At 57.3% G+C, this 115,343-nt stretch carries 100 protein-coding genes and 1 pseudogene (1 of these 101 running past the window's edge); 45 read left to right on the top strand and 56 right to left on the bottom strand.

What is annotated here, in order from left to right; genetic code table 11:
* The 3 genes from KO536_RS21900 to KO536_RS21890 all read right to left on the bottom strand — a co-directional run.
* Positions 1 to 679, bottom strand: the 5' portion of a protein-coding gene (locus KO536_RS21900; protein ID WP_257623032.1) for an alpha/beta fold hydrolase. The gene continues 179 nt to the left of window position 1, outside the view; 679 of the gene's 858 nt are visible here — the first part of the coding sequence; its start codon is at positions 677 to 679; its stop codon lies off the left edge, out of view.
* Between the two features lie 84 nt (positions 680 to 763).
* On the bottom strand, positions 764 to 1,474 hold the full coding sequence (locus KO536_RS21895) for a pseudouridine synthase (RefSeq protein ID WP_133077694.1): 711 nt from the start codon (positions 1,472 to 1,474) through the stop codon (positions 764 to 766).
* Between the two features lie 45 nt (positions 1,475 to 1,519).
* Positions 1,520 to 1,729: a cysteine-rich CWC family protein gene (locus KO536_RS21890; RefSeq protein WP_219262928.1), complete on the bottom strand. Its 210-nt coding sequence runs from the start codon at positions 1,727 to 1,729 to the stop codon at positions 1,520 to 1,522.
* A 273-nt stretch (positions 1,730 to 2,002) separates the two neighbouring features.
* Between KO536_RS21890 and KO536_RS21885 the strand changes: the two genes are divergently transcribed.
* The 3 genes from KO536_RS21885 (at position 2,003) to ung (ending at position 3,704) form a co-directional block, all read left to right on the top strand.
* Positions 2,003 to 2,440 carry a DUF3757 domain-containing protein gene (locus KO536_RS21885; protein WP_219262927.1) on the top strand — a complete coding sequence of 146 codons (438 nt, stop codon included), beginning with the start codon at positions 2,003 to 2,005 and terminating at the stop codon, positions 2,438 to 2,440.
* 200 nt (positions 2,441 to 2,640) lie between these two features.
* Positions 2,641 to 2,949, top strand: coding sequence for a hypothetical protein (locus tag KO536_RS21880; protein ID WP_219262926.1), 309 nt, complete (start codon positions 2,641 to 2,643; stop codon positions 2,947 to 2,949).
* Positions 2,950 to 3,011: 62 nt separating this feature from the next.
* Positions 3,012 to 3,704 carry a uracil-DNA glycosylase gene (ung, locus tag KO536_RS21875; RefSeq protein ID WP_133077690.1) on the top strand — a complete coding sequence of 231 codons (693 nt, stop codon included), beginning with the start codon at positions 3,012 to 3,014 and terminating at the stop codon, positions 3,702 to 3,704.
* 44 nt (positions 3,705 to 3,748) lie between these two features.
* Here ung and KO536_RS21870 read toward each other — a convergent pair whose 3' ends face one another.
* Genes KO536_RS21870 through KO536_RS21855 form a run of 4 tightly spaced genes read right to left on the bottom strand, consistent with a single transcriptional unit; the run spans position 3,749 to position 7,798 of the window.
* Positions 3,749 to 4,795, bottom strand: coding sequence for an AbrB family transcriptional regulator (locus tag KO536_RS21870; RefSeq protein ID WP_219262925.1), 1,047 nt, complete (start codon positions 4,793 to 4,795; stop codon positions 3,749 to 3,751).
* Positions 4,788 to 6,302, bottom strand: a complete 1,515-nt coding sequence (locus tag KO536_RS21865; RefSeq protein WP_133077688.1) for a tripartite tricarboxylate transporter permease — start codon at positions 6,300 to 6,302, stop codon at positions 4,788 to 4,790. The genes KO536_RS21870 and KO536_RS21865 overlap by 8 nt, the downstream gene beginning before the upstream one ends.
* A 1-nt stretch (position 6,303) precedes the next feature.
* On the bottom strand, positions 6,304 to 6,762 hold the full coding sequence (locus KO536_RS21860; RefSeq protein WP_219262924.1) for a tripartite tricarboxylate transporter TctB family protein: 459 nt from the start codon (positions 6,760 to 6,762) through the stop codon (positions 6,304 to 6,306).
* Between the two features lie 58 nt (positions 6,763 to 6,820).
* Entirely contained in the window at positions 6,821 to 7,798 is a 978-nt protein-coding gene (locus KO536_RS21855; RefSeq protein WP_133077686.1) for a tripartite tricarboxylate transporter substrate binding protein, read from the bottom strand.
* A 423-nt stretch (positions 7,799 to 8,221) separates the two neighbouring features.
* On the opposite strand from KO536_RS21855, the gene KO536_RS21850 reads away from it, so the two are divergent.
* Together KO536_RS21850 and KO536_RS21845 are read left to right on the top strand one after the other, a co-directional pair.
* Entirely contained in the window at positions 8,222 to 8,893 is a 672-nt protein-coding gene (locus KO536_RS21850; protein WP_133077685.1) for a response regulator, read from the top strand.
* The gene (locus tag KO536_RS21845) at positions 8,886 to 10,289 is read left to right on the top strand and encodes a sensor histidine kinase (protein ID WP_133077684.1); all 1,404 of its coding nucleotides are present in this window, start codon (positions 8,886 to 8,888) and stop codon (positions 10,287 to 10,289) included. Before KO536_RS21850 ends, KO536_RS21845 begins: the two co-directional genes overlap by 8 nt.
* A 115-nt stretch (positions 10,290 to 10,404) precedes the next feature.
* Here the strand turns inward: KO536_RS21845 and KO536_RS21840 are convergent, their stop codons facing one another.
* Together KO536_RS21840 and KO536_RS21835 are read right to left on the bottom strand one after the other, a co-directional pair.
* Positions 10,405 to 11,208, bottom strand: a complete 804-nt coding sequence (locus KO536_RS21840) for an HDOD domain-containing protein (protein WP_219262923.1) — start codon at positions 11,206 to 11,208, stop codon at positions 10,405 to 10,407.
* 30 nt (positions 11,209 to 11,238) lie between these two features.
* The gene (locus KO536_RS21835; RefSeq protein ID WP_133077682.1) at positions 11,239 to 12,183 is read right to left on the bottom strand and encodes a folate-binding protein YgfZ; all 945 of its coding nucleotides are present in this window, start codon (positions 12,181 to 12,183) and stop codon (positions 11,239 to 11,241) included.
* A gap of 138 nt (positions 12,184 to 12,321) precedes the next feature.
* Between KO536_RS21835 and KO536_RS21830 the strand changes: the two genes are divergently transcribed.
* Positions 12,322 to 12,576 (top strand): succinate dehydrogenase assembly factor 2, encoded by a 255-nt coding sequence (locus KO536_RS21830; RefSeq protein ID WP_003440597.1) that lies wholly within the window; start codon positions 12,322 to 12,324, stop codon positions 12,574 to 12,576.
* Positions 12,560 to 13,012, top strand: coding sequence for a protein YgfX (locus KO536_RS21825; RefSeq protein ID WP_219262922.1), 453 nt, complete (start codon positions 12,560 to 12,562; stop codon positions 13,010 to 13,012). The genes KO536_RS21830 and KO536_RS21825 overlap by 17 nt, the downstream gene beginning before the upstream one ends.
* 10 nt (positions 13,013 to 13,022) lie before the next feature.
* Here the strand turns inward: KO536_RS21825 and KO536_RS21820 are convergent, their stop codons facing one another.
* From KO536_RS21820 to nadB, 6 genes are all read right to left on the bottom strand, one after another.
* The gene (locus KO536_RS21820) at positions 13,023 to 15,209 is read right to left on the bottom strand and encodes a lipase family protein (protein WP_219262921.1); all 2,187 of its coding nucleotides are present in this window, start codon (positions 15,207 to 15,209) and stop codon (positions 13,023 to 13,025) included.
* Positions 15,210 to 15,221: 12 nt separating this feature from the next.
* A complete protein-coding gene (locus tag KO536_RS21815; RefSeq protein WP_219262920.1) occupies positions 15,222 to 15,998 on the bottom strand; it encodes a hypothetical protein in 777 nt (258 codons plus the stop codon).
* A gap of 12 nt (positions 15,999 to 16,010) precedes the next feature.
* Positions 16,011 to 16,784, bottom strand: a complete 774-nt coding sequence (locus tag KO536_RS21810) for a hypothetical protein (protein WP_219262919.1) — start codon at positions 16,782 to 16,784, stop codon at positions 16,011 to 16,013.
* Positions 16,781 to 17,638 (bottom strand): DUF4123 domain-containing protein, encoded by an 858-nt coding sequence (locus KO536_RS21805; protein WP_219262918.1) that lies wholly within the window; start codon positions 17,636 to 17,638, stop codon positions 16,781 to 16,783. Before KO536_RS21805 ends, KO536_RS21810 begins: the two co-directional genes overlap by 4 nt.
* On the bottom strand, positions 17,635 to 17,856 hold the full coding sequence (locus KO536_RS21800; protein ID WP_133077677.1) for a hypothetical protein: 222 nt from the start codon (positions 17,854 to 17,856) through the stop codon (positions 17,635 to 17,637). The genes KO536_RS21805 and KO536_RS21800 overlap by 4 nt, the downstream gene beginning before the upstream one ends.
* Before the next feature lie 304 nt (positions 17,857 to 18,160).
* On the bottom strand, positions 18,161 to 19,768 hold the full coding sequence (gene nadB, locus KO536_RS21795) for an L-aspartate oxidase (protein ID WP_133077676.1): 1,608 nt from the start codon (positions 19,766 to 19,768) through the stop codon (positions 18,161 to 18,163).
* A gap of 508 nt (positions 19,769 to 20,276) precedes the next feature.
* Between nadB and rpoE the strand changes: the two genes are divergently transcribed.
* From rpoE to KO536_RS21775, 4 genes are all read left to right on the top strand, one after another.
* Positions 20,277 to 20,858, top strand: coding sequence for an RNA polymerase sigma factor RpoE (gene rpoE / locus KO536_RS21790; protein ID WP_048359852.1), 582 nt, complete (start codon positions 20,277 to 20,279; stop codon positions 20,856 to 20,858).
* Between the two features lie 31 nt (positions 20,859 to 20,889).
* Entirely contained in the window at positions 20,890 to 21,480 is a 591-nt protein-coding gene (locus tag KO536_RS21785) for a sigma-E factor negative regulatory protein (RefSeq protein WP_133077675.1), read from the top strand.
* Between the two features lie 8 nt (positions 21,481 to 21,488).
* Entirely contained in the window at positions 21,489 to 22,451 is a 963-nt protein-coding gene (locus KO536_RS21780) for a MucB/RseB C-terminal domain-containing protein (RefSeq protein WP_219262917.1), read from the top strand.
* 179 nt (positions 22,452 to 22,630) lie between these two features.
* Positions 22,631 to 24,052 (top strand): DegQ family serine endoprotease, encoded by a 1,422-nt coding sequence (locus KO536_RS21775; RefSeq protein WP_219262916.1) that lies wholly within the window; start codon positions 22,631 to 22,633, stop codon positions 24,050 to 24,052.
* A gap of 148 nt (positions 24,053 to 24,200) precedes the next feature.
* On the opposite strand, the gene KO536_RS21770 is transcribed toward KO536_RS21775, so the two are convergent.
* The 12 genes from KO536_RS21770 to arcD (KO536_RS21715) form a co-directional block, all read right to left on the bottom strand.
* On the bottom strand, positions 24,201 to 24,689 hold the full coding sequence (locus KO536_RS21770; RefSeq protein ID WP_219262915.1) for an RDD family protein: 489 nt from the start codon (positions 24,687 to 24,689) through the stop codon (positions 24,201 to 24,203).
* A 92-nt stretch (positions 24,690 to 24,781) separates the two neighbouring features.
* Positions 24,782 to 24,994 carry a cold-shock protein gene (locus KO536_RS21765; protein WP_019822293.1) on the bottom strand — a complete coding sequence of 71 codons (213 nt, stop codon included), beginning with the start codon at positions 24,992 to 24,994 and terminating at the stop codon, positions 24,782 to 24,784.
* 377 nt (positions 24,995 to 25,371) lie between these two features.
* The gene (gene gcvT / locus KO536_RS21760; protein WP_219262914.1) at positions 25,372 to 26,496 is read right to left on the bottom strand and encodes a glycine cleavage system aminomethyltransferase GcvT; all 1,125 of its coding nucleotides are present in this window, start codon (positions 26,494 to 26,496) and stop codon (positions 25,372 to 25,374) included.
* Positions 26,497 to 26,513: 17 nt separating this feature from the next.
* Positions 26,514 to 27,890 carry an L-serine ammonia-lyase gene (locus KO536_RS21755; protein WP_133077670.1) on the bottom strand — a complete coding sequence of 459 codons (1,377 nt, stop codon included), beginning with the start codon at positions 27,888 to 27,890 and terminating at the stop codon, positions 26,514 to 26,516.
* Between the two features lie 144 nt (positions 27,891 to 28,034).
* Positions 28,035 to 30,893 carry an aminomethyl-transferring glycine dehydrogenase gene (gene gcvP / locus KO536_RS21750; protein ID WP_133077669.1) on the bottom strand — a complete coding sequence of 953 codons (2,859 nt, stop codon included), beginning with the start codon at positions 30,891 to 30,893 and terminating at the stop codon, positions 28,035 to 28,037.
* A gap of 10 nt (positions 30,894 to 30,903) precedes the next feature.
* Positions 30,904 to 31,287, bottom strand: a complete 384-nt coding sequence (gene gcvH / locus KO536_RS21745) for a glycine cleavage system protein GcvH (protein WP_133077668.1) — start codon at positions 31,285 to 31,287, stop codon at positions 30,904 to 30,906.
* A 389-nt stretch (positions 31,288 to 31,676) separates the two neighbouring features.
* Positions 31,677 to 33,185, bottom strand: a complete 1,509-nt coding sequence (locus KO536_RS21740; protein ID WP_219262913.1) for a sigma-54-dependent transcriptional regulator — start codon at positions 33,183 to 33,185, stop codon at positions 31,677 to 31,679.
* Positions 33,186 to 33,336: 151 nt separating this feature from the next.
* Positions 33,337 to 33,696: a DUF5064 family protein gene (locus KO536_RS21735; protein ID WP_133077254.1), complete on the bottom strand. Its 360-nt coding sequence runs from the start codon at positions 33,694 to 33,696 to the stop codon at positions 33,337 to 33,339.
* 55 nt (positions 33,697 to 33,751) lie between these two features.
* Positions 33,752 to 34,681, bottom strand: a complete 930-nt coding sequence (gene arcC, locus KO536_RS21730) for a carbamate kinase (RefSeq protein ID WP_133077255.1) — start codon at positions 34,679 to 34,681, stop codon at positions 33,752 to 33,754.
* 111 nt (positions 34,682 to 34,792) lie between these two features.
* Positions 34,793 to 35,803 carry an ornithine carbamoyltransferase gene (locus tag KO536_RS21725; protein ID WP_133077256.1) on the bottom strand — a complete coding sequence of 337 codons (1,011 nt, stop codon included), beginning with the start codon at positions 35,801 to 35,803 and terminating at the stop codon, positions 34,793 to 34,795.
* Positions 35,804 to 35,880: 77 nt separating this feature from the next.
* Positions 35,881 to 37,137: an arginine deiminase gene (arcA, locus tag KO536_RS21720; protein WP_133077257.1), complete on the bottom strand. Its 1,257-nt coding sequence runs from the start codon at positions 37,135 to 37,137 to the stop codon at positions 35,881 to 35,883.
* Positions 37,138 to 37,170: 33 nt separating this feature from the next.
* Entirely contained in the window at positions 37,171 to 38,598 is a 1,428-nt protein-coding gene (arcD, locus tag KO536_RS21715; RefSeq protein WP_133077258.1) for an arginine-ornithine antiporter, read from the bottom strand.
* 453 nt (positions 38,599 to 39,051) lie between these two features.
* Here arcD (KO536_RS21715) and arcD (KO536_RS21710) point away from each other — a divergent pair, with 453 nt between their 5' ends.
* Positions 39,052 to 40,479: an arginine-ornithine antiporter gene (gene arcD, locus KO536_RS21710; protein ID WP_133077259.1), complete on the top strand. Its 1,428-nt coding sequence runs from the start codon at positions 39,052 to 39,054 to the stop codon at positions 40,477 to 40,479.
* A gap of 95 nt (positions 40,480 to 40,574) precedes the next feature.
* Here the strand turns inward: arcD (KO536_RS21710) and KO536_RS21705 are convergent, their stop codons facing one another.
* The 7 genes from KO536_RS21705 to gap form a co-directional block, all read right to left on the bottom strand.
* Positions 40,575 to 40,994: a YbaN family protein gene (locus KO536_RS21705; RefSeq protein WP_133077260.1), complete on the bottom strand. Its 420-nt coding sequence runs from the start codon at positions 40,992 to 40,994 to the stop codon at positions 40,575 to 40,577.
* A gap of 55 nt (positions 40,995 to 41,049) precedes the next feature.
* Positions 41,050 to 41,658 carry a biliverdin-producing heme oxygenase gene (locus KO536_RS21700; protein WP_133077261.1) on the bottom strand — a complete coding sequence of 203 codons (609 nt, stop codon included), beginning with the start codon at positions 41,656 to 41,658 and terminating at the stop codon, positions 41,050 to 41,052.
* Between the two features lie 111 nt (positions 41,659 to 41,769).
* Complete coding sequence (locus KO536_RS21695) at positions 41,770 to 44,367, bottom strand: TonB-dependent receptor (protein ID WP_219262912.1); 2,598 nt, start codon at positions 44,365 to 44,367, stop codon at positions 41,770 to 41,772.
* Positions 44,368 to 44,485: 118 nt separating this feature from the next.
* Entirely contained in the window at positions 44,486 to 45,391 is a 906-nt protein-coding gene (locus KO536_RS21690) for a FecR domain-containing protein (RefSeq protein WP_257623035.1), read from the bottom strand.
* A 99-nt stretch (positions 45,392 to 45,490) separates the two neighbouring features.
* Positions 45,491 to 46,009 carry an RNA polymerase sigma factor gene (locus tag KO536_RS21685; RefSeq protein WP_133077264.1) on the bottom strand — a complete coding sequence of 173 codons (519 nt, stop codon included), beginning with the start codon at positions 46,007 to 46,009 and terminating at the stop codon, positions 45,491 to 45,493.
* 280 nt (positions 46,010 to 46,289) lie between these two features.
* Complete coding sequence (locus KO536_RS21680; RefSeq protein ID WP_219262910.1) at positions 46,290 to 46,754, bottom strand: methylglyoxal synthase; 465 nt, start codon at positions 46,752 to 46,754, stop codon at positions 46,290 to 46,292.
* Between the two features lie 4 nt (positions 46,755 to 46,758).
* Positions 46,759 to 47,760, bottom strand: a complete 1,002-nt coding sequence (gene gap, locus KO536_RS21675) for a type I glyceraldehyde-3-phosphate dehydrogenase (RefSeq protein ID WP_133077266.1) — start codon at positions 47,758 to 47,760, stop codon at positions 46,759 to 46,761.
* Between the two features lie 209 nt (positions 47,761 to 47,969).
* On the opposite strand from gap, the gene edd reads away from it, so the two are divergent.
* The 4 genes from edd (at position 47,970) to KO536_RS21655 (ending at position 53,047) form a co-directional block, all read left to right on the top strand.
* Positions 47,970 to 49,796 carry a phosphogluconate dehydratase gene (edd, locus tag KO536_RS21670; protein WP_133077267.1) on the top strand — a complete coding sequence of 609 codons (1,827 nt, stop codon included), beginning with the start codon at positions 47,970 to 47,972 and terminating at the stop codon, positions 49,794 to 49,796.
* A complete protein-coding gene (locus KO536_RS21665; RefSeq protein WP_133077268.1) occupies positions 49,793 to 50,749 on the top strand; it encodes a glucokinase in 957 nt (318 codons plus the stop codon). The genes edd and KO536_RS21665 overlap by 4 nt, the downstream gene beginning before the upstream one ends.
* Positions 50,750 to 50,865: 116 nt before the next feature.
* Positions 50,866 to 51,597, top strand: coding sequence for a response regulator (locus tag KO536_RS21660; RefSeq protein ID WP_219262909.1), 732 nt, complete (start codon positions 50,866 to 50,868; stop codon positions 51,595 to 51,597).
* The gene (locus KO536_RS21655) at positions 51,587 to 53,047 is read left to right on the top strand and encodes an ATP-binding protein (RefSeq protein WP_133077270.1); all 1,461 of its coding nucleotides are present in this window, start codon (positions 51,587 to 51,589) and stop codon (positions 53,045 to 53,047) included. The genes KO536_RS21660 and KO536_RS21655 overlap by 11 nt, the downstream gene beginning before the upstream one ends.
* Here the strand turns inward: KO536_RS21655 and KO536_RS21650 are convergent.
* The gene (locus tag KO536_RS21650; RefSeq protein WP_133077271.1) at positions 53,016 to 53,663 is read right to left on the bottom strand and encodes an AP2 domain-containing protein; all 648 of its coding nucleotides are present in this window, start codon (positions 53,661 to 53,663) and stop codon (positions 53,016 to 53,018) included. The two genes, KO536_RS21655 and KO536_RS21650, sit on opposite strands and share 32 nt — an antisense overlap.
* A 354-nt stretch (positions 53,664 to 54,017) precedes the next feature.
* On the opposite strand from KO536_RS21650, the gene KO536_RS21645 reads away from it, so the two are divergent.
* The 6 genes from KO536_RS21645 (at position 54,018) to KO536_RS21620 (ending at position 60,712) form a co-directional block, all read left to right on the top strand.
* Positions 54,018 to 55,307 carry an ABC transporter substrate-binding protein gene (locus KO536_RS21645; protein WP_219262908.1) on the top strand — a complete coding sequence of 430 codons (1,290 nt, stop codon included), beginning with the start codon at positions 54,018 to 54,020 and terminating at the stop codon, positions 55,305 to 55,307.
* 103 nt (positions 55,308 to 55,410) lie between these two features.
* Entirely contained in the window at positions 55,411 to 56,319 is a 909-nt protein-coding gene (locus KO536_RS21640; RefSeq protein WP_019822330.1) for a carbohydrate ABC transporter permease, read from the top strand.
* 1 nt (position 56,320) lies between these two features.
* Positions 56,321 to 57,166 (top strand): carbohydrate ABC transporter permease, encoded by an 846-nt coding sequence (locus tag KO536_RS21635; RefSeq protein ID WP_133077403.1) that lies wholly within the window; start codon positions 56,321 to 56,323, stop codon positions 57,164 to 57,166.
* A 3-nt stretch (positions 57,167 to 57,169) separates the two neighbouring features.
* Positions 57,170 to 58,330, top strand: a complete 1,161-nt coding sequence (locus KO536_RS21630; protein ID WP_133077273.1) for an ABC transporter ATP-binding protein — start codon at positions 57,170 to 57,172, stop codon at positions 58,328 to 58,330.
* An 83-nt stretch (positions 58,331 to 58,413) separates the two neighbouring features.
* Positions 58,414 to 59,751 carry a carbohydrate porin gene (locus tag KO536_RS21625; protein WP_133077274.1) on the top strand — a complete coding sequence of 446 codons (1,338 nt, stop codon included), beginning with the start codon at positions 58,414 to 58,416 and terminating at the stop codon, positions 59,749 to 59,751.
* A gap of 97 nt (positions 59,752 to 59,848) precedes the next feature.
* Positions 59,849 to 60,712: a D-hexose-6-phosphate mutarotase gene (locus KO536_RS21620; RefSeq protein WP_133077275.1), complete on the top strand. Its 864-nt coding sequence runs from the start codon at positions 59,849 to 59,851 to the stop codon at positions 60,710 to 60,712.
* Between the two features lie 79 nt (positions 60,713 to 60,791).
* On the opposite strand, the gene KO536_RS21615 is transcribed toward KO536_RS21620, so the two are convergent.
* The 3 genes from KO536_RS21615 to KO536_RS21605 form a co-directional block, all read right to left on the bottom strand.
* Entirely contained in the window at positions 60,792 to 63,557 is a 2,766-nt protein-coding gene (locus KO536_RS21615; RefSeq protein WP_219262907.1) for an RHS repeat-associated core domain-containing protein, read from the bottom strand.
* A gap of 175 nt (positions 63,558 to 63,732) precedes the next feature.
* Positions 63,733 to 68,646, bottom strand: coding sequence for a SpvB/TcaC N-terminal domain-containing protein (locus KO536_RS21610; protein WP_257623031.1), 4,914 nt, complete (start codon positions 68,644 to 68,646; stop codon positions 63,733 to 63,735).
* Between the two features lie 481 nt (positions 68,647 to 69,127).
* Positions 69,128 to 69,988 carry a MurR/RpiR family transcriptional regulator gene (locus KO536_RS21605; RefSeq protein WP_173667433.1) on the bottom strand — a complete coding sequence of 287 codons (861 nt, stop codon included), beginning with the start codon at positions 69,986 to 69,988 and terminating at the stop codon, positions 69,128 to 69,130.
* Positions 69,989 to 70,193: 205 nt separating this feature from the next.
* Between KO536_RS21605 and zwf the strand changes: the two genes are divergently transcribed.
* The 3 genes from zwf to KO536_RS21590 are packed head-to-tail and all read left to right on the top strand — an operon-like array spanning position 70,194 to position 73,046.
* On the top strand, positions 70,194 to 71,663 hold the full coding sequence (gene zwf / locus KO536_RS21600) for a glucose-6-phosphate dehydrogenase (RefSeq protein WP_219262906.1): 1,470 nt from the start codon (positions 70,194 to 70,196) through the stop codon (positions 71,661 to 71,663).
* Positions 71,650 to 72,363 (top strand): 6-phosphogluconolactonase, encoded by a 714-nt coding sequence (gene pgl / locus KO536_RS21595; protein ID WP_219262905.1) that lies wholly within the window; start codon positions 71,650 to 71,652, stop codon positions 72,361 to 72,363. Before zwf ends, pgl begins: the two co-directional genes overlap by 14 nt.
* Positions 72,364 to 72,380: 17 nt before the next feature.
* The gene (locus KO536_RS21590) at positions 72,381 to 73,046 is read left to right on the top strand and encodes a bifunctional 4-hydroxy-2-oxoglutarate aldolase/2-dehydro-3-deoxy-phosphogluconate aldolase (protein ID WP_133077279.1); all 666 of its coding nucleotides are present in this window, start codon (positions 72,381 to 72,383) and stop codon (positions 73,044 to 73,046) included.
* 101 nt (positions 73,047 to 73,147) lie between these two features.
* Here KO536_RS21590 and KO536_RS21585 read toward each other — a convergent pair whose 3' ends face one another.
* Together KO536_RS21585 and KO536_RS21580 are read right to left on the bottom strand one after the other, a co-directional pair.
* Positions 73,148 to 74,338: an aminotransferase class V-fold PLP-dependent enzyme gene (locus tag KO536_RS21585; protein WP_219262903.1), complete on the bottom strand. Its 1,191-nt coding sequence runs from the start codon at positions 74,336 to 74,338 to the stop codon at positions 73,148 to 73,150.
* An 11-nt stretch (positions 74,339 to 74,349) separates the two neighbouring features.
* On the bottom strand, positions 74,350 to 74,586 hold the full coding sequence (locus tag KO536_RS21580; protein ID WP_019829144.1) for a DUF3820 family protein: 237 nt from the start codon (positions 74,584 to 74,586) through the stop codon (positions 74,350 to 74,352).
* 207 nt (positions 74,587 to 74,793) lie between these two features.
* On the opposite strand from KO536_RS21580, the gene KO536_RS21575 reads away from it, so the two are divergent.
* Entirely contained in the window at positions 74,794 to 75,261 is a 468-nt protein-coding gene (locus tag KO536_RS21575; RefSeq protein WP_133077281.1) for a PA2169 family four-helix-bundle protein, read from the top strand.
* Positions 75,262 to 75,394: 133 nt separating this feature from the next.
* Here KO536_RS21575 and KO536_RS21570 read toward each other — a convergent pair whose 3' ends face one another.
* A complete protein-coding gene (locus KO536_RS21570; protein WP_019829146.1) occupies positions 75,395 to 75,865 on the bottom strand; it encodes a MaoC family dehydratase in 471 nt (156 codons plus the stop codon).
* Positions 75,866 to 75,941: 76 nt separating this feature from the next.
* A complete protein-coding gene (locus KO536_RS21565; protein WP_133077282.1) occupies positions 75,942 to 76,886 on the bottom strand; it encodes an alpha/beta hydrolase in 945 nt (314 codons plus the stop codon).
* Positions 76,887 to 77,095: 209 nt separating this feature from the next.
* On the opposite strand from KO536_RS21565, the gene fadD2 reads away from it, so the two are divergent.
* Both fadD2 and fadD1 read left to right on the top strand, forming a co-directional pair.
* The gene (gene fadD2, locus KO536_RS21560) at positions 77,096 to 78,784 is read left to right on the top strand and encodes a long-chain-fatty-acid--CoA ligase FadD2 (protein ID WP_133077283.1); all 1,689 of its coding nucleotides are present in this window, start codon (positions 77,096 to 77,098) and stop codon (positions 78,782 to 78,784) included.
* A gap of 359 nt (positions 78,785 to 79,143) precedes the next feature.
* Positions 79,144 to 80,835, top strand: a complete 1,692-nt coding sequence (fadD1, locus tag KO536_RS21555; RefSeq protein WP_133077284.1) for a long-chain-fatty-acid--CoA ligase FadD1 — start codon at positions 79,144 to 79,146, stop codon at positions 80,833 to 80,835.
* A 145-nt stretch (positions 80,836 to 80,980) separates the two neighbouring features.
* Here fadD1 and KO536_RS21550 read toward each other — a convergent pair whose 3' ends face one another.
* Positions 80,981 to 81,358 (bottom strand): hypothetical protein, encoded by a 378-nt coding sequence (locus KO536_RS21550; RefSeq protein ID WP_133077285.1) that lies wholly within the window; start codon positions 81,356 to 81,358, stop codon positions 80,981 to 80,983.
* A gap of 279 nt (positions 81,359 to 81,637) precedes the next feature.
* Between KO536_RS21550 and KO536_RS21545 the strand changes: the two genes are divergently transcribed.
* Together KO536_RS21545 and def are read left to right on the top strand one after the other, a co-directional pair.
* Complete coding sequence (locus KO536_RS21545) at positions 81,638 to 82,591, top strand: YihY/virulence factor BrkB family protein (protein WP_133077286.1); 954 nt, start codon at positions 81,638 to 81,640, stop codon at positions 82,589 to 82,591.
* A gap of 2 nt (positions 82,592 to 82,593) precedes the next feature.
* A complete protein-coding gene (gene def / locus KO536_RS21540; protein ID WP_219262902.1) occupies positions 82,594 to 83,133 on the top strand; it encodes a peptide deformylase in 540 nt (179 codons plus the stop codon).
* Here the strand turns inward: def and KO536_RS21535 are convergent.
* Positions 83,087 to 83,536, bottom strand: coding sequence for a GNAT family N-acetyltransferase (locus KO536_RS21535; protein WP_133077288.1), 450 nt, complete (start codon positions 83,534 to 83,536; stop codon positions 83,087 to 83,089). The genes def and KO536_RS21535 overlap by 47 nt on opposite strands.
* Before the next feature lie 591 nt (positions 83,537 to 84,127).
* Between KO536_RS21535 and KO536_RS24585 the strand changes: the two are divergent.
* Positions 84,128 to 84,898 (top strand): annotated as a pseudogene (locus tag KO536_RS24585) (PAS domain-containing protein); the annotation flags it as partial.
* The gene (locus KO536_RS24580; RefSeq protein ID WP_371928113.1) at positions 84,875 to 85,447 is read left to right on the top strand and encodes a methyl-accepting chemotaxis protein; all 573 of its coding nucleotides are present in this window, start codon (positions 84,875 to 84,877) and stop codon (positions 85,445 to 85,447) included. The pseudogene KO536_RS24585 and the gene KO536_RS24580, both read left to right, overlap by 24 nt.
* Before the next feature lie 21 nt (positions 85,448 to 85,468).
* Here the strand turns inward: KO536_RS24580 and KO536_RS21525 are convergent, their stop codons facing one another.
* Entirely contained in the window at positions 85,469 to 86,500 is a 1,032-nt protein-coding gene (locus tag KO536_RS21525) for a LacI family DNA-binding transcriptional regulator (RefSeq protein WP_133077290.1), read from the bottom strand.
* 229 nt (positions 86,501 to 86,729) lie between these two features.
* Here KO536_RS21525 and KO536_RS21520 point away from each other — a divergent pair, with 229 nt between their 5' ends.
* Positions 86,730 to 87,263, top strand: a complete 534-nt coding sequence (locus KO536_RS21520; protein WP_133077291.1) for a gluconokinase — start codon at positions 86,730 to 86,732, stop codon at positions 87,261 to 87,263.
* An 85-nt stretch (positions 87,264 to 87,348) separates the two neighbouring features.
* The gene (locus tag KO536_RS21515; protein WP_019829158.1) at positions 87,349 to 88,701 is read left to right on the top strand and encodes a GntP family permease; all 1,353 of its coding nucleotides are present in this window, start codon (positions 87,349 to 87,351) and stop codon (positions 88,699 to 88,701) included.
* A 112-nt stretch (positions 88,702 to 88,813) separates the two neighbouring features.
* On the opposite strand, the gene alaC is transcribed toward KO536_RS21515, so the two are convergent.
* The gene (gene alaC / locus KO536_RS21510; RefSeq protein WP_219262900.1) at positions 88,814 to 90,022 is read right to left on the bottom strand and encodes an alanine transaminase; all 1,209 of its coding nucleotides are present in this window, start codon (positions 90,020 to 90,022) and stop codon (positions 88,814 to 88,816) included.
* 199 nt (positions 90,023 to 90,221) lie between these two features.
* Between alaC and KO536_RS21505 the strand changes: the two genes are divergently transcribed.
* Positions 90,222 to 90,713, top strand: a complete 492-nt coding sequence (locus KO536_RS21505) for a GyrI-like domain-containing protein (protein ID WP_219262899.1) — start codon at positions 90,222 to 90,224, stop codon at positions 90,711 to 90,713.
* Here KO536_RS21505 and KO536_RS21500 read toward each other — a convergent pair.
* The 4 genes from KO536_RS21500 to KO536_RS21485 form a co-directional block, all read right to left on the bottom strand.
* Positions 90,710 to 91,216: an N-acetyltransferase gene (locus KO536_RS21500; protein ID WP_133077294.1), complete on the bottom strand. Its 507-nt coding sequence runs from the start codon at positions 91,214 to 91,216 to the stop codon at positions 90,710 to 90,712. The genes KO536_RS21505 and KO536_RS21500 overlap by 4 nt on opposite strands.
* 120 nt (positions 91,217 to 91,336) lie before the next feature.
* Positions 91,337 to 92,515, bottom strand: a complete 1,179-nt coding sequence (locus KO536_RS21495; RefSeq protein WP_219262898.1) for a GAF domain-containing sensor histidine kinase — start codon at positions 92,513 to 92,515, stop codon at positions 91,337 to 91,339.
* Between the two features lie 149 nt (positions 92,516 to 92,664).
* Positions 92,665 to 92,970 carry a PepSY domain-containing protein gene (locus KO536_RS21490; RefSeq protein WP_133077296.1) on the bottom strand — a complete coding sequence of 102 codons (306 nt, stop codon included), beginning with the start codon at positions 92,968 to 92,970 and terminating at the stop codon, positions 92,665 to 92,667.
* A gap of 96 nt (positions 92,971 to 93,066) precedes the next feature.
* Positions 93,067 to 94,191 carry a glycerophosphodiester phosphodiesterase gene (locus KO536_RS21485; RefSeq protein ID WP_133077297.1) on the bottom strand — a complete coding sequence of 375 codons (1,125 nt, stop codon included), beginning with the start codon at positions 94,189 to 94,191 and terminating at the stop codon, positions 93,067 to 93,069.
* Between the two features lie 232 nt (positions 94,192 to 94,423).
* Between KO536_RS21485 and KO536_RS21480 the strand changes: the two genes are divergently transcribed.
* On the top strand, positions 94,424 to 94,747 hold the full coding sequence (locus KO536_RS21480; protein WP_133077298.1) for a DUF2025 family protein: 324 nt from the start codon (positions 94,424 to 94,426) through the stop codon (positions 94,745 to 94,747).
* Positions 94,748 to 94,787: 40 nt separating this feature from the next.
* Here KO536_RS21480 and KO536_RS21475 read toward each other — a convergent pair whose 3' ends face one another.
* A complete protein-coding gene (locus KO536_RS21475) occupies positions 94,788 to 95,855 on the bottom strand; it encodes a diguanylate cyclase (RefSeq protein ID WP_219262897.1) in 1,068 nt (355 codons plus the stop codon).
* A 274-nt stretch (positions 95,856 to 96,129) separates the two neighbouring features.
* Between KO536_RS21475 and KO536_RS21470 the strand changes: the two genes are divergently transcribed.
* Positions 96,130 to 97,155, top strand: a complete 1,026-nt coding sequence (locus KO536_RS21470; protein WP_133077300.1) for an MBL fold metallo-hydrolase — start codon at positions 96,130 to 96,132, stop codon at positions 97,153 to 97,155.
* A 12-nt stretch (positions 97,156 to 97,167) separates the two neighbouring features.
* Here KO536_RS21470 and KO536_RS21465 read toward each other — a convergent pair whose 3' ends face one another.
* The 4 genes from KO536_RS21465 to KO536_RS21450 form a co-directional block, all read right to left on the bottom strand.
* A complete protein-coding gene (locus KO536_RS21465; RefSeq protein ID WP_133077301.1) occupies positions 97,168 to 97,485 on the bottom strand; it encodes a helix-turn-helix transcriptional regulator in 318 nt (105 codons plus the stop codon).
* 276 nt (positions 97,486 to 97,761) lie between these two features.
* Positions 97,762 to 99,012: a ribonucleotide-diphosphate reductase subunit beta gene (locus KO536_RS21460; protein WP_095035466.1), complete on the bottom strand. Its 1,251-nt coding sequence runs from the start codon at positions 99,010 to 99,012 to the stop codon at positions 97,762 to 97,764.
* A 504-nt stretch (positions 99,013 to 99,516) separates the two neighbouring features.
* The gene (locus KO536_RS21455) at positions 99,517 to 99,774 is read right to left on the bottom strand and encodes a heme utilization protein (RefSeq protein ID WP_219262896.1); all 258 of its coding nucleotides are present in this window, start codon (positions 99,772 to 99,774) and stop codon (positions 99,517 to 99,519) included.
* A gap of 143 nt (positions 99,775 to 99,917) precedes the next feature.
* Positions 99,918 to 100,181, bottom strand: a complete 264-nt coding sequence (locus KO536_RS21450) for a DUF2790 domain-containing protein (protein WP_133077303.1) — start codon at positions 100,179 to 100,181, stop codon at positions 99,918 to 99,920.
* 415 nt (positions 100,182 to 100,596) lie between these two features.
* On the opposite strand from KO536_RS21450, the gene acs reads away from it, so the two are divergent.
* The 7 genes from acs to argR all read left to right on the top strand — a co-directional run bounded on the left by acs (position 100,597) and on the right by argR (position 108,437).
* Positions 100,597 to 102,552, top strand: coding sequence for an acetate--CoA ligase (gene acs, locus KO536_RS21445; RefSeq protein WP_133077304.1), 1,956 nt, complete (start codon positions 100,597 to 100,599; stop codon positions 102,550 to 102,552).
* 635 nt (positions 102,553 to 103,187) lie between these two features.
* The gene (locus KO536_RS21440) at positions 103,188 to 103,961 is read left to right on the top strand and encodes an ABC transporter substrate-binding protein (RefSeq protein WP_133077306.1); all 774 of its coding nucleotides are present in this window, start codon (positions 103,188 to 103,190) and stop codon (positions 103,959 to 103,961) included.
* A gap of 91 nt (positions 103,962 to 104,052) precedes the next feature.
* Positions 104,053 to 104,742 carry an ABC transporter permease gene (locus KO536_RS21435; RefSeq protein WP_133077307.1) on the top strand — a complete coding sequence of 230 codons (690 nt, stop codon included), beginning with the start codon at positions 104,053 to 104,055 and terminating at the stop codon, positions 104,740 to 104,742.
* Positions 104,739 to 105,437 (top strand): ABC transporter permease, encoded by a 699-nt coding sequence (locus KO536_RS21430; RefSeq protein WP_016782124.1) that lies wholly within the window; start codon positions 104,739 to 104,741, stop codon positions 105,435 to 105,437. Before KO536_RS21435 ends, KO536_RS21430 begins: the two co-directional genes overlap by 4 nt.
* Positions 105,438 to 105,440: 3 nt before the next feature.
* The gene (locus KO536_RS21425) at positions 105,441 to 106,553 is read left to right on the top strand and encodes a succinylglutamate desuccinylase/aspartoacylase family protein (RefSeq protein WP_219262895.1); all 1,113 of its coding nucleotides are present in this window, start codon (positions 105,441 to 105,443) and stop codon (positions 106,551 to 106,553) included.
* 23 nt (positions 106,554 to 106,576) lie between these two features.
* Positions 106,577 to 107,341: an ABC transporter ATP-binding protein gene (locus KO536_RS21420; protein ID WP_019823425.1), complete on the top strand. Its 765-nt coding sequence runs from the start codon at positions 106,577 to 106,579 to the stop codon at positions 107,339 to 107,341.
* A 115-nt stretch (positions 107,342 to 107,456) separates the two neighbouring features.
* Positions 107,457 to 108,437 (top strand): transcriptional regulator ArgR, encoded by a 981-nt coding sequence (gene argR / locus KO536_RS21415; RefSeq protein WP_133077309.1) that lies wholly within the window; start codon positions 107,457 to 107,459, stop codon positions 108,435 to 108,437.
* Between the two features lie 2 nt (positions 108,438 to 108,439).
* Here the strand turns inward: argR and KO536_RS21410 are convergent, their stop codons facing one another.
* A complete protein-coding gene (locus KO536_RS21410; protein WP_219262894.1) occupies positions 108,440 to 113,437 on the bottom strand; it encodes an NEL-type E3 ubiquitin ligase domain-containing protein in 4,998 nt (1,665 codons plus the stop codon).
* A gap of 574 nt (positions 113,438 to 114,011) precedes the next feature.
* Here KO536_RS21410 and KO536_RS21405 point away from each other — a divergent pair.
* Entirely contained in the window at positions 114,012 to 115,232 is a 1,221-nt protein-coding gene (locus KO536_RS21405; RefSeq protein ID WP_219262893.1) for an aspartate aminotransferase family protein, read from the top strand.
* The last annotated feature ends 111 nt before the right edge of the window (positions 115,233 to 115,343 follow it).

Below are 115,343 nucleotides of genomic sequence, written 5' to 3'. Positions count from 1 at the left end.
TGTACTCGTCCCATGCGCCGTTGATAAACAACACCGGAATATCAATGCCCCTGGCAGCATCGAGAAAGCATGGTTGGTCATTATTGAGGACGTGGTTGATATGAAAATGCATCTGCGCGTATTCATGGGCGGCCAGCGTGCTGACATGGCGGAAGTTGAAGCGCTTGAACAGGGGCGGCAAATGTTTGCCCAGCGTGTCGTTGACCAGGTTGCCGACCTGAGTGCGATTGCAGGCTGCCAGGCAACTGCGGCCACGTTCCAGGTAATCGCGCATGGCTTCGTTGATCAGCGGTGAAAAGGAACTGATCACCGCTTTTTCGATACGCCGTGGTGTGCTTGCCAACGCTGTGAGTGCCGCAGTCCCCCCCCACGAGAATGACAGCAGATAATTCGCGTCAAAGTGTTCTATCAGCTCAAGAAGCACCTGGGCTTCCAGCTCTTTTGTCAGCATCTTTTGATGAGGGTTGTGGGGTTTTGACTTGCCCGCGTACGGCTGGTCATACAGAACGACGTTCAGATGGGGGTGCAGGTTTTTCAGGGTCTGGCCAAACGAGGCGGTCGTGGCCATCGAGCCATTGACCAGAATAATGGTGTTTTCTGCGGTGCCGCAGCGATAGAACTCGGTGTGGATTCGATAGTGGCCTTGAATATCGAGCACAGCGATTTCGGGCTTTATCATGGCGTCAGACTCCGGTGAATCGAGCGTCGGTCTGACTGATGGTGCTCCGTGATTGTTACAGAAAGGGGTAGGCCCCGTTGCTGGCTAACTCGCAGGTGCGGGTTGGAATTGAAGCACTTCCTGCTCGCTCAGCGCCCGGTACTCGCCGGGGGCCAGTTGGCTGTCGAGCACCAGTGGCCCGATGCTCTCACGGTGCAGGCGCATGACCTTGTTGTCGAAGAAGCCGAACATGCGTTTGACTTGATGGTAACGACCTTCAACGATACTCAGGCGCGCACTGAATGGGCCCAGCAGTTCCAGCCCGGCGGGCTGGGTAGTCAAGTCTTCGAAAGCGAAATAGACGCCCTCGCGAAATTTGCTGATGTAGGCATCGGTTATTTCCTGCTCGGTCTCGACGTAATACACCTTGGGCATCTTGGTCTGCGGTTGGGTGACATGGCGCGACCAGTGCCCGTCATTGGTGATCAGCAGTAGCCCGCTGGTATTGAAGTCCAGTCGACCGGCGATATGCAGGTCATGCTTGTCCGGCTCATTCAGCAAGTCGAGCACAGTGGGATGCTCCGCATCCCGGGTGGCGCTTACGCAACCTTGTGGCTTGTGCAGCATGAAGTACCGGGCAGGTTTTCCGGCCTGCAGGATGTTCTCATCCAGCTCGATACGGCTGAATGCATTGATTTCGTGGCGCGGATCGCTGATGACCTGCCCATCGACCTGGATGCGCTTCTCAATCATGAGCAAGCGAACCTGTTGGCGGTTGAACTGGGGCAGGTTGCTCAGAAAACGGTCTACACGCATAGCGATCAATCACAAGGAATACAGCCGAACATCTTACGTGAGGTGTTACGTTTGCGCTGGCTGCAATTGGCTCAGAACTTTCGCGCAGCGAGGGCAGAGACACGTCAGATTGCGCTGCTCCACTGGCAAGGCACGGATGATTTCTGGGTCGATAGTCACGCCGAAGCACCAGCAGGGTTGGCCCAGGGTGTCAGGGTTGGCCTGGGTGCAGTCGTTACGGGCGCCACAGGCTGGGCAAAGGTCGGGCGTGGTCATGTCAGGTGTCCGTTGTGGGGCAGGCGTTTACTCGAGCTATGGTAATCGCTGTTGGAGGTGTACGCAGGGTTCTGTTGCTCGAGTCGTTCAGGTGTGTACACCCGCTCATTGGCGAATAGTTAGTTGATAAATAACTTCACGCAACACTATCGGAAAGTAGCTACGTATAACGGCATTGTTAAATAGTCTTGGTTGATTACTCTTGAAGTTATCGGCAGGTAACGCCTGTTCGTAAATATCAACATTAAAATTCATCTTCTGGAGTGTCTGTTTATGAAGTCAGTTCATGTTTTTTTGTGCGCACTGTTTCTGTCGGCAAGTTCACTGGTCAGTGCGGCCGAAAGTTGTCCGAGTGTTGATAATGTGACCCTCAGGGAGGGCGTCTACACGGCGCCGAGCCACAGGGCCGGGGATGAATGGATCGCGGTCTCCAGTGCTTTGTCACCTTCGCGGCTGACGTCATTTGAGGGGGCTGTTTTTTATCCGTTGAACAATCAGCAAGGCACTGCCGGTCGCATCGGATATTGCGAATATAAAGCTCAGGACCGCTCCCGGATCAACTTGTCGTATCGTCAAAGTACGGCGAATGAACATTCAATGCGTCTTGCCAATATTGACAGCTGGACAATGATTGAAAGCGGCGTGGGGCTGATAGTGTACGAGTGCACTGCCGCAAACGCTGGCGCCTGTGCATTTTCGGTGCTCGACTGAGTGCTTGATTAACTGACGGCGGGTCGACCTGCGAGAGGTGCCAGGGATGGCACTCACCCTTGGTCGGATCTGTAGGTCTGACGCGTTTTATCAACGGCACTGAATATCATTTTTGCAGTCTTAACAGGTGTCAGACGCTGTTGCTGTTTGTCGCCCCCCAGCGTCGCTGGGGGTGCTCTTTCGCGGTCCAGGAGGCCGCCATGTATCGTCGCCTACTTTCTATCATTGCCATCAGCTTGTCTGTGACAGCCTGCGTGCCTTACTACTCGGGCAGTTCAGGTTACTACCGCTCTGAGGTGTACTCGGCTCCGGTCACTTATTACGAAGGCGGTTACCGTCCTTACTATGTGTACCCGCGTGGCTACTACGCGCCAGCTCCACGCTACTATCAGGGGCCGCGCTACTACCCTGCACCACGGGGCTACTACCGCGAGCGAGGCTATCATCCTGGCCACGGGCCTGGTTATGGCAGGGGCCCCGATAATGGCGGAGGGTGGCGGGGCCGTTAGGGCAGTTGACAATGGGGGCGGGCTTTTCTAGTGTCCGCCCCATTGTTTTTCAGGATGTAGCCATGACGTCGGATGACCGTATAAAACTTGAACCTGTCTGGAAGCAGGCTTTGCGTGAGGAGTTCGATAAACCTTACATGGCCGGGCTGCGCGAATTCTTGCGCCAGGAGCATGCCGCCGGCAAAGAGATCTACCCGCCAGGTCCGCTTATTTTCAACGCCCTGAACCTGACGCCGCTGGACAAGATCAAGGTGGTGATTCTGGGGCAGGATCCTTACCACGGCCCGGGCCAGGCGCATGGCCTGTGTTTTTCAGTGCAGCCCGGTATCCCGACGCCGCCTTCGCTGGTCAATATCTATAAAGAGCTCAAACGTGACCTGAACATCGATATCGCCCCCCACGGCTGCCTGCAGCATTGGGCCGAGCAGGGTGTATTGCTGCTCAACACGACAATGACGGTGGAGCGCGCCAATGCGGCCTCCCATGCCAAAAAAGGCTGGGAACACTTCACTGACCGGATTATCCAGGTGGTGAGCGAGCAGCAGCCCAAGCTGGTTTTCCTGTTGTGGGGTGCCCATGCCCAGAGCAAGCAAAAACTCATTGATGCGACCAAGCATCTGGTGCTGACCTCGGTGCATCCTTCACCGTTGTCTGCCTATCGGGGTTTTATTGGTAACGGCCACTTCAGTCGGACCAACAAGTTCCTTGAGCAAAACGGCCTGTCCCCGATCGACTGGAAACTGCCACCGGTTTAAGTGCATGGGAGGAGGCACACCCGCGACATCGGGTGTGCCCAGGATTACAGAGATGACCCGTTGTGGTCCTGGCGAACCCAGTATCGAAACAGGGGCTCGGCTAAAAACAGCACGAAGATCAGGCGCATGACCTGCAAGGCCGTGACCAGCGGGACTGACAGTTGCAGGGTTTCTGCTGTGAGGCTCATTTCTGCGATACCACCGGGCATCATGCCCAGGGTCATGGAGCGCAGATCGAGCTGGGTCAGGGTGCTCAAGCCCAGCGCACACAGGCTGGCGATCAGCATTGTCACCGCGGTGCCGAGCAAGGTTCGTCCGATAAAGGACGGCGCCCGACGAAAGAACGCCCGGTTGAAGTGACAACCCAGCCCGCTGCCAATCAGCCACTGGCCCATCTGGCTGCTGCCGTCCGGCAGGCCAGTGTGCAAATCCCACAGGATACTGACGCTGGCGCTGACCAGCAGCGGCCCGAATAGCCACGGATTGGGCTGGCGCAAGCGTTGCCAGATCCAGGCCAGCAAAGCCCCTGCCGGAAACAGCAACGCCAACCAGTAAAAATTGACAGGTGCGGGCTGCAAGGCGGGAGCGCCTTCGCCCATCAGGTATTTGAAGGCTGCCGGGACGCACAGTACAACGGTCAGAACCCGCAGGCTCTGGCCAGCAGCAACCCGGCTCAACACGGCGCCGTTGCGGGCGCCGAGGTTGACCATCTCACCCGAACCACCAGGCATGCTGGAGAAGAATGCCGTGGCGCGGTCCTCACCACTGCGGCGCATCAGCCACACACCGATGACGCTCGATACGCTGGTGAGCAGGGCGCCCGCCAGGATCAGCCAGAAGTGCGCCAGCACCTGCTCCATGACCACGGGCGTGAAGTGCAGGCCGATACCGATGCCCACAATCCACTGACCGCATTTACGTCCGCCAGGGATCTCGGCCAACTGCCAGAGTGTCAGGCAGCGCACCAGGATGATGGCCAGCAATGAACCGACCATCCACGGCAACGGCCAGCCGATCAGGCTGGCGAGGTAGCCACCGGCCAGACCGACCAGTGGCGTGCCCCACCAGTGCCTGAATCCTGAATCAAGCATCGGCCAAGGCGCGACGTTGAGCACTACGCTTGCGCCAGATGCGCAGCACAGGCAGCAGCAACATGATCGCCGTCAGTACCCAGACACCCAGGGTGATCGGGCTTGCCCACAGGATCTCCAGCGCACCGTTGGAAATCGACAACGCACGACGCAAGTTCTGCTCCATCAAACCACCCAGGATGAACCCCAGCAGTACCGGAGAGAGCGGGAAGTCGAGCTTGCGCAGGATGTAGCCGAAGATGCCGATACCGATCATCAGGAACAGATCGAACGTGGTGGCGTGCACGGCGTAGACACCGATTGCGGTAATGATTGCGATCACCGGCACCAGCGCCCAGTTTGGCACCGAGAGAATGCGGGTGAAGATGCGGATCATCGGGATATTGAGGATGACCAGCATGATGTTGGCGATAAACAACGACGCAATCAGGCCCCAGACGATATCGGGTTGCTGTTGGAACAGCAGCGGGCCCGGGGTGATGTTGTACAGCGACAGGGCGCCGATCATCACCGCCGTGGTGCCGGAACCCGGTACGCCGAGAGTCAGCATGGGCACCAGTGCGCCGCAGGCCGAAGCGCCGATGGCGGTTTCAGGTGCTGCCAGACCACGCATGTCGCCCTGGCCGAATTTTCCGCTAGCGCCTGCCAGACGTTTCTCGGTCATGTAGGCCACGGCGCTGGCCAGTGTTGCGCCTGCCCCCGGGAGTACGCCCATGATGAAGCCGAGCAAGCCGCAACGGATGTTCACGACAAATACAGCAGACGCTTCCTTGAAGTTGAACATCATGCGGCCCGTGGCCTTCACGGCTTCCTGGCCGCGGTGGGTTTTCTCCAGCAGCAACAGGATTTCGCTGATGGAAAACAGGCCCAGTACCAGCACGACAAACTGAATGCCGTCAGTCAGGTGGATGTTGTCGCCGGTGAACCGGTAAACACCGCTGTTGGCATCAATCCCGACTGTAGACAGAAACAGCCCGATAAGTGCAGCGATAAAGGTCTTGAGAGGGCGGTCCCCAGCCATGCCGCCCAGGCAAACGATGGCGAACACCATCAGCACGAAATATTCCGCCGGGCCGAAGGCAATCGCCCACTTGGCCAATAACGGGGCGAACAGCACCATTCCACAGGTGGCAATGAAGGCGCCGATGAACGAGCTCCACGCGGACAGCGACAGCGCCACCCCGGCCAGCCCCTTGCGGGCCATAGGGTAGCCGTCGAGGGTGGTCATCACGGTGGACGCTTCGCCCGGGATGTTCAGCAGGATTGAGCTGATACGGCCGCCGTATTCACAGCCCAGATAGACCGCGGCCAGCAGAATCAGGGCAGACTCCGGTGGCAGGCCCAGGGCAAATGCGATTGGAATCAGCAGTGCGACCCCGTTGATCGGCCCAAGCCCCGGCAACAGGCCGACCACCGTGCCGATCAGAGTCCCGCACAGCGCGGTGACCAGGTTGTACGGGCTGAGTGCGACGCCAAAGCCCTGGCCCAAATAGCCAAAAGTATCCATATCAGTTCTCCAGAGCTTCGAGCAGGCCAAGCGGCAGTGGGACGTCCATCGCTTTATCGAACAGCAGATAAAGACCGACGCTTATCAGGCTGACGATCACGCAACTGGGTAGCCAGCGTCCGCCATACAGGCGTGCCATCGGGATACCGATCAGGATGCTGCTAAGGATAAAACCCAAGGGCTCGAACGTACCGGCGAAGATCAGCAGCAACACGGTGCACAGCGCGATCTTGGTCAGGGTTTCGCGGTCCAGCTGCGGGTCGTCTTCACTGTGGACGACGGGCGTGGGGCGAAAAATCATGTAGACAAGCCCCAGTCCCATCAGGCCGAGCATCAGCAGCGGGAAGGCCCGCGGGCCAACGGGTTCATAGGAAAACTGCGCCTGATAGGGCCAGGCCATCAGCGCCAGTGCGGCACACGCGAGCAGCAGCACTGAGGCAAAAATGCGTTGGAAGAGCATGGTTCACTCCTGAACCGGGCCTGCGAAGGATCGTGGCCCGGTTACCGGTCAGTAAGGCTTACTGAATGAGGCCAAATTCCTGGGCCAGGACTTTGTAGTCAGCCACCTGCTTTTTGACGTAGGTGTCCAGCTCCGGGCCGGTCATGGCAAACGGGAACAGCTCTCGCTGATCGCGCAGGGTGTTGAACTCTTCGGAGACCAGCAGCTTGTCGAAAGCCGCTTTCCACCAGGCGTAATCCTCGTCGCTGACCTTCGGCCCCAGGTAGAAGCCGCGCACCACGGGCCAGACAATGTCATAGCCCTGCTCTTTGGCGGTCGGAATGTCCTTCATCTCCGGCTCGTCCAGGCGTTCGTTGGCGAACACCGCCAGCAGGCGCATGTCGCCGCTCTGGATATGCGGCATGGAGTCGGAAATGTCCGTGCTGCCGACCTGGATATGGCCGCCCAGCAACGCTGTGGCGATTTCACCACCACCTTCCAGTGCCACATAACGCAGGTCGCGGGGGTTGATCCCGGCAGCCTTGGCAATCAGTGCCGTTTGCATCCAGTCCTGGCTGCCCACCGTGCCGCCCGAACCAATCACCACTTTGCTCGGATCTTTCTTCAGTGCTTGAACCAGATCGTCGAGATTTTTGTAGGGCGAGTCGTTTTTCACCGCAATCGCTCCGTAGCTGGTGCCGACAGCAGCCAGCCAGCGCACGGCACCTTCATCGAAACGACCGAATTTGCCCTGCGCCAGGTTGAGCAATGAGCCGCTGGACCAGGCGACCAGGGTGCCACCATCGGCCGGGCGCTGGGCGACCACGGCGTTATAGGCAACGGCGCCCACGCCACCGGGCATGTAGGTCACGCGCATGGGTTTGCTCAGCAGCTTTTCGTTCACCAGTGCGCTTTGAGCCAGTTTGCAGGTCAGGTCAAAACCGCCGCCTGGGGAGGCCGGGGCAATGCATTCAGGACGTTTTGGCTCGGCCATGAGCTGGCCGGTGAACAGCATGCAGCCGGCAGCGAGTGCCAGGGTGCGCAGGGGAAGTTTCATATCGTCTCCTCAGGAGCTTTTGTTTTTATAGGGCATTTTTTGTTGCTTGGAATCGTTGGCGCAGAGCCGTGCTCCACCCGCGTTACGTAGAACGTGCAGATGGCAGAAAGCCACTCGCAGGGGCCGCGAGGGGAGTATCGGACACGCAAGAAATACAGAAGCGAGAGGTCTTGGACTGATAAGTCAGCATGGGGTGCTCCGTTATTGTTCTTATTGACGAAAACGCTTCAAGGCGTTTTTCGGGCCGTTGTGCTGTGCATAACGGCAACAGAGATTCCTGTCAGTCTCGCGATGCTAGCTCGTCAACCTTTCGCTAACCTTTCAGTAGACATTCCCTGTTTTTGGGCTTCACAGCACTCCTGTCGTCTGTACACTCCGCGCACAAAAGGCTGCGGCCCGGACAAAAAAAATGAGGTAAACACGATGCGTGTGCTTTTGGTCGAAGATCAGCTACAGCTGGCCGAGAGTGTTGCCCAGGCCTTGAAAGGCACTGGCCTGACCGTGGATGTACTGCACGATGGCGTGGCGGCCGACCTGGCCTTGAGCAGCGAAGAATATGCAGTGGCGATCCTGGATGTGGGATTGCCGCGCATGAACGGTTTTGAAGTGCTGGCGCGTTTGCGTGCCCGTGGCAAAACCTTGCCGGTGTTGATGCTGACGGCGCGCAGCGACGTAAAGGACCGGGTTCATGGGCTCAACCTTGGGGCCGATGATTACCTGGCCAAGCCTTTTGAGCTGACCGAGCTGGAGGCGCGGGTCAAAGCGCTGTTGCGCCGTAGCGTGTTGGGCGGCGAACGCCAGCAGCAATGCGGGTCCCTGGTGTACGACCTGGGCACCCGACGCTTTTCCCTGGGTGATGAGCTGCTGACCCTGACCTCTCGCGAGCAAGCCGTGCTCGAAGCGCTGATTGCACGGCCGGGAAGGGTCATGAGCAAGGAGCAGCTGGCGGCTCAAGTGTTTGGCCTGGACGAGGAAGCGAGTCCTGACGCCATCGAAATCTATATTCACCGCTTGCGCAAGAAGCTCGACGGCCAGGCGGTGGCGATTGTGACCTTCAGGGGCCTGGGGTACTTGCTGGAAAGCCGCGATGTTTAAACTCGACAGCTTGCGCTGGAGCCTGCTCTGGCACCTCACGCTGTTGCTGGTTGTCTTGATGCTGGCTAGTGGGCTGAGCGCCTATTTCAATGGTCGTGAGGCCGCCGACACGGCGTACGACCGAACCTTGCTGGCCTCGGCCCGAACCATTTCTGCAGGCCTTTCGCAACGTGATGGCACCCTGAGCGCAGATGTTCCCTACGTTGCCCTTGATACGTTTGCCTACGACAGTGCGGGCCGAATCTATTATCAGGTCAACGATATCCATCAGCACCTGATTTCAGGTTATGAAAACCTGCCTGCTCCGCCACCGGGCACGCCGCGTACCGATGATTACCCGGCGTTGGCGCGTTTCTATAACGGCACCTACCTGGGGCAGAACGTGCGGGTCGTGAGTTTGCTCAAGGCCGTCACCGAACCCAGCATGAATGGCATGGCGGAAATCCGCGTCGCCGAAACCGATGAGGCCCGGGTGGCCATGGCGCGCAGCTTGATGGCGGATACCTTGCTGCGTTTGGGCATGCTGGGGCTGGGGGCGTTGTTGGTCGTGTGGTTTGCCGTCAGTGCCGCTTTACGCCCGCTGGAGCGTTTGCGCACAGCCGTTGAGGAGCGTGAGATGGATGACTTGCGACCCTTGCCGCTGGTCTCGGTACAGCGAGAGTTGCGGCCATTGGTTCAGGCGCTCAATCACTTTACCGAGCGCTTGCGCAGTCAATTCAAGCGTCAGGCGCAGTTTATTGCAGATGCCGCCCATGAGCTGCGTACACCCCTGGCGGTGCTCAAGGCCCAGCTTGAGCTGGGTTTGCGCGCCAATGATCCGTCGACCTGGCGCAATACGCTCGAGCAGGCGACCCAGGGCACTGACCGCCTGACCCACATGGCCAATCAGCTACTGTCGCTGGCGCGTATTGAAAATGGCGCCCGCGCCATCGCCGAAGGGGGGGCGCAGTTGCTCGACCTCAGCCAGTTGGCCCGCGAGCTGGGGATGGCAATGGCACCGCTGGCCCATGCCCGGGGTTTTGCGCTGGCGCTTGAGGCCGACCAGCCGGTGTGGTTGTACGGTGAGCCCACGTTGCTGCATGAACTGCTGAGCAATCTGGTGGACAACGCCATGGCCCACTCGCCATCGGGTAGCAATATTATTTTGCGAGTCAATTCGCCCGCGATACTGGAAGTCGAAGATGACGGTCCGGGGATTCCTCTTGAAGACCGCGAACGGGTTTTTGAACGCTTCTATCGACGCAATTCACACGTGGCGGGGTCGGGGTTGGGCCTGGCGATTGTGGGCGATATCTGTCGCGCTCACCTGGCACACATCAGCCTGCATGACGGTGCCCAGGGCGGGTTGAAAGTGCGGGTCAGTTTCGTGCCGGCCAATGGCGGGCGGGTGCAGTAGCAGGCGTGTTTTGTGTGGGAGCCGGTTTGCCTGCGATCCAGGCGACCCGGTTTGACTGAAAGACTGCGCTGATGCCATCGCGAGCAAGCCCGCTCCCACAAAGCCAGCTGCTGGCCTAGATAAACATTCCGCGTGCGTCATTGAGCTGCTGTTCAAATTTTGCATCGCCTGCATCCAGCCCCAGGTGCTTGAAGGCGGGCAGGGCGTTCAGCTTGTCGATGTCCTGTTGCATGAACACGGTCGCGATTTGAACAAGGTCGATGTAGTCGATGTTTTTGGATTCGCGAGAAAAGTCCTGATACTGGCCCGGAACCTTTAACAGCATTTCCGGGAACTCCCACCCCGCCAGCAATTTGTCGCCAATCAGCGGGTGAATGCTTTCAATGACGTGATTGAGTGAAATCGGGTCGGAGAGCAGTTCGTTGTTCTCTTCGGCGTAGCTCAGGATGGGCAGCACGCCGATTTGATGCACCAGGCCACCCAGTGCCGCCTGGTCGGGCTTGAGCGAGGTATGGCGGCGGCACAGGGTGTAGCAAATCCCTGCCACCTCCAGGCTTTGACGCCATACATCGCGCATTTTTTGCTCAACGACTTCCGAGCGGGCATGGAAGATTTGCTCCATGACCAGCCCGATCGCCAGATTGCTGCTGTAGTTGACTCCCAGGCGCGTGATCGCGGTGTGCAGGTCAGTGACCTCCCGGGTGGCACGCAGCATCGGGCTGTTGACCACTTTGATCAGGCGTGCGGACAGCGCGGTGTCGCGACCGATGACCTTGCTCAAGTGGCTGACGCTGATTTCAGGGTTTTCAGCTGCCTTGCGGATGTTCAACGCCACTTCAGGCAGCGTTGGTAAAACCAGATCATCTCTATCAATGGCCTTGATCAAGTCCATTTGGACTCTGCGCGCCAGCATGCTCATTTCTCTAGGGGGTATTTCGATGTGTGGCAATCAACGCTGGATCTCGCGATCACGGTCCAGTTGATACGGCAGCTCAAGCAGCGAAAGGCCAGGGCCTTGCAAGTCGCCCACGTGAATATCCCCCGCTTGCGCGGCATCGGAGGTCAGGACGGCCAGCAACTCGATCCCGTTCTCTGCTTTGGCCCCAAGCACTACTTCGCCTACGGAGCTGGTGTGGGTAGGGGAGAACAGAGGGGTGCCGGGCGCCGGGACATCATGACCCGCCTCCAGCGACAAACGGTAAAGATGGCGTTTGAGCTTGCCCAGGTATTGCATGCGGGCGACGATTTCCTGGCCGGTATAGCAACCTTTTTTGAAGCTGACACCGCCCACGGCTTGCAGGTTGATCATCTGCGGAATAAACAGTTCGCGGGTCTGGGGCATGACCTGGCCAATGCCTGCGCGTACCTGGCCCAGCAACCATTCATTGAGATCGGCCTCAACCAGTTGCGTTTTCAAGTGCTGGACCAGGCTTTCGGTCTGCTCCACAGGAGCCCACAGCTCAGCACGGTCTTCGGAGGCGCGAATGGCGATCAAATCGCTGGCACGAGCAACGCTGTCGGTTTCGGCAGGCAGGTTCAGGCCCAGGCTTTGCAGTACCGCGTCCGCCTGGTACAGGCCAAAGCGAACCCAGTTGGCGCTGTCGTCGGTCAATTTGGATTTGGAAAACACCGCGTATTTTTTCAGGTCTGCCAACTGGGGTTCAACCAGCTCGCGAGCCATCGCCAGCAGACAGCCGTTGTCCTGCAGCACGATGCGAAAACTGGACTGCATGCGGCCTTTTTGCGTGCAGCGGGCCCCCAGGCTCGAGCGGGTTTCACTCAGGTAGTTGAGGTTGCAGGTCAACTGGCCTTGCAGAAACTTGCTGGCGTCGTTGCCGATCACAGCAAGAATGCCTTCGTGGTTCAGAGTGCAGAAAAAAGCAGAGTCGGCCATGGGTCATCGCAGGTAAAAAATGTCTGGGACACATCATAGAGGTGTGCCCTGCAAATGGGTAGTTCCAGGGGCCGACCAAAGCCGACTGTTCTATGACGGATCGGCCTGTATACTTGCGCTCTATTTGAGGAGCGCTCCATGGTCGAAGATGTTGAACTCAATCGTCTCTACTGGCACAGCCGTCGCGGCATGCTTGAACTGGACGTGCTGCTGGTGCCTTTCGTCAAGGAGGTGTACGCCACCCTTAACGACGTGGACCGTGAATGCTATCGCAAGCTGCTGGAATGTGAAGACCAGGACATGTTTGGCTGGTTCATGGAGCGCGCCGAGTCTGAAGACCCTGAGCTGCAGCGCATGGTTCGCATGATTCTGGATCGTGTCCAGCCCAAGTAATTGTTTTGAATGCCGCTGGCATGCCTGCGGGCAATTGCTGGCGGCTTATCTTGCAGCCCAGGCCCTGGCGCTGATCTCAATCTGCCTTCTTTCAATACCTGTCTGGGCACGTGTGCTTGGCGCATTGTTGTGCCTGGCCCATGGGGTTTGGGCGCTGCCACGGCATATTCGACTGACCCACGCCAGTGCCGTAACCCGATTGCGCCATGATGCCGATGGCTGGCAGTTATGGAGTCGTGACAAGGGCTGGCAGGCCGTGCAGTTGCGCCGTGACAGCCTGGCGCTGCCCTGGGTCGTGATCGTGCGCTTTCGTGTACGCGATGAGTGGCGGGTGCGGGCGGTGTGCATCCCGGCAGATGCGCTGGCGCCGGATCAGCACCGACGCTTGCGCGTGCGACTGAAGTTCAGTCGGCGTAGGTGGCTGGCACCCGAATAGTGCCCAGGGCCTAGAACAGTGAATCAATACTGACGGTAAAGGGCGTACCAATGACGCGTCCGTGGAGCAAGCCCAACCGTTCATGATTGGCGTCTGCGGTGGGGGCCATGGCCAGTTGTTCCGGGACCTTGTTTTCCGGATGAGCATCCCAGCGCAACAGGCACTCTGACAGCAGGTCGGGCTGTGTTGAAAACGCGCCGTAAACACGGGCCTCGTTGATTGTGCTTTGCTGCAGGCGTTTCAAGCGCTCGAAGGTCATGTGTACCTTGTCGATCTCACGATTGAGCGCATCGATGGTCAGTTCGATGGCCCGGTTGTAGGGGGTAGGAGAGTCGCTGAGCATGCGGCGCTTGGAGCGCAGTTGTTCCGTGATTGTTGCCAGAGCAATTCTGATGTGCTCGAACTCATCATAGGTCACCAGAGAGCGCTTGAGTTTCAGGGCTTCTTGCCAACGCCGCAGGGCAGCCCAGCAACCGGGGATATAGCCGCCGACCATTGAATGGTTGTCCGCGTCAAAAATCTGGGAAATGAACCCCGATCTTTCAGGTAGCCCATTGTTCTGATGAATGGCCAGAGTACAGGCCGCATGCTCGGTAATGGTGTCGCAGCCGGGTTCCCACATAATCGAGGACATTTTGTTTGCGCCGAACGCTACCGGCATAAAGTGTTGCAAGGTGCCGTGATGCTCGTAAGGCTCGCCGGTCAAGTTGGCAATGCCCGCGACAAAGCCTGCGATGCCCAGAGGCGCGTTAAAGAAAGTGAGTGCCGCTCCCGGGAGGTACACCCTGGGCTTGGTGTTCATCCAGGGTGCCGGCACGCTGGGTACCGGGTCGTTATGGTTGACCATGCGGTAATGCACCAGGTCGGCAGCGCCTTTTACAAAAGTGCTGTCTGCTGCTCTTGGGGCGCCGTAGGTGTACAGCACGATGTCGACTTCATATTCTTTCTGGCGCCGCAGCATCTCCGAGAGCAGTAAGGAAATTGCCCCACCCAGGCTGTGGCCGCAAATGATTAGCTTCTGTCCGGTGTAAAACTTCTCGAGATAGTTGGCCGTGAGGTCATAGACTTTCAGTGCCGCTTCATAGAATCCACGGTGAACCTTGCCGACGCCTTCAACAAAAGGGACTTGGAGCGCATCTGCATCCCTAAGTCCATCCGCTAGTATTTCATTGGTACCGCGTACAGAAATCAGCATGAACTCGTCGTTATGGGTGATAAAGGCCTGGGTGTCAGTACTATTAATTTGCTCTCGATCATCGAGAAAGTGAATGCTGGCCGGGTGTTCTTGTTTATCTTCCAGATCCGGGCTATTCGATGGGTACAGATCAGGATCAAACGGCACGATTTCCAGGCGTTTTGAGTACGGTACATCTTCATATAGCGGGTAGTAGGCACTGGTTTGTCCAGGGTCTACTTTCCAGATTTCATCAAACCTGGCCAGAGCGTCGCCAAACCAGTTACCCATGCTCGGCTGTACAGGGAAACTTACAGCCTTCGCCCTGATGGGCGTCTTATCAGGCTGCTGACCAAACGGGTTGTAGCTCAAGGTGGTCATAAGGGAGAGCTGATACAGATTCAGCGCACAGAACTGCGAGTCGGTGGAGAGCATCGGGCGCAGGGCCCGTAAAGGGCGCATTTCCAGTACGTTATGTTTATTTGGAAGCAGGCAGACGCCCTGTTTTCCATGCTCGCGCATAAGCTTGGCCCAGTGTTTATTGGGCGGATAGTGAGCTTCAACCTCGGGCGGTAAATGTGCGACATGTTTAACCAGATGGCGAACTTCAACTTGGCAGAAAAAATCTGCACTGGCTTGGGCGGGGTTACTTTGAGTGCGTGAGCCGTCGTTATGAAAGTAACGGGTTTGTTCGGCACGAACCTGGAGGTCAGTTATTGGAAGTGGGTAGTGGGGCCTTTGTATTCGGCGTACATAGGCCAGCTCTTGCCCTTGATAATGCGCTTCTAAAATCAAAGCTATTGGGCCTCCAAAGTGGTTTTCTACCTTGCCTGTTCCTGTGTCGTCTAATTTACCCTCGTATACCTGTCCTTCCGCATCGATTACCTTATAGGCAAGTCCAGCATAAGGTTGCCCTTCGCCATTTTCGTCAACCAACTGAAAACGTGTCCATTTGCCTTGAGTAGGACAGGCAAACATACGACTGTTTAGCGGGTGTTTCACCTCTTCATCAAAAGTGGTCATATTTTAGTGTCCTTATTCAGTGCAGCCAGGATAAATAGTGCAGCTACGCCCATCAGGCATTTTGAAACTGCTAAATTCTTTGTGGTTTCCGAAGCAATATGCGTCTTGATCCTCAAAGCTTTTTCCCATACAGCGTTTCCAGCCATTGGGGAACTTGACCCATGTATCTCCCCAGCCGGGTCTTTCTTCATCGGCCAACTTGATTTTTAGCTTCACAGTTTTACCTGGTAGTTGATCCAAGGTGTAAGTCCCTACGGGTCGTCCTTTAGTCACCAAGCCTTGATTGTCAATTTTTTTGCAGTCGAGGAGTTTTCTTATATATCGCTTGGGGCCTACTGTCCGAAACAGCCATTGGCATTGACCATTTATGGCGCTTTCTCCACTAACATCAAAAGTTTCTTTATATTGTTCTTCCAGTTCCTCGCGAACGATAACCATCGCTGAGTCTCTACTGGAGTCTCCACGGTCTTTTCCATAAGAACCGTAGATGAAGAGTTCAATGCGATAAATAGCGACCCGACAGCCCTCTACAGTCCGATAGATGGGGGTTTCTTGATCGAGTTTGTATATTTCTCTATGGCCAAGGCGCCATCTTTGGTTATAGCCAACATGAGGCTTTTTAACGGTGCAGGTTTCCCCCTTGATGGGGGCATATTTGGCCACTGCTTCGTAAGTGAAATTGGGAGGCAGATCAGCCGTAAAGGTAAAACTTTCCGATTTGCCCATGGCGCACCCTGCTACCAGGGCCACACAAGAACCCAAAACGCCGCCTTTAAATATTACTGTCATTGGGTAATTTCCTTATTCTATGCAGCCAGGATAGATAGAGCACTGCTTTCCGCCGGGCATGAGAAAAGTGCTGAAGTCTTTTTGGTTTTTACGGCAGAATGCATATTGGTCTTCCATGCCTGTGCCCATGCAACGTTTCCAACCATTAGGAAACCTCAGCCAAGTATTGCCAATTGAAGGCCTTTCCTCATTGGCCAAATTTATCTTCAGTCTCACAGTTTTACCCGGTAGTTGATCTAGGGTGTAAGCCCCTACGGGTCGTCCTTTAGTCACCAAACCTTTATCGTCAATTTTTTTGCAGTCGAGGAGTTTTGTGATGTAACTGTCTGGTCCGATTGTGCGAAACAGCCATTGGCATTGACCATTAATGGTGCTTTCTCCTTTGGTATCGAAAGCTCCTTTATATTGCTCTTCTAGTTTTTCTCGAATAATAACGGCTGTTGTTTCGGTGCTGAAGTCTCCTCGAGTTTTTCCATAAGTGGCATTGATTTCCAGGTCGATTTTATAGATGGCCAGTCTGCAGCCTTTGACTGTGCGGTAAATCGGTATTTCAGATTCTGGTTTGTATGCTGTTCGCCACTCTCTGTTGAAACCGAGGTATGGATTGTCATCAAGGGTGGCCGTACAAGTTTCTCCCTTGGCGGGCGCGTACTTGGCCACTGCGTAATAAGCAAAACTTGGAGGCAGATCAGCCGTAAAAATAAAACTGTCTGACTTGTCAGCAAAACATCCAGTCGTTGACAGTGCGCAGGTCCCCAGGAACAGCGCTTTAATCATTGCTTTCATAAAGGGCCATCGCCTTGCCAAAACTGCACTTCCTGAAAAACTCGCTGGAAATGAGCATCAGGACTTTCACCAGGGCGCGCCTCCCAGCGCTGTGCAAGTGGGTCAGTGGTAGTCTTTAAACGCTGAACGAGCAAAAACTCCAACTGCTCAGACGCCTGCCAACCCCAGGTGTTGGCCTGGGCCAATAGAGTACTGAGCCATAGTTCCGGGTCTTGTTGTTCGGCAATTCGGGCATAGGCTTCAAGATGCCTGGCCAGCAGGTAGCGGTGGGCATTGGCTTCGCGCGTGCTGGCGCGCTGATCGGCCTCCATGGGAAAGTCATTCCAGACAGGGCTTTCAGGAGCTGGATAGTTGCCCGGTGCCGGGTTGCTGAGTGTTTCCCAGTGCTCCCCTTGCCAGTAGCAGACGCTGATCGCGGGTCCTAAATACCCCGCAACCGTTGCAGTGGTTAAGTGCTTCAGGGCGCGGGCCAGCACCCGGTTGTCATGGAAACGATAAATCCCTCGATGGGGCCGGACGCCGAAAATCATGCGGTCGCGCCAATGTTTGACCAGCGCCTGTAGCCCTGCCTCAGGTGCAACACTGGCAAGCCAGCCCCAGTTCCTTTCAGGCGCTTTGAGCAACTCGCTCAAGTGCTTGTCTTCAGGGTTGTCGATAAGAAACAGAAAAGGCCCATTGTCTGCCATATCGGCAGCCGGCGTTTCGCGGTAAATGCTGCAATACAGCTCAGGTGCCCTGTTGTTCAACAGGCCGTTACGGGCGGTGAGTTCGTCCAGTGAGTCCAGAATCAAACATACAGAGCGCCCGAGGTGGCGTTGCTCGGCCATCCATTGTTGCGCCGCAATCTGGGTCATGCTGCGGCTCCTTCAATCAGGCAAACACCTTTTTTGCTGGAGAGGCCCTTTTCAAGGACTTGAGGTTGCAGGCTTTCGATATCCAGATCAGGACGTTCGCTGACCCGTTCCAGGTCAAAACAAGAGGGCGCGTTAAAGGATTTTTGGTGGGCGAAGGAAGGGTGCTTGAAGACGCTTGCGGTCAGGTTGAAACGGGTTTGAGGGCGTGGGTTGAACATCCAGTGTTCCTTTTTCAGTCATATGGCGCGGACCACAGGCACTGAGCAGGCGAACGATTGGCCCGTAGTGCGCGTGGAAAGCTAAAACCGAAAAAGCTAGCAATGTTTAGATGTTAAATATGTAGGACGTATCCTAGTTCTTGCCGGAACTGTCGCTAATTCAGGATGCTGCTTGAGAGGGCGTTGCCAGACTGGTTGCGCTCTGGCGCGCTTGTCCTGGCTGCAGGTGGGACTGTTGTTCACCGTGAAAAAAAACGCGGCAACGCTGTCTCGAGCGGTGCCGCGTTCTCGTACCTGACGTGCCTCACCGGGTCGGGGTCAGGATCGTATCCTTCGCCTGCGCCAGCATCTCTGGATAGTCCAGGGTGTAATGCAGGCCGCGTGATTCTTTACGCGCCATGGCGCTGCAGATCATCAATTCGGCGACTTGTGCCAGGTTGCGCAGTTCGATCAGGTCGCGGCTGACTTTGTAGTTGCTGTAGAACTCGTCAATTTCGTCCAGCAGCAGGCGCACCCGGTGTTGGGCGCGCTGCAGGCGCTTGTTGGTGCGCACGATGCCTACGTAGTCCCACATGAAGCGCCGCAGTTCATCCCAGTTGTGGGCGATGATCACATCTTCGTCAGAGTCGGTAACCTGGCTTGCATCCCAGCTTGGCAGGGCTGCGGGCGCAGCGATTTCAGGGAGTTGGGCGAGAATGTCGGCCGCCGCTGACTTGGCGTATACAAAGCACTCCAGCAGTGAATTACTGGCCATTCGGTTGGCGCCGTGCAGACCGGTGAAACTGGTTTCGCCAATGGCGTACAAGCCTGGTACGTCCGTGTGGCCATGTTCGTCGACCATCACTCCGCCGCAGGTGTAATGCGCCGCAGGCACCACCGGGATGGCCTGTTTGGTGATGTCGATGCCGAATGTCAGGCAGCGCTCATAGACAGTCGGGAAGTGGGCCTTGATAAATGCTTCGGGCTCATGGCTGATGTCCAGGTACACGCAGTCGATGCCCAGGCGCTTCATTTCATGGTCGATGGCGCGTGCGACGACATCCCGCGGAGCCAGTTCACCCCGGGAGTCGAAGCGCTGCATGAACCGCTCGCCGTTGGGCAGCTTCAAGTGTGCGCCTTCGCCTCGCAGCGCTTCGGTGATCAGAAAGCTTTTGGCCTGCGGGTGATACAGGCAGGTAGGGTGGAACTGGTTGAACTCCAGGTTTGCAACGCGGCACCCCGAGCGCCAGGCCATGGCGATTCCGTCACCGCAGGCGCCGTCCGGGTTGCTGGTGTACAGATACACCTTGGCCGCACCACCCGTGGCCAGAATCGTGAAGCGCGAGCCAAAGGTGTCGACCTCGCCCGTGGCGCGATCCAGTACATAGGCCCCCAGGCAGCGGTCGCCTTCCAGGCCCAGTCGACGCTCGGTAATCAGATCAACGGCGACGCGCTGTTCGAGCAGTTCGATATTGGGTCGCTGGCGCGCCTGTTCGAGCAACGTCTTGAAAATGGCGGCACCCGTGGCATCCGCCGCATGGATGATGCGCCGGTGGCTGTGGCCGCCTTCACGGGTGAGGTGAAACTCAAAGCCGGGCTGCTCGGGGTCGACGGTGTCATCACGGGTGAAGGGGACGCCTTGATCGATCAGCCACTGGATGGCTTCGCGGCTGTGCTCGACGGTAAAGCGCACAGCGTCTTCATGACATAACCCGCCGCCAGCATTGAGGGTGTCTTCGACGTGAGACTGCACCGTGTCGGTGTCATCCAGTACTGCGGCTACGCCGCCCTGTGCCCAGAACGTCGAACCATTGGCCAGATCGCCTTTGCTGAGGACCGCAATACGCATATGGCTGGGTAGCGTGAGCGCAAGGCTCAAGCCGGCAGCGCCGCTGCCAATCACCAGCACATCATGTTGAAAATGTTGGCTCATTCTTCTGACATCCGCAAAAAAGCGCCCACTAGTATATAGAGGGGGGGATCGGCACAATGGCCGGGCCTTTATGGCATTGTGAAATTACAGCGGGCGCAAAGTGTGCCTCAGACTCGATGGGTCTGCATGTTGATTTGCACAAAAAATCTGCAAGGGGGATCAGGGCTGGGGGTAACGCCAGGTCTGTTGCGCTGGTGTGGTGCCATCGGTGGCGTACGAAGATATTGAACTTTTCGTACGGTCCGGGGTTCCATTAAGGGCTGCCCTTGATGCAGGGGTACGGCGTCCAGATTGATGCGGGGTCTGTGTTTCGACCTGACAGCGGAATGTGACGACAAGATTATTGACGCAGCCGGCCAGGCCCGAGCTGCGTTTTCGTGTGTGCCAAATCCGAGCACGCAGGAAACTTGCCAGGGGGGAGAGAACTTTTGTGTAAAGCCCGAGTCTATGTTTGCAAGCCTGATCATTTAGCAAAGCAATCTTCCTCCCGGTCTTATGAGGAGTATTCATGCTAGCCCAGGAAGAGGATCAGCAGCTGGTCGAGCGCGTACAGCGTGGCGATAAGCGCGCATTCGATCTGCTCGTGTTGAAGTATCAGCACAAAATTCTCGGGTTGATCGTGCGTTTTGTGCACGACACCCATGAAGCCCAGGACGTAGCCCAGGAAGCCTTTATCAAGGCTTACCGGGCACTCGGTAATTTTCGCGGTGACAGCGCCTTTTATACATGGCTGTATCGCATCGCCATCAATACGGCGAAAAATTACCTGGTGTCACGGGGGCGACGTCCGCCGGATAGTGATGTGAGCTCGGAAGATGCCGAGTTTTACGATGGTGATCATGGTCTCAAGGATCTCGAGTCGCCGGAGCGCGCTTTGCTCCGTGACGAGATCGAAAGCACCGTTCATCGCACTATTCAGTTACTGCCAGAAGATTTGCGTACGGCGTTAACTTTACGTGAATTTGATGGTCTGAGTTATGAGGACATTGCGAGCGTCATGCAGTGTCCGGTGGGTACCGTGCGCTCCCGGATTTTCCGCGCTCGGGAAGCCATTGATAAAGCCCTGCAGCCGTTGTTGCAGGAAAACTGAGACAGCGGCGACAGCCAAGAGAGGAACCGCCATGAGTCGTGAAGCCCTGCAGGAATCGCTGTCCGCAGTGATGGATAACGAAGCGGACGAACTGGAACTACGTCGGGTATTGAATGCCTTTGACGACACACAAACCCGTGACACCTGGTCCCGTTATCAGGTGGCCCGTGCTGTGATGCACAAGGACCTGTTGATTCCGCGCCTGGACATCGCATCTGCCGTTTCGGCCGCGCTGGCCGAAGAGCAAACCCCGGTCAAGGTCGTACGTGGCCCGTGGCGCAGCATTGGTCGTCTGGCCGTAGCCGCTTCGGTTACCGTTGCTGTTCTGGCGGGTGTAAGGCTGTACAACCAGGATGACATCGTCGGTAATCAGCTGGCTCAGCAGAATGCTGTGCAGAGCCTGAGTGCACCGATGGCGAAAGGCCCGGCGGTACTGGCCAATTACAGCGAAAGCTCCGACAAGGCTACAGGCCCCATGGCCAACGGTGTTCTGCAAGGCCAGCCAGGTTGGCAGGATCAGCGCTTGCCAGGCTACCTGCGTCAGCACGCACAGCAAGCCGCGTTGAAAGGGGCTGAAAGCCCGCTGCCGTATGCTCGTGCCGCGAGCCTTGAAAACCGTTAAGGACCAATATGCGCGTCCTACCTTTGCTACCTCTTCTGCTGAGTGGCTGGTTTGCAGTACCGGCCCACGCCGATGAAGCCCAGGACTGGCTCAAACGTCTTGGGCAGGCCGAGCAACAGCACAGCTATCAAGGCACTTTCGTTTACGAGCGTAACGGTAGTTTTTCTACCCATAGCATCTGGCACCGTGTGCAGGATGGGAAAGTTCGCGAACGTTTGATGCAGTTGGATGGCTCTGCTCAAGAGGTCATTCGTACGGATGGGCGCACTGAATGTGTCACTGGCAAGTTGGCCTCGGCGTTGGGAGATGTCACTGCCGTCCCGGCAAGACAGTTCGATGCCCAGAAGCTCAATGACTGGTACTCCGTCACAAAGCAGGGTGACTCCAGGGTTGCAGGTCGACCGGTGGTGGTGATCTCACTCGCCCCTCGCGACCAGCACCGTTATGGGTTTGAGTTGTACCTGGATCGTGAAACCGGTTTGCCTCTCAAGTCGTTGTTGCTTAATGACAAGGGCCAGTTGCTTGAGCGTTACCAGTTTACAACCCTGGTGACGACGCCCCCTGATGACAACCAGCTGACGCCTGCAGGAAAATGCCGCCCGGTTACGGTGGCTGATACTGCAGCACCTGTCGCTGACACGGCTCATGTCTGGCACTCCGACTGGCTGCCGCCCGGTTTCGAGCAGGTCAGCAGCACAGTGCATCGTGATCCCCGGACCAAGTCTGAAGTCACCAGTCTTTTGTATGACGATGGCTTGACGCGCTTCTCTGTGTTTCTCGAACCTTTGCAGGGCGCTGCCGTTCCCGATGCCCGTGTCCAACTGGGGCCTACAGCTGCGGTTACTCGGCACCTGAGTACTCCCGAGGGAGACATGATGGCCACTGTGGTCGGTGAAATTCCTTTGGGGACCGCAGAGCGTATTGCGCTCTCGATGCGTGTCGGTAAAGACGATACGCAGGCCAAACCATAGGGTTGCTCCGACATGGCGGGTGACACATTTTGATTTGCCATTTTATTGTCTTTTTATGAAGGTCAGGGCCCTAGCGGGCTCTGGCCTTGTTTGTTTTCCGGGGCCTAAAAAACGGTCTATGCTTTGGTCTTGTTTTTTGGTGCCTGTCGCTTAACTCTGCAGTTACTAACGGGAGCTGTATGTCGATGCCTCGATTGAAATCGTATTTACCTATTTTTGCAGCCGTGCTGATGCTCGGGCAGGCAGTGCCAGTCATGGCAGAAGCGCAGTTACCTGACTTCACCCAATTGGTCGAGCAAGCCTCGCCAGCGGTAGTGAATATCAGCACCACGCAAAAGCTGCCGGAGCGCCGGGTCTCAAGCATGGGGCAAATGCCAGACCTGGAAGGCTTGCCGCCAGGCCTGCGTGACTTCTTTGAACGCAGCATGCCGCCAAGTGGCAAAGGTGGTCGCCAGCGCGAAGCCCAGTCCCTTGGGTCGGGCTTCATCATCTCGCCGGATGGCTTCATCCTGACCAACAACCACGTGGTGGCGGACGCCGATGAAATCATCGTGCGCTTGTCTGATCGCAGTGAAATGAAAGCCAAGCTGGTGGGGACGGATCCACGTTCCGACGTTGCGTTGCTGAAAATCGAAGGCAAAAACCTGCCTGTCTTGAAGCTGGGCAAGTCCCAGGATCTGAAGGCGGGTCAGTGGGTGGTTGCCATCGGTTCACCGTTCGGGTTTGACCATACCGTGACCCAAGGCATTATCAGCGCCATCGGTCGCAGCCTTCCGAATGAAAGCTACGTACCGTTCATCCAGACAGACGTGCCGATCAACCCGGGCAACTCGGGTGGTCCGCTGTTCAACCTGGCGGGCGAAGTGGTGGGTATCAACTCGCAAATCTACACCCGCTCCGGTGGCTTCATGGGCGTGTCCTTCGCAATCCCTATCGATGTGGCGATGGACGTTGCCAACCAGCTCAAGGCTGGCGGCAAGGTTAGCCGTGGCTGGTTGGGCGTGGTGATTCAAGAGGTCAACAAGGACCTGGCCGAGTCCTTCGGTCTGGAAAAACCTGCCGGTGCACTGGTAGCCCAGGTACTGGATAACGGTCCGGCTGCCAAAGGCGGTCTGCAAGTCGGCGACGTGATTCTGAGCATGAATGGTCAGCCGATCGTCATGTCGGCAGATTTGCCGCATCTGGTTGGCGCACTCAAGGCCGGCAGCAAGGCAACGCTTGAAGTGATTCGTGACGGCAAGCGCAAAAACCTGGACCTGACTGTCGGTGCCATCCCCGATGACGCGAAAGACATTGCTTCGGGCACCGGTGCCGAGCAAAGCAGCAACCGTCTGGGTGTGTCTGTGGCGGACCTGAGCGAAGAGCAGAAGAAAGCCAACGACATCAAGGGCGGTGTGATCATCACTGACGTTCAGGACGGTCCTGCTGCCTTGATCGGCCTGCAACCAGGCGACGTGATTACTCATCTGAACAATCAGGCGATTACCAACGGCAAGGAGTTCACTGAAATTGCCAAGGCATTGCCGAAGAATCGTTCAGTGTCGATGCGGGTTCTGCGCCAGGGTCGCGCCAGCTTCATTACCTTCAAGCTGGCGGAGTAAGTCTCTGTAGTCGCTGCCGAAGGCTGCGATGGGTTGCGCAGCAACCCTTGCTTGAAGATCCTTCGGATCTTCAAGCAGCCCGCTCCTACAGAGTCATGAGATGCAACGCAGTAACAAAAAAGCCCGTATCGAGAGATACGGGCTTTTTTTATTTCTTTGGCTTGGGGATCCGTACCAACTGAGAGTTGGAATACATGTCATGCCAGGTGCGGTTTTGCTTGTCGAATACCGACCAGATGAACCCCAGCCCCAGACACAGCCATGAGCCGATAGAGACGATAAAGCGCAGCAAGGCCTGCCACAGGCTGATGGCCGTGCCGTCCGCGTTCTGTACGCGTATGCCCCAGACCTGCATGCCCAGGGTTTGCCCGGAGTGAGTCCAGAACTTGGCAAAAAAACCGAACAGGACAAAGAACAGGATGGTTGAGAGCAGCGGGTCGCCATCCAGAGCGCCGGCTTCTGACAGCGCCCTCATTTTGGCTTCGCCGATAAAGCTCATCATGATCAGCTTGTAGATAAAGGTGGTGACGATCAGCAAGGCGGTACACAGCAGAAAGTCATAAAACATGGCTGCCAGGCGGCGCCCCAGGCCAACGGCGGGAAAATCGCCTTGGGGTCTAAGTGGTTGTTTCGACATGGCAGGGTCTCGTGAAGGAAAAACGCCATCTTACGGAATTACAGCCATAAAAAAGCCTCTGATGTCACCATCAGAGGCTTTTGTGTACGAGATCAGCCTTCGGCTTGAACTTCGTCAGCCTGCAAGCCTTTTTGGCCTTGAACTGAGATGAAGGTCACTTTCTGGCCTTCTTTCAGGCTTTTGAAGCCGTTGCCCTGAATGGCACGGAAGTGCACGAACAGGTCCGGACCGCTTTCCGGGGTGATAAAGCCAAATCCTTTCTCGTCGTTAAACCACTTGACGGTACCGCTCTGACGTTGGGACATTTCTTAATTCCTTGACGCTAACAATTAATGACAGCCTCTTTCACATGAAAGAGTACTGGTGCTGGGTTGCAGGAAAGTAAGAGACGCAGAACGGGTGTAGCAAACTTAGAGCTACTGCCCAGGTCACGATTCCAGCGACCCATGCAAACACAGTGGGCAAACTCTACGAAACTGGAATTGAAAAAACAAGCCCCTCGAATAACCCCGTAAACCGGGTTATTAACATAGGCGATGAAGTTATAAGTGAAGGTTAATCATAGGCGGGTTCAATTGTTTTCGTGTTTAAAACAGTGTGTTCGCTATCGAAAGTTAAAGGCGGTTTTAGCAGTTGCATGCCCTGAAAGTACCAGGAACATGCAACGCGCTAGAGTGAGGGCTTAACCTCTGTAATAATGTTGCGCGACAAACGGCATTTTCGACACTTTCATCGGTACGCGTTTGCCTCGCACGATCGCCCAGACTTCAGTGTCCACTGGCGTGAACGCGATATCCAGATAACCCATTGCCAGAGGCGAGCCCAGAGTCGGGCCAAAGCCGCCGCTGCAAACGGTGCCAATCACCGTGCCGTCGGCATCGACAATTTCAGCGCCTTCACGCACCGGTGTACGTTCTTGTGGCAACAAGCCCACGCGCTTGCGGGCAACACCGTTCTGCTGCTGCGCGAAGATGGTTTCGGCGCCCGGGAAGCCACCGGCACGAGGGCCGTCTGCACGGCGGGCCTTGGAGATGGCCCAGAGCAGGCTGGCTTCAATCGGCGTGGTGGTGTCGTTCATGTCGTGGCCGTACAGGCACAGGCCCGCTTCCAGACGCAGGGAGTCCCGAGCGCCCAGGCCGATTGCCTGCACTTCTGGCTCAGCCAGCAGGCGACGAGCCAGCTCTTCGGCGCGATCAGCAGGGACTGAGATCTCAAAGCCGTCTTCGCCGGTATAACCCGAGCGGCTGACGTAGCAGTCAGCGCCCAGTAACGTCACCGGGGCAAATTGCATGAAGGTCATTTTTGCCACTTCCGGTGCCAGGCGTTGCAGCACGTTGACGGCTGCCGGGCCTTGCAGGGCGAGGAGGGCGCGCTCTTCAAACAGCGGCTGGATCTGGCAGTGGGCGCTCAAGTGCTTGCGCAGATGGGCCAGGTCCTGATCCTTGCAGGCGGCGTTAACCACCAGGAACAGCTCGTCATTACCCAGGTTGGCAACCATCAGGTCATCGAGGATGCCGCCCTGTTCGTTGGTGAACATGGCATAGCGCTGCATGCCTGCTGGCAGATCGATGATATCGACCGGTACCAGGGCTTCCAGTGCCCTGGCTGCATCAGCGCCGGTCAGGCGAATCTGGCCCATGTGGGAGACATCAAACAACCCGGCCTGTTCACGGGTGTGCTGGTGCTCTTTCATCACGCCGAGCGGGTACTGCACGGGCATGTCGTAGCCGGCAAATGGCACCATGCGGGCACCGAGTTCAAGGTGCAGTGCGTGCAGCGGGGTTTTAAGCAGTTGTTCGGTGGACATTCCAGACTCCTTGAAAATCAGCACTCAATAATGTTTACAGCCAGACCGCCGCGAGCGGTCTCCTTGTATTTGCTTTTCATGTCGGCGCCGGTCTGGCGCATGGTGCGGATAACTTTGTCCAGGGACACAAAGTGTTGGCCGTCGCCACGCAGGGCCATGCGTACGGCGTTGATCGCCTTGACCGAACCCATCGCGTTGCGCTCGATACACGGCACTTGCACCAGGCCGCCAATCGGGTCGCAGGTCAGGCCGAGGTTGTGCTCCATGCCGATTTCGGCCGCGTTCTCGACTTGCTGCACGGTGCCGCCCAACACTTCACACAGCGCGCCTGCAGCCATTGAGCAGGCCACGCCGACCTCGCCCTGACAGCCGACTTCGGCGCCCGAGATCGAGGCGTTCTCCTTGTACAAAATGCCGATGGCGGCGGCAGTCAGCAGAAAGCGCACCACCCCGTCTTCGTTGGCTCCGCCGATAAAGCGCATGTAGTAATGCAACACGGCAGGAATGATCCCGGCCGCGCCGTTGGTGGGGGCGGTGACCACGCGTCCGCCATTGGCGTTTTCTTCATTGACGGCCAGTGCGTACAGGTTGACCCAGTCCAGTACCGACAGCGCATCGCGCAAGGCGGCCTCGGGGTTGCTGCACAGTTGACGGTGCAGTGCAGCGGCCCGTCGCTTGACCTTCAGCCCACCGGGCAAAATGCCTTCGTTGCGGCAACCCGCACTCACGCAGTCCTGCATCACTTGCCAGATATTCAGCAAGCCGGCGCGGGTCTCGGCCTCGGGGCGCCAGGCGCTTTCGTTGGCCATCATCACTTCACTGATCGACAGGTCATGAGTGACGCAATGGCGCAATAAATCCTTGGCGGTCTTGAAGGGGTATTGCAGCGGGGTGCTGTCTTCGACGATACGGTCAGCGCCCGCGGCGCCTTCATCCACCACAAAGCCGCCACCGACCGAGTAATACTCGCGGCTGCGGATCTGGATGCCGGCGGCATCCAGCGCCCTGAAAATCATGCCGTTGGGATGGTAGGGCAGGGGTTTGCGAATCATCGCCAAGTGGGATTTTTCGTTGAAATCGATGGGGTGTTCGCCCAGCAGGTTCAAGCGCCCGCTGTTGCGAATGGCAGCCAGACGTTCGGCCACGGTATCGGTGTTGACGGTGTCCGGGTGCTCGCCTTCAAGCCCCAGCAACACGGCCTTGTCGCTGCCGTGTCCTTTGCCGGTGGCGCCAAGGGAGCCGTAGAGTTCAACTTTTACGCAGGCGGTGTGTTGCAACAGCTCATCACGGCGCAGACCTTCGACAAAACGCGCAGCTGCGCGCATGGGGCCGACGGTATGGGAACTGGAAGGGCCGATGCCAATCTTGAACAGGTCGAACACGCTTAACGACATAGGGTTCTCCGGTTTCTTATAGGTTTATTGGCAAAAAATAACCTGTAGTCGCTGCCGCAGGCTGCGAAGGGTTGCTAAGCAACCCGTTTTTTTGAAAACCCTGCGGTCCCCAACGCAGCCTGCGGCAGCGACTACAAGTCTTGCTTACGCCTCCTGATAGCTCTCGATCGACGGGCATGCGCACACCAGGTTGCGGTCGCCGAACACGTTGTCGACCCGCCCGACCGGTGGCCAGTACTTGCCTTCGATCAGGGACGCAACCGGGTACACCGCTTGCTCGCGGCTGTAAGGGTGGGTCCATTCACCGACTATTTCAGCCGCGGTGTGGGGCGCGTTTTTCAGCGGGTTATCTTCCTTGTCCAGACCGCCGCTTTCGACTTCGCGAATTTCTTCGCGGATGCAGATCATGGCGTTACAGAAGCGGTCCAGCTCTTCCTTGGACTCGCTTTCGGTCGGCTCGATCATCAGCGTGCCCGCGACCGGGAACGACATAGTCGGAGCGTGGAAGCCGAAATCGATCAGGCGCTTGGCCACGTCGTCGACGCTGATCCCGCTGGTTTCCTTGAGCGGGCGCAGGTCCAGAATGCACTCGTGTGCAACCAGGCCGTTGCTGCCCGAGTACAGCACCGGGTAATGCTCTTCAAGGCGGCGGGCGATGTAGTTGGCGTTGAGGATGGCCAGTTGCGAAGCACGCTTGAGGCCTTCGCCGCCCATCATGCTGATGTACATCCAGGTGATCGGCAGAATGCTGGCGCTGCCGAACGGTGCTGCGCAGACCGCGCCTTCCTTGCGCTCCATTGCCGCGTGACCCGGCAGGAACGGCGTAAGGTGAGACTTGACGCCAATCGGGCCAACGCCCGGGCCGCCACCGCCGTGGGGAATGCAGAATGTCTTGTGCAGGTTGAGGTGGGACACGTCGCCGCCGAACTTGCCCGGTGCGCACAGGCCCACCATCGCGTTCATGTTGGCGCCGTCGATGTACACCTGGCCGCCATTGTCATGAATGATGCCGCAGATTTCGCGGATGCCTTCTTCGAAAACACCGTGGGTCGACGGGTAGGTGATCATCAGCGCGGCGAGGTGATCGCGGTGCTCCAGGGCCTTGGCGCGCAGGTCTTCAATGTCCACGTTGCCGCGAGCGTCACAGGCAGTGACCACCACGCGCATGCCGGCCATGTTGGCGGTTGCCGGGTTGGTGCCGTGGGCCGAGGACGGGATCAGGCAGATATCACGGCGCTCTTCGCCACGGCTCTGGTGGTAGGCACGAATGGCCAGCAGACCGGCGTACTCGCCCTGGGAACCGGCGTTCGGTTGCAGGGAGATGGCGTCGTAGCCGGTGGCCGCGCAGAGCATGGCTTCCAGTTCGGTAGTCAGTTGCAGGTAGCCCTGGCTTTGCTCGGCAGGCGCAAACGGGTGCAGGTTGCCGAACTCGGCCCAGGTGACCGGGATCATTTCGCTGGCAGCGTTGAGCTTCATGGTGCACGAGCCCAGCGGAATCATGGTGCGGTCCAGCGCCAGATCCTTGTCGGCCAGCTTGCGCAGGTAGCGCATCAGCTCGGTTTCGGAGTGGTAACGGTTGAATACCGGGTGGCTGAGGATCGGCGATTGGCGCAGCAAGGCCTCTGGCAGGGTGCCAGTGACGGTATTTGCCAGATCGTCAAAGTCAGGCAGGGCCTGGCCATCAGCGGCGAACAGGGCCCACAGGGCAACCACATCGGACTCGCTGCTGGTTTCATCCAGCGACAGGCCCAGATGCTGGTCGTCGATCACACGCAGGTTAATGCCCTGTGCGTGAGCCCTGTCGTGCAGGGCTGCGGTGTTGTCGCCGGTGTTGAGGGTCAGGGTGTCGAAGAAATGTGTTTGCTCGACGGCCAGCCCCAGCGCACTCAGGCCCTGGGCCAGAATCGCGGTCAACTGGTGAATGCGCTGCGCGATCTGGATCAGGCCCTTGGGACCGTGGTACACGGCGTACATGCTGGCGATGTTGGCCAGCAGCACCTGGGCGGTGCAGATGTTGCTCGTGGCCTTCTCGCGACGGATGTGTTGCTCGCGGGTTTGCATGGCCAGACGCAGTGCCGGTTTGCCGTGACGGTCAACCGAAACACCGACCAGACGCCCCGGCATGTCGCGCTTGTACGCGTCACGGGTGGCGAAGTAGGCGGCATGGGGGCCACCGAAACCCAGTGGCACGCCAAAGCGTTGGGCGCTGCCGATGGCCACGTCCGCGCCGAACTCGCCCGGAGGTGTGAGCAGGGTCAGGGCCAGCAGGTCGGCGGCAACCGCCACCAGTGCGTTGGCGGTATGGAAGCGCTCAACCAGTTCGCGGTAATCAAACACGTCGCCGTTGCTGGCCGGGTATTGCAGCAGGGCACCGAAGTAGGCCGTCACGTCAGTCAGTTCGCGCTCGTCGGCGACCACAACCTCAATGCCCAGCGGCTCGGCACGGGTACGCAGCACGTCAAGGGTTTGCGGGTGGCAGTGGCTGGAAGCAAAGAAGCGGTGGCTGGTTTTGTTCTTGCTCAGGCGTTTGCAGAAGGTCATCGCTTCGGCAGCGGCGGTGGCTTCGTCGAGCAGCGAAGCGTTGGCAATCGGCAGGCCGCTGAGGTCGCTGATCAGGGTCTGGAAGTTAAGCAGGGCTTCGAGACGACCTTGGGAGATTTCAGGCTGATACGGCGTGTAGGCGGTGTACCAGGCCGGGTTTTCCAGCAGGTTGCGCAAGATCGGAGAAGGGGTGTGGCAGTTGTAATAGCCTTGACCGATATAGGTTTTGCACACTGTGTTCTTGGCGGCGATGGCCTTGATCGAAGCCAGTGCGTCGGCTTCGCTCAGACCGGCCGGCAAGTCGAGCACGCTGGTGCCCTTGATGCTTTCCGGGATTACGCTGGCGCTGAGGCCTTCAAGGGAATCAAAGCCGAGGGTGGCGAGCATCGCCTGTTCATCGGCCTGGCGCGGGCCGATGTGGCGCGCGATAAATTCATTGGCAGTGCTGAGATTAAGGGTCATGGCAGGCTTCTCAGTTGTCGTCTTGGGCTTTGATCAGGCGGTCGTAGGCGTCCTGATCGAGCAGTTGGCCTACAGCGTCGGCGTCGGCGGGCTTGAAGCGGAAGAACCAGCCCTGACCCAGCGGGTCTTCGTTGACCAGTTCCGGGCTGCTGTCCAGTGCCGGGTTGACTTCGAGCACTTCACCGTCCAGAGGCATGTACACGCCACTGGCCGCCTTGACCGACTCAACGGTGGCGGCTTCTGCGCCCTTGTCGTAGGACTGCAACTCAGGCAATTGCACAAATACCACATCACCCAGAGCGTTTTGCGCAAACGCGGTAATCCCAACAGTTACGCTGCCATCGGCTTCGGCGCGCAGCCATTCGTGGTCTTCAGTAAAACGCAATTCGCTCATGGAAACTCCTCAGGGCCAGACATGTCTGGTGGTCACAGGTAAATGCTCGTGCAGCTCGAGCTTATGGAGGAGTTCACTGCAAGATGGTTGCCAGTTTAAAAATGTCGTTATTTATCAATGGCTTGTATGCTGGTTGAAGGGCGCTGGCAGATAGCTGTGTAGCGAAATCGATACAGTCTATGGGGCATGGAAAAATCCAAGAGGATCAAAGCCTTGCGCAGTATGGGTGCAGAGGGTATGTATCGAATTCGTTCCGCTGGAGTGAATTCGATACAAGTCTTTGGGCTTTTCTGTGGGAGCTGGCTTGCCTGCGATGCTTCGGCGAGGTATTTCAGGCTTGCCGCGCTTATGCCATCGCGAGCAAGCCCGCTCCCACAAGGGGGTGAGCCTCAGGCTTTGCCCGGGATGCCGTACTTGCGCAATCGGTGGGCAATGGCGGTATGACTGGTCTGCAGGCGACTAGCCAGTTGGCGCGTCGAGGGGTAGCTGACGTAGAGCTTTTCCAGGAGTGCCTTTTCGAAGGTTTCAACGGCGTGTTCCAGGGTTTCAACCTCGCCGTCGCTTTGGCGTGCAACCGACGTGCCGGCAATGTCCAGATCGCCAATGTCGACCAGGGTGCTTTCGCAAATGGCGGCAGCGCGAAAGATCACGTTCTGCAACTGGCGCACGTTGCCGGGCCAGCGGTTGCCCAGCAGGGCCGGGTAGGTCCCGGGCGCCAGGCGGCACACCGGACGCTGGATCTGGGTGCAGGCCTGCTGCATGAAGGCGCGGGCCAGCAGCAAAATGTCCTGGCCGCGCTCGCGCAGGGGCGGCACTTCGATGTTGAGTACGTTCAAGCGGTAGAACAGGTCTTCACGAAACGTGCCCTCGTTGACCATTTTTTCGAGGTTGCGGTGAGTGGCGCTGAGGATGCGCACATTGACCTTGACCTCGCGCTCGCCGCCCACCCGCCGGAAGCTGCCGTCATTGAGAAAACGCAGCAGCTTGGCTTGCAGGTAGGGCGACATCTCAGCGATTTCGTCGAGAAAAACCGTGCCGTTGTTGGCCAGTTCCATCAGTCCCGGTTTGCCGCCGCGCTGTGCGCCGGTGAAGGCCCCGGGGGCATAGCCGAACAGTTCGCTTTCGGCCAGGTTTTCCGGAAGTGCAGCGCAGTTGAGGGCCAGAAACGGCGCGCCAAAGCGGTCGCTGATGGCATGGCAGGCACGGGCGACCAGTTCCTTGCCGGTGCCGGTTTCACCCTGGATCAACAAGGGCGCGTCCAGGGCCGCCACACGCTGCGCCCGGGCTTTGAGCGTGCGAATGGCGGGTGAGTCGCCCAGCAGGGCATCAAAGCCTTCAGCGTGATCGTGGTGCAGCGCAGCCAGGCGTTCGCCGATACGGCTTGGTTGGTAAAGGGTCAGCAGGGCGCCTGCATCGGTTATCGGGGTGGCATCGAGCATCAACGGATGGCCATTGAGCGTGACTTCGCGCAATGGCAGGCGAAAGCCGTTTTCCAGCAACACAGCCAGCAGTCCGGGGTCGCTGAACAGCTCGCCGATACTTTCGCCGGTCGGCTCTCGGCCATACAAGGCCACCAGTGCCGGGTTGGCCAGCAGCACATGGCCCTCGCTGTCCAGCGCCAATACCGGATCGGTCATGGCGGCGAGCAGGGCATCGAGTTGCAGGTGGCGACGCTGGCCGGGAAGGATATCGACCACGGTCACGGTCTGCACACCCCTGACCCCGAACAGCGCTTCTCGCAGTTCGTCGAGTACTTGCGGGCTCAGGGTCGGGGCGTCGATATACACGTTGGGCGGGACCATCTCCACCGCATCCAGATTGAGGTTACGCCCGCCCAGCAACGCCAGGACTTCCTGGGTGATGCCGACACGGTCGATGAAACTGACATGGATACGCATGGGAACGGCAAACACTTCTGGCCAGCAGGGATGGCCAGTATGCCTTGGTGGGGGAGATAGGTGAAATTCCGTGGGAGCGGGCTTGCCCGCGATGGCACCAGCGCGAGCAAGCCCGCTCCCACAAAAGCGCAGCCACCATCAAGTGGCTGAATTACTCCAGATGTTCTGGTTTGATCGGATCACCCGGCTTGTGGTTGAGTTGGGCCAGGACGTCGGAAAACATCTTGTCGTAGTAACCGTGCATCGCGCGGATGTCAGCGGTTTTGGGAATGCCGTGCTTGACGGCAATCCGGAAAGCGTCATGGGCAAAGTTGTAGGCCATGTCCTTGGGCAGCGTGAACGACTCTTTGAAGTCCTTCTTGTTGATCTGGCCATGCATGTCGAACTGCATCGACTTGCCTTCCTTGGGATCCTGAACGACCTGGTAATCAATCTTGATGTCATACCCAAAGTCGCCCGGTTGCAGCGGCTCGCGATGAATATGCAGGTGACCGGGTTCGAACGAGGCCATAGGGTTACTCCTTGATGCTATGGGAAAGGGCAGGCCCCTGGGCCTGCCCTGGGGCTCAAAAGTAAGTGATACCCGGTTTTTCGGTGCTGACCCGAGTACCGGCCTTACCTTGAACGATTGCTTCGATATCCGCCAGTGCGCCGATCACTGCGGTCTTGCCGGTTTTACGGGCAAACTCGCAAGCAGCTTCGACTTTCGGTCCCATTGAACCCGAGGCAAAACCGAGTTTTTCCAGTTCGTCCGGATGGGCCTGGGCAATGCCTTTCTGGGTTGGCTTGCCCCAGTCAATAAAGGCCGCATTCACGTCTGTGGCGATCACCAGCAGGTCGCTGTCCAGCTGTTGGGCCAGCAGCGAGGACGCCAGGTCCTTGTCGATCACCGCTTCAATCCCCCTGAGCTTGCCGTCTTCGCCGTACATGGTCGGGATACCGCCACCGCCCGCACAGATCACGATGGTGCCTTTTTCCAGCAGCCATTTGATCGGGCGAATTTCGAAGATGCGCTTGGGTTTAGGGCTGGCGACCACGCGCCGGAATTTGTCGCCGTCCGGAGCAATGCTCCAGCCTTTTTCTGCGGCCAGGCTCTTGGCTTCGCTTTCGGTGTACACCGGACCGATCGGCTTGGTCGGGTTCTGGAACGCCGGGTCTTTTGGATCGACTTCAACCTGGGTCAACAGCGTGGCGAAAGGTGCTTCGGGTGGCAGCAGGTTGCCCAGCTCTTGCTCGATCATGTAGCCGATCATGCCTTCGGTTTCAGCGCCCAGCACGTCCAGCGGGTAAGGAGCAACGGCGGTGTAGGCGGCGGCTTGCAGCGATAGCAGGCCGACCTGAGGGCCATTGCCGTGGGCCACTACCAGTTCATTGCCGTGGGCTATGCGAGCGATTTGGGCGGTAGCGGTCTGGATGTTTTCGCGCTGGTTCTCTGCGGTCATGGGCTGTCCGCGACGCAAGAGGGCGTTACCGCCCAGTGCAACGACGATACGCATAAAAAATATCCTTTTAAATGTGTGGGAGCCGTGTGTGTGGGAGCGGGCTTGCATCGCGCGCAAGCCCGCTCCCACGGTAGTCATGCGTTCACATGACTACCGTGGACAGGCTTAGATATCAGCCAGTGCCGCGACCAGAATCGCCTTGATGGTGTGCATGCGGTTTTCAGCTTGCTCGAAGGCGATATTGACTGGGGACTCAAACACTTCCTCGGTCACTTCAATGCCGTTTTTCAGGTTTGGATGGTGCTCGGCCACGTCCTTGCCGACTTTGGTTTCACAGTTGTGGAACGCAGGCAGGCAGTGCATGAACTTCACGCGTGGGTTTTCTGCCGCTTTGATCATGTCGCTGTTGACCTGATAAGGCAGCAGCAGCTTGATGCGATCGTTCCAGGCTTCGACCGGTTCGCCCATCGATACCCAGACGTCGGTGTGGATAAAGTCCACGCCCTTGACTGCCGCTTTAGGGTCTTCGGTGAGGGTGATTTTGGCACCGCTTTCCTTGGCGAACTCCTGGCACTGCTTAACGAACGCTTCTTCTGGCCACAGGCTTTTCGGTGCGGCGATACGTACGTCCATGCCCAGTTTTGCGCCGATCAGCAGCAGCGAGTTACCCATGTTGTTGCGGGCATCGCCCAGGTACGCGTAGCTGATGTTGTGCAGCGGCTTGTCGCTGTGTTCACGCATGGTCAGCACGTCGGCGATCATTTGCGTCGGGTGGAATTCAGCGGTCAGGCCGTTGAACACCGGTACGCCAGCGTACTTGGCCAGTTCTTCCACGATGGCCTGTTCAAAACCACGGTACTCGATGGCGTCAAACATGCGGCCCAGAACGCGGGCGGTGTCTTTCATGCTTTCTTTGTGACCGATCTGCGAAGAAACCGGGTCGATGTACGTCACGTGTGCGCCCTGGTCGTGGGCCGCCACTTCGAACGCGCAGCGGGTGCGGGTCGAGGTTTTTTCGAAGATCAGCGCAATGTTTTTGCCTTTCAAGTGCGGCTCTTCAGTACCGGTGTACTTGGCGCGCTTGAGATCGCGGGACAGATCGAGCAGGAAGTGCAACTCACGTGGTGTGTGGTGCACCAGGCTCAGAAGGCTGCGGTTTTTCATGTTAAAAGCCATGGTGATCTCCTTGGTTTCGGGTTAACCGGCTTGCACCGGCCCCTTTTGGGGGCCGTGCAAGCAATCAAATGGGTTACTTAATAGTCGATTGGGTCACGTACGATCGGGCAGGTCATGCAGTGACCGCCGCCACGGCCGCGTCCCAGTTCGGAGGCGCTGATGGTGATGACTTCAACGCCCGCCTTGCGCAGCAGGGTGTTGGTGTAGGTGTTGCGGTCGTAGCCGATTACCACGCCAGGCTCCAGGGCGACCACGTTGTTGCCGTCATCCCACTGCTCGCGTTCTGCCGCGAAGGAGTTGCCGCCGGTTTCGACGACCCGCAGTTTTTTCACGCCCAGGGCCTTGGCCACGACGTCGAGGAAGTGACCTTCTTCACGGCGCACGTCCACGCCGCCGTGTTTCTTGTCGTCCGGGTACACCGAGAACGCAACGATCTGGTTCACGACTTCAGGGAAGATGGTGACCAGGTCGCGGTCGCAGAAGCTGAACACGGTGTCCAGGTGCATCGCAGCGCGGGACTTGGGCATGCCGGCAACGATCACGCGTTCTACGGCGCCATGCTTGAACAGGTTCTGCGCCAGTTGGCCGATGGCCTGGCGCGAGGTGCGCTCGCCCATGCCGATCAGTACCACACCTTTGCCGATGGGCATTACGTCGCCACCTTCAAGGCTGGCATTGCCGTGGTCGACAGTCGGGTCGCCGTACCAGACCTGGAAGTCGGCGTTGGTGAACTCGGGGTGGAACTTGTAGATCGCGGTGGTCAGCAGGGTTTCCTGACGACGCGCCGGCCAGTACATCGGGTTCAGCGTCACGCCACCGTAGATCCAGCAGGTGGTGTCACGGGTGAACTGGGTGTTGGGCAGCGGTGGCAGGATAAAGCTGGTGTGACCGAGAAAGTCACGGAACATCTGGATGGTCTTGCCACCAAAACTGTCGGGCAGGTCGTCTGCCGACACACCGCCAATCAGGTATTCGGCTGCCTGGCGAGGCTCAAGGCTCTTGATCCATGATTTGACTTCGTTGACCAGGCCCACACCCACCTGATTCGGTGTCACTTTGTGGTCCAGGATCCAGTCCAGGGCTTCTGGAATGGCAACGATATCGGTCAGCAGGTTGTGCATTTCCAGCACATCAATGCCGCGGTCGCGCATTTTGGTCACGAAGTCGAAGTGGTCACGCTTGGCCTGATTGACCCACAGCACGTCATCGAACAGCAGCTCATCGCAGTTGCTTGGGGTCAGGCGCTGGTGAGCCAGGCCTGGGGAACACACCATAACCTTATGCAGCTTACCGGCTTCGGAATGCACGCCGAACTTCACTTTTTCCGTGGTCATTACAGTCATCCTCCAAAGTACACAAACAGGTTGTTACAGGGTCAGGAATCCGTCGTAGAGGCCATAGGCAGCCACCAGGGCGCCGATCACTACTGCGGCAAAAATCACTTTCTCGATGTGGGTGAAAACAGGTTGGCCGCTTTCACGCTTGGCCTTGGCGAACAGAATGGCGCCAGGTGCATACAGCAGGGCCGAGAGCAGCAGGTACTTGAGGCCGCCGGCATAGATCAGCCAGATGGCGTAGATCAGCGCGATACCACCGATGATCAGGTCTTTCTTGCGTTCGGCCAGGGCGTTCTCGTAAGTCTCGGCGCGTACTGCCAGCAGGAAGCCGTAGGCCGCCGACCAGAGGTAAGGCACCAGGATCATCGAGGTCGCGAGGTAGATCAGTGACAGATAAGTACTGGCCGAGAACAGGGTGATGATCAGGAACAGTTGCACCATGGCGTTGGTCAGCCACAGGGCGTTGACCGGTACATGGTTGGCGTTTTCCTTTTTCAGGAAGGCCGGCATGGTGTGGTCTTTGGCGGCCGAGAACATGATCTCGGCACACAGCAGCACCCAGGACAGCAGGGCACCCAGCAGAGAGATGATCAGGCCGACGCTGATCAGCACCGCCCCCCAGTGACCGACAACATGCTCAAGCACGGCCGCCATCGACGGGTTCTGCAGTTTTGCCAGTTCAGGCTGAGTCATGATGCCCAGCGACAGTACGTTCACCAGTACGAGCAGCAGCAGCACGGTGATAAAACCGATCACGGTGGCCCGACCTACGTCGGAGCGTTTTTCGGCACGGGACGAGAAGATGCTTGCCCCCTCGATACCGATGAACACCCACACGGTGACCAGCATCATGTTGCGCACCTGATCCATCACGCTGCCCAGGTCCGGGTTTTTTACGCCCCAGATGTCACTGGTAAAGATGTCCAGTTTGAACGCGAAGATGGCGATCAGAATAAACAGGACCAGCGGTACGACCTTGGCAACGGTCGTCACCAGGTTGATGAAGGCTGCTTCCTTGATCCCGCGCAGTACCAGGAAATGCACGGCCCACAGCAGGATCGAGGCGCCGATGATGGCGGCGGGGGTGTTGCCTTCGCCGAAGATCGGGAAGAAGTAGCCCAAGGTGCTGAACAGCAACACGAAATAGCCGACGTTACCCAGCCAGGCGCTGATCCAGTAACCCCATGCGGATGAGAAACCCATGTAATCGCCGAAGCCGGCCTTGGCGTAGGCGTAAACACCACCGTCCAGGTCAGGTTTGCGATTGGCGAGGGTTTGGAACACAAAAGCGAGGGTCAGCATACCGACTGCGGTGATTGCCCAGCCGATCAGGATTGCACCTACATCAGCACTGGCGGCCATGTTTTGCGGCAATGAAAAAATACCGCCGCCAATCATGGAACCGACTACCAGAGCAACCAGCGCACCCAGTCGCAGTTTTCCAGGAGTATCAGACATTGTAGTGACTCCAATCTAGGAGAAGTGAGGCTTCGAAGTTAAGTCCATTGATAATCAAGCCATTTGACATAGATCAGGGCATTACTACATTCCATTGTCAGTAGAGCGGGGAAGGTCGCGATATCGTATTTTTATGACGCTTGCTCAAAGCCTTACGCCAGAGATGTTTGCAGGTGTTAATACGTTGCTTAATCGCGTTGTCGTGGAGATTGAAGCTAGACAGTATTTTGAGATTTGCAAATGTCATCTTCATGTTTCATGCCCCTGTCGATGAAATTAAATCGTCATCTATATGTGTACTGATTTTTAGGTTTCAATAGAAAATAACGTTATTAATAAGGGCGGGCTTATTGCGTAACTCTACTAAACGTTCGGCGGGTACATATAATTAGTCGGTGAACGTTTTAAACCCGATAATGATGAATTAACTAACCAGCACATTCAGAGGTGTCGATGTCGCAACAGACGCAGAAGCTTCGGCTAAACGCCTTGATTGCATTGGTGGTGGGCTCGATGATTGGCGGCGGGATTTTTTCGTTGCCACAAAATATCGCCGAGCGTGCCGCGGGTGGTGCCGTGTTGATCGGTTGGGCGATCACTGCCGTGGGCATGCTGGCGCTGGCCTTCGTGTTTCAGACCCTTGCCAACCGCAAGCCGGAACTGGATTCGGGGGTGTATGCCTACGCCAAGGCCGGTTTCGGCGACTACATGGGCTTCTCGTCCGCCTGGGGTTACTGGATCAGTGCCTGGATGGGTAACGTCGGCTATTTCGTGTTGCTGTTCAGCACTCTGGGGTATTTTTTTCCGGTGTTTGGCCAGGGCAACACGCCTGTCGCCATCGGCTGTGCGTCGTTGCTGCTGTGGGGAGTGCATTTTCTGGTGCTGCGCGGGATCAAGGAGGCGGCGTTCATCAACCAGTTGACCACCGTGGCCAAGATCGTGCCGATCGTGATGTTTATCGTGCTGACCGCCGTGGCCTTCAAAGCGGATATTTTCACCCGGGACTTTTGGGGCACTGAAACCCCAAGTCTGGGCAGCGTGATGGACCAGGTACGCAACATGATGCTGGTCACGGTGTTTGTCTTTATCGGCATTGAAGGCGCCAGTGTGTACTCGGGCCGTGCGGAAAAACGCTCGGATGTCGGCAAGGCCACGGTCATCGGCTTTCTCGGGGTGCTGGCGCTATTGGTGCTGGTGAACGTGCTGTCGCTGGGGATCATGAGTCAGCCGGAGCTGGCACACCTGCAAAACCCGTCGATGGCCGGTGTGCTCAAGCATGTGGTGGGGGAGTGGGGTGCGATCCTGATCAGTATCGGCCTGGCGATTTCGCTGCTGGGCGCGTTGTTGTCGTGGGCATTGTTGTGCGCCGAAATTCTGTATGCCACGGCCAGGGACAACACCATGCCGGCGTTCCTGAAAAAGGAAAACGCCAACCATGTGCCGGTCAATGCCCTGTGGTTGACCAACTCCATGATCCAGATTTTCCTGGTGATTACCCTGGTGTCAGCGGGGACCTACACCAGCCTGATCTACCTCGCCTCGTCGATGATTCTGGTGCCTTATCTGTGGTCGGCAGCCTATGGGGTGCTGCTGTGCGTGAGGGGTGAGACTTACGAGAGGGCGAGACGGCGGCGCATCAAGGATCTGCTGGTGGGGGCTGTCGCGCTGATCTACGCGATGTGGCTGTTGTATGCGGCGGGGCCCAAGTACCTGCTGCTCTCGGCATTGCTGTATGCGCCGGGGATCATCTTTTTTGCCAAGGCCAAACGCGAACAGGGCGAGACACTGTTCACACCCTGGGAGAAAGTCATATTCGCGATGGTGCTGCTGGCTGCCATGGCGGCAGCTTATGCGCTGTATAGCGGGGCGTTGGCGTTGTAGGCAGGCTGTGTAGTCGCTGCCGCAGGCTGCGAAGGGTTGCGTAGCAAACCGTTTTCTCGAAAACCCTGCGATCCCCTCGCAGCCTGCGGCAGCGACTACAGCTGTTTAGTCGTCGCAATGGTTGCGGGCATATTCTCCGGCCGCGACCAGATCCACAGGTTGCCCATGCTCATGCCGGCAATCGCCAGAAACACCGGCCAGTTGTGATCCAGTACATAAAGCATCAGCCCTGCACACAACAACATGCTGACAGTGGCGCTGATTTTGGCGTTGCGCTTGATGATCTTGCCGTTGCGCCAGTTGGTCAGGATAGGGCCGAACAATCGGTGGTTTTCCAGCCAGGCACTCAGGCGCGGAGAGCTTTTGGTCGCGGCCCAGGCGGCGAGCAAAATGAATTCGGTGGTCGGCAGGCCCGGAATCACAATCGCGATCAAGCCAATGCCCAGGCTCACGTAGGCCAGCAAGCCGAACAGGATGCGCGCGATTTTCGACGAGGATTGGGTTTGGCGGGTCATAAGCTCAAGACGCGTAAAGGACGCCCGGTCAGCGAGTGCTGGCCGGGCAACAAGCTTAAGCCAGTTCTGGCTGTTTCACGTAGGTCTGTTCCAGCAGGAAGGTAAAGCGGCTGAAGGCATCGTTGGCGGCTTGTTCCAGCTCGGCATCTTCCTCTGGGGTGAGTTCGACGCTGTCGAGCATTTCGATAAAGCTCTTCCAGTTACGACCACGGCCTTCGGCAGGTTCACCCATGTGACGGGCACCGTGGGTCTCGCTAAGGCCCAGGAGGCGGGCTTGCTTGATCAATACGCCCGCGCCCAGCTTGGAGCCTTCGGACACAAATACCCAACCCAGTGCCTGTGCCTTGCTCGGTGCATTGACCGCGCCGGCAACCGGTGTCGGCAGCTCGACGCCCAGGTCGATCAGGTCAGCCTTGATTTGCTCTGCACGGCAGCGCTCTGGCAAGTTGGGGATGTGCTGGGTCAGGCGTGGATCGGTGTGCAGCGCGGCCAGCTCGGTCAGGAACAGGTACTGGGCGGTCGCGAAGTGGGTGTAGTTTTCGAGGCTGCCAAAGGGGTCGCGGCCCATGACTTTCTCGCCCAGGGTGTCGTGAGTCTCACGGGTGGCGAGGGTCAGGCGCTTGGAGCGCTCGGAAGGACGCGGTGCGGAATCTGGAGTGGTCATGCCAATATCCTTGAGAATGAGATGCGCTTTGTAACTAGACGATCAGGAAGACGGATCACAGTAAAAAATCCTCACTGCGCAGAACAAAAGTCTGCGCAGTGAGGCGCGCGGTCAGATATCCCAGACCAGATTGATTGCGAAGTTGCGGCCCGGAGCGGTCAAGCGCTCCATATTGGCCGGGTTCAGCACACCGGCTTCGCCCACGCTGTCGTAACCGCGCACGTCATCCCAGTTCCAGTATTTCTTGTCGGTCAGGTTGTACAGGCCAGCATTGACGGTGACGTCCTGGGTGACCTTGTAGAAACCGGTCAGGTCGAGCACGCCATAGCCCGGCGACTTGAACTGTTTGCTGGTGCCATCCGGGGAAAAGAAGGTGTTGTCGTCGACCTGGTTTTTGCTCTTGACCAGTGTCCAGCTCACCAGACCACCGTAGTTCTGTTGTTCGTAGCCCAGGCCCATGACGGCGGTCAGCGGGTTGACGCTGTTGATCGGCTGGCCAGTGTCGTTGTTGCGGCCGTGGGCATACGCCACCGAGCCCTTGGTGTAGAGGCCCTGCGGTGCGCCGAAGGCGTCCAGGTTCAAGCGGCCTTTGACTTCAGCCCCCTTGATGGTGGCGTGCTTGATGTTATTGCTCTGGAACGCAAGTTCGTTGTAGCCGGGGGTGATGGCGTCTTCATTGATGAAGTCGCGGTATTTGTTATAGAAAACTGCGACGTCGAATGACCCCGCCTCAAAGTTGCCGCGCAGGCCCGTCTCGTAGCTTTTGCTTTTTTCCGGTTCCAGATTCGGGTTTGGCTCGACCGTGTAGCCCGCCTGAAGGTTGTCATAGCGACCATACAAGGCCTTGGCGCTTGGGGTGCGGAAGCCTTCGCTGTATTGGCCGTACCACGTGTAGTTATCGTTGAACGCGTAGGTCACGCCAAATTTGGGCGACAGTCGATGCCAGACTTTTTCATCGTCGTTCACCGTGCCTCGCTGGTCACTGTTGACGGTATTGAGGAATTCCTGTGTGACGTGCGGCGTCAGCTTGGTGTAGTCGTAGCGAAGACCGGGCATGAAGGTCCAGTCGTTCCAGCTGATCTGATCCTGGGCGAACAGGCTGTAGGTGTTGATGGTCGGGTCGGGGAAGTCGCTGGACTTGACCAGATAATCGCTCGGGCTGTTGGCGCCAACAGCCGTGCAGCCTCTGCCCACTGCCAGGCAGGTGCCCGAGCCGCTGCGCGAACCGGTGACATTCTGATGCTTGACGGTGGCGCCATAGGTCAGCAGGTGATCGGTGTCGGCAATATGGAAAGCCTTGTCCGCCTGGACGTCCAGTACCCACATTTTTTCTTCATATTTAGTGTTGCGCGAGCGCATCACATTGCGGGTGAAGGGGAAGTAGTTTTCCAGGGTGTTCTGGTCGGTCTTGGCGATCTGGTAGTTCAGGCTCCACTTGAAGTGATCGGTCAGCATGGTGTCGAGAACCATGCTGTTTTCCACACCGAAACGTTCGCGAGTGATGGTGTCCTGGCCGGTTCGGGAGCGATACATGCCCAGCGGCTGGCCGTTGTTGAACGGGCCACCGACGGCACTTTTCACATCGATATCAGTACGGTCCTTGTACTTCTCGTAGGTGAAGGACAGGCGATCGTCATCGTTGTAGTTCCAGCCGGCCTTGGCCAGCACGTTGGTGGTTTTCACGTCTTCGGGGTTGGCCGCGGTCCGGGAGAGGCCGGTGCCGCCGTGATCGCCATAAGATTTGGTTTCATGCCCGTCGCGCTGGCTCAGGTGCAGCAAACCATCGAATTCACCCGAACGACCGGCCACCGTGCCGGATTTCAGCCAGCTGCGATCGGCCGAGCTGTAGCCTGTTTTCAGGCGGGCACCGACATCTTGGCCCGGCTTGATGATGTCATCCGGGTCCAGGGTGAAGTAGCTGACGGCGCCGCCGATGGCGTTGCTGCCATACAGCACTGACGCCGGACCACGGAGGATTTCAACACGCTTGATGATTTCCGGGTCGACGTAGTTGCGCTGGGTCTTGGCGTAAGGGCCGTTGAAGAACGAGCTGGGGATTTCAACGCCATCAATCTGGGTCAGAATCCGGTCGCCATCGATACCGCGGATATTGTAGTTGCTGATACCGCCGCGCTGACCGGCGCCACCTACCGTGACACCCGGCTCATAGCGCACCAGATCCTTGATGGTATTGACGTTATCGCGGTCCAGCTCCTGGCGGTCATGGACGGTGACGGTGCTGGGCACCGAGTTCACGTCCTGTTCCTGGCGAGTGGCGCTGATGGTCACTTGTTGCAAGGCCAGGGTGCCGGTGGAGCTGCTGCGCTTTTCCAGCACAATGTTGTTGTTGCCCAGTTTGCGGTAGCCCAGGTTGGTACCGATGAGCAGACGTTCAAGGGCTTTTTCCGGGGGCAGGGAGCCGCGTACGCCGGGCGAGGACACATTCTGCGCCAGCTCTGCCGGCAACCCGACCTGCCAGCCGGTGACGGCGCTGAAATCGTTCAGGGCAGACGCCAGCGGCTGCTGGGAAATCGCGAATTTGTAATTGCCCACGGAGCGGGTGGCCGACTGCCCATCGGTCGCGGCCATGACGGGAGCCGCCTGTACACCGGCCAGGAGCATGGCAGCGGTCAACAACGACAACGTGCACTGCTGCAAACCGCCCGTGCGGACGTTGGATGAGGACCGGCTGTTGAAACGAGTGGGCATTGATAGCGCTCCGTGGTGAACGAATCTTATAGTTGCGAAGCTGATTCAAAATGCGAATCAGTTGCATTGACTACAACGAGACGAACGACCTGTGGCTATCGCGTAAAAAAACTTACAACTAATTAAGAATGACCAGCGCGGGGAATTCCGAGATGTTGCTCGAGGTGATGTGGGCGAGTGAGCGCAGGATGTCCAGCGGCTGGTCGAGCCGGTAGTTTCCGGTCACTGCAATGCTGGCCAGTTTGTCGTTGTTGCTGACGATCCATCCGGGGTAATAGCGGCGCACTTCATCCAGTACTTTGCCCATCGGGCAGTTTTCAAACACCAGGCGCCCTTGAACCCAGGCCAGGTCGGTCTGGGGGTTGAGCCTGGCGGTCTTGCTGAATCCGTTGGGGCCGATGCGCACGCTGTTACCGGCAGACAAACGCATTTGCGTGCCGACACTGCTCACCCGCAAGTCAACATCGCCGCGTTGCACCCGCACTTGGGCTTCGCCATTGAGGTAGCTCACGGCAAAGTCGGTATCGCGCACACTGACACGCACGGGGCCAGCATCAAGAACCATGGGCAGTTCCAGGTCGGCCGGGATTTCGAAGTACGCTTCGCCCTGGTACAGGCGAGCGCTGGCCTGGGCATTGACCACTTTGCTGGAGAACGCGGAGTTGGTGTTAAGCAGTACTTTTGAACCGTCTTCCAGTTGCAGGCGCTGGCGCTCGCCGACCACGGTCAGATGATCGGCTTGCAGTCGCAAGGGCACATTGCCGTAACTGCCGACACAAAGAATCACGACCGCCGCTGTTGCCAGGTGCTTCCAGTGCCGCCCGATGCGTTGCAACAGGCGTGGCGTGCGGCGGGTTTGCAGGGTTTGCGCGGCAGCCAGAACCGGCTCTCCATTCCAGATCGCATTGGCTTTGGCAAAGGCGAGGGCGTGGGCAGGGTCGGCATTGAGCCAGTTTTGGAAGGCGGCTTTTTGTTCGTCGCTCGCACACTCAAGGGTGATCAGCCAGTCCAGTGCCTGATCCATGGCGCTGTCTTGCAGCACGTCTTGCGCAGAATTATGAGTGTCCGGCACGGGTGTTCCTTGGCAGTTACAGAGCGTTCTTACAGGCATAGCCCGTCAAGGTTAAGGCCGATTCAGCCTGTCGGCTACCCCGATGCAGATTGCCATGATTAATTTGAGCTCCTTTTGAACCGTGCTCAAGGACACATCAAGCTCTTCGGCAATCTCCTGATAACTGCAGCCATGAAGGCGGCTCAGGATGAAAATTCGCTGTTGGCGGGCGCTTAGCTGGCTCAGGCTCACACTCAAACGCTCCAGTAATTGCGCGGCTTGATGGGCTTCTTCCGGGGTGCTGAGAGGGGAGGCGACGCCTTCGATGACTTCCAGCGGCACATCTTCGACGACGGTGCGTGACTGAATGCGCCGGGCGCGCAGATGATCGAGCGCCAGGTTGCGTGCGGTCTGGAAAACAAAGGGTTCAAGGTGTTCGACGGAGCGCTCGCTCAAGGCCCGCGTCACGCGCAAGTAGGTTTCTTGCAGCAAGTCTTCGGCGGTGCTGTGGTTATTGACCATCCGCTCCAGCGTGCGCAGCAAGGTGACCCGCTGGGTCAGGAAGACTTGATTGAAGTGGGACTGACTCACAGTGCTACCCGACCGATTTTGAGCGAATGATAATGCTTATCATCTATGCCGTTGGTCAAGCGCTGTTTTGAAAAGCCATGAATAACAAAAAACGCTAGCCCCGTGATGAACGCCCCCTGACCTGTAGCCGCTGAGGAGCGCAGCGAGGCTGCGTTCGGCGGCGAAGCCGTCGTAAACCCGGGCAACCCGTACGTTCAGACACTTCGCAGCTACCGATTCTGCGACCGCTTCGCGCTCGGACGCAGCCTCGTTCTACTCGTCAGCGGCTACAGAGGGATGGTTAAACGCGGCCTTTGAGGTACGCGCTGTAATCCGGGATGCGGTATTCGTGGGGCTGGCTCATCAGGGGGCTGCTGAGCAGGTAGTCAGCGCTGCACTCATTGCAGGCCACCGGAATGTTCCAGACCGCAGCCACCCGCAACAAGGCCTTGATGTCCGGATCATGGGGCTGGGGTTCAAACGGGTCCCAGAAAAACACCAGCATGTCGACCCGCTGCTCCGCGATCCTGGCGCCCACCTGCTGATCGCCGCCCAACGGGCCGCTGATCATGCTTTCGATCGGCAGCCCAAGGCGTTGGCTCAAGAGCAGGCCCGTGGTGCCGGTGGCGCACAGGTCGTGCTGGCTGAGTTCCGATTTGTGGCGCTCGGCCCAGTCCAGCAAGAAACCCTTGCAGTGATCATGGGCCACCAGGGCGATGCGCTTGCGCGCCGCCAGGGTGGCCGTGGTGAAGCTGATACCGATCATCGCGTTACTCCGCGTTGCACAGCGCCAGGCAGTTATCGAGCATGCGGTTGGAGAAGCCCCACTCGTTGTCATACCAGGCCAGTACTTTCAACAGTTTACCGCTGACTTTGGTGTGATTGGCGTCGAAGATCGACGAAAGCGGGTTGTGGTTGAAGTCGCTCGATACCAGCGGCAGGGTGTTGTAGCCCAGAACTTTGGAGTGCTGGCTGGCTTCCTTGAACAGCGCGTTGACTTCAGCCACGGTGGTTTCGCGCTTGAGCTCGATGGTCAGGTCAACCAGCGACACGTTGATCACCGGAACCCGAACGGCCATGCCGGTCAGCTTGCCGGCCAGCTCAGGCAATACGAGGCCCACGGCTTCGGCGGCACCGGTTTTGCTCGGGATCATGTTCTGGGTGGCCGAGCGCGCACGGTACGGGTCCGAGTGATAAACGTCGGTCAGGTTCTGGTCATTGGTGTAGGCGTGGATGGTGGTCATCAGGCCGTTTTCAATGCCGAACTCGCGGTGCAGGATTTGCGCCACAGGTGCCAGGCAGTTGGTGGTGCAGGAAGCATTGGAAATAATTTGGTGGGATTGGCGCAGAATGTCGTGGTTAACGCCGTAGACCACAGTCGCATCGGCATTTTTACCGGGTGCAGAGATAATCACCTTACGGGCACCAGCGCTAATATGCGCTTCAGCTTTGCTGCGATCTGTGAACAAACCTGTGCATTCAAACACCACATCTACTTTCAGCGCCGCCCAAGGCAGTTCGGCCGGGTTGCGAATGGCGGTCACGCTGATGCGGTCGCCATTGACCGTCAGGCTCTCCTGATCATGCTCGACAGTTGCGTCGAACGTGCCGTGAACCGTGTCGTACTTGAGCAGATGAGCGTTGATCGAACTGTCACCCAGATCGTTGATTGCGACGATCTGCAGGTCCTGACGGTAGCCTTGGGTATACAGTGCGCGCAGGACGTTACGGCCGATCCGGCCAAAACCATTGATTGCGATTCGTAGAGTCATGGAAAGCGCCTGCCATCGATTTGTTGTTGGAATTACAAGATTATTCGCATAAAAATAGAAAACAAGCCATTTAAGTGGCAATATTTTGTTTTATCTACAACGAGTGACCTGAATCAACGGGTCCGAATGGTCGAAGTCGCTCCTCAAAGCCCTTCGGTCAGCATAGGACACGTACAGGTCGCCACATCCGTTAGCCTGGAGTTCAACACATGCATCCCCGCGTTCTTGAAGTCACCGAGCGTCTTATTGCCCGCAGTCGTGCCACCCGTGAGGCGTACCTGACGCTTATTCGCGGTGCCGCCAGTGACGGCCCGCAACGCGGCAAGCTGCAATGTGCCAACTTCGCCCACGGCGTGGCCGGGTGTGGCGCTGAAGATAAAAACAGCCTGCGGATGATGAACGCCGCCAACGTCGCAATTGTTTCGTCATATAACGACATGCTGTCGGCGCATCAGCCCTACGAACACTTTCCTGAGCAAATCAAAAAAGCACTGCGTGAAATCGGCTCGGTGGGCCAGTTCGCGGGCGGCACGCCGGCCATGTGCGATGGCGTGACCCAGGGCGAGCCGGGCATGGAGCTCAGCCTGCTGAGCCGTGAAGTGATTGCGCTGTCGACGGCCGTGTCGCTGTCCCACAACATGTTCGATGCGGCAATGATGCTGGGCATATGTGACAAGATCGTGCCGGGCCTGCTGATGGGCGCGCTGCGCTTCGGTCATCTGCCCACCATTTTTGTGCCGGGCGGGCCGATGCCGTCGGGTATTTCCAACAAGGAAAAGGCCGACGTGCGTCAGCGTTACGCTGAAGGCAAGGCCAGCCGCGAAGAGCTGCTGGAGTCGGAGATGAAGTCCTATCACAGCCCTGGCACCTGTACGTTTTACGGGACCGCCAACACCAACCAGTTGCTGATGGAAGTCATGGGGCTGCATTTGCCGGGCGCTTCTTTCGTCAATCCCTACACGCCATTGCGTGATGCGCTGACCCGTGAGGCCGCTCATCAAGTCACTCGCCTGACCAAGCAAAATGGCGACTTCACCCCGTTGGGCGAAATCGTCGACGAGCGCTCCCTGGTGAACTCCATTGTTGCGCTGCATGCCACTGGCGGCTCGACCAACCACACCCTGCACATGCCGGCGATTGCGATGGCCGCGGGCATTCAGCTGACCTGGCAAGACATGGCGGACCTGTCCGAAGTGGTGCCGACCCTGTCCCACGTGTATCCAAACGGCAAGGCCGATATCAACCACTTCCAGGCCGCAGGCGGCATGGCGTTCCTGATTCGCGAACTGCTGGAAGCCGGCCTGCTCCATGAGAATGTCAACACGGTGGCGGGCTTCGGTCTGAGCCGTTACACCCGCGAACCGTTCCTGGTGGATGGCGAGCTGGTCTGGCGCGAAGGCCCGATCGAGAGCCTCGACGAGTCGATTTTGCGTCCGGTTGCACGTGCGTTTTCGGCCGAGGGCGGGTTGCGGGTGATGGAAGGCAACCTGGGGCGCGGCGTGATGAAAGTCTCGGCGGTAGCGCTTGAGCATCAAATCGTCGAAGCCCCGGCACGGGTATTCCAGGATCAGCAACAACTGGCCGATGCGTTCAAGGCCGGTGAGCTGGAACACGACTTTGTGGCCGTGATGCGCTTTCAGGGCCCGCGTTCCAACGGCATGCCCGAGCTGCACAAGATGACGCCGTTCCTGGGTGTGTTGCAGGATCGGGGCTTTAAAGTGGCACTGATCACTGACGGACGGATGTCAGGCGCCTCGGGCAAGATCCCGGCAGCGATTCATGTCAGCCCGGAAGCTTCGATCGGCGGCGCTCTGGCCCGTGTTCAGGACGGCGACATGATTCGCGTGGACGGCGTAAAAGGAACATTGCAACTGTTGGTGGATGAGGCAGAATTCGCGGCGCGCACCCCGGCAATCGGCACTCTGGATAATGCCGTTGGGTCCGGGCGTGAGTTGTTTGCGTTCATGCGTCAGGCCTTCAGTTCGGCCGAGCAGGGCGCGAGTACCTTTACCTCGTCTCTGGAAAATCTGAAATGAAGCTTGCACTGGTCGGTGACATTGGTGGAACCAACGCCCGGTTTGCGTTGTGGGATAACGACCAGCTGCGCTCGGTTCGTGTGCTGGCAACAGCTGATTTCGCCTGCCCGCAAGAAGCCATCAAGCTTTATCTGAGCGACCTGGATCTGGCCTTGGGTGCTGTAGGTTCGGTGTGCCTGTCAGTGGCAGGTCCCGTGAGTGGCGATGAGTTTCGCTTTACCAACAACCACTGGCGCTTGAGCCGGTCGGGGTTCTGTAAGGACCTGCAGGTCGACAATCTTCTGTTGATCAACGACTTCAGCGCGATGGCCCTGGGCATGACCCGCCTGCAACCTGAAGACGTACGCCAGGTGTGCCCTGGCATCCCGGACCCGACACGACCCGCCGTGGTTATCGGGCCGGGAACCGGGCTGGGCGTGGGCACCTTGCTGAACCTGGGTGAGGCACAGTGGATGGCCTTGCCGGGGGAGGGTGGTCACGTTGACCTGCCCATGAGCAACCCCCGTGAAGTGCAGTTGTGGCAGCACATTTACAACGAAATTGGCCATGTGAGTGCTGAAAGCATTTTGAGCGGCAGCGGTTTGCCGCGGGTCTATCGGGCGATTTGCGCGGTGGATGGCCATACGCCGGTGCTGGACAGCGACCGTGCAATCACGGCAGCGGCCCTGGCCGGTGATCCGGTCGCCCTGCAGGTGCTGGAACACTTCAGTTGCTGGCTGGGGCGTGTGGCGGGCAACAATGTATTGACCATCGGTGGGCGGGGCGGGGTCTATATCGTGGGCGGGGTCATCCCGCGCTTTGCCGATATTTTCCTGGCCAGCGGCTTTGCCCGCAGCTTCGCCGACAAAGGCTGCATGAGCGACTACCTCAAGGGCATCCCGGTGTGGCTGGTGACAGCACCGTATCCGGGGTTGATCGGCGCAGGAGTGGCGTTGCAACAGGCATTTGGCTAAAAGCCATGCACACACTGTGGGAGCGGGCTTGCTCGCGTTAGCGCAGACATCGAGTCGCTTGCATCGCGAACAAGTCCGCTCCCACAGGCGTGATAAAAACAATAAGGAACATCACTGTGAGTGCACCCGGCAAATCCATTTTGCTGGTCGATGATGACCAGGAAATTCGAGAACTCCTTGATATATATCTCACCCGCGCCGGTTTTCAGGTGCGTACCGTGGGCGATGGTGCGGGCTTTCGTGAAGCACTTGATAGGGCCGCCAGTGATCTGCTGATCCTCGATGTCATGTTGCCCGACGAAGATGGCTTCAGCCTGTGCCGATGGGTGCGTCAGCATCCGCGCTTTGCCCAGATCCCGATCATCATGCTCACCGCCAGTTCTGACGAGGCCGATCGCATCATTGGCCTTGAACTGGGCGCCGACGACTACCTGGGCAAACCCTTCAGCCCCCGTGAACTGCTGGCACGAATCAAGGCATTGCTTCGCAGGGCGCAATTTGCCAATACCAGTTCGGGTAACGAAGTCCTGGCGTTCGAAGAGTGGCGACTGAACACCGTGACCCATCGACTGTTTCATACCGATGGCGAAGAGGTGATTCTGTCCGGGGCTGATTTTTCGTTGCTCAAGCTGTTTCTGGATAACCCGCAACAGATTCTTGACCGCGACACCATCGGCAATGCGACCCGCGGTCGGGACCTGATGCCTCTGGACCGAATTGTCGACATGGCCGTCAGCCGCTTGCGCCAGCGTCTGCGCGACACCGACAAGCCCCCCCGGTTGATCCGTACCGTACGCGGCAGCGGCTATCAGTTGGCGGCTCAGGTCTTGTCCGGCAATGACCTTTAATTTCCTGCGCAAATGGCACATGCCCCGCTCATTGCTGGGGCGTATGTTGCTGCTGACGTTGCTTGCCATTTTGCTGGCGCAAACCTTGTCGAGCGCGATCTGGCTGTCGCAGTTGCGCACCACGCAACTCGAAGGGCTGGTCAACAGTGCGCGCAGCATGGCGCACTCGATGAATGCGACCGTGGCTTACCTGCGCTCCCTGCCGCTGGCCTATCGTCCGTTGGTGCTGGATCAATTGCGCAGCATGGGCGGAACCCGGTTTGTGGTGAGCCTCAATGACAGGCCCCTGGACATGCCCGTATTGCCGCCGACCCAGCGCAAACAGGCGGTGCTGGACGCCGTGGACAAGGTGTTGCGCGAGGCGGTGGGACCCGATGTCGACATGTCGGTGACGTTTGTCAGCCCCCAGGACCTGCGCATTTTCAATGCGGGCCTCAAGCTCGATGAGTTGCCCCGTTCCTGGGCGCATTTCGCCTTGACGCTTGAGCCGGTCAATCCACCGGTGCTGGTGACGCAAATCCAGATGGTGCCGGGCGAGTGGCTGTATATCGCGTCCCTGTTGCCGCAGCCGTACACCAGCCTCGAAGAAGAAGGACTGCCGGCATTGCAGGTGTGGTTCATCGTGCTCAGCAGCGTCTTTTTATTGTTGTTCATCGGCTTGCTGGTGCATTGGCAAAGCCGCCCGCTCAAGCGTCTGGCCCGGGCGGCCCGTGACATGTCGCTGGGTGAGGATGAAGTCAGGCCGGTCGAGATCGGAGGCGGCAGTGAGGTGGTCGAAGTGGGGCGAGCCTTCAACACCATGCGTGCTCGCATCAGCCGTTATCTGACCGAGCGCAGTCAGTTGTTCAGCGCCATTTCCCATGACCTGCGCACCCCGATCACCCGCCTGCGCCTGCGGGTCGAACTGCTTGAAGACGAGCAGTTGCAGCACAAGTTCGGGCGCGATCTGGATGAGCTGGAGATGTTGGTCAAAGGTGCGCTGCAGTGCGTGAAAGATACGGACATTCACGAAAACATCGAGGCAGTGGACTTGAATCACCTGCTCGACTGCTTGATCGAACCGTATTTGCTCCCTCAGGGAAACGGTCGCGTAACCCTTCAGGGACGAGCCCTCAAACCTTACCCCGGCAAGCCGCTGGCCCTGCGCCGCTGCATGGGCAACCTGATCGACAACGCCCTCAAGTACGGCAACAACGCGCACTTGCGTATCGATGACAATGAGCAGGCCTTTGTGCTGACCGTTGATGACGAAGGACCGGGGGTGCCCGAGCAACGCCTGGAGCAAGTCTTCGAGCCTCACTTTCGCCTGGCCGGGCAGCAGCAGGGTTACGGGCTGGGGCTCGGGATTGCCCGCAGTATTGCCCATAGCCACGGTGGTGAAGTCAGTCTGCAAAACCTGCGCGTGGGCGGCCTGCGGGTCACTTTGCACTTGCCGCGAAATGGCGATTGATCGACTGGCTCGCCTGTTCGGCACTGATGGGTAGCAAGGGTTCCAGTGGGCGGTCTGAGGCCACTTCCATCATGGACGTTGGCTGGCGGTGACTGCTCATCGCGGCGTTGATACGGTTTTCGCGCACCCGCCTGCTGGTCTGACTGAAGTGCAGCTGCAGTTTTTCCATGGCCACATCATAGGGTTCGTTGCACAGGGTCAGTTGCCTCTCGCGCTCTTGCAGCGCCAACCGCTTGGCCTCGTCATCGCCATAGCGATCCACACGAAAACTCTTGCTCAGGTTGTAACCGTGAATGCGGGTCGTGGCGCGCCAATAATGGATCTGGTTGGCGTGCACCCGATAGACCCCGGGGTGCCCGCTGGTGTTGTGGCGCGTCAGGCGCTGGCGATTTTCATAGGTGAGGGGCTGGGGCATTTCCAGCACCAGCTGGTTGCGCAAATGTTCAGCTGCATCCAGGGCCGCGGCCTCACCGCCATACTCGGCGAAGTCGAATTGGTGGACATGCACTTTGCCTGAGCGCCGGATGTCCAGTTTCCAGGCGTAGCGGCAACCGTCCGGATACTCCATCGGGCAAATGAAACAGTGGTTCTGGGCCGTTGCTCGATATTTCTGCATGAGTCTCATCTCCTGATGGGTGTCTGCATCCGTTCTTGAAACGTGGCGATGTGTTGCAGACTCGCTGAAGTTATTTACAGGTTCAACGTGGGAAAACGACTTCGGGATGCGTCCTACAGTCAACGCAGAAAATGCCTTACGTGGCTTTGGGGGCAGCTTTATGGCTTACAGGAAAGCAGAGTCAGACATCGTTGAAATATCCTCGGAACCAAACGCCCTCACCCTGCTTCTGTGTCACCAGGTTGTGACATTTGAGCGTCTCTTCGTTACGTGCGGGCAGACGGTGATGGATACACTCTTTGGCAGCGCAAGCAAAAAGACTTGCACAGCTATAACAACAAGAAAGGTCCAGACATGAATTCATTCAATCGCCTCGCCGTTGTCATTTCTCTGGCTACATTATTCCCCCTGGGTGCTTATGCCGCTGCCCCTGCCGACTCCAAAGGCACGGTTGAAGTGGTGCATTGGTGGACCTCCGGTGGTGAGGCCAAAGCGGTTGATGTGCTTAAAAAGCTGATCGAAAAAGACGGTTACACTTGGCAGGACAGTGCCGTGGCAGGCGGTGGCGGTGCCGCCGCCATGACCGTACTGAAAACCCGGGCCGTCTCCGGCAACCCGCCTTCAGCAGCACAAATCAAAGGCCCTGACTTGCAAGAGTGGGGCGCGCTCGGTTTGTTGACCAACCTCGATGAGGTTTCCAAGGCCAATCACTGGGACACCCTGCTGTCGAAAACCGTCTCCGACACCATGAAATACGACGGCCATTACGTGGCTGTACCGGTGAACATTCACCGGGTGAACTGGTTGTGGATCAACCCCGAAGTCTTCAAGAAGGCAGGCATCGACAAAGCGCCAACCACTCTTGATGAACTCTACGCGGCAGGCGACAAACTCAAGGCCGCGGGCTTTATCCCTCTGGCCCACGGTGGTCAGCCGTGGCAGGACAGCACGGTCTTTGAAGACCTGGTGCTCAGCGTCATGGGGCCAGATGGCTACAAGAAAGCCTTCGTCGATCTTGACGAGAAAACCCTGGCCGGCCCCCAGATGGCTGAAGTTTTCACCCACCTGAAAAAACTGCAGGGCTACATGGACCCGGATGGCACCGGTCAGGACTGGAACCTGGAAGCCGCCAAGGTGATCAACGGCAAGGCCGGTATGCAGATCATGGGTGACTGGGCGAAAAGCGAGTGGGCTGCTGCGGGTAAAAAGGCCGGCACTGATTTTGAGTGCGTGCCATTCCCGGGCACTCAGGGCAGCTTTACCTACAACATCGACTCGCTGGCGATGTTCAAGCTGTCGGCCAAGAACAACACGCCAGGCAATATCGCCGCGCAAAACGACGTGGCCAAAGTCGCGCTTGAGCCTGAATTCCAGTACGTGTTCAACCAGAACAAAGGCTCGATCCCGGTACGCAGTGACCTGGACATGAGCAAGTTCGACAGCTGTGGCCAGGCCTCAGCCAAAGACTTCGCCCAAGCGGGCAAGGCCAACAGCCAGCTGCCGAGCATGGCGCACAACATGGCCACTTCACTGGCGGTGCAAGGCGCGATTTTCGACACCGTCAGCAACTTTATGAGCGACAAGAGTGCTGATCCGGCCACGGCCGGTAAAAAGCTCTACTCGGCCATCAAGTCCGCACAGTAATTCGTTGATCTGACCTGCCACGCCTGCGCGTGGCTCCCCCTTATCCCTGGTTGTGCGGCATCTGCGTGTGCAGATGCCGGCATACCCTCTCGGGAGTATTTCGATGAGTTCCGTGGCTGTGTTCAGCAAGGCCTCGCCGTTTGATGCGCTGCAACGCTGGTTGCCCAAGCTGGTCCTGGCACCGAGCATGCTGATCGTATTGGTTGGCTTTTATGGCTACATTTTTTGGACGTTCCTGCTCTCGTTCACCAATTCCAGCTTTATGCCCAGCTACAAATGGGTTGGCTTGCAGCAATACGCACGACTGATGGACAACGACCGCTGGTGGGTCGCCAGCAAAAACCTGGCGGTTTTTGGCGGGATGTTCATCGTCATCAGCCTGGTGATCGGCGTGTTTCTGGCCATCCTGCTCGACCAGCGGATTCGCAAGGAAGGTTTCATCCGCACGATCTACCTGTACCCGATGGCACTGTCGATGATCGTCACCGGTACGGCCTGGAAGTGGCTGCTCAACCCGGGCCTGGGCCTGGACAAAATGCTCCGTGACTGGGGCTGGGAAGGTTTTCGTTTTGACTGGCTGCTGGATCAGGACCGGGTGGTGTACTGCCTGGTGATCGCTGCGGTGTGGCAGGCTTCGGGATTTGTGATGGCGATGTTCCTGGCCGGATTGCGCGGGGTCGATCAGTCGATCATTCGTGCGGCCCAGGTCGACGGTGCGAGCTTGCCGACCATCTACCTGCGCATTGTGTTGCCGAGCCTGCGCCCGGTGTTTTTCAGCGCCTTCATGATCCTTGCGCACATTGCCATCAAGAGCTTCGATCTGGTGTCGGCAATGACCGCCGGTGGTCCGGGATATTCCTCCGACTTGCCAGCCATGTTCATGTACTCCTTCACCTTCAGCCGTGGGCAAATGGGCATTGGTTCTGCCAGCGCGATCATGATGCTGGGAGCGATTCTGGCCATCCTCGTGCCGTATCTGTATTCCGAGCTGAGGAACAAACGCCATGACTAACATGACAAGCGGCATCGGCGCGTCCCGATTCACCTTCAGCCGCCTGGCCATTTACGCCACCCTGGTTCTTGCTGCGGCGGTCTATTTGATCCCCTTGGTGGTGATGCTGCTCACCAGCTTCAAAAGCCCGGAAGACATCCGTACCGGCAACCTGTTGAGCTGGCCGCAAGTGATTGACGGCATTGGCTGGATCAAGGCCTGGGACACGGTGGGCGGGTATTTCTGGAACTCGGTCAAGATCACCGTGCCTGCGGTATTGATCTCGACTTTTATCGGGGCCATGAACGGCTATGTGCTGTCGATGTGGCGTTTTCGCGGCTCACAGCTGTTTTTTGGCTTGCTGCTGTTCGGCTGCTTCCTGCCGTTTCAAACCGTGTTGCTCCCGGCCTCGTTCACCATCGGCAAGCTCGGGCTGGCCAATACCACCACCGGCCTGGTGCTGGTGCACGTGGTGTATGGCCTGGCCTTCACCACGCTGTTTTTCCGCAACTACTACGTGAGCATCCCGGATGCGCTGGTCAAGGCTGCACGGCTGGATGGCGCGGGTTTCTTCACGATTTTCGGGCGAATCCTGCTGCCGATGTCGGTGCCGATCGTGATGGTCTGCCTGATCTGGCAGTTCACTCAAATCTGGAACGACTTTCTGTTTGGTGTGGTGTTTGCCAGTGGTGATGCGCAGCCGATTACGGTGGCGTTGAACAACCTGGTCAATACCAGCACCGGCGCCAAGGAATACAACGTTGATATGGCTGCGGCCATGATCGCGGGGCTGCCGACGCTGCTGGTTTACATCTTTGCGGGCAAGTATTTTCTGCGCGGGCTGACGTCCGGCGCGGTCAAGGGGTAAGGCATGGCGACTCTCGAATTACGCAACGTGAATAAATCCTACGGCAAGGGTTTGCCCGACACGCTGAAAAACATCGAACTGAAAATCGATGACGGCGAGTTCCTGATTCTGGTGGGGCCTTCGGGCTGCGGTAAATCGACCCTGATGAACTGCATCGCCGGTCTTGAAACCATCAGCGGCGGGGCGATCCTGGTGGACGATGCCGATATCAGCGGCATGAGCCCCAAAGACCGTGATATCGCCATGGTGTTCCAGTCCTACGCGCTGTACCCGACCATGAATGTGCGGGACAACATTGCCTTCGGTCTCAAGATCCGCAAGATGAGCGCGGCGGCGATCGATGAAGAGGTGGCGCGGGTTTCCAAGCTGCTGCAAATCGAACACCTGCTGACCCGCAAGCCCGGCCAACTGTCGGGTGGTCAGCAACAGCGCGTGGCCATGGGCCGGGCGCTGGCGCGGCGGCCCAAGATCTACCTGTTTGACGAGCCGCTGTCCAACCTCGATGCCAAGCTGCGGGTCGAGATGCGCACCGAAATGAAACTGATGCACCAGCGCCTGAAAACCACCACCGTCTACGTCACCCATGACCAGATTGAAGCCATGACCCTGGGCGACAAAGTGGCCGTGATGAAGGACGGGATCATTCAGCAGTTCGGTACGCCCAAGCAGATCTATAACGATCCGGCCAACCTGTTTGTGGCGAGCTTTATTGGCTCGCCACCGATGAACTTCATTCCCCTGCGCCTGCAACGCCGCGAGGGCCGCTTGCTGGCCTTGCTCGACAGCGGCCAGGCACGCTGCGAGCTGCCGTTGAGCATGCAGGACGCGGGGCTTGAGGACCGTGATGTGATTGTGGGCATACGCGCCGAGCAGATTGTACTGGCGCCCGCAGAGCCCAACGGCTTGCCCGTCATTCGCGCCGAAGCCCAAGTCATCGAGCCTACCGGCCCGGACACCCTGGTTTTTGTAAACCTGAACGGGAGCAAGGTCTGCTGCCGAATGGCCCCTGATGATGCGCCTCAGGTGGGTCAGAGCCTCAATTTGCAGTTCGATCCAGCCAAAGTGCTACTGTTTGATGCGAATACGGGCGAGCGTCTGGGGGCGATGGGTTCGCCTCAGACGCTCGGCCGGGCTGATAACGTGGCGCAATTCAAGGGTCGTTAAGTCAACAGGGAGCCTGTTGCCGGGCCTCCTTGGGTGGTGCCGCGTTATAGAAAGCCAATAAGAAAACAACGAGGATTTAAGGGATGACTAACAGAATGACCCGTACCCGTCTGGCCTGCCAGCTATCGGCGATTGTCGCGCTAAGCCTGGGTGCAAGCAGTGTCTACGCTGACGAAGCGTTCAGTGCCGATTCGAAATGGATGACCGGCGACTGGGGCGGTGAGCGAACCAGACTGATCGAGCAGGGCATCGACATCAAGGCCGATTACGTCGGTGAAGTCGGCGCCAACCTGCATGGCGGTTACAACGATGACAAGACAGCGCGCTACAGTGACCAGTTCGGTCTGGGCGTCGCGCTGGACCTGCAAAAGCTGTGGGGCTGGGACAACACCCAGGCCAAGATCCAGCTCACCAACCGTAATGGCCAGAACATCTCCAATGACCGTATCGGCGACCCCCGTGCCGGTACCCTGAGCTCCTCGCAGGAAGTCTATGGCCGTGGCCATATGGTGCGTTTGACCCAATTGTGGATTCAGCACCAGTTCCTCGACGGCAAACTGGACGTCAAGGCCGGTTACTTCGGTGAAGGCGAAGACTTCAACACCTTCCCGTGCGAATTCCAGAACCTGGCGTTCTGTGGCTCCCAGGTGGGTAACTGGGCCACCAACGTCTGGTACAACTGGCCGGTCAGCCAGGCGGCACTGCGGGTGAAATACAACATCACCCCTGAGTTGTATGCCCAGATCGGCGCGTACAACCAGAACCCGTCGCAACTGGAACACGGCAACGGCTTCAAACTCAGCGGCAGCGGCACCAAGGGTACGGTGTTGCCGGTCGAGCTGGTCTGGTCGCCGAAGGTCAACGACCTGCCGGGCGAATACCGTGTTGGTTACTACAAGAGCACGGCGCCTGCCGATGACGTGCGCGTCGACATCACCAGCACTGGTCAGGACTATCGTGTACGCGACAGCAAGCACGGTTACTGGTTTGTGGTGCAGCAGCAACTCACCAGCCACAACGGTGACCCGTCGCGCGGTCTGAATATCGCGGCCAACGCCACTTTTCACGACAAGGCCACCAACATCGTCGACAACTACCAGTCGCTGATGTTTGTGTACAAGGGGCCTTTCGATGCCCGTCCCAAGGATGACATCGGCATTGGCGCCGCCCGCATCCACGTCAATGATGACGTGAAGAAAAGCGCCGAGCAGATCAACGCCTCCATTGGTGCCACCGATTACAACGATCCGCTGTACTCGCCACTGCGCTCCACCGAGTACAACTACGAACTCAACTACGGTTTTCACGTGACCAACTGGCTGACCGTGCGTCCAAACCTGCAGTACATCACTCACCCGGGTGGTGTGGACAAGGTTGACAACGCACTGGTGGCCGGTCTGAAGATTCAGTCGACGTTCTAAATGCGCTAAGCTCCTTGTTTTTCCAGCGGATAGCTTTGGCTATCCGCTTTTTTTCGGGGCTGCACACCTCGGCGCATGATTTTCAGGACTGCGGCACATGCATGAGCATCCGCTTCACCGTTTTTTCAAATCCAGGCGCGAGCAGCCGGTCTTCCAATGGGAGCGTTTTCAGCAGCGCGACGTGCTGGTGATCGATCACCCCCATTGTCAGGCGGTGTTCAGCCGTCAGGGCGCGCAGCTGCTGCATTTTAAGCCAACCGGGCAAAAGCCCTGGTTGTGGTGCGCTGCCAAGTGGCCGCAGGTGGGTGCGATTCGCGGTGGAGTGCCGATTTTCTGGCCCTGGTATGGTCGCCACCCCAGTGAAAATGCATGGCCATCCCATGGCTGGGCGCGGTTGATCGACTGGAAACTGCTCGATAGCAGCAGCGACGAAGAAGGGGTGACCCTGCACTGGCGCTTGAAGTTGTGCGATTGGCAGGTCGATTTACATGCACGACTGGGCGAAGAAATGGAACTGCGCTTGAGCACCGAGCATCAGGATGATGAGCCTTGCCAGGTCAGCCAAGCCTTACGTGCTTACTGGCGCATCGGAGATGTTGCCAAGGTAGCGCTGTCTGGTCTGGACGGTGTTCACGGCTACGATCAGTTGAATCGTGAGGTTTGCCAGCAGCAGGGTGAGTTGCGGGTGGCGGGCGGTTGTCAGCGCGTGTTCCAGCATGACGGAGAAATGCAGCTCAATGATCACGCCTGGCAAAGGGCGCTGAGTATCGATACCGGGCATCAGGCCAATACGGTGGTCTGGCACCCGGGCAAACGACCCTTGCTGGGCGTGAGCTGGAATGAGGTGATGGGTTTTGTGTGCGTGGAGTCCACCAGCGGTGGCATCCACAACCAAACCCTGGCGCCGGGGGAGCAGGCGCATTTGAGTTTGCAGGCGCGGGCGAGGTTGGTGGGGGTTTGAGAGCTTTGTGAAGTCGGCAGGCCAGAGCAGCGACAAGAGAGTCTGAGGTCGGGTTTTATTAACCCAACCTCAGAGATGCTCAAATCATTACATGGCCGGGTGCGGACATGGCATTAAAAAGTGCAATCATTTGATCCTCATCAAGATCCCCTGCTCCCGTGGTGGTGGTGGGCTTGAAGTATTTATCGAATACGATGTTGCCTTCATCATATTTGTTGCTAGTCAGCATCAGATTTTCCAGCGCGGAATTAAAGCCCGTATCGAGTCTCTTCAATTCGCGGGAAAAATGTAAAGAACCTGCGGTTTCCGAAACCATTTTGAAGTGGTCGTCAGGGTTGGCTGTCATATCATTTTTACGGTAAATGATGTGCTGAATTGCTTTGAACTTTTTGAAGCTTTCTTTGTTCATCTCTTTCAAGATCGGATTTTTTTTGTAAGTGGCAAACGTACTGGAATGAATGCCTTTTTCTCCGCCCCAACGATTGAATTGAGTCGGGCCTGCAGTCATTAATGTTTTTTCCTGGTGCTGCAGGGAGGCGGGCAGAGGTGCGATAGGCACGTTGTCCACATCATTGAACACGCCACCCAATTTATAAGTCAGCTCGGTTTTTAAAATGTCCGAACCGGATGCCAGATGGGCGCGCTCTCCGCTTCTTGATGCTTCAAATTGTGTGTAACGCTCCTTGGTCTGGAATTTTTTAAACCACTTTTCCTCTTTGATATTAATCACTTTTACACCACTGCCAAGGCTGCTTTGCAGGGCCTTGAGCTGAGTGTCTTCCCCCGGATTTGGCAGGACGTGCAATTCAACTTTATAGGCACTGTTGGTGAGCGCTATTTTTTTCAAGTTGGAATGATGCTGCTCAAGATTTTTGAGTTCTCCTTGCCAGAAGTGATGGATAACGTTCGGTACTGATTTTTCTTTGGCCAGTCCGTGCAAGTCCCGGTGAGTGACAGGATTGTTATTGACCATTGAGTACACATTAAGCCCATCGACACTGCCCGCCGGATCCGGGCAAATCCACCGCTGCAACCACGGTGCGTAATACCGTGCGCCGTAGTAATACAACCCTGTGGCATCGCGCTCTTTGCCGGAATAACGCAGGGTCTTGTATCTGGCCTGCACGGCACTGCGTGCGGCCCACCAGGATGTACCGCCGTAGGGGTAGTAACTTTCCTGGCTGATCAGTTCGCCCGCGTGATCCAGCTCCAGGGTGCTGCTGCCCAGATGATCACCCAAACTGTAGCGCCACTGATCGGGCTCGGTCGCCCAATGCAGCACCCGGACCTGGTTGCGACCGGCCTGGGTCGTCACGACATGTAACTGCTCGCCCGTGGTGGGTGTGCGGATTTCCAGACACGGCAAATACAGCACCTCAATGACCTGTTCACCACCGCCGGTCTTGGCCCGGCGTACCTTGCGCACGCGCTGACCCGTGCCGTCATAGATATAAGTCTCGACATCGTCGTCCCGGCCATCAGGTGCCTCGCGCACCACCTGCGTGACCTGATGCAATTGATTGCGAGTATTCCAGTGCATGAGCTGCCCCGGTGCCAGTGCCTGTTGATTGCCGTTGGCATCGAAACCACTGGCAAACTCCGCGGGTGCTTCACCCTTGAACAGGCTGCGGTTGCTGTGTTCTGCCACCACCATCTGGCGCAGATAGGTGTTACCGGCGCCAGCATCATGTTTGAGTGAAGTCAGGTTGGCGCCGCTGTCATAGGTGTAGGTCTGGGTGTAGTTGCGCCAGTGGCTGTCATCCCTGGCGCCGAAAATCTCCAGCCCGGGCAGTTCAGGTCCGATACGTTGGCTGGCGTTTTCCCGGCCCGTGGCTTCGATCAGTTGGTAGAGGGAGTCGTAACGGTAGGTGCTGATTGCCTCAACCTGTTGTTGGGCAAACCACTGTACGGGCTGGGCCAGATCTTCGATGCGCTCGATATTGCCCACCGGGTCGTACTGGTAGTGCAGGTCTTGCAGTAAATGCCCGGTCAGAGTGCTGGCCTTGAGCCGTTGCAACCGACCATTTGCCGCTGAGTAGCTCGCGATGGTCAGTACATTGTTGCCAGCTTGCTCTGTCTCCACCTGATCGAAGGCGTTGTATTCGCAGCTTTTGAGCAGTGCTATACCGTCCAGCTGTGACGCGCAGGGCCGGCCGGTAATGTCGACGTTTATCGAGCTTACGTGGTTTGCTGCATCGGTTTGCGCGATCACCGCGCCCAGTGCGTCGTACTGCCAGCGGGTGCTGTAGCTGACGGTCTGAAGCGGGGCATCCGGCCAGTGGGGAGCGGTCAGCGAGACGCAAAAGCGCCGGGTCTCAATCAGTGGCTGGCCGGTTACGGCGAACGCTTCATGCCACACACTGCCGGCTGGATCGTCGTGACGCAGCATGCGGCCACACCGGTTGCGTTGAGCATCTTCAGTATTGTTTGCGGCATAGGTAAAGCGTTCGACGCACTGCTCTACGTTTTCATCAGCCCCTTTTTCAAACAGTGCAACAGGTCGCAGTTGCTCATCGTAGTCCAGGCGCATAAAGCTTTCACGCCCGTCCCAACTGTGCACGGCCTGTGCGGCCGCGTTGTAGAAACGCACGCGCCAGCCTTCATCCACCGAATCACTGCATAGCTCCTGCCCCGTCAGGCTGAAGCGAGTTTGCTGATTGGCCACCGACAGTCGCGCATCCCATTGTTCGGTGAGATGACCCAGCGCGTTATACCGTTGCCGCGTGGTGTGGGCCGATGGTGTCTGACTGATGTCCCGGCGATGGTAAGCCACGCTGCGCAGCAGGGCTGCCCGCGGATCTATCGAGATCAGTAATGGCGTTTTTTGGTGCAATTGATAAGTCATCGTTGCCATACCTGATTGTTGCGTTGGCTATCGAGACTCGTCGTCCATTACGAGGCATTTGTACTGTCAAGAATGACCAGTTTTTTCAAGGGGAGCGCTAACGCCTGTGTTTCATCGCTACCCGAGAATGCGACTTTGAAAATCACCGTGAACGTGCTGCCGTCAGCCAGTTGCATCAGGTAGCTGGCGGGGGGGACGTCGCAATGTTCAGATCAAGGACCTGCGAATTGAGCACCTCGCTTGTGCGTGTCACGGTATAGGCCACTTCCACCGTTTTGCCGATGTTGGCAGCCACGGCTGTTTTTGGAATATCAAACAGCACTCGACCTGTCGCACTGCCTTGTTTTGCTGCCAGCGAAGGTGAGCCTGCACCGGCGACACCACTCCAGCTCATCGTAATGCTGTCGGTGGCCAGCATGCCCGGGTACTCAACCCGCACCGTTGCGCCTTCAAGGGCTTGCATCGGATCGAGCCGGTTGCCGCGCGCCTGCAATACGCTGGCGACTCTCGGGTGTTCCAGTGCCTCTTGATACAGGTCGTTCTCATCCTCGGCAATGGTGTACCAGTTCATGTACGTCTGGCGGCGCCAATAGCCACTGGCGGTAATGGTTTTGGTGGGGCGCCCCAGGGGGTCATAGAACTGCTGGTCGCTGTAGCCGAACTGGCGGAACGACTCATCGTTGATGTAACGGTATTGGTTCGCGAAATAAGGCCGGTAGATGCGAACGGCCAGCCCTTTGTTGTTGTATTCCACACGCTCACTGACGCACCAGCGCTCGGTGGCCTGCACTTGAACCGGTTCACCGCCCTGGGTTATCAGGTTGCCCTTGTCGTCGTCGACGGCGTAGGCCAGGCCCGGTTCGACTTTCTGTTTGCTTTGCAAGGCACGGCCAAAACCATCCGAGGCGCTCAGCGACATCCTCACCTGTTTATCGGGATCCCCCGGATAGCGGTCAGCTTGCAGAACGGCACTGTGTGCCGGTTCGCGAGGCAGGGCCAGCAAGGCTGAGCAGGTCTGGGCCGGAATCTGGCTTACAGGGTAATCACCCTTGGCCAGGCGCTTGCGCGCACTGGCACGCAAATGTCCGGAGGGCATCAGCACGCCCAGCTCAACTCCGTTGGGTAACAGGTCCGGCGGGGCTTGGCCCATCCAGCTACTGCTTTCGTAGAAGAGTGCGGTTGCCAGATCGCCCATGACCGAGCTGTCGGCAATGGCCTGGGCGGCGCTTGCCGGCACCCACGAATGACTGTCCATGTTGCCAAAGCCGACCTCTTTAACGGCTTGGGTGCCTTCGTCCCATTCGGTGCCCCAGAAGGTGGTCAGCACCACACGGCCCATCCCGTCGTAGCGGGCCTGGCTGACATTCTGATTGGGGTCGCGAATCCATTTGACCTGCAACGTGCTGTAGTCATGGACTGCATCGGTCACGCCGTCGTCAGGTGCCGTGAATCTGACAGGCAATAGCCAGAGGCTGTCATAACTGACCTTCGATGGCTTGACCCATGCGACCGCTTTTTGCTCAAGCACCGTGTTGAAATGCTCGACCCCGGCAAAGGTTGTGTATCCCGTGCGCGCTGCCCAAAGGCTGGTGGACGTGTCAACGGTATTGCTGGTTGGCCGCCACAGTCCGACATCGACATAGCCCGCTGTTTCGAGTCGGGCTTTCACCTCGCCAGGGGTGCTGCCCAACAGGTTTTTGTCTGCGCCCTGATCATCTTTCACGACGTAGGCTTGCAGGGCAGCGGCATCCAGCTGGCCCTGTTCGCTGTATTCAGGCAGCGCATCGAAGTTCACCGTGCCGTCCGTGCAGCCCTGGTATTGCACGCGGCTCTGGCCCGCCAGCATGCGCTGGCCGTTGGCCGGGTCTTTGCCCAATGGCGATTGCGGACCAAGAAAGGCTTCGTAACCGATGACGTCGACCGACGGATCGTCAGCGGGCACAACATAGGCGCTCGCCTGGCTGCGGTAGGGCAGGCCCAATCGCAGGTAATCGGTCTGGTGGATATGCAAGACCCGTTCACGCATCTCGCTCAGGTAGAAGCACAGTTGGGCGTCATCCCTGGCATCCATCCACCAGCGCCGCAAATGGGCGTGCTCTTCATCGTCGGGATAGGGCGGTTGTGCGCTGGCACGGCGGGCATAGGCGACGCTGACGCCGTGGCTGACAGTGCCATAGTCATCAATGGCCAGGGTGATTTGGTGCTGGCAAAGCGGGTCATCGGCCAGGCGCTCGTACTGCAGGCTGCGTTGCTCGATGACAAACCCCAGCATGACGCTGTAAGGCGCAACGTCGGAGCGCGCTTGCAGCAGGCGAACGCCAAACCGGCTTTGCGTGACGCTGTAAGGCACGGCGTTGCCATCGACGCCCAGAGTTTCGGCGCGTAACACCGAGCCGCTCAAGGTTCTGGCCGCGTCGCGCAGTGTCGGGGCATCCCAGTCAGTGTGCGTTTGCTCGGTGCCATCAATGTGTTGGGTACACAGGGTGTTGCCCAGCGGTGCCAGTTGGATATCACCGGCCCAGGCATCAGGCACGTCCATATGCAAGGTTTTGCCGGTGTGGAACCAGGTCTTGCTCTGTACGGGTGCGCTGTAGCCCTCGGTATCGCTGGTGACAGCCTCGGTGTCGGTTTGCAGCAGCAGTCCAAACCCGCGAAATTCCCGTTCCACGCCATCGTAATAGCCGTGCCGATAGCTAAAGAACTGGGACAAATGGTTGCCGGTAATCTGGTCGAACTGGCGCTGCTCGCTGACCAGATGCATTGCGAAGGGCAATTCCGATACGGCCAGGGACGGATCTGGCAGCAGGGCTTTTTCGTCCAGCCATTCCTGCGCCGATGAGCGATACACCACCTCGCCCCCGGCGCCCATGTTGTTGTCCGAGGCACACAGCAAATACGGTTTGTTGCCAGCGACAAAGTCACAGCGCCAATGCTCGGGTCGCAGCTGGGTGCTGTGGGTACTGCTGGTCACGACCAGGCTGGAGCAGCCCAGCCCTTGCAGGTCGGCCACGCTGACTCGGGTCAAGGACTCGTACTTCAGTCCTTCAGGCAAAGTGATCGTGACAGGGGCGGCGAACCCGTGTCCGCTGAGGTTCATGAAAACCTGCACCGAATCACTTTGCAGGTACAGGATGTCGACCGCGCCCGAACCGTCCAGGTCGGCGAGGCGGACATGGGCAGGGTTGAACTCGCCCGCAAAGTCCAGCTTGCCAAAGTTGACCGGTTCGCCAAATCGGCCGCGCCCCAGGTTCGGGAAGCAGCGCACGGATTGGGCGGTGATATGGATCAAATGCTGCTGCCCGGAGCCCAGCATGTCACTGAACGCCATCAGTTCGCAGCGTTGGTCACTGACCGCGGGCAAAGGCGTCTCAGAGCTTGAGCGGCTGACGTCGACGGGGTTGTCGAAGCCCTTGTCTTTCAAATTCACATACAAGCGCACGCTGCGGGTCCCGATCATTGCCAGGTCCGACAGGCCGTTTCCCATCAGGCTGGCCAGCTGTGCCTGCGGGTGGAAAAACTCGGTGGGGAAGGCCGCGTAGGGCGTGAAGTGGTTCCATTGCTGGTCGGTATCCAGGGTGAAAAACCCCGCTAAGGACGGTTGGGCCACCAGCCAGTCGAGCTTGCCGTCACCGTTGATGTCGGTGAGCACCTGCAGCGTTGGCGAGTTGTTGTTGGCGACCGGAATCTGTTTGAGCTGCTCCTGGGCCGCGTAACTCACCGCGTTTTTATTCGGGCCGGGCATCGGATGACGGATGGGGCGACGGTAGTACCAGGCGTTTTGCAGGCGATAGAGGATCCCGGCCAATCCGTCGCCAAACAGATCCACCAACTGGTAGTTATCGGCATCGATGCCAGGGCTCTGGGGGGGCGTCTGCTCGGTAAAAAACGGTGAGAACGTTGCGGACTCCGGGGTGAAAGTGAAGGGGGTGTAGTCGAACTCTTGCGGCGGGTTGAATTGCGCTTCTTGCCCGACATAGCCGATGACGTGGGCCGCGGTCAGCAAGGACACGGCCGGTTCCTGGCGGTATTCCAGTTGCAGGCGCTGTACCAGCGAGGGCTCGCCCTGGAGCAGGACAGGGCCGCTATTGTCCGGACCATCGGCGCACCAATGGAACATCAGCACCTGATGGCACAGTCGCAGCGTGCGCTCTTCGAACCCGTAGCGGTAATTGCTGACCGGATCGGCCCGCAGCGGCCACTGCGTACCCGGGGTTTGGGGGTACAGGGGCTTGACCGTCAGTCGGGCATCACATTCGCCATAGTCGAAGACCAGATCAAACAGCCAGGTGGGTACCACCGGCTTTTGCAGCAAGAAGGGCACCCGATCCCCTGTCAGGTTGCCGTATCGCACCCGTTGCAGGTAACGATGGGTGCTGCTGTCGCGGCCTAGCCAGGTATCGGCTACTGGACCGGTCAGTGTGTTCAGCGATGCATCGTTCTCAGAGATGTATTCGTACAGCACGTGCTCGCCATTGGCGGCGACCGACTCTTCAAGAAGCCACTCGGCCACCCAGGTCGAGGCGCCCCGCAGGTGTTGCAGGCGGGCGTTGTGACTGTGGCCGTACACATGAACGCTGCCGTCCGCGAGCTGGATCAACCAGAACGAGTCGGTTGCACCGACATAGTGTTCGAACGTGCTGAAGTCGCCTTCTACCCGTGGACGGTAAGCGGTCACTTGATAGTTTTCAGGCAGCTGTCGGTCGCGAAACAGTGAAGTGTCTCGGGTGATGATCTGGCCGCTGGCATCCCGTTGCGCCAATAACACATCGCCACTGGAGGAGAGGTAAACCGGCTCGGCCAAATGGCCATTGGAGTCGGGCTCGAACTGAGGTGTTTGCAGACTGGTTTGCCGGCTGATCGAGGGGCGGTTGATGGACCAGCCCTGACCAAACTCGGTGCGCCCACCGCCACTGCTGTAGCTCAGGCTTAGTGCGGGGGCATAACCGCGACCTGGAGTAATGGGCAGCGGGATTGCCAATGAAGCGGCACCGGTAAAACCTACGGCTCCCCAGCCCTTGCCAATGCTTTGAATGGCGCCGCCGCCTTTAGGCAGTGAGGGTGCGGAAATACTGAGCGGTTCTTGGGCCATGATCATGAGCTCCTGCCACGGGGACTTTTCAGATAGATCGATCTGAATGTGTAGGGGCAGGAGCAGCAGACGCAGCAACGTCTGAACCCCGTTTCAAAAAATGACCCCGAGGTGTTCACGTTATGACTGTTTTCGACAGCTGTAACCTGTCATATCTGACAGTTAAACGTCTTTGGAACTACAGCTTTATAGGCGGTAAGGGAGCGATTGCTTTAGAAAACAGGGGCTGGAAAGAGGAGGGGGGGAAGAGCAGGGCGCTGCCGCTTGTCGGCTGGCACGGTAGTCGTATTTGTAGCCGCCGAGGAGCGTAGCGAGGCTGCGATCGGCGGCGCAGCCGTCGTAAAGTCAGCCTCCCAGTTTAATCAGGCAAACCGTGTATTGCGGTTTAACGACCGCTACGCGGCCGATCGCAGCCTGCGGCAGCGGCTACAAAAGCGGGCAGGCGGTGAATGTGTAGCCGCTTAGGAACGTAGCGAGGCTATCAGTTGAACTCGTCGCCTACCGGGTAGCGGCTGGCATTGAGGCTTTCCTTGATTTTGCGCAGGTGCGGCTGGAAGTCCACGCCCCGGCGCAGGGTCATGCCGGTGGCAAGTACATCGAGTACGGTGAGCTGGATGATGCGCGAGGTCATCGGCATATAGATGTCGGTGTCTTCGGGCAGTGGAATGTTCAGGCTCAGGGTACTGGCCTTGGCCAGTGGCGAGTTTTCTGCCGTCAGGCCCAGCACTGAAGCGCCGTTGGCTCGCGCAATGCGCGCCACTTCCACCAGCTCGCGGGTGCGTCCGGTGTAGGAAATAATCACGAACAACTCACCGGTATGGGCCACGGACGCGATCATGCGTTGCATCAATACGTCGGCATGGGCGGTGACCGCCAGGTTGAAACGAAAGAACTTGTGTTGTGCATCCAGCGCCACCGGAGCCGAAGCACCCAGGCCAAAAAAGTGGATTTGCCGGGCCTGGATCAGCAAGTCGACGGCGCGGCTGATAAGGTTCGGGTCCAATGCCTGGCAAGCGCTGTCCAGTGAGGCAATGGCGCTGCCGAAAATCTTTTGGGTGTAGGCTTCGGGATTGTCGTCGGCTTCGACCGCGCGGCTGACATAGGCTGCGCCGCTGGCCAGGCTTTGTGCCAGTTGCAGCTTCAGTTCAGGGTAGCCGCTGACGCCAAATGAACGGCAGAAACGGTTAACCGTCGGCTCGCTGACCGAAGCCGCCTGAGCCAGTGCTGCGATGCTGAATCGGGTTGCCTGCTGCGGGTTCTGCAAAATGATTTCAGCCACTTTGCGCTCGGCCTTGTTCAGGTCTTCGAGGCGGCCCTTGATCTGTTCGAGTAAATTTCGCACGCGGTCCATTTATGATCCTTGGGTCAGCGATGCAAGAACCGCTCTAAAGCGGTTCTGGAAGGTGGCCTATCCTACTGGTGGCCTGTGATGACCACTAGCAGGAATCTGTATTTTGAGAAAATGTTGTGTTTATTACTACATTTTTCCTTGAGTGATGCCTTGAAAAAAGGTATTTGTAGCTTAACTTGATAAAAGAACAAACATCATGCCTTCGATTACGGTTGAACCGTGCACCTTTGCCTTGTTCGGCGCCCTTGGCGATTTGGCCTTGCGCAAGCTGTTTCCTGCTTTATACCAACTGGACCGCGCCGGTCTGCTCCATGCGGATACGCGCATTCTCGCCCTGGCCCGTGAGCCGGGCGAAGCCACTGCGCATCTGGCGCACATCGACAGCCAGTTGCGCCAGTATCTGGGCGAGAAGGAAATCGAAGTTGAGGCGCTGACCCGCTTCCTGGCTCGGTTGAGCTACCTGCATGTGGATTTTTTCAAGACTGAAGATTATGTGCCTCTGGCAGAGCTTGCCGGAACAGAACAACGCCTGATTGCCTACTTCGCCACACCGGCTGCGGTTTACGGCGCCATTTGCGAGAACCTGTCGAAAGTCGGCCTGGCTGAAAATACCCGCGTGGTGCTGGAAAAGCCCATCGGCTCGGACCTCGAGTCGTCGCGCAAGGTAAACGACTCCGTGGCGCAGTTCTTCCCCGAGAACCGCACCTACCGCATCGACCACTATCTGGGCAAAGAAACGGTCCAGAACCTGATTGCATTGCGCTTTGCCAACAGCCTGTTCGAAACCCAGTGGAACCAGCGCTACATCTCCCACGTTGAAATCACCGTGGCCGAGAAAGTGGGCATCGAAGGTCGTTGGGGTTATTTCGACAAGGCCGGCCAGCTGCGCGACATGATTCAAAACCACCTGCTGCAGTTGCTGTGCCTGATTGCGATGGACCCGCCAGCGGACCTGTCGGCTGACAGCATTCGCGACGAAAAGGTAAAAGTGCTCAAGGCCCTGGCCCCGATCAGCGCCGAAGGCCTGACCACCCAAGTGGTGCGCGGCCAGTACATCGCAGGTTACAGCGAAGGCCAGTCAGTGCCGGGTTATCTGGAGGAAGAAAACTCCAACACCCAGAGCGACACCGAAACCTTCGTTGCGCTGCGTGCCGATATCCGTAACTGGCGTTGGGCGGGTGTGCCGTTCTACCTGCGTACCGGCAAGCGCATGCCACAAAAGCTGTCGCAGATCGTGATCCACTTCAAGGAACCGTCGCACTACATCTTCGCCCCGGAGCAGCGTTTGCAAATCGGCAACAAGCTGATCATTCGCCTGCAGCCGGACGAGGGTATTTCCTTGCGTGTGATGACCAAGGAGCAGGGCCTGGACAAAGGCATGCAACTGCGCAGCGGTCCGTTGCAATTGAATTTTTCCGACACTTATCGCAGTGCGCGGATCCCGGATGCCTACGAGCGTCTGTTACTCGAAGTCATGCGTGGCAACCAGAACCTGTTTGTACGCAAAGATGAAATTGAAGCGGCATGGAAATGGTGCGACCAGTTGATCGCGGGCTGGAAAAAGTCCGGTGATGCGCCCAAGCCGTACGCGGCGGGTTCCTGGGGACCGATGAGTTCCATTGCATTGATTACGCGGGACGGGAGGTCTTGGTATGGCGATATCTGATTTGAAACTGCCTGAGGGTGTCCATGCGCACACCTTCAAGAACCCGGCGTCCATGGCCGAGGGGCTGGCAATAAGCGTTGCCGGGCAATTGAACCAGGCCATTGCCAGTCAGGGCGTTGCGACGCTGGTGGTGTCTGGTGGTCGCAGCCCGGTGGCGTTTTTCGAGAGCTTGATCAAACAACCGATCGACTGGTCGAAAGTGGTCGTCAGCCTTGCCGATGAACGCTGGGTGCCGGTTGAACATGCCGACAGCAACGCTGGCCTGCTCAAGAAGCATCTGCTGCGAGGCCCGGCTACCAAGGCCCGTTTTGTCGGCTTGTACAACGCGGCTGCGACAGTTGAAAAGGCTGCACTGGAAGCGGATCAGGGCCTGGCCGAGCTGCCGCCGATTGATGTCCTTATTCTGGGCATGGGCGATGACGGGCATACCGCGTCGTTGTTCCCCAACAGCCCGAACCTGACCGAAGCCCTGCAACTGGACAACCCTCGTCGTTGCTGGGCGATGCTGGCGCCTACGGTGCCGCATCAACGCCTGAGCATGAGCCGCAGCCTGCTGGCGAGCGCCAGGCACAAGGTGCTGTCGATTCAGGGACAGTCCAAATTGAACACCCTCAACGAAGCGCTGGGGAGCAACGATGTTGCCGCCTTGCCGATTCGTGCCTTTCTGCAACCTACGTTAGAGATTTACTGGTGCCCATGAGCCAAGGATCAGCTGCCATGACAACAACAATTGCGAACGTATCGATGGCGGATAAAGTCGCCCTGATCGACAGCCTCTGTGACCGTGCACGCATTCTGCCGGTGATTACCATTGCTCGCGAACAAGACATTCTGCCATTGGCAGATGCGCTGGCGGCAGGTGGCCTGACGGCCCTTGAGGTGACTCTGCGCTCGGCGTTCGGCCTCAAGGCCATCCGCATTTTGCGAGACCAGCGCCCTGAACTGGTGACGGGAGCGGGTACTGTGCTGGATCGGCACATGCTGGCGGCGGCTGAAGAAGCCGGTTCGCAATTTATTGTCACCCCAGGCATCACCCGTGACCTGCTCCAGGCCAGCGTTGCCAGCGACATCCCGCTGCTGCCGGGTATCAGCAATGCCTCCGGGATCATGGAAGGCTACGGGTTGGGCTACCGTCGTTTCAAACTGTTCCCGGCTGAAGTCAGTGGCGGTGTGGCCGCGATCAAGGCATTGGGCGGCCCGTTCGGTGAAGTGAAATTCTGCCCGACTGGCGGTGTCGGTCCGGCCAATATCCGCAGCTACATGGCGTTGAAAAACGTGATGTGCGTGGGTGGTAGCTGGATGCTGGACAGCGAGTGGATCAAAAACGGCGATTGGGCCCGTATCCAGGAATGCACCGCTGAGGCGCTTGCTCTGCTGGATTGATGTTTTAGTACGAATAGTTGTGTGTTCTACGGTTTTTGGTGCGCTTGGTCGGCGCACCTTTTTTTTGCCTGAAAAACACATGGTCGGTGATGTGGGAGCGACTAATTGCCCTGCGACAGCTCTCGCAACGCGTTGACCAGCTGATTGATGTCATCCAGGGTGGTAGTGAACCCAACGGTAATCCGGATGCAGCTGCCACACGCCGAGCCATTGCGCGCGACGGTGAACAGGTTGTAGTCCTTGAGCAGGCGCTCAACCATCGGCTGCTGATCCTGCACATGGGTAAAGCGCAGCGAGGTAATCGCGCAGCGCAGTCGCGGATCATCCTCGATCAGCACTTCAATCCCCAGCATTTTTCGCGCTTCACTGACCCACAGGTCGCGCAGGTAGTTCAGTCGTGCCCCTTTGGCCTGTGTGCCTCCCATGTCCTGGTGCTCCTGCAACACTTTGGGCAGGGTCAGCCAGGCCGGTATGTTTGGCGTGCCATAGGGTGAGCGGTTGCGAATGTCCGGCTCGGGGTAATGCTGGTTGCCCATGTCGGGGTCAATATCGGCCAGGCGCCGGGGGTCGATGTACATGAAGCCCAGGGTCAGCGGTCCGCCGATCCATTTGTGCAGGTTGTACCCCGCAAAGGCGACGCCCAGAGCCTGCAGGTCGAACTCGATCTGGCCCAGGGCGTGGGCGCCGTCAAGGATCACGTCCACACCATGAGATGTGGCCGCCGCGACAATGTCCTGCACGGGTAATACAAGCCCGGTGCGGTGGGTGACGTGGGTGAGCGCCATCAGTTTGATCCGTGGGTGACGGTCAAAGGCTTCGCGATAACTGGCCACCAGACTTTCATGGGTGGCGGGGTGCTTGTGGGATATTTCAATGACCTCAAGCCCGCGCTGCTGTGCGACCCAGCGCATCGCATATTCGACGCTGTGGTACTCCAGGTCGCAGATCAGTAACTGATCGCCGGGCTGCAGGCGGTTGTAGTTGCGAATCAGCGATTGCAGGGCATCGGACGCGCGCGAAGTCAACGCGACGCCGGACGGGGCAACGCCCAGCAGGTCAGCGAGCTGGTCGCGGATCTCAATGCTCTGAGTCTCATCGAAGTGCTGGCGCACCGGTAGCGAGTTGTTGCGGTTAATAAAGTCGACAGTGCGCTGATAGTCCTGCGCCACGTCGCGAGTCATGCGCCCGAAGTAGCCGTTCTCCAGATTGATCGGGCCGGGAGCTACGTCGTAGCGCTCGGCGATGGCGTGCCAGAAGTTTTCGTCGCGGGCGTTATCTTCAATCCTTGGCATGGGCAACTCTATTAGTGACGGGGTTTGGGTTTCGAGTGTTTGGCGCGTAATGGGTCGAGCAGGTCCGACAGGCCGTTGTGATCGATCTCTTGCATCAGGGCCAGCAAGCCGCCCAGTTCACCGTGGGGGAAGCCCTGGCGGGCAAACCAGTTCAGGTACTGGCCGGGCAGGTCGGCGATGATTCGGCCCTTGTATTTGCCGAAGGGCATCTCGCGAGTGATCAGGAGTTCGAGTTTTTCGGGGTTCATGCAAAGGCCTTCAGGAGCGTAACGCGATGGAATGAAAATACAGGCAATTTGCATGAAGGCCAATTGACAGATCATGCATATAAACCGGATACAGTTTTTTTGTGTTTTTTTAAGGTATTGATATTCAAGCATTTTATTTAATTCAAAAACTGGCACGAGCCCTGCAGTCTCTATTGCACGATCCTCAACCTTGTAAGGAATTGAACAATGACTGACCTCAATAAAGAAGCCATTAGCGTCCTGAACGATTTGATCGAAACCAGCAAAGACGGTCAGGAAGGGTTTAAAACCTGCGCCGAAGACATCAAGCACCCAGAGCTCAAGGCGCTGTTTGCCAAGCGCTCAGCCGAATGTGCAGCCGCTGCTGCCGAGTTGCAGGCTCAGGTACGCGCTTTGGGCGGCGATCCTGAAACCAGCACCAGCGTGGCCGGTGATTTGCACCGCCGTTGGGTAGACGTGAAATCCGTGTTTACAGGCAAGGATGAAGAAGCGGTGCTCAACGAAGCCGAGCGCGGCGAAGATCATGCCCTGAAAGCCTACAAGGAAGCGCTGGAAAAAATCAGCAAGCACAATCTGGTAGGTATTCGTGATCTGGTAGAGCGTCAGTTGCATGGCGTGCAACGCAATCACGATCAGGTCAAGGCCTTGCGTAACGAGGCACGTGCCCGGGCTTGATTAGCCCGGGGCGGGTAGATCCAGTTTAGATCTACAGCGGGAGCGGGCTTGCTCGCGACAGCAATAACCCGGTATGAGGCATGTACCGGGTTGATTGCATCGCAAGCAAGCCCGCTCCCGCATGCATTGGGTTTTAGCCAATGCTGATTGCCGGTAGCACCGGCAAGGTCACGGTTTGTTGTTTGCGTGGCGCAATGATTTCAGCCTCGCCATCAACGACAATTTCATCGCGCTGATTGAAGACACGGGTCGCAATGCGCACGCGAAATTTTGGCAGCTTTTCCAGAATTTCCAGACGCACGGTGAGGGTGTCACCGATTTTTACCGGTTTCTGAAAGCTCATTTGCTGGCCGACATAGATAGTGCCAGGGCCCGGAAGTTCGCAGGCCACGGCAGCACTGATCAGTGCGCCACTGAACATGCCATGGGCAATGCGCTCTTTGAACATGGTCGCAGCCGCGAACTCAGGATCGAGGTGCACAGGGTTGTGGTCGCCGGACATGGCCGCAAAAAGCTGAATGTCGCGCTCTCCGACGGTCTTGCTGTAGCTGGCAGTCTGGCCGACTTCGAGGGCTTCGTACGGGGTGTTGGTAACCTGGGTCATCTAGCGCATGTCCTGTGACGAGTATTCGGTTTTAAGATATTGATTTTAAAGTACTTTATAGCGAAATTGTGGTTGCTCATTCGCTGCGCAGCGGGCGGGTATGGCTCAATGCATGATTGAGCCAGGCGATCACATCCGCCATCACTGCGTCGCGATTGGTTTCGTTGAAGAGTTCGTGCCGCGCTTGCGGATACAGATTCAGCTGCAACTGGCGATTGCCGGCATCTCGCAAAGCCTTGGCCAGATCAGTGAGACGCTTGCCTTCACTCACCGGATCACATTCGCCGCCCATTATCAGTAAAGGCAGGCCTGGATCGATCTGAGCGAGATTGGACGCTTTGCTGATTTGCTGCAACCCGCCAAGCAAATCGATCCATAGCTGGTTGGTGCACCGAAACCCGCACAGAGGGTCGCTGGCATAGGCATCGACCTGCGCCGGATCACGGCTAAGCCAGTCATAAGGTGTGCGATTGGGCTTGAAGGCTTTATTGAAAGAGCCGAAGGACAGCCACTCGATCAACGCACTTCGACCTTTTGGTCCCTGGCGCAAACGCTCGAAGCGGGCGATCAGGCTGGCTGCACGATAGAGCGCCACCGGCTGGAAATTTGAGGCGCTGAGAATGGCGCCTTGCAGGCTGGCACTGTGATGCATCAAGTACGCCTGGGCGATGTAGCTGCCCATGCTGTGGCCCAGCAGGAAAATCGGCACCCCGGTGTGAGCCTGGCCGATGTGTTGAGCAAGGCTGGCCACATCGCTGACGACTGCGCACCAGCCATCATTGTCGGCAAAGTACCCCAGAGTCCCCTGTTCGGCCGTTTTGCCGTGTCCGCGCTGGTCATGGGCATACAGTCCAAAACCGGCATCATTCAGGGTTTTGCCCAGGAGGGAATAACGACCACTGTGCTCGGCCATGCCATGAGCCAGCAGGACTATGGCCTTGGGCGTGCCAGCAGGCAGCCACTGGTTAACGAAAAGACCACTTCGGTCATTCGCGTCCAGCCAAAAAGTCTCAGGGGTCATGGCAGTTCCTTCATTTGTTGTCGTAGCAGTGTATAGCGCATTTGCAGAGCGGCCACTTATCAAGGAGTCGTGTTGTAATAAGATTCAAGATGTAAATGGCGAAGATCGCTGTATTTGCCTACAACTTGATAACTGTTACCGTCCGCAAGTTCCGCTTTTCACGAAGTGAAAGTTGCGGCAAGACACGCTCAGGTACGAGGATAAAAATAATGCAACCTGATTTCTGGAATGACAAACGTCCCGCCGGGGTACCGCTGGATATCGATATGACGACCTACAAATCGGTCGTTGACGTGTTTGAGCGCTCCTGCAAGAAATTCGCGGACCGCCCGGCCTTCAGCAATCTGGGCGTGACCATCAGCTATGCCGAACTGGAGCGCTACAGTGCTGCTTTTGCCGGTTACCTGCAGGAACACACCGATCTCAAGCCCGGCGATCGTATCGCCGTGCAAATGCCCAATACCCTGCAGTACCCGATTGCCGTATTTGGTGCGATGCGTGCGGGGCTGGTGGTGGTCAACACCAACCCGCTCTACACCTCGCGCGAGATGCACCATCAGTTCAAGAGCGCCGGGATTCGTGCGCTGGTGTACTTGAACATGTTTGGCAAGCGCGTGCAGGAAGTGCTGCAAGACATCGAAATCGACTACCTGATCGAAGCCAGAATGGGCGACATGATGCCGGCCGTAAAAGGCTGGGTCACAAATCTGGTGGTCGACAAGGTTAAAAAGCTGGTGCCGGCCTATCAGTTACCCCAGGCGATCCCCTTCAAAAATGTTTTGCGCCGTGGCGCGGGTCAGGTTATCCGCCCGCTGACGACATCCCTGGATGACACCGCGGTGCTGCAATACACCGGCGGCACCACCGGCTTGCCCAAGGGCGCGATGCTGACCCATGGCAATCTGATCGCCAACATGCTGCAACTGCGTGCCTGCCTGTCCCAGCATGGCCCGGATGGTCAGCCGATGCTCAAGGACGGCCGCGAGATCATGATCGGCCCATTGCCGCTCTACCATATCTATGCTTTCACCGCCAATTGCATGGGGATGATGGTCACGGGCAACCATAACGTCCTGATCACCAATCCGCGCGACATCAAAGGGTTTATCAAGGAGCTCAAAAACTGGAAATTCACTGGTTTCCTGGGCCTTAACACCTTGTTTGTTGCGCTCATGGATCACCCTGACTTCAAGACCGTGGATTTCTCCGGGCTCAAAATCACCAACTCGGGCGGCACGGCGCTGGTCAAGGCCACGGCAGAGCGTTGGGAAAAACTCACGGGGTGCCGGATTGTTGAAGGTTACGGGCTCACTGAAACCTCCCCGGTGGCCAGTGCCAACCCTTGCGGTTCACTGGCAAGGCTGGGGACGGTGGGCATGCCGGTTCCCGGTACGGCCATGAAGGTGATCAGCGACGAAGGTGTCGACCTGGGCCTGGGCGAGAGAGGCGAGTTGTGCGTCAAAGGCCCTCAAGTGATGAAAGGCTACTGGCAAAACCCCGAGGCCACGGCCGAAGTACTGGATGCCGAGGGCTGGTTCAGGACCGGTGATATCGCAGTGATTGATCCGGATGGTTTTGTCCGTATTGTCGATCGCAAAAAAGACCTGATCATCGTCTCCGGTTTCAATGTGTACCCCAACGAAATTGAAGACATCGTGATGGCCCATCCAAAAGTGGCCAATTGCGCGGTCATTGGCGTACCGGACGATCGCACCGGGGAGGCGGTCAAATTGTTTGTCGTGCCTCGTGCAGGCGGAGTGACCGTTGAAGAACTGAAGGCTTACTGCAAGGACAACTTCACCGGTTATAAGGTGCCCAAGCAAATCGTGTTGCGCGATTCCTTGCCCATGACCCCGGTGGGCAAAATCCTGCGTCGCGAGTTACGAGATATCGCCTGATTCGTTCAGCCTGGCGACAGACGCCCGCTTGCCTTGAGGCAGTGGGCGTTTTTTTCAGCCATGAAAATGACCAATCGTTATCGATAGCCCCAAATGAATGATCTGTGAGGCCCGATATAGAGGGGTTTTGTCGTTAATAGAGTTTTTGCACTAATGATGACTTTGGATTGTCCTACAGTCAGGTTGGTGACTCTAAACCCTGTTTTTGGCTCTAGGCGGCCTTTGGCAAAGCTGCTACTCTCGGCGCGCTTTGTGACTTCTAGGTAAGTAAAAGCCAGATCTGTCCATTATAAAAATCAAACAAATAAGAACCGCACCCGATGCGGTGAAGAATTCGCGACGCTGAGGAGTGGGCTTCCATGATTGAAGGTTTTTGGAAGGATAAGTACCCAGCTGGGATTGCTGCTGAAATCAATCCCGATGAATATCCAAATATTCAGACGGTACTGCGAGAGTCTTGCCAGCGTTTCGCTGATAAACCGGCGTTCAGTAACCTCGGCAAAACCATCACCTACGGTGAGCTTTACGAGCAGTCCGGCGCATTTGCTGCCTGGTTGCAGCAGCACACCGACCTGCAACCCGGCGATCGCATCGCCGTGCAGTTGCCCAACCTGTTGCAATACCCGATCGCTGTGTTCGGAGCCATCCGCGCCGGCTTGATCGTGGTCAACACCAACCCGCTGTACACCGCGCGGGAAATGGAGCACCAATTCAAGGACTCCGGCGCCAAAGCGCTGGTATGCCTGGCGAACATGGCGCACCTGGCCGAGAAGGTCGTACCGCAGACCTCGGTCAAGTATGTGATTGTCACCGAAGTGGCTGACATGCTGGCGCCCTTCAAGCGTGTGCTGATCAACGCTGTCATCAAGTATGTGAAAAAGATGGTCCCGGCCTATTACTTGCCTCAGGCCATCAAGTTCAACGACGTGTTGAGCAAAGGCCGTGGCCAGCCGGTCAAGGAAGCGAACCCGGTAAGCAGTGAAGTTGCCGTGCTGCAATACACCGGTGGTACCACGGGTGTGGCCAAGGGCGCGATGCTGAGCCATCGCAACCTGATCGCCAACATGCTGCAGTGCAAGGCGTTGATGGGTTCCAACCTCAACGAGGGCAGTGAAATCCTGATTACGCCATTGCCGCTTTATCACATCTACGCATTTACCTTTCACTGCATGGCAATGATGTTGCTCGGCAACCACAACGTGCTGATCAGCAATCCCCGTGATTTGCCTGCGATGGTCAAGGAACTGTCCAAGTGGAAGTTCAGCGGTTTTGTCGGTCTTAACACCCTGTTTGTTGCTCTATGCAATAACGAGGCGTTCCGCAAGCTGGACTTTTCGGCCCTAAAGATGACGTTGTCGGGCGGCATGGCCTTGCAACTGTCGGTAGCTGAACGCTGGAAAACCGTGACGGGCAGCCCGATCTGCGAAGGTTATGGCATGACCGAAACCAGCCCTGTGGCTTCGGTGAACCCGATCCAGAACATTCAGGTAGGCACTATCGGCATTCCGATGCCTTCGACCCTGTGCAAAGTGATCAATGATGCCGGTGAAGAACTGCCGCTGGGCGAAATTGGCGAGCTGTGCATCAAGGGCCCGCAGGTCATGAAGGGTTACTGGCAGCGTCCTGACGCGACCGCCGAGATCATGGACAGCGATGGCTGGTTGAAGTCCGGTGATATTGCGGTCATTCAGCCTGATGGCTACATGCGTATCGTCGACCGCAAGAAAGACATGATCCTGGTGTCGGGTTTCAATGTTTACCCGAACGAACTGGAAGATGTGATGGCTTCCTTGCCTGGCGTATTGCAGTCAGCAGCAATCGGCATTCCGGATGAAAAGACCGGTGAATTGATCAAGGTGTTTATCGTGGTCAAGCCGGGCATGACGCTGACCAAGGATCAGGTCATGGCGCACATGCGTGCCAATCTGACTGCCTATAAGGCACCGAAATTCGTCGAGTTCCGCGACAGTTTGCCGACTACCAACGTAGGCAAGATTCTGCGACGTGAACTGCGAGACGAAGAACTGAAGAAACTGGGCCTCAAGAAGTAACGGACCTGGATACGAAAAAGCCCCGCATTGCGGGGCTTTTTTGTTTTGAACGCAACGCTTGTAGTCGCTGCCGAAGGCTGCGATGCAGGTGTGTGGCGTTCAAAAAACGGGCTGCTACGCAACCCTTCGCAGCCTTTGGCAGCGACTACAACACAAACTGTGCGAAGTTGACGCCGGTACCTGTCGGACGCACGTCCTGCAAGTAGGAGTCTTTGTCCGCGCTCAGCTCAAGGCTCATGGTCGGCGTACGTTTGTGCGTTGCGCGAACGACCATGCCTTCGCGTTTTTCACGCAGGAATGCAGTGGTCACCTTCAGGTGGAGCAGTTCGTCGGTGCTTGGGGTGTGCAGCAACAGGTGCACCCATTCGTATTGACCGATGGCCAGGCGGGCCAGCGGAATATCGAACCACCAGATGTTCTTGTTGGTGTTCAGTGCGGCGAAATGGCAGTTGTTGACGCCGAGTACCGCGCCGCCGAGTTCCTGGTTTCTGCGGGCAATAGCCAGCTTTTTATCGAGTTTCATAAACTTCCTACAATTGCGGATCTTCAGCGCCATAGCCTGAATACGTCGCGTATTCTCGGGGGTTAGCGAGCAAACATAAAGCCCAACCTGCTCTGATCGACGAAATGATCGGCAGAATTAAATGAAACTCGCTGCCGGGCCGGGGGGTCAACCTTGGAGCGGGCTTTTCACAGGTTTGGCGATCAAGTGCTTTCAAAGTCGCCAATTGGACTACTTTTAGGTACAACCCTTCGCTTGGAGGCGTGTGATCTCAATAACTCAGCGGCGAAAGGAGACGCTATGTTTTTTCCAGGCTTGAACGGCCTGCCTTTGGGCAAAGTCTTGATCAGAACGGTCAAGGAATTTATCGACGATGAGATGTCGACCTATGCCTCGGCGTTGGCCTATCAAATGCTGTTTTCGTTATTTCCATTCATTCTGTTTCTGATTGCATTGATCGGCTTTTTGCATCTTCCCGATTTCTTTACCTGGCTGCGCCTGCAGTCCGAACTGGTGCTGCCACCGCAAGCGCTGGAACAGGTCAATCCGGTGATCGATCAATTACAGCAATCCAAGGGCGGATTGCTGTCGGTGGGTATCGTGATTGCGTTGTGGACAGCTTCCGCAGGCGTGCGGCTGATGATGAGTGCAATGAATGCCGCTTATGACGTGGTAGAAGGGCGTCCCATCTGGAAGCGTTTTCCGCTGTCGATTTTTTACACCATCGGTATTGCCGGCATGCTGCTGGTTGCTGCGGCACTGATGGTGCTCGGGCCACAGGTGATGAGCTGGCTCGCGGGGCAGGTAGGCCTTGAAGACTTTGTGGTGACGTTGTGGACCATCCTGCGCTGGCCGGTGATCATCCTGCTGCTGATGGTGGCCGTGGCGTTGATGTATTACGTGATGCCCGACGTGGAGCAGAAGTTTCGCTTCATTACGCCGGGCTCGGTGCTGGCAGTGGTGGTATGGATCATCGCGTCATTGGGTTTTGCCTTTTATGTCAAAACCTTCGCGGACTACAACGCCATGTATGGCAGTATCGGGGCAATCATCGTGCTGTTGCTGTACTTCTACATTTCGTCCGCAGTGCTGTTGTTGGGCGCTGAAATGAATGCTGTGATTGAACACATGTCGGCTGAAGGCAAGAATCCGGGTGAGAAGACGTTCGATGAGTCTGACGACCCTGATCCAAAGAAGCATGTCTCCGGCCTTGGGCGCGACCACTCCCTTAAACCCACTTCTGATGAATACTGACCATGATTCGTGAAATCTTGAAAATGGGCGATGAGCGTCTATTGCGTGTCGCAGAGCCAGTGCCGGATGAAATGTTCGACACGCCAGAACTCTGGCAATTGATCGACGACATGCTGCAGACCATGGAGCACGCAGGAGGCGTGGGCCTGGCGGCTCCGCAAATCGGGGTTGACCTGCAATTGGTCATCTTTGGATTCGAGCACAGCGAGCGTTACCCGGATGCTGAAGCCGTGCCTCAGACCATCCTGATCAATCCGTTGATCACGCCTCTGAGCCCGGCCCTTGAAGAAGACTGGGAGGGGTGCCTGTCAGTACCCGGTCTGCGTGGGGTCGTTGAGCGTTTTCACAAGATCCGCTACGAAGGCTTCACGCCCAAGGGTGAGCCGATCGTACGGGTGGCCGAAGGTTTTCATGCGCGGGTGGTACAGCATGAGTGTGATCACCTGATAGGTCGCCTTTATCCGTCACGGATCAAGGATTTCAGCAGGTTCGGTTTTATCGAGGTGCTGTTTCCTGATCTGGAGCCGGGTACCCAGGAGTAGTGGATCCCAGCGCTATCATCGCCTTGTTGCGTTGATAGCGAACCAGCCGCTCGTGCAGGGCGTGGGGCAACTCCACGTCCAGGCTGAACCCCAGCTTTTCATAGAACCCTTGCAGCTCGGGATCGCAGAACAACCAGACCGGTCCTTCGCAGGCTTTCACCGCATGCCTCACCAGCTCCCCTGCAACGCCTTGGCCGCGCAGTGCTGGCGCGACAAACAACCCGGTCAGCCAGTGGCCGTGAGCCATTGGCCGCAGACACAATCCGGCGACAATGTCCTCTTGGCGAGCGACCCATAATTGTGCGTCCTTGACCGCTTTCATCGACGATTGATGGGTACGGTAAAACTTGTTCATTAACGGCCATAAAGGTGCATCAAGCGGGGCGTAAACAATCGCAGTCATAAGTCCACAGGCTTCAGGGAAGGGCTCGCAGTATAAACAAACAACGGAGTGGTTTTGTGCCGTTGTCGGTTTTTACTGGAAAGGGTTATTCGAAATTAAAACGCAAGAGCATTCATTCTTTTTTGAATAACGGGTTTTAATTAAAAGTTCGCAACGGATCAGTGTTATACCTGAGTTCACATCCTTGAACACTGGAGCGCACGACATGGCTAAAGGCATGGATTCAAAAAAGGCGGCGAAGAAAAAGCCGGCCAAAACAGCGGATGAAAAACGCGCTGATAAAAAATCCAAGAAATCCGATACTGGATTGTTTGGGCATTAAGTAATTTGCCGGGGGCTCAGTTCTTGGGCCCCTGCCAGTTTTAAAGTGCACATCCTCCATTTAGCTATTTTTTAAAGCGTGAGCGCTCCGTCGCAGCTTGATGGCTATGTGCTTGCACGTATCATTTGCCTAGCTATGCTCCACCGTTACGGGGCGTAGGCGATAAATGCTTTAACCCTCGAAGTGCGTACAGCTCTAACGTTAAAAGTTTAAAGCGCAGCCTTGAAACTTTTGAATTATCAATAGACAGCACCTCCAGGGATTGAGCCATGTTTAATTTGCATAACAAAGCCGACCTGCTTGAGAACAAACGTCTAAACGGCTCATTGAATGACACGTTAGCGAAGGTGCAGGCCATCAGTCGGTCCATGGCCATTATTGAATTCGCTCCGGATGGCACCATTCTTGATGCCAACGAGAACTTTTGCAGGGTAATGGGCTATTGCGCTGACGAAATCCGGGGTAAGCATCACCGGATTTTTTGCGAAGATAGTTACCAGAGGTCCAGCGACTACAGTCATTTCTGGAGTGATCTGGCCCGTGGAGAACCGTTGAACGGTACCTTTTCACGGCTCGACAAGGCCGGGCGCGAGGTGTGGCTTGAAGCCAGTTACATGCCCATTGTCGGCGCAGATCAGCACGTCACCCGCGTGATCAAGGTGGCTTCGGATATCACCGTTCGAATCAACAAAGAGCACGAAAACCAGAGCATTGTGAACGCCTTGAGCCGCTCGATGGCAATGATCGAGTTTTCTCCTGATGGCCGGGTGATCAATGCCAATCAGAACTTTCTCAATACCATGCATTACTCGCTGAGTGAAATCGTCGGTCAGCACCACGGCATGTTCTGTCGGCCCCATGAGGCCGAATCATCGGGTTATAAAGCATTTTGGGCTTCGCTCAATCGTGGCGAGTATCACTCCAGGCGTTTTGAACGGGTCGACAAACATGGGCACACGGTTTATCTCGAAGCCTCCTACAACCCGATTTTTGATGCCAAGGGCCGTTTGTACAAGGTGGTGAAGTTTGCCAGTGATATCACAGCTCAAGTCACCAATCTGCAAACTGCCGCCGAATCGGCCCACAGCACGTCGGTGCAAAACGACGCCTGTGCGCAGAAAGGCTCACAGGTGGTTCAGCAGACTGTGCAAATCATTGAAGCCATCTCCAAAGACCTCAACGAGGCGGCGCAAAGCATTGATGCGGTGAGCAAGCAGTCGGACAGCATCGGGAAGATTGTGCAGACCATTCGCGGGATTGCCGATCAAACCAATTTGCTGGCGCTCAATGCCGCGATCGAAGCGGCGAGGGCAGGGGAGCATGGTCGCGGGTTTGCCGTGGTGGCGGATGAAGTGAGAAGTCTGGCGGCGCGTACCAGTGCGGCCACCCTGGAGATTGTCGAAGTGGTCCGCAGAAACCATGACCTCTCGCTGAGTGCAGTGACCAGTATGCAGTCAAGTCTGAGTCGAACCGGCCTGGGGGTCGAACTGGCGAATGAAGCCGGGGAGGCGATTCTGGAAATCCAGCAAGGCTCCAGGCATGTGGTCGATGCCATCAGCCAGTTCAACTCAACGTTGCAACTGCATTAATTAACTGCGGGAGCAGGGGCCTTAGCTGCTCTCACGCACCATCAGTTCAAAACCCATGTCTTGCACCGGATTGGCCACTTTGTTGCCGGCCATCAGTGTGAGCATCTGCTCGGCCGCACGACGGCCGATGGCTTCTCGGGGGGTACGAATACTGCTTAAGCGCGGCACCATGAATTCCGAGGACGGCAGGTCGTTAAAACCTAATATGGCGATTTGCTCCGGGATTTTAATGCCGGTGCGTGCGGCTTCCAGCAGTGCGCCCTGGGCAAGGTCATCGTTGCCGAAAAAGATCGCATCTACCTGCGGATGGCTGGCCAGCAACTGCAGGAACAGTTCGCCACCAAGGCCAACAGAGGACGGGCGCGGCGTCAGCAGTTCAAGCTCCGGGTTGTACAAACCCGCCTGCTGCAAGGCGCGGCGAAAACCTTCGCCACGCAACAGCGTGCGCTGATCAAGTTGGGCGCCTATATAGGCCAGGCGCTTGCGGCCACGGGAGATCAGGTGCCGGGCAGCGGTTTCACCGGCCTTCAATTGGGAGAACCCGACGCAGTTCAGGCCCTCGGCGGCATCCAGCTCCATCATGTACACGCAGGGTACATTGCTGCTTTCAATCATCCGTCGTGAGCTTTCGGAACGGTCAAATCCGGTCAGCAGGAGGCCGCGCGGCTGATAGGCCATATAGTTGCGCAGCAGGTTCTCTTCTTCATCCCGGGAGTAGTGAAAGTTGCCGATCAGCACCTCAAAACCTCGAGGACGCAATACGTCATGTATGGCTTCGAGGGTGTCGATAAACAGCAGGTTGGACAAGGACGGAACCAGCACCACGACGGAGTGGCTCTGTGCTGAAGCCAGTGCCCGGGCGGCCGGGTTGACCACGTAGTTCAGCTCATCGGCGGCAATTCGCACCTTTTCGGCAAGGTCTGTGGCGACGCTGCTGATACCGCGCAAGGCACGGGAGGCAGTGATGGGGCTGACCCCGGCCAGGCGGGCTACTTCGTTAAGGGTGGGGCGACCCGTGGTTCGGGTGTTTTTATCGTTTTTAGAGGTGGTCATCGGGGCGGCTTGCCAAACAAAAAACAAGTCACTAAGGTAGCGCTGTCCTGACGTGCCCGCAATTGCCTGATTGTGTGTAAATCAGTTACCCCAGCTTTGTATGTCGAGAGCGTCACCGCGTCTCCCCATAAAAATGAGAAATAGACGTCGGTAGCCTAGGCTTTGTGCTTTGCTTTCAAGTATTGAACGCATGGACAAAGACAGCGCTGTCTACGGACTGAGGTGTTTCATGAGTCAACCTATCACTGCTCTGGTCATCATGGGCGTTGCCGGCTGCGGCAAGTCCAGCGTTAGCCAGGCACTGTGCCAGCTCAATGGCGCGACCCCGATTGAAGGCGATGCGTTTCACCCTGCGGCCAACATCGACAAAATGAGTGCCGGTATTCCCCTGACCGATGAAGATCGTGCCGGCTGGTTAGACAGCCTGTGCGATGAATTGCGTCGTGCGGTTGCCAGTGGCCAGCGTCCGGTCTTGACCTGCTCGGCGCTAAAACTGCGTTATCGCGAGCGTTTGCGTGATGCGGTTGACGGTCTGGGCTTTGTTTTTCTGGAGCTGACCCCCGAGGTTGCCGCTGCGCGAGTGGCCGATCGTCCGGGGCACTTCATGCCCAAGACCCTGATTGACAGTCAGTTCGCTGCACTTGAGTCTCCGACCAATGAGTCATTGGTGCTGACCTTGAATGCAGCCGAGATGAACATTAAGCAATTAGCGAGCGCTGCCCGGGATTGGTGGTGCGAGCAGACGGTAATGGCAACCTCATGATGTTGTTTCAAACAGATAGCGCTACCTGCCTCGGCTGTAGCGGCACCTACGTACTTGATAAGAACAAAAAGGCAGGAGACGCCCCATGCTAGGCATGTCCCACAATACGTTTCTGCTGCTCGATGCAGTGGTCACCATCATCGGCCTGATCGTATTGATCACCCGATTCAAGCTGCACCCGTTTATTGCCTTGATCATTGCCTCGGCGTTTCTTGGCTTGACCGCCGGCATGCCTGCCAACCTGATCATCAAGTCGTTCCAGGACGGTTTTGGTGGTGTATTGGGCTTTGTCGGGATCATCCTGGCGCTGGGCACCATGCTTGGCAAAATGATGGCCGACTCCGGGGGGGCTGACCAGATCGCCCGAACCCTGATCCGTGCCTTCGGCAAGGAAAAGGTGCAATGGGCAATGATGTTTGCCGCCTTCCTGGTGGGTATTCCGTTGTTCTTCGAAATCGGCTTTGTGCTGCTGATTCCGTTGGTGTTTATCGTTGCGCGTCGTACCGGCGTGTCGATCATCAAAATCGGTATTCCGTTGCTCGCAGGTTTGTCAGCCGTTCACGGTCTGGTGCCGCCGCACCCGGGGCCGCTGCTGGCCATTGGTGTATTCGGTGCTGACATCGGCAAGACCATTTTGTACGGCCTGATCGTTGCACTGCCTACCGCGATCATTGCCGGTCCGATTTATGGCACGTTCATCTCCAAGTACATCCCGGGTCACGCTTCCCAGGAGTTGATGGACCAATTGGCGAGCGAGCCGGAATCCAGCACGCTGCCGAGCTTCTCCATCACCTTGATCACTGTGCTGCTGCCAGTATTCCTGATGCTGCTCAAGACGTTTGCCGACGTTGCGCTGCCTGATGGCAACTTCTTCCGTGTCTGGATGGACATGATCGGTCACCCGATCAGTGCCCTGTTGCTGGCATTGCTGCTGGCGTTGTACACCTTTGGCGCGCGCCAGGGGATCGACTCCAAGCGCATCCTCAAACTGCTGGACGCGAGCCTGGCCCCTACCGCAGCGATCATTCTGATCATCGGCGCGGGCGGCGGGTTCAAGCAAATGCTGGTAGCCAGCGGTGTGGGTGACGTGATCGGCCATATGGCGGTGAACGCGCAAATTTCGCCAATCCTGCTGGCCTGGCTGGTGGCGGCGGTGATTCGTATTGCAACAGGTTCTGCGACCGTGGCAACGATTACCGGGGCGGGGATTGTATTGCCGGTAGTGGATATGATTCCGGGCGTTAACCGCGAACTGCTGGTGCTGGCAACAGGGGCGGGCTCGTTGATTCTGTCTCACGTCAACGATGCCGGTTTCTGGTTGGTGAAGCAGTACTTCAACATGACAGTGGCTGAAACGTTCAAGACCTGGACCGCGATGGAAACCATCCTGTCGATTGTAGGTTTGATCTTTATTCTGCTGCTGTCGTTGGTGGTTTAAGCGCCACCAAACCTGTGGGAGCGGGCTGGCTCGCGATAAGCGCAACGCGGTGTATCTATTGCACCGCGGCGATCCAATCGCGAGCCAGCCCGCTCCCACACGGGTTTATGGCTTAGCCCGGGTTAAAGCCGTCAGCCCGGAACATGGCGCGGATACCACGTAGCGCCTGGCGAATGCGGTCCTGGTTTTCAATCAGGGCAAAACGCACATGATCGTCGCCGTATTCACCAAATCCTACGCCTGGGGACACACAGACTTTGGCATCCGCCAGCAACTTCTTGGCGAATTCCAGTGAGCCCATGTGTGCATAAGCCTCCGGGATCTTGGCCCAGATATACATCGAAGCTTTCGGGTTTTCGACCATCCAGCCCAGTTCGTGCAGCCCTTTGACGATGACGTTACGGCGCTGGCGGTACTGCTCGGCAATATCCTTGACGCACTGCTGGTCGCCTTCGAGCGCAGCGATCGCGGCCACTTGCAGCGGAGTGAAGGTGCCATAGTCGTGGTAGCTCTTGATCCGCGCCAGAGCGTTGACCAACTCCGGATTGCCCACCATGAAACCAATACGCCAGCCTGCCATGTTGTAGCTTTTGGACAGCGTGAAGAACTCCACGGCTACGTCCTTGGCGCCAGGTACTTGCATGATCGAAGGTGCTTTCCAGCCGTCGTAGACGATATCGGCGTAAGCCAGATCGTGAACCACCAACACATCGTATTGCTTGGCCAGGGCCACCACGCGCTCGAAAAAGTCCAGCTCCACGCATTGCGCCGTCGGATTGGACGGGAAGCCCAGAATCATCATTTTTGGCTTGGGGATCGAACCGCGAATGGCTTTTTCCAGCTCGGCAAAAAAGTCCACACCGGGGATCAGCGGCACCGAACGCACCTGGGCGCCGGCAATCACGGCACCGTAAATGTGGATCGGGTAGCTGGGATTAGGCACCAGCACGGTATCGCCCTGATCCAGGGTGGCCAGCATCAAGTGTGCCAGGCCCTCTTTGGAGCCGATGGTGACGATGGCTTCGTGTTCCGGATCGATCTCAACGTTGTAACGGTCGGCATACCAACGAGAAATAGCCCGGCGCAGACGGGGAATACCCCGCGAAGTCGAGTAGCCGTGAGTGTCTTCACGCTGTGCGACGGTGCAGAGTTTTTCGACGATATGAGGAGGCGTCGGGCCGTCAGGGTTGCCCATGCTGAAGTCGATGATGTCTTCGCCACGACGTCGGGCGGCCATCTTCAGCTCAGCCGTGATGTTGAAAACGTAAGGGGGGAGTCGATCGATGCGCGCAAAACGGCGCGGCGAACCTTGGTCTGCCATGTGAGCCTCTGATACGTAAGCGCCCGGAACCGTCCGAGCGACGTTGACCACTGCGGTGGTCCGGGCAAAACAATACGGGCGGTGATGGCCTTTTGTCTAGATGCTGTCGGGGTCTATTTTTCCGCTGATCCGACCCAGCTGTATATTTGTTCCTATACTCAGCTGCTAAGTTTCCTACTTACTCTATCGAGCATGCCCCATGGATCAAATAGAAAAGTTCGAACTGTCAGCTCCGCGATTTGCCAAAGGTCAGTTTCAACTGATCGCGGGTTTGGGTGGCCGTTTCACTGAGGAGACCGCTGATCGAATTCCACAATTGTGGGAAAAATTCATCCCGGAAATCGGAAAAGTGCCAAGTCAAATTGGCGATGAAACCTACGGCGTTTGTTGTAACCCTGATGGCGAAGGGGGCTTCGAATACATTGCCGGCGTGGCCATCAGCAAGTTGGACGACCTGCCTGAACGGTATCGCTGGATCGAACTGCAAGAGCAGTCGTATGCGGTCTTTGAACATCGCGGCCCACTGGACACCCTTGCGCAGACGTTTCAGGCAATCTGGCAAGACTGGTTGCCTCATTCGGGCTACGAAGCTGCTGATGCGCCCGAGTTTGAACGTTACAGCGCGGACTTCAATCCGGACACCGGCGCAGGGCTGTTAGAAATCTGGTTGCCTGTTAAAAAGCCGATTTAGCTTGCGCGCAGTTGGGGCTGCGACGGTGATATCAGGGGCAGTACCAGGCGTCGCTCGCCACGGTAGGCTTCGCCTTGTTCGATCCAGCCCTGGCTCAGATAAAAAGCCAGGGCGCTGGCGTTGAACGGGCTTACCGACAGCATCAATAGCCGAATTTCGGGCCAGAACTGTCGAATGGCCCGGGGGAGTTCGCGCAGGCAGGCTTTACCCAACCCCAGGCCCTGAACGCCGCTGTCGACTTGAAACGCATGCAAGGTTGCGCTGCCAGGCTCAGCCCAATGGGCCAAAAGCGGCTCACGCTTGAGCAGCATAAAGGCAACCGGAAACTCCTCACTGAGCAGCGCCAATCCCTTGATCCCCGCGTGCGGCTGAGCAGGCAGTGAGTGCAAGGCCGAAGCAATGTCGCCGCAAAAAGCGATTTGCTCAGGAGCTACCTCAATCTTGCGCAGTTGCTCGCGTTGCAGGGGGGTAAGGTCTTCATAAGCGCAGAGGCGGGTGTTCATATCTGGATTCTGTCGAGGCGCAATAGGGGGCAACTGACGGGTTGGATCAGTTACTGCTGAGCAGCACGTCAGTTTCTACCCATCAGGGGGCCAAATACAGATTTATTCGTTTATCGGTTTTCAGTTCGTCGGCAAGCTGAAGGTGAAAACCGTGCCATGAACTTCATCGGAGGCGACTTCGAGTTGGCCTCCATGGGACAGGGCGATCTGGCTGGCAATGTACAACCCAAGTCCAAGACCGGCTTGCGGGATGTGGTTGGCCGGACGTGAATAGGGTTTGAACAAGTGTGGCAGCACATCAGCCGGAATGGTCTTGCCCTGGTTGGCCACCCTGATACTGAACACGCCATCCTGGGTCTGGATGGCGACGCGCACCGTGCCGGTGGAAGAGCCATGGGTGATGGCGTTGATCAACAGGTTGGAGAGCAGTTGTGCCAAGCGGCCACTGTCACATTGAAGACCTTTGAGTTGACCTATCTGCGAGAGGATCAACCGCTCGGGATGAACATTTTGTATCTCTGAAATCACGTGGCTGAATACCTGATTCAGATCCCGGCATTCGCTCAAGGTCACGGGGATTCCGCTGCCGAGCCGTCCCCGGGCAAAGTCCAGGACGTCATTGACCAGCTGCGAGGCCCGATGGCCAGAGGTCAGGATGTGCTGCACCAGAACGTCGGTCTGTGGGTTGGAGTGCTTGCGCAGCAAGCGCTCGGCGGCGGCCGTAATGGCGAATAACGGGTTGCGCAAGTCATGGCCGATAACGGCGATAAATTGTTCGCGCAACTCAGCATTTTCTCGCTCCTGCTGCAGCGCTGTTTCTGTGCGCTGCAGGTTTTCTTCTGCTTCGATTTGCAGCGATAGCAGGCGTGAAAAAGACTCCATTGTCGACTGGATGGTGCTGTCCCTGAGGCGTGCAGGCTCTGGGTCAAGTGCACACAGGGTGCCGAAAAAACTGCCGTCGGTACGCCACACCGGAATCGTGATGTAGCTCTTGAAACGATACATTTTTGGCGTGTGATGGTTCTGGTACAGCGGATCTTCGCTGGCGTTGTCGATGACGATCGGCAGGTGCGAGTTCATGCTTTCAAAGCACAGGGTACTGACCAGGTCCAGCTCTCCACCCGGCTGCAAACCAAAGTTCAGATTGTCGAGTACCGCGCAGGCGGTCCAGGTTGTTTGGGTGACACGGGCAACGGCGGCAAAGCGCATTCCGGTCATTTCAGTAATGACCTTGAGGATCGCTGGAACAGCACTGATCCGGTTAATCGTTGCGATATCGTCAATCGCGCCTTGCGCCATGGTGGATGCTCTTGCTTAAAAAATTGATTCTAGTCATAACACTGAGCGTGGCACAAATTCCTGGAGGATTTGTATACAGGCCTGAGTTGGGCCAATAAAAAAGGCCGCCTCCTTCATAAATAAGGGGCGGCCTTTTTATTTAAATCAACTCAAGTGTCTTGTTTGTCCTGCAGGACCTCAGCTGTTTTGGCGTCGAGATCAACGTCCCACTTAACGCCTTTGGTATCGCGTAATTCAACTTCATAAACCAGTTTGCCGTAGGAATGATCAAGCTCTGTATCGAGAATGGTTGCGCCTGGGTGTTTATCCAGCGCCGCTTGATTCAACTTTTCAAATGAGGTGATTTCACCCGACTTGATCAGCCCTGGAATATGGTCTGGGCGTACATCTGCCTGGGCAACACCGGCAGTCAGTGCCAGGGCAAGAGTGGCGAATACTATATTCAGTGCTTTCATGTTTAATCCCTTGGGGTTGAGGTGTTTAAGTGGGATCAGATTATCCGGCGCAACTTAACTCATCCTTAATTTCCACCCCGTTACAGGTTAGCGGTTTCAGTAGCCATTCTTTTCCAGCACTTGGTTGACGCTGTGTGGAGCCGATCGCTGGTAGTACGTGAGCAGTTCGCTTGCGCGGTTAGTGAAAATACCGTCGACGCCTGCGTCCATTGCCTTCTTGAAGTCCACGGGTTCGTCGAGGGTGTACACGTGTACCAGCAAGCCCTTGTCGTGGGTCGCCTTGTTCATCCACGGCTTGATCAGGTCGAAGTAGCTCTGGTCACCGCCGCGGGTCAACGCTGCCGAAGGGCCTGTACCGATGGCTCCGTTGGCCTTGGCAAAGTCGAGCCACTGGATGAACTCGGCCTTGTCCTTAGGCTGCAGCTTGGCGTAATACGCAGCTTTATCCTTCTCGCCCGAGTCGGCGAAGCGCTGAGTGGTGTTCGGTGTCATACCGCCTTCACCGACCCATAACAGCAGGATTTTTGGTGTGTTGGGCATTTCTTTTTGCAGCAGTTCGAGGCTGTTTTTGTCAAAGGTTTGCAACATTATCCGGCCTTTTCCCTGGCCGACCAGAGGCTCTGCCGTTGTTGTTGCCGGTTCGAGCCAGCCACGTTCGCTCAGTTTGTTTTTCAGGTCGTGCTCAAGCCCCGGGAACTGTTTGGGCTCTTTGGTTTCGATGTACAGGCCAGGCTTGTGTTGCGGGTTGCCTTGGGCAATATCGATTATTTCGTCCAGCGTCAGAATGGGCAGCCCAACATAGGATGGGCGCGCACGATCGGGATAAGCCTGATTGAACCAGCTACCGGCATCCAGGGTTTTAAGCTCGGCCAGCGTGAAGGCGCTGGCGGGACTGTCCTTGCGTTCCGGGAATTTTTTGGCCACGTCGGTGGTGCGTAACAGGCTGTTGTCATGTAACGCAAACAGAACCCCGTCCTTGCTGCGTTGAAGGTCCATTTCCAGATAGTCGGCGCCCAGGTCCCGGGCGAGGGTATAGGCTGCTGCTGTTGATTCCGGGGCGTCGAAGGAGGCACCCCGATGTGCAATCACTGCAGGACGCGGTATGCCATGAGCGTTGGCCAGTGCCGCCTCGGTCGTGCTGGATGCGCTGGCGGCCTGTGCGCCGCCCATGCCCAGAAGCAGGCTCAGTAGCAGGGCGGTTTTGCCAAAAGGGTCAGGCATGGGTTGAGTTCCTTTCAATCAGAAAAATAGAGGCCGCTTTTTTAACAACACGGCAGCCATGGGTACTATCAAGAATCTGACACAAACGAGTGTCTTGTTCGGTTTTAAGCGTTTTTTCTTACAAATGTGCAGTATTCTTGGCCACATCAGTGCCCCCGGCAGAGGGGCAGGCGTTAAATCTTGCGTGTAAACCATCGTTCCAGAGCCTCTGGGCTCGTCAGTGAGGTTTACCATGCGTATCACTTCGCAACTAATCTGCCAGGCCGCCGACCAGCTAAACGGCTTTGTCGGTTTAAATCGCAAGACAGGCCAGCACATTGTCCGTTTCAGTGAGGATTCCTTCGGGATGGATGTCGCTGACGACAACATTACGCCCGCCAGCGAGTTTGTCTGGCACGCCGATGGCGCAGACACCATGACCCTCAAGCGCGAGCTGATTCAGTTATTACTGGATCAAAATATTGATGATCGTTTGAACATCACCGAGCCATTGCGTGTGTACATGCAGCGTCTGGACGTGCCTGAGATTTCGGCTGTACGCCGTTGCGTCAATTGAGTGGAGCAGCCCAGGACACTATTTTTTCCTGGGCTGCTATTCAATACGGCTGTGAAAGAGTGTCTGCAGCGCTGATACTGATTTTGTTACGGCCCGTATTTTTTGCGATATACAGTGCTTTATCGGCTTCATTCAACCAAGTGGAAGCGTTTTGAAACTCGGGGCGGCAAGAGGCCAGTCCAATGCTCAGGCTTACGCTTATCCGCAGTTCAGGCTCGTCCGCGTGTTGAAAGTTGCAAAATACCTGACGCAGTCGCTCCATGATTTCCTGGGCCTGATGCAGAGAGCGGTTGGGCAGGATGATGCAGAATTCATCACCGCCATACCGACCAGCCAGGTCTTGAGCGCGCAAGTTGTCCTTGAGCTCCTTGCTGAGCTGGCGCAATACACAATCACCGACGATATGCCCGTAGGTATCATTGATCTTCTTGAAATGGTCGATATCAATCAGGGCCAGGGTGGCGGGCGAACGACTCTCCCGGCTTTGCAGGAAGCTCAGGTGCAGCAGGTCTTTCCATGAGCCGTGATTGAGCAGCCCGGTCAGGCTGTCGGTGCGGCTCAGGGTGCTCAGTGCGCGTTTATGCTCGGCCAAGGTTATCGCCAGGCGATAGCTGACCATGCCTACAGAAAACGGGTAAAGAATCAGCACCGGTATGCAGGCATAGACTTGCAGGCTGTTGGTTTCAGGCGTGAAGGCAGCTCCCAGAAACAGAAGCGAAATCAGGACCCCTGCCAGCTGCGCCAACACACCGTACAGGAGAAATCTTGGCCCTCCTGCCGCGACGTTATGCATCATCATCATGGACACAATAATGACTGTCGGCAGCGCGTTGAACTGGATGGTTGCTGCCCAGACCCCCCCGCACAGCGAGTCAATCAAGATGTTTCGCCGCTCAGTCCGATACGGATAGGTCGCACGTGAAGACAATTGGAGTGCCAGGTGTGGCCATACGAGTGCATTGAACAGCAGCAGTCCCCATAGCCAGATGGGCTTGTCGAGAGGGTACAGGGCGGCTACCAGACTGAGCCCGCCAAACCCTGAACCTATGGCACGTGGCGTATAAATACGCTTGGCAAACGACAAGCCTTTGCCTCTTTTATTGTCCATGGTTATCTGCGTGAGATGTTTGGACCATGAGTCCGGATACCGCTGGGTATCCGGGCCGCCGATTGCTTGCTGACACCCGTTGTCGAGAATACATCGCACATATTCCGCACATTTTTGGAACGGTTATGGATGCAGACTAGCTCTATTAAGTCGAAGGCGAGTCAGCGTTGGTGACAATGTCTGTGGCCACTGTTAGTTCTTATAGAATGACGATCAACCGCTAACAGGCCGGAAAGCAAGATAATACTCATTTTTTCACCGGAGGCTTCATGCCATGGCACTCGACTCACGCAGTGCTGAGCGGCTTAAACCCGCTGAGCGTTATCAAGGTGCATTTCGAAATGATGGCGCCCGGCCGTCCTCCAGTCTTGGCAAGACCTTGGGTATTTTTTGGAGAATGCTTTTTCAAAAGCCTGCGAGTACACGTCCTGCAGGTGTGATTCCGGTCAAGCCGTTAACCTGTGAACAGTTGGCCGCGGCACCTGACTTCAGTGTCTATCGATTGGGGCACTCGACCTTGCTGCTCAAGCTCAATGGCAAGTACTGGCTGACCGATCCTGTCTACGCGCAGCGTGCCTCACCGCTGCAGTGGATTGGCCCCAAGCGTTTCCATGCTCCCCCCATCAGCCTTCAAGAGCTTCCACCGTTGGAGGCCGTGATTCTTTCCCATAATCACTACGATCACCTGGACCAAAAAACCGTGTTGCAACTTGCGGCTAAAACGCAGCATTTTTTGGCGCCGCTGGGTGTCGGCGACCTGTTGATCAAATGGGGAGTACAGGCCAGCAAAGTTCAGCAACTGGATTGGTGGCAAGACACCCATGTTGCAGGCATTCGTTTTATCGCCACTCCATCCCAGCACTTTTCAGGCCGCGGCCTGTTTGATCACAACCAGACGCTTTGGGCATCCTGGGTGATGATCATTGATGGGGTGCGGATTTTCTTCAGTGGAGATTCGGGGTACTTCGACGGCTTCAAGCTGATTGGTGAACAGTTGGGACCATTCGACCTGACTCTAATGGAAACGGGGGCCTACAACGTCGATTGGCCACATGTACACATGCAGCCCGAGCACAGCCTGCAAGCCCACATCGACCTCAATGGACGTTGGCTAATGCCGATTCACAACGGCACCTTTGATCTGGCTTTCCATGCCTGGTCCGAGCCGTTTGACCGTATTGTGGCGTTGGCGGAGCAACGCAATGTACTCATTACAACGCCACAAATGGGGGAAGTGTTCAACCTGATGCAGCCCCACAAAGGGCGTGCCTGGTGGCTTGAAGTACACACCCCGGAGTAGTAGGGCCGGGGTTTACTCGATCATGGCAAAGTCTTCGCGGCCCATCGGGTCGGGTGTAGTGCCGCGAACATTGCCCCCGCGACCGGGCGCAAACCCGGGAAAGAACACCAGCCCTTGCGCCTCCAGGCTGTAGGCGAGGGCCAGCCGGGTAACGTCGCGCACAGGGCCTTGGGCTTCGAAGCGTTCAATTGCCGGGACTGAAACCCCGGACTGCTGGCTCAGATACTCGAGATTCCAGCCAAGCATTTCGCGGGCTTGCGCGCAGTGCAGCGGGGTAAATTGATTAATGACAATGCGTTCAAACGTACTGCGCGTGGCTGAATGAGGCATGGGTGTTCTCCAGGGCTGAGTCAGTGCTTGAAAATATACTGTGTTTTTATACAGTTATTTTTGGCGTGGATCAAACTCGTTTTCTGATAAGTCCCGACCGGAAAAGTCGCCTCATTTATCTCCTCTCAAGATACCGACCACTCGGTTGGACTGCCCCCAGTCGATTCACGGGTGTCGTATCTGTTGGCCACACGCAGTTAATTTTTTCACAAAAAAAAGGGCCAACAATCGTTGGCCCTTCTTGTTTGCTACGTATGGCTTAACTCAAGCCTCGTATCAATCCCAGCTCAATGCACCACCGGTTTGGTATTCAATTACCCGCGTTTCGAAGAAATTTTTCTCTTTCTTCAAGTCCATGATTTCGCTCATCCATGGGAACGGGTTGGTCGTGCCCGGGTATTCTTCTTTCAGGCCGATTTGCGACAGGCGGCGGTTGGCGATGAATTTGAGGTAGTCCTCCATCATCGCGGCGTTCATGCCCAGTACGCCGCGCGGCATGGTGTCGCGAGCGTATTCGATTTCCAGTTGGGTGCCTTGCAGGATCATCTGCGAAGCTTCTTCCTTCATTTCAGCGTCCCACAGATGCGGGTTTTCGATTTTGATCTGGTTGATCACATCGATGCCGAAGTTCAGGTGCATGGATTCGTCGCGCAGGATGTATTGGAACTGCTCGGCGACACCGGTCATTTTGTTGCGACGGCCCATCGACAGGATCTGGGTAAAGCCGCAATAGAAGAAGATGCCTTCCAGAACGCAGTAGTAGGCGATCAGGTTGCGCAGCAGCTCTTTATCGGTCTCAACGGTGCCGGTTTCGAACTTCGGATCGGAGATCGAACGGGTGTATTTGAGGCCCCAGGTGGCTTTTTTAGCGACCGACGGGATCTCGTGGTACATGTTGAAGATCTCGCCTTCATCCATGGCCAGCGATTCGATGCAGTACTGGTAGGCGTGGGTGTGGATCGCCTCTTCGAATGCCTGGCGCAGGATGTACTGGCGGCATTCAGGGTTGGTGATCAGGCGGTACACGGCCAGCACCAGGTTGTTGGCAACCAGGGAGTCGGCGGTGGAGAAGAAGCCCAGGTTGCGCATCACGATGCGGCGCTCGTCGTCGGTCAGGCCTTCCGGGTTTTTCCAGAGGGCGATGTCGGCGGTCATGTTGACTTCTTGCGGCATCCAGTGGTTTGCGCAACCGTCCAGGTACTTCTGCCAGGCCCAGTCGTACTTGAACGGCACGAGCTGGTTGAGGTCGGCGCGGCAGTTGATCATCATCTTTTCGTCAACCGCAACACGGGCGGAAGCGCCTTCGAGTTCGGCCAGACCTTCAGCGATGTCGAGGTTGTCCAGGGCAGCCTTGGCGCGAATGATCGCGGCCGAGTCGCTGGCGGTCACTGCACGGGCTTCCTGGGCTGCTACGCCGCCGGCGGCGTCGAGGCGGTCCATGTTGGCTTCGGTTGCGTGGCCTGCGTTGGCGCCTTTAACAGCGACTTCGCCTTCGTCTTCTTTGTCGAATTCGTCCCAGCTCAGCATGACGTATCGTCTCCTGCGTGAGGGCCTGTTGGCTGTGTGAAAACACTGATGGTTTGGTTTTTACACGGCCATAGGCCACTTGGATCTAAGAAATGTTGCTTGCAGTAGCGTTGTGCTCACGCAAAAACATGAATGTGTACGTTGGCTTGTACCGCTGTCGCTCAGGGGAGGAGGTTTTACCTGCACTCACCCTGGGCCTTGAGGCCGTAGCAGCGTGGATTTACAGCCCGCCAAGGGGATATATCAAGCCTTTTTGATGGCCGCAGTATACGGCTTTTGCACAAGGTATTTCAGCCAGTTTTTTTTCCGGGGATGCGACGAAACGCCCTAAATTTATCCTGGGCTTAAGGAAGGCTGGGGCTGGGCGAGGGTTTACAGGAGCAGAAGTTTTTTTGTCATGGGGCCAAGAGGTCGAATGACCTGTGGCTAGAGGGGGAATGAGTCGGGTTTTGGTGCGAGGCAGGATCAAGCCCGGCCGAAACCGGGCGTTAAGTCGATGCGGTGTCAGCTGAGGCGATGGCCGTTGGTACGGTCATAACCATCTTCGGCAAAACCTGCCGAGCGGGTGTTGTCATAGCCATCTTCGGCAAAGCTGGCCGAGCGTGTGCTGTCGTAACCGTCTTCTGCAAAGCTGGCCGAGCGTGTGCTGTTGTAGCCGTCTTCTGTAAAGCTGGCTGCGTGAGTGCGGTCATAACCGTCAGCGGCAAACGCTGCGCTGGCCAGAACTGACAAACTAAAAGCCACTATCAAGGAGCGTTTCATTTAATAATTCCCGTGCGATACAGGCGCAGGCGCACAACTGTTCAAGGGCGATATAAGTTGCGTTGAAAGTTGCAATTAAGTGCCGCGAGGGATCGCTTATATAAGTAAGTTGATTAACGCTTTAATAAACCGGGTGCGATGAATCAGCCGTTGGAACAACCGTTACCCATCACGCGGTATTCGAGGGTGTGCTGCATGCCCTGGGAGTCTTCGTAGACCATTTGCGCCGGTACGACTTCGCAGACGCTGGGGATTTCGCTCATGGAAATCACTTTGGCAATGTCCAGTTCGGAAGAGTAGGAATACTGTTCAACGGCAGGTTGCTGGTGCGTAGCCTGTGTGCTTGTTTCATCCGCCATGGCGGTTAAACACACACTGCTCAGAGCCAGAACTAACAACGCTTTCATTTCGAAATTACCTGTTTTAGGTCGAGTGGGGTCACACAGCCCTTATGAGGCTGTGTGTGAAACTGAGTGATGAAGAGCGACTAAACTTGCCTTCGTGGGGGCTGTAACTTGGGTTAATCGCGGTGCCTTGGTTGGCGAGATGAATTTTAGGCCTGCGCCGCACGGGCATATAGAGGGGGTTTTGATAAAGACTGTTGACAGTTTCTGCAACAATCGTCGAAAACAGGGTTGGTTTTGGACGTTTGCAAGGTGGGCACCCAGCCGTAACGGGCTGTAAGTACTGTGCTTGAGCCTTGCGCAGGAAAACCATAGTTTTTTTGCGTGTTTCTTACTACCAACGTCGAATGGATCTCACGGCTTGGCCCGGCTAAAACAGGGTCATAAAACAACAACTACAAGCATTGAGGTATGAAACATGAGTGCCGCTTCCCTGTATCCCGTACGCCCTGAAGTCGCTGCCAACACGCTGACTGACGAGGCGACCTACAAGGCGATGTACCAGCAGTCCGTCGTCAACCCGGATGGCTTCTGGCGCGAACAAGCAAAGCGTCTCGACTGGATCAAGCCTTTTACTACCGTCAAGCAGACGTCCTTCGACGACCATCATGTCGACATCAAATGGTTTGCAGATGGCACGCTCAACGTTTCCTACAACTGCCTGGATCGCCACCTTGCCGAGCGCGGCGATCAGGTCGCTATCATCTGGGAAGGGGATGACCCTTCCGAACAGCGCAACATCACCTACCGCGAACTGCACGAAGAAGTGTGCAAGCTGGCCAACGCCCTGCGCGGTCAGGATGTGCACCGTGGTGATGTCGTTACTATCTATATGCCGATGGTGCCTGAAGCCGTAGTCGCCATGCTGGCCTGTACCCGGATCGGCGCGATTCACTCCGTGGTGTTTGGTGGTTTCTCGCCTGAGGCACTGGCCGGACGGATCATCGATTGCAAATCCAAGGTGGTCATTACCGCTGACGAAGGTCTGCGTGGTGGCAAGCGCACAGCGCTCAAGGCCAATGTCGATGTGGCATTGACCAACCCGGACACTTCCAGTGTGCAGAAGATCATTGTGTTCAAGCGTACCGGTGGCGACATCGCCTGGTACAAGCACCGTGACATCTGGTACCACGACTTGATGGCCGTTGCTTCGAAGCACTGCGCTCCGAAAGAAATGGGGGCCGAAGAAGCCCTGTTCATCCTGTATACCTCTGGCTCAACCGGCAAGCCCAAGGGCGTTCAGCACACCACGGGCGGCTATCTGCTCTATGCGGCACTGACCCACGAGCGCGTGTTCGATTACCGTCCTGGCGAGATTTACTGGTGCACGGCCGATGTGGGCTGGGTGACCGGTCACACCTATATTGTCTACGGGCCGTTGGCCAATGGCGCGACCACCCTGTTGTTTGAAGGTGTGCCGAACTATCCGGACATCACCCGCGTGTCGAAAATTGTCGACAAGCACAAGGTCAACATTCTCTACACCGCGCCAACCGCCATTCGCGCCATGATGGCTGAAGGTCAGGCTGCGGTTAAGGATGCCGATGGCTCCAGCTTGCGTTTGCTGGGTTCGGTGGGCGAACCGATTAACCCTGAGGCCTGGAACTGGTACTACACAACCGTGGGCAAGGAGCGTTGCCCGATCGTGGATACCTGGTGGCAGACCGAGACTGGTGCTTGCATGATGAGCCCGCTGCCGGGGGCGCACGCACTCAAGCCTGGCTCTGCGGCGCGTCCGTTCTTCGGCGTGGTGCCGGGGCTGGTGGATAACCTGGGTAACCTTATAGAAGGGGCTGCCGAAGGCAACCTGGTGATTCTGGATTCGTGGCCGGGGCAGGCGCGGACCCTGTATGGCGATCACGACCGTTTCGTCGATACCTACTTCAAGACCTTCCGTGGCATGTACTTCACCGGTGACGGCGCGCGTCGCGATGAGGATGGCTACTACTGGATCACGGGTCGCGTGGATGACGTGCTCAACGTGTCCGGCCACCGGATGGGTACCGCCGAAATCGAAAGCGCGATGGTGGCGCACCCTAAAGTTGCCGAGGCCGCAGTTGTCGGCGTGCCGCATGACATCAAGGGGCAGGGGATCTATGTCTACGTCACGCTCAATGGTGGCGAAGAGCCGAGTGAAGCGCTGCGCCTTGAGTTGAAAAACTGGGTGCGCAAGGAGATCGGCCCGATCGCCTCGCCGGATGTCATCCAGTGGGCACCGGGGCTGCCGAAAACCCGCTCGGGCAAAATCATGCGCCGCATTTTGCGCAAGATTGCCACCGGTGAATACGATGGTCTGGGTGATATCTCTACCCTGGCTGACCCGGGTGTGGTGCAGCACTTGATTGAAACCCACAAAGGCATGAAAGTCGCATAACACGTGCTGAGTGTCATCGAGCCCCGTCCGGCGTTGCCTGGCGGGGCTTTTTTATGGTGGCCTGGAATCTGCAGTGGGAGCGGGCTTGCTCGCGATGGCAGCAGTTCGGTTTGTCTGGCACACCGCATCGCCTGTATCGCGAGCAAGCCCGCTCCCACAGGGGCATTTAGGGCCAGTAAGACGGTTGCTCCTGTAGGTGTAGGCCCTCAGTGTTACCGAATGTGTAACCGGCTGCTCCAAGGTGGGGCTTTGCGATACCCAAAGCACTGATTTAGAGCCCTTTTCAGCCCGTCATAAAATAAGATGAAACGCTACACTTGCCGGAATAGAAGGGTTTGCGAATAATAGGCCCGCTATTTGCAACTCATATAGGTTCTACATCTTTTGCTCTTGCATTATTTTGGAGAGCTGTCAATGCCTATGGTCGCCTTTTTCGGTGCATCTGTAATTAGTTGTCGCATTGAAGAAATTACGGCTTGAAGCCTGTCGTTAGAATGCCGATCACTCGCTCGTCGTTGTTGTGCTGATCCCAGTGCAACGCCAGTAGGACGTGGCGCCGCATTCCCGGTTTAACCTCCGCATATTGGGCCTAGGCTCACTCTGCATTTATTGCCCTTTACCGATGGAGTCCTAAGATGAAGAAACTCGTGCTTCTTGGCGCCCTGGCACTGTCCGTGCTGTCCCTGCAGGCTTTTGCTGCTGATAAACCTCTGAAGATTGGTATTGAAGCGGCGTACCCTCCGTTCGCCTCCAAGGCCCCGGATGGCAGTATCGTGGGTTTTGACTACGACATCGGTAATGCTCTGTGCGAGCAGATGCAGGTCAAGTGTGTGTGGGTCGAACAAGAATTCGACGGTCTGATCCCTGCGCTGAAAGTGCGCAAGATCGATGCCATCCTGTCCTCGATGTCGATTACCGAAGACCGCAAAAAGTCGGTTGATTTCACCAACAAGTACTACCTCACTCCGGCACGTCTGGTGATGAAGGAAGGCACTGTGGTCGGCGATAACCTTGAAGAGCTCAAGGGCAAGAAAATCGGCGTACAGCGCGGTTCGATCCACGACCGTTTCGCCAAGGAAGTTCTGGCGCCTAAAGGTGCAACCGTTGTTCCTTACGGTTCGCAGAACGAAATCTATCTGGACGTTGAAGCGGGCCGCCTTGATGGCACCGTTGCAGACGCCACCCTGCTCGAAGACGGTTTCCTGAAAACCCCGGCGGGTAAAGGCTATGCATTTGCGGGTCCGGCATTCACCGACGTCAAATATTTTGGTGACGGCGTAGGTATCGCAGTGCGCAAGGGCGATGCCCTCAAAGACAAGATCAACACTGCAATTACCGCTATCCGTGAAAACGGCAAGTACAAGCAAATCCAGGACAAATACTTCAACTTCGATATTTACGGTCAGTAATACATCGCAGCGGTAAGTCCGAAATGGCGCAAGCAACAGATTCTCTGAAGTTTGCGCCATTTTTTCATCCCCATTTCTGAGGACCTGAATCATGTTGAAAGGCTACGGGGCTGTCATCCTCGATGGCGCTTGGCTGACGCTTCAGCTCGCCTTGTCGTCCATGGCCCTGGCCATTGTTCTAGGTCTGATCGGTGTTTCGTTACGCTTGTCGCCGGTACGCTGGCTGGCCTGGATGGGCGATCTGTATTCGACGGTAATCCGCGGGATTCCCGATCTGGTGCTGATTTTGCTGATTTTTTACGGTGGCCAGGATTTGCTCAATCGCGTGGCGCCGATGCTGGGCTACGACGACTATATCGACTTGAATCCGCTGGCGGCCGGTATCGGCACCCTGGGCTTCATTTTCGGTGCCTACCTGTCCGAAACCTTTCGTGGTGCGTTCATGGCCATCCCCAAGGGGCAGGCTGAGGCCGGCATGGCGTATGGCATGAGTTCGTTTCAGGTGTTTTTCCGGGTATTGGTGCCGCAGATGATTCGCCTGGCGATTCCGGGCTTTACCAATAACTGGCTGGTATTGACCAAAGCCACGGCCCTGATTTCGGTGGTCGGCTTGCAAGACATGATGTTCAAGGCCAAGCAGGCGGCTGATGCCACCCGCGAGCCGTTCACCTTCTTCCTGGCCGTAGCAGCGATGTATCTGGTGTTGACCAGTGTTTCGCTGCTGGCGTTGCGACAACTTGAGAAGCGCTACTCGGTAGGCGTAAGGGCGGCTGAGCTATGATCTTTGACTACAACGTCATCTGGGCCAGCATGCCGCTGTACTTGAGCGGGTTGCTGGAAACCGTGAAATTGCTGGGCATTTCACTCTTTTTCGGTCTGCTCGCAGCAGTGCCACTGGGGCTGATGCGGGTTTCCAAGCAGGCGTGGGTCAACTTCCCGGCCTGGCTGTTTACCTACGTGATTCGCGGCACGCCGATGCTGGTACAGCTGTTTTTGATCTACTACGGCCTGGCCCAATTCGAAGTCATTCGTGACAGCTTCATGTGGCCACTGCTGTCCAGCGCAACCTTCTGCGCATGCCTGGCGTTTGCTATCAACACCAGCGCCTATACTGCAGAAATCATTGCCGGTAGCCTCAGGGCCACGCCTAATGGCGAGATTGAGGCGGCCAAGGCCATGGGGATGTCGCGGTCCAAAATGTACCGCCGTATTTTGCTGCCGTCGGCCATGCGCCGGGCGCTGCCGCAATACAGCAACGAAGTGATCATGATGTTGCAGACCACCAGTCTGGCCTCCATCGTGACCCTCATCGACATTACGGGCGCTGCACGTACCGTCAATGCGCAGTACTACTTGCCGTTTGAGGCCTACATCACGGCAGGTGCTTTCTACCTGTGCCTGACCTTCATTCTGGTGCGCCTGTTCAAACTGGCCGAGCGCCGCTGGCTGGGCTACATGGCCCCGCGCAAGGCCTGACCCATGGAACGTATTGATCACGTGTTGCCGTGGAGTACCCTGGGTTCTGAGCGCCACTTGACGGTGTTTCGTTTCGGTGCAGGTGAGCGCAAGGCCTATATCCAGGCCAGCTTGCATGCCGACGAACTGCCGGGCATGCGGTGTGCCTGGGAGCTGAAGAAACGTCTGGCCGAGCTTGAAGCACAAGGCGCCTTGAACGGTGTGATCGAGCTGGTGCCCGTGGCCAATCCCCTGGGGCTTGGCCAATTGCTGCAGGGCAGCCATCAGGGGCGCTTTGAGTTTGGCAGCGGCAAGAATTTCAACCGTGATTTCGTTGAGTTGAGCGAGCCGGTAGCGCAGAGACTGGCCGGGTGCCTGGGGGATGACCCCCACGCCAACACCCGACTGATCCGTCAGGCGATGATGGATGTATTGTCTGAACTGCCCCCTGCGACCAGTCAGTTGCAAGGTATGCAGCGTGTGTTGCTCAGCTATGCCTGCAGTGCTGACATTGTGCTCGACTTGCATTGCGAGACCGACGCCGCACTGCACATGTACGCCTTGCCTCAGCATTGGCCGCAGTGGCGTTCTCTGGCTGCGCAGCTGGATGTGCGTGTAGGGCTGTTGGCCGAAGATTCGGGCGGCAGTTCCTTCGATGAAGCCTGTTCGGTGCCCTGGTTGCGGTTGCAGCGCCAGTTCAGCGACGCGCAGATCCCTTTGGCTTGCATGTCGACCACGCTGGAGCTGGGAGGGCAGGCCGACACCGGACGCCCAGAGGCCGAAGCTTATGCCGAGGGCATTCTGGCGTTTCTGGCCGAGCAGGGGCTGATCACGGGCCAATGGCCTGCTGCGCAGTATGAAACGTGCGAAGGGATGCCGTTTGAAGGCACTGAGCTGTTATTTGCGCCGCACCCCGGTGTGGTGAGTTTTTTACGACCGGTGGGCGCCTGGGTAGAAACTGGCGAGCCGCTGTTCGAAGTGATTGATCCTTTATCTGACCGGGTCAGTACGGTATGCGCAGGCACCTCCGGCGTGTTATTTGCCGTTGAGCGACTGCGTTATGCCCAACCCGGTTTCTGGCTGGCTAAAGTGGCGGGGCGCGAGCCTTTGCGCCACGGGCGCTTGCTCAACGACTGACTGTTTTTGTGAGAACCGACAGCATGTACAAACTTGAAGTCCAAGACCTGCATAAACGCTATGGCAGTCATGAAGTGCTCAAAGGCGTTTCACTGGCCGCCAAGGCAGGCGATGTGATCAGCATCATCGGCTCCAGTGGCTCCGGCAAAAGTACCTTTTTGCGTTGCATCAACCTGCTCGAGCAGCCCCATGCCGGCAAGATCCTGCTCAATGGCGAAGAGCTCAAGCTGATTGCCAACAAGGACGGCGCTCTCAAGGCCGCTGATCCCAAGCAGCTGCAGCGCATGCGCTCGCGTTTGTCGATGGTGTTTCAGCATTTCAACCTGTGGTCGCACATGACCGCACTGGAAAACATCATGGAAGCGCCGGTGCATGTGCTGGGGATGACCAAATCCGAAGCCCGTGAAAAAGCCGAGCACTACCTCAACAAGGTAGGTGTGTCCCATCGCAAGGATGCCTACCCGGGGCATATGTCCGGCGGTGAGCAGCAGCGTGTGGCGATTGCCCGCGCACTGGCGATGGAGCCTGAGGTCATGCTGTTTGATGAGCCGACCTCGGCCCTCGACCCGGAGCTTGTGGGTGATGTGCTGAAGGTGATGCAGGACCTGGCTCTGGAAGGCCGGACCATGGTGGTAGTGACCCACGAAATGGGCTTTGCCCGTGAAGTGTCGAACCAGTTGGTATTCCTGCACAAAGGTATTGTTGAGGAAAGCGGCAACCCCCGTGAAGTGCTGGTTAATCCACAGTGTGAGCGGTTGCAGCAGTTTCTGTCGGGCAGCTTGAAGTAACTGCAATTTTAAGACTGCCTCTGTGCACCAAAATAGGTCATGCTCCGCATCCAGCGCAGTTGGCTTAGGTCAGGTGCACATGTTTTATTCCCGTTTTCGTTCCGGATAGCACGCTATGACCGCCCATCGAATTGGTTTCCTCATTTGGCCCAGCACCAAAGCCTTGACCCTGGCGCTGGCCGAGGAAGCGTTGCGTGTTGCTCAGCGCGTGCATCCTGAAGTCGTCTACGAGTTGTTGTTCCTGCAGGCAGAACCTGCGCCCGAGGGCGCCTGGAAATTGCCCGGCGAGCCCTGGAACGGCAAGCTTGAAGGCTGCCAAAAGCTGTTCCTGTTGGCTGATGAGCCCCCGACCACCCTGGCTCCGGCCTTGAGCAGTGCGCTCAAGCAACTGGTGCGGGCAGGGTGTGTGATTGGCGGGCTGTCGGCCGGGGTGTATCCGCTGGCGCAATTAGGTTTGCTTGATGGTTATCGTGCTGCAGTGCATTGGCGCTGGCAGGACGATTTTGCCGAGCGTTTCCCCAAGGTGATTGCCACCAGTCACTTGTTTGACTGGGACCGTGATCGTCTGAGCGCCTGTGGCGGGTTGTCGGTGCTCGATTTGTTGCTGGCTGTTCTGGCTCGCGATCACGGGGCTGAACTGGCCGGTGCGGTGTCCGAAGAGCTGGTGGTGGAGCGCATCCGCGAAGGTGGCGAGCGCCAGCGTATTCCGCTGCAAAACCGTCTTGGCTCCAGCCATCCCAAGCTGACCCAGGCCGTGTTGCTGATGGAGGCCAACATCGAAGAACCCCTGACCACCGACGAAATCGCCCAGCATGTGTGCGTATCCCGTCGGCAGTTGGAGCGGATTTTCAAGCAATACCTCAACCGCGTGCCTAGCCAGTATTACCTGGAACTGCGCCTGAACAAGGCTCGGCAAATGCTGATGCAAACCAGCAAGTCGATTATCCAGATCGGCTTGTCCTGCGGCTTTTCATCGGGGCCGCATTTCTCCAGTGCGTATCGCAACTTCTTTGGCGCGACACCCCGTGAAGACCGCAATCAGCGCCGAAGCAGCAGCCCGTTCGAGTTGTCTTCGGCTCCTGCCGAGCGTGGCTGAAGTCAGAGCCGCTTGGCCTGGGCAAGGGCGATGCGGGTCATATTCCGGCTTACTTCCAGGCGCTCATCGGCGAGTTGCAGGTAAATCCGGTTATACAGGCTGTCGCTGAGGGGCTCTTGGGTCAGCACTTCAGCTTCAGTGACCTTCAGTTTTGCGGCTATTTCTACCAGCGAAGCTCTCAACACCGGATCGCGATTTTGCAGTTGCTCCTGTGACTTGATCCAGGCGTTTTGTAGTTCCAGCAACTGGTTTAGCCAGTCCACGCGCTCGTCGAATATCCGTGCGTTGTCTTCAAGCGGTCCCGGATAGGTTTTGTTCAAGTATGTTTCCCAGAACGGCGCTTCTGCCAGGATCTGGTTAACCAGGCCATCACCTTTTTCGCCCTCCTTGATCAGGTTGTAGGCCCGCGTAAATTCTGCGTTCCCCACCCCTGCGGTGAGGCGGTACACCATGTAATTGGGCACCCAGGGCAGTTCGAGGCTGGAGCTCAGGCGAGCCTGATAGCCGGTGTGTACTTCGACCTCATCCACGGTGCCGGGTACACCATCGATGACTTCAGAGCTGAACCTCAAGCCCAGGCCGCCCTCGCTGACAGGCTTTACTCGCTGAGCGACATCAGCGCGGGCGATATCATGGATTTTCGCCAGCCGGGCCTTGCCCCGTGCCAGGGTGATGAGGTTGTTTTTCAGTTCCCTGGCAGGGGTTGCTGCTTCGTAGTATTCGTAGGCCATGACCTCAAGGCCCATCGCATTGAAAATCTGTGCCCCGGCATCCGCGCAATGTGTGGGGGCGCTGGCAAGGGTGAAGAGTTTTTCGCGCATAAGGGTATCGTTATGGGCGGCATCGATCAGTCGCCACACTTTGCTGGCCAGATCCTCCCAAGCTTCTTCATAGTTGATCCTGTCACTTTCGGTCTCAAATACCTCTGGCTGGACTTCCATTCTGGAAATGACTTCAAAAAAGCCCTGGGATCCGTGCTCTTTTTCGACGTTATCCCAGCTGCTTTGCATCGAGGCCTGTTCAGCGGGTGTGCCGTCGAGCCAAAACTTGCTGCCTTCCAGGCCTCGTGGCGGGTAGGTGCGATGGGGGTCAAGGCCTTGTGCCTGACGGTACCGGATAATCCGGTCCTGGTTGTCCAGATCGAGTTTTTGTCGCTCCAGACGGGTATTGGCGACCACCCAGGACTCTGCGGACTCGGGCAAGTAATCAGGCACTGTTGCTATCTCGTTACCCAGCAGACTCAAATTGAAGGTTCGGGGCCTGCCCACTGAAAGAAGGCCTTCTGGCCACTGGGTGATACCGGTTCTGTTCAGGGTCAATGTCAGGAGCTCAGGCATTTGGCCAATGGCCGGAGGTTGTCCAAGGGGATTGTTACTCAGGTCCAGATGCAAAAGCCGCGTCAGGCCATTGAGACGATCCTGTGCCTCGCGGGTCATCACCAGCTTGTTGTTGGGGAGTGTCAATTGCCTGAGTCGGCGCAGCCTGGTCAGGGCTGGTGGAAAGCGTTCCAGCTGATTGGACGCCAGAGAAAGCACCCGCAGGTTCGGAAAGTGATTCAGGAACTCTTCACTGGAGGACGACAACTGGCAATCATCGAGAAACAGCCCGGCGACATGACGCAAGGGGCTGCTCAAGTTCAGGCTGTCGAGTTCGATAGCGCCCAGCTCGGCGTGGCTAAAGTCGAGCACTGCACGTATCTCGATTCTGCCGGCCTTATTGATGTGTGGTTTATCTGCCGTGTGCCATGAGTCCTTGATCCTGGCACTGACATATTTGCGGGTTTCGTGAATTTCGAGGCCGTTGGTGTCTGATGCTGAGCTGGCGCGGGGCGACTGTACCCACTCATCCAGTTCGCGAAACAACAGGTTTTTTTCATCCATAAGAACATTGAGCTGGGTCAACGCCTGTTCGGTGTTGATGCGTGCGGTTATCAGCCCGATTTCGGCCTCATCGCGCATCGGGTAAAGCGCTCTGACCTGGTTTTTCAGGGGGCTGGACGGGGAGTTGGGATCTATATGGCTGCTGCCGATGCCGCGCAGTAGCGTTTCAGTCTCCAGGGTCACGGAGCGATTGGCATTACCAAACTCCAGGGCGGTTCGCACCTGATTGTTGAGCTGGTATTTTTCGATGAGCCATTGCTTGAAGTTTTGCCCAGGCTTGAGGTGTGATCTCACGTGTTCAAGGCTGGTCTCGGGCAGTGATTTCTGAAGGGCGCTGTAGAAGCCCGAGGCCGGGTGGAGCAAAGCCCCATGCTCATCATAAACTTCGTACTTGCCCGGCCCCAGCCGCACGATGACTCGTGACTGACTGGCCCCCTCCGGGTGATGGGCATGGCGCAAAGCCCCGTCCACGACTGATTCACGAACATCGAGCTTAAGGTCGCTGATGGCGTCGGTGTGCATTCTCAGCGTGTTAATGGCGGCTTTCTCGGCGTCGGGGCTGACCAGGTCTTCTTCAAACAGCCCCTCCTGTGCGTGGGCGATCCTTGTCTGGAATTGCAGCTCCGTGGCCAGGTTCCTGATCCGTAGCGGCAGGTTATGACCCATCAGCAAGTCTTTCTTTTCAAGGGTGCTGGCGGTATCGAGCATGGCCTGGGTCGCGGGGGCGGGAAGCTGCGCAAAGGCGGTTTCAATCAAGCGGGCCTGGGGGCTATGTGTGAGTCGCTCTTTGGCGTAGGTGTGGTTGAAAATATCTTCCCGGCGCTGATAGGCGTAATCGGCCACTTTGGCGTGGAGTGCTTTCACGGCATCCGCCTTGACGGTCTCGGGGCCCAGCAATGCGTTGAGCTGGCTTGAGTCGAGGCTGTCGACAATCAGTGGCCAAAGCTGTCCCTGCTTGACCTCGCCCTGGGATATTTTCAACGTGTCTTCAGGCAGGGCGTGACGGTTGCCGTACACATGGGGCTGGCCGGACAGTGTTTGATCCGAGTAGATGGCCAGTGCCTTTTCCTCAGGCCAGCCTTGCAACTCGGTTGGCAGGCTTTCAAGCCAGTTGCTCTTCTCTGACGTGGTCAGGCCCTGGCGCACATGCTCAATATCCTTGATGTTTTGTTTGTGCAGCTTCAAGCGCGTCAGGCTGTCTTTGAGCAAGGGCGGGATCTTCTCGCTGTTCATGTGTACCCGGCGCAAGACCCCATTGGAGGTCGCACTGACACGTCGCAGGTTTTGCAGTTCCGTGTCGCTGAGTCCGTCCGTTGCATGCCCCAGTCGCCGCATCAAGGTGGCATCCTCCCAGGTCTGCGGGCGCTCGCCCTCCATCAGCCAGGCCCCTTCGCCGTTATGCAGGATTTTGGGCCGGTACGCGTGCGGGCGAGAGGGGTGGCGCAGGGTGAACTGTTGCGCGCCTTCGGCTTTCTCAAGTACCAGAGTGTGCTCAGCCAGGGCGGTGCTGTTGAGTGTCAGCAGCATTTGATCGTTGTGGTGCCGCAGGCCCAGTTCGTCAGTGACTACGCTGTCGGGCACATTCAACTCATGGTTGTAGACGCTGATGTCAGGATTCCATAGGCGGGTGTTGCCGTCGCTGCCCGTCACGGGTGTCATGCCCTCTACGAAGGCTGACGATTTTGGCAGCAGGTCACTGACGATGTGTCCTCCCGCGGCAAACAGCCCTGCCTGTACTGTGCTTTCCAGCACTGCTATCAAATGCTCGAAGGCCTCGGTTGTCTGGCCTTCCACCCAGTCGTGCACGCCCTCATAGACGTCATCCAGCAGTTGATAGGCCATTTGTAGCAGCATCAACTCGCCGACCACCGGCACAAACGGGGCGATGACAAAGGCTGCCGCATTGAACAGGGCCAGGCCGATGCGCTTCCAGCGCTCCAGTCGATCCTGGCGGGTCTTGCGGTCTTCTGCGTCGGTAGAGACGGCAATGCTCTTGGCGTCACTGAATATCCTGGCCAGCTTTCTGCTGTAGAGGGTTTCCCACAGGTCTTCAGTGATCGGCTCAATCGAACAATCGAGCAGGGGGTTGTCGATCGGGATCAGGGATTGTCCGACCCCGAAGTCGCGGTCTTCCAGGTCGGGGGCATTGGGGGCGTCGGTGATGATGTGGAAGTAGGTTCTTTTCAATGCTGAAAAGTACGTCGCCAGATGCTCGTGAGGGATGAAGCGACTGAAGAAATGCTGGTAGTCGTCAGCGCTCAGGCGTGCGGTCAGGTGCTCAACAAAGCGGCCAATGGATGAGTATTCCTTTATCGGGTGCAGCGGATCGTGGGGGAGGTAAACCACAATGGAACGCTGATCCTCGGGAATGAAGATGACCGGTCCCTCTGCCGCCAATGCGCACACCGAGAGGCTGTAGGTCAGCCACTTGTCGCTCGTGCCGCTCATAAAGCCATTCAAAGACTCGTACAGGGGCGCGTGCATTTGCCGGGTGAGAACCCCATGGAGCAGGTCAGCCTTTAGATCGGCCTGATGGCATTCGCCCAGGGTGGTTTTTAGCCGTAATTGCCTGGCACGGTCATTGAGCCCCAGATGGGTTCTCAAATGAGCGTCATAGCGGGCGCCAAGGTTGAGTGCGCGGCAGAGGGCGGTGAAGGCCAGTACCGGCATTTTTTCGGTGATATCGTCCCTGAGTTTGTAATGACCCAGCTCGTCGGGGCGAGTGATATAGCCGGAGTCAGGCTCGTAGGCATAGGGCAAGGTTTCATGCAGTTCAAAGTTGTGCAGGGCGGCGTCCAGTAGCGACACGCGCCACGTTGTAGCACCGCTGTCCCGAAGGCCGATCACTGGCAGGTAGGTAGGGATGTAAAGGTTGATGTAGGTCTGGTTGACGTCCAGGTCCAGGCCGTGGCGTTGCTTGATCAGTCGCTTGAGCAACGGTTCGGCAAAGGCGCGCACATCGAGGATGTGCTCAAGTTGCTGGTTCACAGCGCCGTGCGCGGCCCAGCGCTCGGTCAGTGTGTTTTTGAAGGTGCGGTTTTGAGTGGCGGTGAGGGCTGCAAGGGAGCGGTGCAGGGTTGGTTTGATTGTTTTCAGGCGCTGCAAATCGGGGTTTTTCAAGTGCTCTGCCCAGCTCGGAAGGGCCTTGCTCACATGGGTGAAGTGAGGGCTGTAGTGAAACAGCTGTTCGGGGGGGCGGCGGGGTTTCGGGAATGCTGCTCATGATGAGTCCATTTTCAGAGAGTGGAACAAGAGGGTGCGCATTAGCCTGGCGTCGTTGCCCAGGCCCTGGCCCAAGTCGACACCTTGCAATTGCCTCGAAGAATGGCCATCAAGATCGGCCAGCCCGGGACTGAAAAAAAGCGCAAATACCTGCTCAACCCACTGGGGTTCCGATCAATAAACAGCGTTCAGCCGATACACATTTGGCACCCGAAAGCGGTCCGCCTAAGCCGCTCTGGAAACGCTCACGCTTTTCGCGCAAACAAAACGCCAGAGTGCTGCCGTAAAAGTGCCTCAGCGTTTAAACTGCGCCTTTGTGACGGAATATGTCGCATTGTCGTAATGCCTTGGAAAATCATGGTTGGGCGCTATAAGAAGTTGTCGCTTGGCGACAAGGCGTGCCCCCCGTGTGTCCCTACAATCCTCCCATCGCTCGCCAGTTTAGGCAGGCGTTCCTCTTCAGGAGACTCCGATGTCCGTTGAGCAAGCCCCGGTGCAACGCGCCGATTTCGATCAGGTCATGGTTCCCAACTACGCGCCTGCAGCCTTTATTCCTGTGCGCGGCGCCGGTTCCCGAGTGTGGGACCAGGCCGGTCGTGAACTGATCGACTTCGCTGGCGGCATTGCCGTTAACGTGTTGGGGCATGCGCATCCGGCACTGGTCGGCGCGCTGACCGAGCAGGCCAATACCCTGTGGCACGTATCCAACGTTTTCACCAACGAGCCGGCGCTGCGCCTGGCCAAAAAGCTGGTGGACTCGACCTTTGCCGAGCGTGTGTTCTTCTGTAACTCCGGTGCCGAAGCCAACGAAGCCGCCTTCAAGCTGGCCCGTCGTGTGGCCTTTGATCGGTTCGGCAGCGAGAAGTACGAAATCATCGCCGCACTCAACAGCTTCCACGGTCGTACGCTGTTTACCGTGAACGTCGGCGGGCAGTCGAAGTACTCCGACGGCTTCGGTCCGAAAATCACCGGCATTACCCACATTCCGTTCAACGATCTTGACGCACTCAAAGCGGCCATTTCGGACAAGACCTGCGCGGTGGTACTGGAGCCGATTCAAGGTGAAGGCGGCGTGCTGCCAGCCGAGCAGGCTTACCTGCAAGGCGCCCGCGAGCTGTGCGACGAGCACAACGCGCTGCTGGTGTTCGACGAAGTGCAGACCGGCATGGGCCGTACCGGCCAGCTGTTTGCCTACATGCATTACGGCGTGACCCCGGACATCCTGACCAGCGCCAAGAGCCTGGGCGGCGGTTTCCCGATCGCAGCCATGCTGACCACCGAAGCACTGGCCAAGCATCTGGTTGTCGGCACCCACGGCACCACCTACGGCGGCAACCCGCTGGCATGCGCGGTGGGCAATGCGGTGATTGATGTGATCAACACCCCTGAAGTGCTGGCTGGCGTCAAAACCAAACACGATCAGTTCAAAACCCGTCTTGAGCAGATCGGCCAGCAATACGGCCTGTTCACTGAAGTGCGTGGCATGGGCCTGTTGATCGGCTGCGTGTTGAACGATGCCTGGAAAGGCCGCGCCAAAGACATTTTTAACGCCTGCGAAAAAGAAAACCTGATGATTTTGCAGGCTGGCCCCGACGTGGTGCGCTTTGCGCCAAGCCTGGTGGTAGAAGAAGCCGATATCGAAGAGGGCCTGAACCGCTTCGAACGCGCCGTAAAGAATCTGACGCAAGCCTGAGTGTGACCTCGACGCCCGGCTTGCCGGGCGTCGAACCGAATTAATGTGGGAGCGGGCTTGCTCGCGATGGCAGCACCGCGGTCTGTCTGCACAACCGCGCTGATGCCATCG

The sequence above is a fragment of the Pseudomonas sp. NKUCC02_KPG genome (genome assembly GCF_019345465.1).
Classification (GTDB): domain Bacteria; phylum Pseudomonadota; class Gammaproteobacteria; order Pseudomonadales; family Pseudomonadaceae; genus Aquipseudomonas.
The sequence above is the reverse complement of the archived record's forward strand: the minus strand, read 5'-3'. Positions and strand labels throughout refer to the sequence as shown.

Coding starts and splice junctions, on each gene's coding strand:
- KO536_RS21895 (WP_133077694.1), bottom strand. CDS start 1,474: ATGCGTGTAGACCGTTTTCTGAGCAACCTGCCCCAGTTCAACCGCCAA.
- KO536_RS21890 (WP_219262928.1), bottom strand. CDS start 1,729: ATGACCACGCCCGACCTTTGCCCAGCCTGTGGCGCCCGTAACGACTGC.
- KO536_RS21885 (WP_219262927.1), top strand. CDS start 2,003: ATGAAGTCAGTTCATGTTTTTTTGTGCGCACTGTTTCTGTCGGCAAGT.
- KO536_RS21880 (WP_219262926.1), top strand. CDS start 2,641: ATGTATCGTCGCCTACTTTCTATCATTGCCATCAGCTTGTCTGTGACA.
- ung (WP_133077690.1), top strand. CDS start 3,012: ATGACGTCGGATGACCGTATAAAACTTGAACCTGTCTGGAAGCAGGCT.
- KO536_RS21870 (WP_219262925.1), bottom strand. CDS start 4,795: ATGCTTGATTCAGGATTCAGGCACTGGTGGGGCACGCCACTGGTCGGT.
- KO536_RS21865 (WP_133077688.1), bottom strand. CDS start 6,302: ATGGATACTTTTGGCTATTTGGGCCAGGGCTTTGGCGTCGCACTCAGC.
- KO536_RS21860 (WP_219262924.1), bottom strand. CDS start 6,762: ATGCTCTTCCAACGCATTTTTGCCTCAGTGCTGCTGCTCGCGTGTGCC.
- KO536_RS21855 (WP_133077686.1), bottom strand. CDS start 7,798: ATGAAACTTCCCCTGCGCACCCTGGCACTCGCTGCCGGCTGCATGCTG.
- KO536_RS21850 (WP_133077685.1), top strand. CDS start 8,222: ATGCGTGTGCTTTTGGTCGAAGATCAGCTACAGCTGGCCGAGAGTGTT.
- KO536_RS21845 (WP_133077684.1), top strand. CDS start 8,886: ATGTTTAAACTCGACAGCTTGCGCTGGAGCCTGCTCTGGCACCTCACG.
- KO536_RS21840 (WP_219262923.1), bottom strand. CDS start 11,208: ATGAGCATGCTGGCGCGCAGAGTCCAAATGGACTTGATCAAGGCCATT.
- KO536_RS21835 (WP_133077682.1), bottom strand. CDS start 12,183: ATGGCCGACTCTGCTTTTTTCTGCACTCTGAACCACGAAGGCATTCTT.
- KO536_RS21830 (WP_003440597.1), top strand. CDS start 12,322: ATGGTCGAAGATGTTGAACTCAATCGTCTCTACTGGCACAGCCGTCGC.
- KO536_RS21820 (WP_219262921.1), bottom strand. CDS start 15,209: ATGACCACTTTTGATGAAGAGGTGAAACACCCGCTAAACAGTCGTATG.
- KO536_RS21815 (WP_219262920.1), bottom strand. CDS start 15,998: ATGACAGTAATATTTAAAGGCGGCGTTTTGGGTTCTTGTGTGGCCCTG.
- KO536_RS21810 (WP_219262919.1), bottom strand. CDS start 16,784: ATGAAAGCAATGATTAAAGCGCTGTTCCTGGGGACCTGCGCACTGTCA.
- KO536_RS21805 (WP_219262918.1), bottom strand. CDS start 17,638: ATGACCCAGATTGCGGCGCAACAATGGATGGCCGAGCAACGCCACCTC.
- KO536_RS21800 (WP_133077677.1), bottom strand. CDS start 17,856: ATGTTCAACCCACGCCCTCAAACCCGTTTCAACCTGACCGCAAGCGTC.
- nadB (WP_133077676.1), bottom strand. CDS start 19,768: ATGAGCCAACATTTTCAACATGATGTGCTGGTGATTGGCAGCGGCGCT.
- rpoE (WP_048359852.1), top strand. CDS start 20,277: ATGCTAGCCCAGGAAGAGGATCAGCAGCTGGTCGAGCGCGTACAGCGT.
- KO536_RS21785 (WP_133077675.1), top strand. CDS start 20,890: ATGAGTCGTGAAGCCCTGCAGGAATCGCTGTCCGCAGTGATGGATAAC.
- KO536_RS21780 (WP_219262917.1), top strand. CDS start 21,489: ATGCGCGTCCTACCTTTGCTACCTCTTCTGCTGAGTGGCTGGTTTGCA.
- KO536_RS21775 (WP_219262916.1), top strand. CDS start 22,631: ATGTCGATGCCTCGATTGAAATCGTATTTACCTATTTTTGCAGCCGTG.
- KO536_RS21770 (WP_219262915.1), bottom strand. CDS start 24,689: ATGTCGAAACAACCACTTAGACCCCAAGGCGATTTTCCCGCCGTTGGC.
- KO536_RS21765 (WP_019822293.1), bottom strand. CDS start 24,994: ATGTCCCAACGTCAGAGCGGTACCGTCAAGTGGTTTAACGACGAGAAA.
- gcvT (WP_219262914.1), bottom strand. CDS start 26,496: ATGTCCACCGAACAACTGCTTAAAACCCCGCTGCACGCACTGCACCTT.
- KO536_RS21755 (WP_133077670.1), bottom strand. CDS start 27,890: ATGTCGTTAAGCGTGTTCGACCTGTTCAAGATTGGCATCGGCCCTTCC.
- gcvP (WP_133077669.1), bottom strand. CDS start 30,893: ATGACCCTTAATCTCAGCACTGCCAATGAATTTATCGCGCGCCACATC.
- gcvH (WP_133077668.1), bottom strand. CDS start 31,287: ATGAGCGAATTGCGTTTTACTGAAGACCACGAATGGCTGCGCGCCGAA.
- KO536_RS21740 (WP_219262913.1), bottom strand. CDS start 33,185: ATGCGTATCCATGTCAGTTTCATCGACCGTGTCGGCATCACCCAGGAA.
- KO536_RS21735 (WP_133077254.1), bottom strand. CDS start 33,696: ATGGCCTCGTTCGAACCCGGTCACCTGCATATTCATCGCGAGCCGCTG.
- arcC (WP_133077255.1), bottom strand. CDS start 34,681: ATGCGTATCGTCGTTGCACTGGGCGGTAACGCCCTCTTGCGTCGCGGA.
- KO536_RS21725 (WP_133077256.1), bottom strand. CDS start 35,803: ATGGCTTTTAACATGAAAAACCGCAGCCTTCTGAGCCTGGTGCACCAC.
- arcA (WP_133077257.1), bottom strand. CDS start 37,137: ATGACCACGGAAAAAGTGAAGTTCGGCGTGCATTCCGAAGCCGGTAAG.
- arcD (WP_133077258.1), bottom strand. CDS start 38,598: ATGTCTGATACTCCTGGAAAACTGCGACTGGGTGCGCTGGTTGCTCTG.
- arcD (WP_133077259.1), top strand. CDS start 39,052: ATGTCGCAACAGACGCAGAAGCTTCGGCTAAACGCCTTGATTGCATTG.
- KO536_RS21705 (WP_133077260.1), bottom strand. CDS start 40,994: ATGACCCGCCAAACCCAATCCTCGTCGAAAATCGCGCGCATCCTGTTC.
- KO536_RS21700 (WP_133077261.1), bottom strand. CDS start 41,658: ATGACCACTCCAGATTCCGCACCGCGTCCTTCCGAGCGCTCCAAGCGC.
- KO536_RS21695 (WP_219262912.1), bottom strand. CDS start 44,367: ATGCCCACTCGTTTCAACAGCCGGTCCTCATCCAACGTCCGCACGGGC.
- KO536_RS21690 (WP_257623035.1), bottom strand. CDS start 45,391: ATGGATCAGGCACTGGACTGGCTGATCACCCTTGAGTGTGCGAGCGAC.
- KO536_RS21680 (WP_219262910.1), bottom strand. CDS start 46,754: ATGATCGGTATCAGCTTCACCACGGCCACCCTGGCGGCGCGCAAGCGC.
- gap (WP_133077266.1), bottom strand. CDS start 47,760: ATGACTCTACGAATCGCAATCAATGGTTTTGGCCGGATCGGCCGTAAC.
- edd (WP_133077267.1), top strand. CDS start 47,970: ATGCATCCCCGCGTTCTTGAAGTCACCGAGCGTCTTATTGCCCGCAGT.
- KO536_RS21665 (WP_133077268.1), top strand. CDS start 49,793: ATGAAGCTTGCACTGGTCGGTGACATTGGTGGAACCAACGCCCGGTTT.
- KO536_RS21655 (WP_133077270.1), top strand. CDS start 51,587: ATGACCTTTAATTTCCTGCGCAAATGGCACATGCCCCGCTCATTGCTG.
- KO536_RS21650 (WP_133077271.1), bottom strand. CDS start 53,663: ATGCAGAAATATCGAGCAACGGCCCAGAACCACTGTTTCATTTGCCCG.
- KO536_RS21645 (WP_219262908.1), top strand. CDS start 54,018: ATGAATTCATTCAATCGCCTCGCCGTTGTCATTTCTCTGGCTACATTA.
- KO536_RS21640 (WP_019822330.1), top strand. CDS start 55,411: ATGAGTTCCGTGGCTGTGTTCAGCAAGGCCTCGCCGTTTGATGCGCTG.
- KO536_RS21635 (WP_133077403.1), top strand. CDS start 56,321: ATGACAAGCGGCATCGGCGCGTCCCGATTCACCTTCAGCCGCCTGGCC.
- KO536_RS21630 (WP_133077273.1), top strand. CDS start 57,170: ATGGCGACTCTCGAATTACGCAACGTGAATAAATCCTACGGCAAGGGT.
- KO536_RS21625 (WP_133077274.1), top strand. CDS start 58,414: ATGACTAACAGAATGACCCGTACCCGTCTGGCCTGCCAGCTATCGGCG.
- KO536_RS21620 (WP_133077275.1), top strand. CDS start 59,849: ATGCATGAGCATCCGCTTCACCGTTTTTTCAAATCCAGGCGCGAGCAG.
- KO536_RS21615 (WP_219262907.1), bottom strand. CDS start 63,557: ATGACTTATCAATTGCACCAAAAAACGCCATTACTGATCTCGATAGAT.
- KO536_RS21610 (WP_257623031.1), bottom strand. CDS start 68,646: ATGGCCCAAGAACCGCTCAGTATTTCCGCACCCTCACTGCCTAAAGGC.
- zwf (WP_219262906.1), top strand. CDS start 70,194: ATGCCTTCGATTACGGTTGAACCGTGCACCTTTGCCTTGTTCGGCGCC.
- pgl (WP_219262905.1), top strand. CDS start 71,650: ATGGCGATATCTGATTTGAAACTGCCTGAGGGTGTCCATGCGCACACC.
- KO536_RS21590 (WP_133077279.1), top strand. CDS start 72,381: ATGACAACAACAATTGCGAACGTATCGATGGCGGATAAAGTCGCCCTG.
- KO536_RS21585 (WP_219262903.1), bottom strand. CDS start 74,338: ATGCCAAGGATTGAAGATAACGCCCGCGACGAAAACTTCTGGCACGCC.
- KO536_RS21580 (WP_019829144.1), bottom strand. CDS start 74,586: ATGAACCCCGAAAAACTCGAACTCCTGATCACTCGCGAGATGCCCTTC.
- KO536_RS21575 (WP_133077281.1), top strand. CDS start 74,794: ATGACTGACCTCAATAAAGAAGCCATTAGCGTCCTGAACGATTTGATC.
- KO536_RS21570 (WP_019829146.1), bottom strand. CDS start 75,865: ATGACCCAGGTTACCAACACCCCGTACGAAGCCCTCGAAGTCGGCCAG.
- KO536_RS21565 (WP_133077282.1), bottom strand. CDS start 76,886: ATGACCCCTGAGACTTTTTGGCTGGACGCGAATGACCGAAGTGGTCTT.
- fadD2 (WP_133077283.1), top strand. CDS start 77,096: ATGCAACCTGATTTCTGGAATGACAAACGTCCCGCCGGGGTACCGCTG.
- fadD1 (WP_133077284.1), top strand. CDS start 79,144: ATGATTGAAGGTTTTTGGAAGGATAAGTACCCAGCTGGGATTGCTGCT.
- KO536_RS21550 (WP_133077285.1), bottom strand. CDS start 81,358: ATGAAACTCGATAAAAAGCTGGCTATTGCCCGCAGAAACCAGGAACTC.
- KO536_RS21545 (WP_133077286.1), top strand. CDS start 81,638: ATGTTTTTTCCAGGCTTGAACGGCCTGCCTTTGGGCAAAGTCTTGATC.
- def (WP_219262902.1), top strand. CDS start 82,594: ATGATTCGTGAAATCTTGAAAATGGGCGATGAGCGTCTATTGCGTGTC.
- KO536_RS21535 (WP_133077288.1), bottom strand. CDS start 83,536: ATGACTGCGATTGTTTACGCCCCGCTTGATGCACCTTTATGGCCGTTA.
- KO536_RS21525 (WP_133077290.1), bottom strand. CDS start 86,500: ATGACCACCTCTAAAAACGATAAAAACACCCGAACCACGGGTCGCCCC.
- KO536_RS21520 (WP_133077291.1), top strand. CDS start 86,730: ATGAGTCAACCTATCACTGCTCTGGTCATCATGGGCGTTGCCGGCTGC.
- KO536_RS21515 (WP_019829158.1), top strand. CDS start 87,349: ATGCTAGGCATGTCCCACAATACGTTTCTGCTGCTCGATGCAGTGGTC.
- alaC (WP_219262900.1), bottom strand. CDS start 90,022: ATGGCAGACCAAGGTTCGCCGCGCCGTTTTGCGCGCATCGATCGACTC.
- KO536_RS21505 (WP_219262899.1), top strand. CDS start 90,222: ATGGATCAAATAGAAAAGTTCGAACTGTCAGCTCCGCGATTTGCCAAA.
- KO536_RS21500 (WP_133077294.1), bottom strand. CDS start 91,216: ATGAACACCCGCCTCTGCGCTTATGAAGACCTTACCCCCCTGCAACGC.
- KO536_RS21495 (WP_219262898.1), bottom strand. CDS start 92,515: ATGGCGCAAGGCGCGATTGACGATATCGCAACGATTAACCGGATCAGT.
- KO536_RS21490 (WP_133077296.1), bottom strand. CDS start 92,970: ATGAAAGCACTGAATATAGTATTCGCCACTCTTGCCCTGGCACTGACT.
- KO536_RS21485 (WP_133077297.1), bottom strand. CDS start 94,191: ATGCCTGACCCTTTTGGCAAAACCGCCCTGCTACTGAGCCTGCTTCTG.
- KO536_RS21480 (WP_133077298.1), top strand. CDS start 94,424: ATGCGTATCACTTCGCAACTAATCTGCCAGGCCGCCGACCAGCTAAAC.
- KO536_RS21475 (WP_219262897.1), bottom strand. CDS start 95,855: ATGGACAATAAAAGAGGCAAAGGCTTGTCGTTTGCCAAGCGTATTTAT.
- KO536_RS21470 (WP_133077300.1), top strand. CDS start 96,130: ATGGCACTCGACTCACGCAGTGCTGAGCGGCTTAAACCCGCTGAGCGT.
- KO536_RS21465 (WP_133077301.1), bottom strand. CDS start 97,485: ATGCCTCATTCAGCCACGCGCAGTACGTTTGAACGCATTGTCATTAAT.
- KO536_RS21460 (WP_095035466.1), bottom strand. CDS start 99,012: ATGCTGAGCTGGGACGAATTCGACAAAGAAGACGAAGGCGAAGTCGCT.
- KO536_RS21455 (WP_219262896.1), bottom strand. CDS start 99,774: ATGAAACGCTCCTTGATAGTGGCTTTTAGTTTGTCAGTTCTGGCCAGC.
- KO536_RS21450 (WP_133077303.1), bottom strand. CDS start 100,181: ATGAAAGCGTTGTTAGTTCTGGCTCTGAGCAGTGTGTGTTTAACCGCC.
- acs (WP_133077304.1), top strand. CDS start 100,597: ATGAGTGCCGCTTCCCTGTATCCCGTACGCCCTGAAGTCGCTGCCAAC.
- KO536_RS21440 (WP_133077306.1), top strand. CDS start 103,188: ATGAAGAAACTCGTGCTTCTTGGCGCCCTGGCACTGTCCGTGCTGTCC.
- KO536_RS21435 (WP_133077307.1), top strand. CDS start 104,053: ATGTTGAAAGGCTACGGGGCTGTCATCCTCGATGGCGCTTGGCTGACG.
- KO536_RS21430 (WP_016782124.1), top strand. CDS start 104,739: ATGATCTTTGACTACAACGTCATCTGGGCCAGCATGCCGCTGTACTTG.
- KO536_RS21425 (WP_219262895.1), top strand. CDS start 105,441: ATGGAACGTATTGATCACGTGTTGCCGTGGAGTACCCTGGGTTCTGAG.
- KO536_RS21420 (WP_019823425.1), top strand. CDS start 106,577: ATGTACAAACTTGAAGTCCAAGACCTGCATAAACGCTATGGCAGTCAT.
- argR (WP_133077309.1), top strand. CDS start 107,457: ATGACCGCCCATCGAATTGGTTTCCTCATTTGGCCCAGCACCAAAGCC.
- KO536_RS21405 (WP_219262893.1), top strand. CDS start 114,012: ATGTCCGTTGAGCAAGCCCCGGTGCAACGCGCCGATTTCGATCAGGTC.